This window comes from Rhodanobacter koreensis, from assembly GCF_054782855.1.
The window spans coordinates 802,678-918,020 of sequence record NZ_BAAGRR010000001.1; the positions used below are offsets into that span (position 1 = coordinate 802,678).

Annotated in this window: 91 protein-coding genes, 1 tRNA gene, 1 pseudogene and 1 riboswitch (2 of these 94 only partly in view); of the genes and pseudogenes, 54 read left to right on the forward strand and 39 right to left on the reverse strand. The window is 64.5% G+C overall.

Translation table 11 applies throughout. The features are described 5' to 3' along the window. The 3 genes from ACYVKM_RS03435 to ACYVKM_RS03445 form a co-directional block, all read right to left on the reverse strand. On the reverse strand, positions 1-1,498 hold the 5' portion of the coding sequence (locus ACYVKM_RS03435) for a cation:proton antiporter (protein WP_460875779.1). It extends 320 nt beyond the left edge of the window; the window shows 1,498 of its 1,818 coding nt (coding positions 1-1,498); the start codon lies at positions 1,496-1,498; its stop codon lies off the left edge, out of view. Between the two features lie 69 nt (positions 1,499-1,567). Next, positions 1,568-3,067 carry a YifB family Mg chelatase-like AAA ATPase gene (locus ACYVKM_RS03440; protein ID WP_460875781.1) on the reverse strand — a complete coding sequence of 500 codons (1,500 nt, stop codon included), beginning with the start codon at positions 3,065-3,067 and terminating at the stop codon, positions 1,568-1,570. Between the two features lie 149 nt (positions 3,068-3,216). After that, positions 3,217-3,474 carry an accessory factor UbiK family protein gene (locus ACYVKM_RS03445; RefSeq protein WP_460876514.1) on the reverse strand — a complete coding sequence of 86 codons (258 nt, stop codon included), beginning with the start codon at positions 3,472-3,474 and terminating at the stop codon, positions 3,217-3,219. Between the two features lie 184 nt (positions 3,475-3,658). Here ACYVKM_RS03445 and glnK point away from each other — a divergent pair, with 184 nt between their 5' ends. Both glnK and ACYVKM_RS03455 read left to right on the forward strand, forming a co-directional pair. Further along, on the forward strand, positions 3,659-3,997 hold the full coding sequence (gene glnK / locus ACYVKM_RS03450) for a P-II family nitrogen regulator (RefSeq protein ID WP_077440644.1): 339 nt from the start codon (positions 3,659-3,661) through the stop codon (positions 3,995-3,997). 161 nt (positions 3,998-4,158) lie between these two features. Further along, positions 4,159-4,373: riboswitch (cobalamin riboswitch) on the forward strand. Between the two features lie 154 nt (positions 4,374-4,527). Further along, positions 4,528-6,999, forward strand: coding sequence for a ribonucleoside-diphosphate reductase subunit alpha (locus ACYVKM_RS03455; RefSeq protein WP_460875783.1), 2,472 nt, complete (start codon positions 4,528-4,530; stop codon positions 6,997-6,999). 110 nt (positions 7,000-7,109) lie between these two features. Here the strand turns inward: ACYVKM_RS03455 and ACYVKM_RS03460 are convergent, their stop codons facing one another. Continuing rightward, positions 7,110-7,406 carry a GIY-YIG nuclease family protein gene (locus ACYVKM_RS03460; RefSeq protein ID WP_460875785.1) on the reverse strand — a complete coding sequence of 99 codons (297 nt, stop codon included), beginning with the start codon at positions 7,404-7,406 and terminating at the stop codon, positions 7,110-7,112. A 199-nt stretch (positions 7,407-7,605) separates the two neighbouring features. Here ACYVKM_RS03460 and ACYVKM_RS03465 point away from each other — a divergent pair, with 199 nt between their 5' ends. From ACYVKM_RS03465 to ACYVKM_RS03485, 5 genes are all read left to right on the forward strand, one after another. Next, entirely contained in the window at positions 7,606-8,631 is a 1,026-nt protein-coding gene (locus ACYVKM_RS03465; protein WP_460875786.1) for a ribonucleotide-diphosphate reductase subunit beta, read from the forward strand. A 139-nt stretch (positions 8,632-8,770) separates the two neighbouring features. Further along, entirely contained in the window at positions 8,771-9,157 is a 387-nt protein-coding gene (locus ACYVKM_RS03470; protein WP_460875788.1) for a BlaI/MecI/CopY family transcriptional regulator, read from the forward strand. 1 nt (position 9,158) lies between these two features. Beyond that, complete coding sequence (locus ACYVKM_RS03475; protein WP_460875789.1) at positions 9,159-11,750, forward strand: M56 family metallopeptidase; 2,592 nt, start codon at positions 9,159-9,161, stop codon at positions 11,748-11,750. A 117-nt stretch (positions 11,751-11,867) separates the two neighbouring features. Next, a complete protein-coding gene (locus tag ACYVKM_RS03480) occupies positions 11,868-13,172 on the forward strand; it encodes an ABC transporter permease (protein ID WP_460875791.1) in 1,305 nt (434 codons plus the stop codon). 9 nt (positions 13,173-13,181) lie between these two features. Continuing rightward, complete coding sequence (locus ACYVKM_RS03485) at positions 13,182-14,396, forward strand: ABC transporter permease (RefSeq protein ID WP_460875793.1); 1,215 nt, start codon at positions 13,182-13,184, stop codon at positions 14,394-14,396. Positions 14,397-14,469: 73 nt separating this feature from the next. On the opposite strand, the gene ACYVKM_RS03490 is transcribed toward ACYVKM_RS03485, so the two are convergent. Continuing rightward, positions 14,470-16,827, reverse strand: a complete 2,358-nt coding sequence (locus ACYVKM_RS03490; RefSeq protein WP_460875795.1) for a S9 family peptidase — start codon at positions 16,825-16,827, stop codon at positions 14,470-14,472. A 190-nt stretch (positions 16,828-17,017) separates the two neighbouring features. Here ACYVKM_RS03490 and ACYVKM_RS03495 point away from each other — a divergent pair, with 190 nt between their 5' ends. Further along, positions 17,018-17,419, forward strand: coding sequence for an acyl-CoA thioesterase (locus tag ACYVKM_RS03495; RefSeq protein WP_460875797.1), 402 nt, complete (start codon positions 17,018-17,020; stop codon positions 17,417-17,419). A 75-nt stretch (positions 17,420-17,494) separates the two neighbouring features. After that, positions 17,495-18,244 carry a glutathione S-transferase family protein gene (locus tag ACYVKM_RS03500; RefSeq protein ID WP_460875799.1) on the forward strand — a complete coding sequence of 250 codons (750 nt, stop codon included), beginning with the start codon at positions 17,495-17,497 and terminating at the stop codon, positions 18,242-18,244. 52 nt (positions 18,245-18,296) lie between these two features. On the opposite strand, the gene ACYVKM_RS03505 is transcribed toward ACYVKM_RS03500, so the two are convergent. Together ACYVKM_RS03505 and ACYVKM_RS03510 are read right to left on the reverse strand one after the other, a co-directional pair. Beyond that, positions 18,297-20,018 carry a phospholipid carrier-dependent glycosyltransferase gene (locus ACYVKM_RS03505; protein WP_460875800.1) on the reverse strand — a complete coding sequence of 574 codons (1,722 nt, stop codon included), beginning with the start codon at positions 20,016-20,018 and terminating at the stop codon, positions 18,297-18,299. A gap of 76 nt (positions 20,019-20,094) precedes the next feature. Continuing rightward, on the reverse strand, positions 20,095-21,096 hold the full coding sequence (locus ACYVKM_RS03510) for a glycosyltransferase family 9 protein (protein ID WP_460875802.1): 1,002 nt from the start codon (positions 21,094-21,096) through the stop codon (positions 20,095-20,097). Positions 21,097-21,516: 420 nt separating this feature from the next. Here ACYVKM_RS03510 and ACYVKM_RS03515 point away from each other — a divergent pair, with 420 nt between their 5' ends. The 3 genes from ACYVKM_RS03515 to ACYVKM_RS03525 all read left to right on the forward strand — a co-directional run bounded on the left by ACYVKM_RS03515 (position 21,517) and on the right by ACYVKM_RS03525 (position 25,621). After that, a complete protein-coding gene (locus ACYVKM_RS03515) occupies positions 21,517-23,172 on the forward strand; it encodes an ArnT family glycosyltransferase (RefSeq protein WP_460875804.1) in 1,656 nt (551 codons plus the stop codon). A 310-nt stretch (positions 23,173-23,482) separates the two neighbouring features. After that, entirely contained in the window at positions 23,483-24,115 is a 633-nt protein-coding gene (locus ACYVKM_RS03520; RefSeq protein WP_460876516.1) for a response regulator transcription factor, read from the forward strand. A 39-nt stretch (positions 24,116-24,154) separates the two neighbouring features. After that, positions 24,155-25,621 carry a histidine kinase dimerization/phospho-acceptor domain-containing protein gene (locus tag ACYVKM_RS03525; RefSeq protein ID WP_460875806.1) on the forward strand — a complete coding sequence of 489 codons (1,467 nt, stop codon included), beginning with the start codon at positions 24,155-24,157 and terminating at the stop codon, positions 25,619-25,621. 4 nt (positions 25,622-25,625) lie between these two features. On the opposite strand, the gene ACYVKM_RS03530 is transcribed toward ACYVKM_RS03525, so the two are convergent. Continuing rightward, on the reverse strand, positions 25,626-26,525 hold the full coding sequence (locus ACYVKM_RS03530; protein WP_460875807.1) for a LysR substrate-binding domain-containing protein: 900 nt from the start codon (positions 26,523-26,525) through the stop codon (positions 25,626-25,628). Between the two features lie 105 nt (positions 26,526-26,630). Between ACYVKM_RS03530 and ACYVKM_RS03535 the strand changes: the two genes are divergently transcribed. The 3 genes from ACYVKM_RS03535 (at position 26,631) to ACYVKM_RS03545 (ending at position 29,267) form a co-directional block, all read left to right on the forward strand. Continuing rightward, the gene (locus ACYVKM_RS03535) at positions 26,631-27,638 is read left to right on the forward strand and encodes an aldo/keto reductase (RefSeq protein ID WP_460875809.1); all 1,008 of its coding nucleotides are present in this window, start codon (positions 26,631-26,633) and stop codon (positions 27,636-27,638) included. 61 nt (positions 27,639-27,699) lie between these two features. Next, on the forward strand, positions 27,700-28,524 hold the full coding sequence (gene queF / locus ACYVKM_RS03540; protein ID WP_460875811.1) for an NADPH-dependent 7-cyano-7-deazaguanine reductase QueF: 825 nt from the start codon (positions 27,700-27,702) through the stop codon (positions 28,522-28,524). A 134-nt stretch (positions 28,525-28,658) separates the two neighbouring features. Then, a complete protein-coding gene (locus ACYVKM_RS03545; protein WP_460875813.1) occupies positions 28,659-29,267 on the forward strand; it encodes a hypothetical protein in 609 nt (202 codons plus the stop codon). A 279-nt stretch (positions 29,268-29,546) separates the two neighbouring features. Here the strand turns inward: ACYVKM_RS03545 and ACYVKM_RS03550 are convergent, their stop codons facing one another. From ACYVKM_RS03550 to ACYVKM_RS03590, 9 genes are all read right to left on the reverse strand, one after another. Next, positions 29,547-30,563, reverse strand: a complete 1,017-nt coding sequence (locus ACYVKM_RS03550; RefSeq protein WP_460875815.1) for an alpha/beta hydrolase — start codon at positions 30,561-30,563, stop codon at positions 29,547-29,549. A 19-nt stretch (positions 30,564-30,582) separates the two neighbouring features. Then, positions 30,583-32,664: a beta-N-acetylhexosaminidase gene (locus tag ACYVKM_RS03555; RefSeq protein WP_460875817.1), complete on the reverse strand. Its 2,082-nt coding sequence runs from the start codon at positions 32,662-32,664 to the stop codon at positions 30,583-30,585. 284 nt (positions 32,665-32,948) lie between these two features. After that, positions 32,949-35,291 (reverse strand): TonB-dependent receptor, encoded by a 2,343-nt coding sequence (locus tag ACYVKM_RS03560; protein WP_460875819.1) that lies wholly within the window; start codon positions 35,289-35,291, stop codon positions 32,949-32,951. A 546-nt stretch (positions 35,292-35,837) separates the two neighbouring features. Beyond that, the gene (locus ACYVKM_RS03565; RefSeq protein WP_460875821.1) at positions 35,838-37,448 is read right to left on the reverse strand and encodes a carboxylesterase/lipase family protein; all 1,611 of its coding nucleotides are present in this window, start codon (positions 37,446-37,448) and stop codon (positions 35,838-35,840) included. A gap of 15 nt (positions 37,449-37,463) precedes the next feature. Continuing rightward, positions 37,464-39,704, reverse strand: coding sequence for a beta-glucosidase (locus ACYVKM_RS03570; protein WP_460875823.1), 2,241 nt, complete (start codon positions 39,702-39,704; stop codon positions 37,464-37,466). A 16-nt stretch (positions 39,705-39,720) separates the two neighbouring features. After that, positions 39,721-40,404, reverse strand: coding sequence for a TetR/AcrR family transcriptional regulator (locus ACYVKM_RS03575; RefSeq protein WP_460875825.1), 684 nt, complete (start codon positions 40,402-40,404; stop codon positions 39,721-39,723). Then, the gene (locus ACYVKM_RS03580) at positions 40,401-41,768 is read right to left on the reverse strand and encodes a glycoside hydrolase family 1 protein (RefSeq protein WP_460875827.1); all 1,368 of its coding nucleotides are present in this window, start codon (positions 41,766-41,768) and stop codon (positions 40,401-40,403) included. The genes ACYVKM_RS03575 and ACYVKM_RS03580 overlap by 4 nt, the downstream gene beginning before the upstream one ends. Before the next feature lie 367 nt (positions 41,769-42,135). Continuing rightward, positions 42,136-42,212: transfer RNA gene (locus ACYVKM_RS03585), tRNA-Arg, on the reverse strand. Between the two features lie 170 nt (positions 42,213-42,382). Beyond that, positions 42,383-44,281 (reverse strand): M61 family metallopeptidase, encoded by a 1,899-nt coding sequence (locus ACYVKM_RS03590; RefSeq protein WP_460875828.1) that lies wholly within the window; start codon positions 44,279-44,281, stop codon positions 42,383-42,385. Between the two features lie 232 nt (positions 44,282-44,513). Here ACYVKM_RS03590 and ACYVKM_RS03595 point away from each other — a divergent pair, with 232 nt between their 5' ends. Next, positions 44,514-45,617 (forward strand): GGDEF domain-containing protein, encoded by a 1,104-nt coding sequence (locus tag ACYVKM_RS03595; protein WP_460875830.1) that lies wholly within the window; start codon positions 44,514-44,516, stop codon positions 45,615-45,617. Between the two features lie 18 nt (positions 45,618-45,635). Here the strand turns inward: ACYVKM_RS03595 and ACYVKM_RS03600 are convergent, their stop codons facing one another. Then, positions 45,636-47,147 (reverse strand): amino acid permease, encoded by a 1,512-nt coding sequence (locus tag ACYVKM_RS03600; RefSeq protein ID WP_460875832.1) that lies wholly within the window; start codon positions 47,145-47,147, stop codon positions 45,636-45,638. Positions 47,148-47,337: 190 nt separating this feature from the next. Between ACYVKM_RS03600 and ACYVKM_RS03605 the strand changes: the two genes are divergently transcribed. Beyond that, positions 47,338-48,036, forward strand: coding sequence for a CDGSH iron-sulfur domain-containing protein (locus tag ACYVKM_RS03605; RefSeq protein WP_460875833.1), 699 nt, complete (start codon positions 47,338-47,340; stop codon positions 48,034-48,036). 61 nt (positions 48,037-48,097) lie between these two features. Here ACYVKM_RS03605 and ACYVKM_RS03610 read toward each other — a convergent pair whose 3' ends face one another. From ACYVKM_RS03610 to ACYVKM_RS03625, 4 genes are all read right to left on the reverse strand, one after another. Further along, the gene (locus ACYVKM_RS03610; protein WP_460875835.1) at positions 48,098-49,366 is read right to left on the reverse strand and encodes a sterol desaturase family protein; all 1,269 of its coding nucleotides are present in this window, start codon (positions 49,364-49,366) and stop codon (positions 48,098-48,100) included. Next, positions 49,363-50,124 carry a lysoplasmalogenase gene (locus tag ACYVKM_RS03615; RefSeq protein WP_460875836.1) on the reverse strand — a complete coding sequence of 254 codons (762 nt, stop codon included), beginning with the start codon at positions 50,122-50,124 and terminating at the stop codon, positions 49,363-49,365. The genes ACYVKM_RS03610 and ACYVKM_RS03615 overlap by 4 nt, the downstream gene beginning before the upstream one ends. Positions 50,125-50,188: 64 nt before the next feature. Beyond that, positions 50,189-51,250, reverse strand: coding sequence for a glycerophosphodiester phosphodiesterase (locus ACYVKM_RS03620; protein ID WP_460876517.1), 1,062 nt, complete (start codon positions 51,248-51,250; stop codon positions 50,189-50,191). A gap of 133 nt (positions 51,251-51,383) precedes the next feature. Continuing rightward, on the reverse strand, positions 51,384-53,807 hold the full coding sequence (locus tag ACYVKM_RS03625; RefSeq protein ID WP_460875838.1) for a TonB-dependent receptor: 2,424 nt from the start codon (positions 53,805-53,807) through the stop codon (positions 51,384-51,386). Between the two features lie 129 nt (positions 53,808-53,936). Between ACYVKM_RS03625 and ACYVKM_RS03630 the strand changes: the two genes are divergently transcribed. The 3 genes from ACYVKM_RS03630 to ACYVKM_RS03640 all read left to right on the forward strand — a co-directional run bounded on the left by ACYVKM_RS03630 (position 53,937) and on the right by ACYVKM_RS03640 (position 54,950). Then, complete coding sequence (locus ACYVKM_RS03630) at positions 53,937-54,146, forward strand: hypothetical protein (protein ID WP_460875840.1); 210 nt, start codon at positions 53,937-53,939, stop codon at positions 54,144-54,146. Beyond that, complete coding sequence (locus ACYVKM_RS03635) at positions 54,143-54,403, forward strand: 2-hydroxyacyl-CoA dehydratase (RefSeq protein WP_460875842.1); 261 nt, start codon at positions 54,143-54,145, stop codon at positions 54,401-54,403. Before ACYVKM_RS03630 ends, ACYVKM_RS03635 begins: the two co-directional genes overlap by 4 nt. 175 nt (positions 54,404-54,578) lie before the next feature. Then, positions 54,579-54,950 (forward strand): hypothetical protein, encoded by a 372-nt coding sequence (locus tag ACYVKM_RS03640; RefSeq protein WP_460875843.1) that lies wholly within the window; start codon positions 54,579-54,581, stop codon positions 54,948-54,950. A 13-nt stretch (positions 54,951-54,963) separates the two neighbouring features. Here ACYVKM_RS03640 and ACYVKM_RS03645 read toward each other — a convergent pair whose 3' ends face one another. Together ACYVKM_RS03645 and ACYVKM_RS03650 are read right to left on the reverse strand one after the other, a co-directional pair. Beyond that, positions 54,964-55,242, reverse strand: a complete 279-nt coding sequence (locus ACYVKM_RS03645) for a hypothetical protein (protein ID WP_460875844.1) — start codon at positions 55,240-55,242, stop codon at positions 54,964-54,966. 258 nt (positions 55,243-55,500) lie between these two features. Next, positions 55,501-57,210, reverse strand: coding sequence for a sulfatase-like hydrolase/transferase (locus ACYVKM_RS03650; RefSeq protein WP_460875845.1), 1,710 nt, complete (start codon positions 57,208-57,210; stop codon positions 55,501-55,503). 195 nt (positions 57,211-57,405) lie between these two features. Between ACYVKM_RS03650 and ACYVKM_RS03655 the strand changes: the two genes are divergently transcribed. The 3 genes from ACYVKM_RS03655 (at position 57,406) to ACYVKM_RS03665 (ending at position 60,957) form a co-directional block, all read left to right on the forward strand. Further along, complete coding sequence (locus ACYVKM_RS03655) at positions 57,406-59,394, forward strand: bifunctional 2',3'-cyclic-nucleotide 2'-phosphodiesterase/3'-nucleotidase (protein WP_460875847.1); 1,989 nt, start codon at positions 57,406-57,408, stop codon at positions 59,392-59,394. A 131-nt stretch (positions 59,395-59,525) separates the two neighbouring features. After that, positions 59,526-60,440: an RHS repeat-associated core domain-containing protein gene (locus ACYVKM_RS03660; RefSeq protein ID WP_460875849.1), complete on the forward strand. Its 915-nt coding sequence runs from the start codon at positions 59,526-59,528 to the stop codon at positions 60,438-60,440. A 16-nt stretch (positions 60,441-60,456) separates the two neighbouring features. Further along, the gene (locus ACYVKM_RS03665) at positions 60,457-60,957 is read left to right on the forward strand and encodes a hypothetical protein (RefSeq protein WP_460875851.1); all 501 of its coding nucleotides are present in this window, start codon (positions 60,457-60,459) and stop codon (positions 60,955-60,957) included. A 123-nt stretch (positions 60,958-61,080) separates the two neighbouring features. On the opposite strand, the gene ACYVKM_RS03670 is transcribed toward ACYVKM_RS03665, so the two are convergent. Next, entirely contained in the window at positions 61,081-62,694 is a 1,614-nt protein-coding gene (locus tag ACYVKM_RS03670) for a GMC family oxidoreductase (protein ID WP_460875852.1), read from the reverse strand. 257 nt (positions 62,695-62,951) lie between these two features. Between ACYVKM_RS03670 and ACYVKM_RS03675 the strand changes: the two genes are divergently transcribed. The 17 genes and pseudogenes from ACYVKM_RS03675 (at position 62,952) to ilvA (ending at position 82,924) form a co-directional block, all read left to right on the forward strand. Beyond that, positions 62,952-63,767, forward strand: a complete 816-nt coding sequence (locus ACYVKM_RS03675) for a creatininase family protein (RefSeq protein ID WP_460875853.1) — start codon at positions 62,952-62,954, stop codon at positions 63,765-63,767. Positions 63,768-63,829: 62 nt separating this feature from the next. Then, the gene (locus tag ACYVKM_RS03680; protein ID WP_460875855.1) at positions 63,830-64,996 is read left to right on the forward strand and encodes a YncE family protein; all 1,167 of its coding nucleotides are present in this window, start codon (positions 63,830-63,832) and stop codon (positions 64,994-64,996) included. A 66-nt stretch (positions 64,997-65,062) separates the two neighbouring features. Next, on the forward strand, positions 65,063-65,746 hold the full coding sequence (locus tag ACYVKM_RS03685; RefSeq protein WP_460875857.1) for a class I SAM-dependent methyltransferase: 684 nt from the start codon (positions 65,063-65,065) through the stop codon (positions 65,744-65,746). 451 nt (positions 65,747-66,197) lie between these two features. Beyond that, positions 66,198-67,253: pseudogene (locus tag ACYVKM_RS03690) on the forward strand (homoserine dehydrogenase family protein); the annotation flags it as partial. Next, positions 67,250-68,242 (forward strand): homoserine kinase, encoded by a 993-nt coding sequence (locus ACYVKM_RS03695; protein WP_460875858.1) that lies wholly within the window; start codon positions 67,250-67,252, stop codon positions 68,240-68,242. The pseudogene ACYVKM_RS03690 and the gene ACYVKM_RS03695, both read left to right, overlap by 4 nt. Before the next feature lie 14 nt (positions 68,243-68,256). Continuing rightward, the gene (gene thrC, locus ACYVKM_RS03700; RefSeq protein WP_460876518.1) at positions 68,257-69,564 is read left to right on the forward strand and encodes a threonine synthase; all 1,308 of its coding nucleotides are present in this window, start codon (positions 68,257-68,259) and stop codon (positions 69,562-69,564) included. A gap of 426 nt (positions 69,565-69,990) precedes the next feature. Next, positions 69,991-71,586: a 2-isopropylmalate synthase gene (locus tag ACYVKM_RS03705; RefSeq protein ID WP_460875859.1), complete on the forward strand. Its 1,596-nt coding sequence runs from the start codon at positions 69,991-69,993 to the stop codon at positions 71,584-71,586. A gap of 17 nt (positions 71,587-71,603) precedes the next feature. Continuing rightward, positions 71,604-72,548 (forward strand): branched-chain amino acid transaminase, encoded by a 945-nt coding sequence (locus tag ACYVKM_RS03710; protein ID WP_460875861.1) that lies wholly within the window; start codon positions 71,604-71,606, stop codon positions 72,546-72,548. Continuing rightward, a complete protein-coding gene (leuC, locus tag ACYVKM_RS03715) occupies positions 72,545-73,975 on the forward strand; it encodes a 3-isopropylmalate dehydratase large subunit (RefSeq protein WP_460875863.1) in 1,431 nt (476 codons plus the stop codon). Before ACYVKM_RS03710 ends, leuC begins: the two co-directional genes overlap by 4 nt. Further along, positions 73,972-74,571, forward strand: a complete 600-nt coding sequence (leuD, locus tag ACYVKM_RS03720; RefSeq protein ID WP_460875865.1) for a 3-isopropylmalate dehydratase small subunit — start codon at positions 73,972-73,974, stop codon at positions 74,569-74,571. Before leuC ends, leuD begins: the two co-directional genes overlap by 4 nt. 97 nt (positions 74,572-74,668) lie before the next feature. After that, positions 74,669-75,766, forward strand: a complete 1,098-nt coding sequence (leuB, locus tag ACYVKM_RS03725; RefSeq protein WP_460875867.1) for a 3-isopropylmalate dehydrogenase — start codon at positions 74,669-74,671, stop codon at positions 75,764-75,766. 204 nt (positions 75,767-75,970) lie between these two features. After that, positions 75,971-77,674: a dihydroxy-acid dehydratase gene (gene ilvD, locus ACYVKM_RS03730; protein WP_460875868.1), complete on the forward strand. Its 1,704-nt coding sequence runs from the start codon at positions 75,971-75,973 to the stop codon at positions 77,672-77,674. Further along, the gene (ilvC, locus tag ACYVKM_RS03735) at positions 77,671-78,690 is read left to right on the forward strand and encodes a ketol-acid reductoisomerase (protein ID WP_460875870.1); all 1,020 of its coding nucleotides are present in this window, start codon (positions 77,671-77,673) and stop codon (positions 78,688-78,690) included. The genes ilvD and ilvC overlap by 4 nt, the downstream gene beginning before the upstream one ends. Before the next feature lie 71 nt (positions 78,691-78,761). Then, a complete protein-coding gene (locus ACYVKM_RS03740; RefSeq protein ID WP_460875872.1) occupies positions 78,762-79,103 on the forward strand; it encodes a VOC family protein in 342 nt (113 codons plus the stop codon). A 104-nt stretch (positions 79,104-79,207) separates the two neighbouring features. Further along, the gene (gene ilvB, locus ACYVKM_RS03745; RefSeq protein WP_460875874.1) at positions 79,208-81,070 is read left to right on the forward strand and encodes a biosynthetic-type acetolactate synthase large subunit; all 1,863 of its coding nucleotides are present in this window, start codon (positions 79,208-79,210) and stop codon (positions 81,068-81,070) included. A gap of 46 nt (positions 81,071-81,116) precedes the next feature. Further along, entirely contained in the window at positions 81,117-81,365 is a 249-nt protein-coding gene (gene ilvN / locus ACYVKM_RS03750; protein ID WP_460875875.1) for an acetolactate synthase small subunit, read from the forward strand. Continuing rightward, entirely contained in the window at positions 81,362-82,924 is a 1,563-nt protein-coding gene (gene ilvA, locus ACYVKM_RS03755; protein ID WP_460875877.1) for a threonine ammonia-lyase, biosynthetic, read from the forward strand. The genes ilvN and ilvA overlap by 4 nt, the downstream gene beginning before the upstream one ends. A 9-nt stretch (positions 82,925-82,933) precedes the next feature. Here the strand turns inward: ilvA and ACYVKM_RS03760 are convergent, their stop codons facing one another. Next, positions 82,934-84,076: a GGDEF domain-containing protein gene (locus ACYVKM_RS03760; protein ID WP_460875878.1), complete on the reverse strand. Its 1,143-nt coding sequence runs from the start codon at positions 84,074-84,076 to the stop codon at positions 82,934-82,936. 395 nt (positions 84,077-84,471) lie between these two features. Here ACYVKM_RS03760 and ubiA point away from each other — a divergent pair, with 395 nt between their 5' ends. Further along, positions 84,472-85,365: a 4-hydroxybenzoate octaprenyltransferase gene (gene ubiA / locus ACYVKM_RS03765; protein WP_460876520.1), complete on the forward strand. Its 894-nt coding sequence runs from the start codon at positions 84,472-84,474 to the stop codon at positions 85,363-85,365. Between the two features lie 87 nt (positions 85,366-85,452). On the opposite strand, the gene ACYVKM_RS03770 is transcribed toward ubiA, so the two are convergent. Both ACYVKM_RS03770 and ACYVKM_RS03775 read right to left on the reverse strand, forming a co-directional pair. Continuing rightward, a complete protein-coding gene (locus tag ACYVKM_RS03770; RefSeq protein WP_460875879.1) occupies positions 85,453-86,157 on the reverse strand; it encodes a ComF family protein in 705 nt (234 codons plus the stop codon). A 23-nt stretch (positions 86,158-86,180) separates the two neighbouring features. Then, positions 86,181-86,387 carry a hypothetical protein gene (locus tag ACYVKM_RS03775; RefSeq protein ID WP_158755900.1) on the reverse strand — a complete coding sequence of 69 codons (207 nt, stop codon included), beginning with the start codon at positions 86,385-86,387 and terminating at the stop codon, positions 86,181-86,183. A 147-nt stretch (positions 86,388-86,534) separates the two neighbouring features. On the opposite strand from ACYVKM_RS03775, the gene bioB reads away from it, so the two are divergent. The 6 genes from bioB (at position 86,535) to ACYVKM_RS03805 (ending at position 93,086) form a co-directional block, all read left to right on the forward strand. Next, a complete protein-coding gene (bioB, locus tag ACYVKM_RS03780; RefSeq protein ID WP_460875881.1) occupies positions 86,535-87,593 on the forward strand; it encodes a biotin synthase BioB in 1,059 nt (352 codons plus the stop codon). After that, positions 87,571-88,755: an 8-amino-7-oxononanoate synthase gene (gene bioF / locus ACYVKM_RS03785; protein ID WP_460875883.1), complete on the forward strand. Its 1,185-nt coding sequence runs from the start codon at positions 87,571-87,573 to the stop codon at positions 88,753-88,755. Before bioB ends, bioF begins: the two co-directional genes overlap by 23 nt. Before the next feature lie 231 nt (positions 88,756-88,986). Then, on the forward strand, positions 88,987-89,763 hold the full coding sequence (locus ACYVKM_RS03790; RefSeq protein ID WP_460875884.1) for a sulfurtransferase: 777 nt from the start codon (positions 88,987-88,989) through the stop codon (positions 89,761-89,763). Continuing rightward, positions 89,760-90,545 carry a pimeloyl-ACP methyl ester esterase BioH gene (bioH, locus tag ACYVKM_RS03795; RefSeq protein WP_460875885.1) on the forward strand — a complete coding sequence of 262 codons (786 nt, stop codon included), beginning with the start codon at positions 89,760-89,762 and terminating at the stop codon, positions 90,543-90,545. Before ACYVKM_RS03790 ends, bioH begins: the two co-directional genes overlap by 4 nt. Beyond that, entirely contained in the window at positions 90,542-91,423 is an 882-nt protein-coding gene (gene bioC, locus ACYVKM_RS03800; RefSeq protein ID WP_460875887.1) for a malonyl-ACP O-methyltransferase BioC, read from the forward strand. The genes bioH and bioC overlap by 4 nt, the downstream gene beginning before the upstream one ends. Positions 91,424-91,562: 139 nt before the next feature. Next, positions 91,563-93,086, forward strand: coding sequence for a glycosyltransferase family 39 protein (locus ACYVKM_RS03805; RefSeq protein ID WP_460875889.1), 1,524 nt, complete (start codon positions 91,563-91,565; stop codon positions 93,084-93,086). A 149-nt stretch (positions 93,087-93,235) separates the two neighbouring features. Here the strand turns inward: ACYVKM_RS03805 and ACYVKM_RS03810 are convergent, their stop codons facing one another. From ACYVKM_RS03810 to ACYVKM_RS03820, 3 genes are read right to left on the reverse strand one after another with little or no spacing between them, the layout of a single operon-like run. After that, positions 93,236-93,733: an SRPBCC family protein gene (locus ACYVKM_RS03810; protein WP_460875891.1), complete on the reverse strand. Its 498-nt coding sequence runs from the start codon at positions 93,731-93,733 to the stop codon at positions 93,236-93,238. Further along, positions 93,711-94,259: an ArsR/SmtB family transcription factor gene (locus ACYVKM_RS03815; protein ID WP_460875893.1), complete on the reverse strand. Its 549-nt coding sequence runs from the start codon at positions 94,257-94,259 to the stop codon at positions 93,711-93,713. The genes ACYVKM_RS03810 and ACYVKM_RS03815 overlap by 23 nt, the downstream gene beginning before the upstream one ends. Beyond that, on the reverse strand, positions 94,256-94,867 hold the full coding sequence (locus tag ACYVKM_RS03820) for a DNA-3-methyladenine glycosylase I (protein ID WP_460875894.1): 612 nt from the start codon (positions 94,865-94,867) through the stop codon (positions 94,256-94,258). The genes ACYVKM_RS03815 and ACYVKM_RS03820 overlap by 4 nt, the downstream gene beginning before the upstream one ends. A 97-nt stretch (positions 94,868-94,964) precedes the next feature. Between ACYVKM_RS03820 and ACYVKM_RS03825 the strand changes: the two genes are divergently transcribed. Continuing rightward, complete coding sequence (locus tag ACYVKM_RS03825) at positions 94,965-95,852, forward strand: DMT family transporter (RefSeq protein ID WP_460875896.1); 888 nt, start codon at positions 94,965-94,967, stop codon at positions 95,850-95,852. An 84-nt stretch (positions 95,853-95,936) separates the two neighbouring features. Next, the gene (locus ACYVKM_RS03830) at positions 95,937-97,046 is read left to right on the forward strand and encodes a sterol desaturase family protein (RefSeq protein ID WP_460875898.1); all 1,110 of its coding nucleotides are present in this window, start codon (positions 95,937-95,939) and stop codon (positions 97,044-97,046) included. 126 nt (positions 97,047-97,172) lie between these two features. Here ACYVKM_RS03830 and ACYVKM_RS03835 read toward each other — a convergent pair whose 3' ends face one another. Both ACYVKM_RS03835 and ACYVKM_RS03840 read right to left on the reverse strand, forming a co-directional pair. Beyond that, the gene (locus ACYVKM_RS03835; protein ID WP_460875899.1) at positions 97,173-98,135 is read right to left on the reverse strand and encodes a pyridoxal-phosphate dependent enzyme; all 963 of its coding nucleotides are present in this window, start codon (positions 98,133-98,135) and stop codon (positions 97,173-97,175) included. Beyond that, positions 98,132-99,145 (reverse strand): aldose epimerase family protein, encoded by a 1,014-nt coding sequence (locus tag ACYVKM_RS03840; protein ID WP_460875900.1) that lies wholly within the window; start codon positions 99,143-99,145, stop codon positions 98,132-98,134. The genes ACYVKM_RS03835 and ACYVKM_RS03840 overlap by 4 nt, the downstream gene beginning before the upstream one ends. A gap of 64 nt (positions 99,146-99,209) precedes the next feature. Here ACYVKM_RS03840 and pepN point away from each other — a divergent pair, with 64 nt between their 5' ends. Next, positions 99,210-101,861, forward strand: a complete 2,652-nt coding sequence (gene pepN, locus ACYVKM_RS03845) for an aminopeptidase N (RefSeq protein WP_460875902.1) — start codon at positions 99,210-99,212, stop codon at positions 101,859-101,861. Positions 101,862-101,941: 80 nt separating this feature from the next. On the opposite strand, the gene ACYVKM_RS03850 is transcribed toward pepN, so the two are convergent. Next, entirely contained in the window at positions 101,942-102,121 is a 180-nt protein-coding gene (locus ACYVKM_RS03850; protein WP_460875904.1) for a hypothetical protein, read from the reverse strand. 617 nt (positions 102,122-102,738) lie between these two features. Here ACYVKM_RS03850 and mnmG point away from each other — a divergent pair. From mnmG to ACYVKM_RS03870, 4 genes are all read left to right on the forward strand, one after another. Next, the gene (gene mnmG, locus ACYVKM_RS03855; protein ID WP_460875905.1) at positions 102,739-104,613 is read left to right on the forward strand and encodes a tRNA uridine-5-carboxymethylaminomethyl(34) synthesis enzyme MnmG; all 1,875 of its coding nucleotides are present in this window, start codon (positions 102,739-102,741) and stop codon (positions 104,611-104,613) included. 95 nt (positions 104,614-104,708) lie between these two features. After that, the gene (locus ACYVKM_RS03860) at positions 104,709-105,488 is read left to right on the forward strand and encodes an RDD family protein (RefSeq protein WP_460875906.1); all 780 of its coding nucleotides are present in this window, start codon (positions 104,709-104,711) and stop codon (positions 105,486-105,488) included. A gap of 159 nt (positions 105,489-105,647) precedes the next feature. Beyond that, on the forward strand, positions 105,648-107,969 hold the full coding sequence (locus ACYVKM_RS03865) for a Tex family protein (RefSeq protein WP_460875908.1): 2,322 nt from the start codon (positions 105,648-105,650) through the stop codon (positions 107,967-107,969). 128 nt (positions 107,970-108,097) lie between these two features. Next, the gene (locus ACYVKM_RS03870; protein ID WP_460875910.1) at positions 108,098-109,951 is read left to right on the forward strand and encodes an autotransporter outer membrane beta-barrel domain-containing protein; all 1,854 of its coding nucleotides are present in this window, start codon (positions 108,098-108,100) and stop codon (positions 109,949-109,951) included. A gap of 83 nt (positions 109,952-110,034) precedes the next feature. Here ACYVKM_RS03870 and ACYVKM_RS03875 read toward each other — a convergent pair whose 3' ends face one another. The 5 genes from ACYVKM_RS03875 to ACYVKM_RS03895 form a co-directional block, all read right to left on the reverse strand. Next, positions 110,035-110,853, reverse strand: coding sequence for a YbaY family lipoprotein (locus ACYVKM_RS03875; RefSeq protein WP_460875911.1), 819 nt, complete (start codon positions 110,851-110,853; stop codon positions 110,035-110,037). A 226-nt stretch (positions 110,854-111,079) separates the two neighbouring features. After that, positions 111,080-112,363, reverse strand: a complete 1,284-nt coding sequence (purD, locus tag ACYVKM_RS03880) for a phosphoribosylamine--glycine ligase (RefSeq protein WP_460875913.1) — start codon at positions 112,361-112,363, stop codon at positions 111,080-111,082. Between the two features lie 98 nt (positions 112,364-112,461). Continuing rightward, positions 112,462-113,847: an AMP-binding protein gene (locus ACYVKM_RS03885; protein WP_460875914.1), complete on the reverse strand. Its 1,386-nt coding sequence runs from the start codon at positions 113,845-113,847 to the stop codon at positions 112,462-112,464. 148 nt (positions 113,848-113,995) lie between these two features. Then, positions 113,996-114,568 carry an L-threonylcarbamoyladenylate synthase gene (locus ACYVKM_RS03890; protein ID WP_460875916.1) on the reverse strand — a complete coding sequence of 191 codons (573 nt, stop codon included), beginning with the start codon at positions 114,566-114,568 and terminating at the stop codon, positions 113,996-113,998. After that, positions 114,569-115,343, reverse strand: the 3' end of a protein-coding gene (locus ACYVKM_RS03895; protein ID WP_460875918.1) for a DNA topoisomerase I. The gene runs 1,727 nt beyond the window's last position; only the last 775 of its 2,502 coding nucleotides appear in the window; its start codon lies off the right edge, out of view; the stop codon is at positions 114,569-114,571.

Consider the following 115,343-nt stretch of genomic DNA (forward strand, 5'->3'; position numbering starts at 1 on the left):
TTTCCTGCGGCGTCAGGTTGCGCAACCGATACACCTTGTCCCGGCCGAACTCCTGCCGGTAATGCACGCAGGCCAGCGAATTGCGCTCGCGATGGGTAGACACCGCCAGCAGCCGGCCGATCCCGGTGAGATCCAGATGGCGCTCGGCATGCGGTGAGGCGGGATTGCCGAAGAACGTGGGCAGTCCTTCCATACGCGCCCGGCGGATGCCTTCCCAGTCATCGTCGGCCAGCATCACGCGAAAGCCCGCCTCGCCCAGCGCCATGCCGATTGCACGAGCCACCTCGTCGGAGCCGAAGATCAGCAGACCGCGCGGCTCCGGTTCGGCCACCTTCAACCACAACGCCAGCGGCCGCGCGGTGGCACTCTGCAGCACCACCGTGCCGATGATCAGGATGAACACCAGCGGTACCAGCGCCCCGGCGCCAGGCATGCCCAACGCATCCAGTCGCAAGGCAAACAGCGCCGATACCGACGCCGCCACGATGCCGCGCGGTGCCACCCAGCCGATCAGTGCCCGCTCGCGCCAGTTCAATCCGCTGCCCAGACTCGACAGCAGCACGGTCAACGGCCGCACAACCAGCTGCGCAATCACGAACAGCGCGATGCCTGCACCCAACATGCCGTCCGGCAACGGCCAGTGCAGTCGCGCCGCCAGCAGGATGAACAGCAGCGACACCAGTACCGTAGTGAGGCTTTCCTTGAAGTCGAGGATGTCGTCGATATGCACGCCACGCATGTTGCCCAGCGCGATGCCCATGATGGTCACCGCCAGCAGGCCCGATTCGTGAGTGAGTACATTGGATACGCTGAAAGCGAACAGCACTGCCGCCAGTACGGCATAGTTCTGCAGGTATTCCGGAATCAGCTGGCGGCGCAGCAGAAAACCGGTCAGCAGCGCGCTCAACACGCCAGTCACCGCACCACAGCCGATCGTGGCGATGAAGATGCCGATGGTGTGGCCTTCCTGGCGCGACACGATCGCCTCGAAGATCAGCACGGCGAACAACGCGCCAAGCGGATCGATCACGATGCCTTCCCAACGCAGCGTATTCGCGATGCGCGCGGTCGGCCGCAAGGTGCGCAACATCGGCGCGATCACCGTCGGGCCGGTCACGCAGGCCAGCGCACCGAACAGCAGGGCGATCGACCAGCTCAGGCCGGCCACGAGATGGGCCGCCAGCGCCAGCAGCAGCAACGCGGTCACCGCGCCGTAACTGACCAGCCCGCGCACCACGTGGCCGATACCCGGCAACTCGTGGAAGCGCAGGGTCAGGCTGCCCTCGAACAGGATCAGTGCCACCGCCAGCGAAACCGTCGGAAACAACAGGCTGCCCAGCAGCTTGTCGGGATCGAGCAGGCCACTGACCGGCCCCAGCAGGATCCCGGCCAGCAGCAGGAACAGGATCGCCGGCAGCTTGACCCGCCAGGCCAGCCACTGCGCCAGAAAGCCGATCATCAACATGCCGGCAAGCATCAGGCCGAGCTCGATCGTCATCGCAGTCCCTGGGCGAACTTCAGGCCACTATCGGAGCATGTGCCATGGGCACGCGTCCAGCGGCCCGGTTCAGAGCCGCCGGTATTGCAGTGCCTCAGCCAGATGCTCACGTTCCAGCAGGGCGGCGCCGCCATCGAGATCGGCGATCGTGCGGGCGACCCGCAGCACGCGATGATAGGCGCGTGCGGACAGCCCCAGGCGCTCCAGCGCGCTTTCGAACCAGCGCCGTTCGGCCGGACCCAGCGCGCAATCGCGCTCCAGTTCGCGCACGCTGATTTCGGCATTCGGCCGGCCGGCCCGCATCAGCGATTGCCGCCGTGCCTTGAGCACGCGCGCACGCACGGTAGCGGAATCCTCATCGCGCTCGCTACGCGGCGATCCGAGATCGGCCAGCGGCACCTGCGGCACTTCCACGCAGAGATCAATGCGGTCGAGCAACGGCCCGGAAATGCGCGAGCGATAACGCTGGATCTGATCGGGAGTGCACTGGCAGCGCTGACGCGGATCGCCCACATAACCGCAGGGACACGGATTCATCGCCGCGACGAGTTGAAATTGTGCAGGAAACGTCGACTGCCGCGCCGCCCGTGAGATCACGATATGGCCGGACTCCATCGGCTCGCGCAACACTTCCAGCACGTGCCGGCTGAACTCCGGCAACTCGTCCAGGAACAGCACGCCGTTGTGCGCCAGCGAGATCTCGCCCGGCCGCGGATACGAGCCACCCCCGACCAGCGCCACCGCCGACGCGGTGTGGTGCGGCGCCCGGAACGGCCGACGCCGCCATTGCGCGAGATCGGTGTTCTGGCCAGCTACCGACAGCACCGCGCAGGTTTCCAGCGCCTCCGATTCGGACAGCGGCGGCAGGATACCCGGCAACCGTTCGGCCAGCATGGTCTTGCCGGTGCCGGGCGGCCCCATCAGCAACAGGTGATGGCCACCGACGGCCGTGATCTCCAGCGCGCGCCGCGCCTGCAACTGACCGCGTACATCGCGCAGATCCGGGCCACCGTCCGCGCCACCATCACTGGGAATGCCGATCGGCGCGGACAACTCCTGCGCGCCGCGCAGCCAGCCACACACTTCCGCCAGCGTATCGGCCACCCGTACGTCCACATCGGGCACCAGTGCGGCTTCGGCAGCATTCTCGCGCGGCACCACCACGCGCCGGCCGCGCGCCCGGGCACGCAACAGCGCCGGCAGCACGCCGGAGACGCTGCGCAATGTGCCGGTCAGGGCCAGCTCGCCAAGGAATTCGCAATCATCCAGTTTTTCGCGCGGCACCTGACCGCTGGCTGCGAGAATGCCCAGCGCAATCGAGAGATCGAAACGCCCGCCATCCTTGGGCAGCTCGGCCGGCGCCAGGTTCACCGTGACCCGGCGGTTGGGATATTCGAAGGCCGTGTTCTGGATCGCCACACGTACACGGTCGCGCGCCTCGCGCACCGCCGCCTCAGGCAGGCCGACGATATTGGTCGCCGGCAAGCCGCCGGAAAGATGCACCTCGACCATCACCTGCGGCGCGGCGATCCCTTCCTGGGCCCGGCTGAGGGTAACGGCAAGGCTCATGCAGCCGAAGGTCGCCGACGCACGGATGGGTCGCTGCCATGCACGTACATCAAGCGACTCCATCCGCAGTGCTGAATAAATAACCGCCCCCGATCGTTCTCGGGGTGAGGGTGACGGATCGGGGGCGGCTCCCGGGAGGTTGGTTGTTGCTAGCCCCCGCGGGCAACCACGGCAGCCTCAAGTTCGGCTACACGTCGCTCCAATTCGTCGACCTTGGCGCGGGTACGCGCCAGCACTTGCGTCTGGACTTCGAATTCTTCGCGGGTGACCAGGTCGAGGCGGCGCAATCCCTGCGCCAAAACGTCCTGGAAGTTGGCTCGCAAATCCTGTTGCGCCTGTGCCAACCCTGGCGGTACCAACGACACAAGGCGCAGGGCAATCTGATCGATATCCTGCCTATCCATCATGGATAGCGCCTCAAGCTCGTCGAGATAAATAGTAGGTGAATGGAAATCGAGGCTGCCATCGGTACGCTCCGTCAAAAACTGTAGGGATTGTCCTACACGGGCAGCACTCAGGCGACAAGCCTGCGCCGGGCAGGCAGAATGCCGCTTTAATCGTGTCGATCTCTGTCGATTCAAGGAAAAGCCCATGAAGCTGGTCGTGGCGATCATCAAGCCATTCAAGCTGGACGATGTGCGCGAGGCGCTGGCCGAGGTCGGCGTGCAGGGCGTGACGGTGACCGAGGTGAAAGGTTTCGGCCGTCAGAAAGGCCACACCGAGCTGTATCGCGGCGCCGAATACGTGGTCGATTTCCTGCCCAAGATCAAGCTGGAGGTGGCGATTGCCGACGATCAGCTCGATCGCGTGCTGGAAGCGATCCAGCACTCCGCCCGCACCGGCAAGATCGGCGACGGCAAGATCTTCGTCAGCACGCTGGAACAGGTGATCCGCATCCGCACCGGCGAGCTTGATCACGATGCGCTCTGATCCCTGCCGGCGCCCCCTGCCTGCGCCGGATTATTCCGGCTCCGCAGCAACCCCGGGCACGAAAAAAAGTAATCCCGCGACAGCCCGCATTGCGCCTTGCCGCGCGCGGCTTATCCCCCGACTTGTGCACAACTTGTTGGGTTGACCCTGCCCGGCGCACCCGATATGTTGTGTCCGTCGGTGCCCGTCCAGACGCGATCGTCGGTCGGGCTTAAAAGGGAATCCGGTGTGAATCCGGAACTGCCCCGCAGCGGTAAAGCGGAAACGAACGTCACCACATGCACTGGTCGTCAATGACTGGGAAGCGGGGACAAGTAGGCGGATCGCAAGATCCATGTCCGCAAGTCCGAAGACCTGCCGGCACATCGGGACGAACGTGTCCCGGTGCGTAGTGACGGCTTCCGCGGGGAGGCACGTCGCAGTGCAGTAGGCCGCATGGCGCCTGCATTGTGACCCGTTCCCGGAATCCATCGCTTCAGGCCCTGCGCGCGGGAGCAGGTGTTTGATGTCCATGCCGGGAGCCCACAGCCATGCAACCTCAGAATACCGCTACCCGCGAGCGCACCGCCGCGCGCGTCGATTCGCCCGCCGATGCCGCGACCGCTGCAGCGGCGTCGCTCGATGACAGCTTCACCCTGACCCCACCACACAATCCCGGCCAGATGCGCGTGACCAAGCGCAACGGCGGCCAGGAAACCGTCGACGTCAACAAGATCGTGCGTGCGGTGACCCGCAGCAGCGAAGGCCTGCACGGCGTCGACCCGCTGCGCGTGGCGCTGAAGACCATCGGCGGCCTGTACGACGGTGCCACCACCCAGGAGCTGGACCAGCTTTCCATCCGCACCGCCGCGGCACTGACGGCCGAAGAACCGGAATACGGTCAGCTCGCCGCGCGCCTACTCGGTGCCTACATCGACAAGGAAGTGAGCGGCCAGGAAATCCAGAGCTTCTCGCAGTCGATCGCGCGCGGCGCGGAACTGGGCATCCTCAACGCACGCCTGCGCGACTTCGTCGCCACCAACGCGCGCAAGCTGAACGACGCGATCGATCCACTGGCCACCCGCCGCTTCGAGTATTTCGGCCTGCGCACCGTGTACGACCGTTACCTGCTGCGCCATCCGCAGCTGCGCTTCGTGATCGAGACGCCGCAGCATTTCTTCATGCGCATCGCCTGCGCGCTCGGCGGCAACGAGATCGGCGAAACGCTGGAGCTCTATCGGCTGCTGTCCTCGCTGGAATACATCGCCAGCTCGCCCACGCTGTTCAATGCCGGCACCGCGCATGAGCAGCTGAGCTCGTGCTACCTACTCGACTCGCCTATCGACTCGCTGGAGTCGATCTATGACAAGTACGCCGACGTCGCCAAGCTCAGCAAGTTCGCCGGCGGCATCGGCCTGGCGTATTCGCGCGTGCGTTCGCGCGGCTCGCTGATCAAGGGCACCAACGGCCATTCCAATGGCCTGCTGCCGTGGCTGAATACACTGGATGCCTCGGTCGCCGCGGTGAACCAGGGCGGCAAGCGCAAGGGCGCGGCCTGCGTGTACCTGGAATCGTGGCATGCCGACATCGAGGATTTCCTCGAGCTGCGCGACAACACCGGTGACGACGCGCGGCGCGCGCACAACCTCAACATCGCGAACTGGATTCCCGACGAATTCATGCGCCGCGTCGAAAGCGATGGCGACTGGTCGCTGTTCGATCCGAAGGTGATGCCGCATCTGGTCGACAGCTGGGGCGAAATCTTCGATCGCGCCTATCGCGAAGCCGAAGCGAACGGCCTCGCCGTGAAGACGGTGAAGGCACGCGAGCTGTATGCCCGCATGATGCGCACGCTGGCGCAGACCGGCAACGGCTGGATGACGTTCAAGGATCGCTGCAACGCCACCAGCAATCAGACCGCCCATCCCGACAACGTGATCCACCTGTCCAACCTGTGCACCGAGATCCTCGAAGTGAGCTCGGCCAGCGAGACGGCCGTGTGCAATCTGGGCTCGGTGAACCTGGCGCGGCATGTGGTCGACGGCGTGTTCGACTTCGAGCAGCTCGCCTCGACCGTGCGCACTGCCGTGCGCCAGCTCAACCGGGTGATCGATCTCAACTTCTATCCGATCGACACCGCACGCACCGCCAACATGAAGTGGCGTCCGGTCGGTCTCGGCGTGATGGGCCTGCAGGATGTGTTCTTCAAGCTGCGGCTGCCGTTCGATTCAACCGAAGCGCTGGCACTGTCCACCCGCATCGCCGAGGAGATCTATTTCCACGCCTTGTCGATGTCGACCGAGCTGGCCGCGGCCGAAGGCGCACACCCGGGCTTTGCGGAAAGCCGCGCCGCGAAGGGTGAACTGCAGTTCGACTACTGGGCGAATGCCACGCCGCAAGACAGCGCGCGCTGGGATGCCCTGCGCGAACGCATCAAGCAACACGGCCTGCGCAACTCGCTGCTGATCGCGATCGCGCCAACTGCCACGATCGCCTCGATCGCCGGCTGCTACGAGTGCATCGAGCCGCAGGTCAGCAACCTGTTCAAGCGCGAGACGCTGTCCGGCGATTTCCTGCAGGTCAATCGTTACCTCGCCGACGAACTCAAGACCCTTGGCCTGTGGACATCGGAGATCCGCGACGCGATCAAATTGGCCGAAGGTTCGATCCAGGGCATCACGGCGATTCCGGAGCGCCTGCGCGCAATCTATCGCACGGTGTGGGAGCTGCCGCAGAAGGCACTGATCGAACTCGGTGCCGCGCGCGGTGCCTATATCGACCAGAGCCAGTCGCTGAACCTGTTCATGGAAAACCCGAACATCGGCCAGTTGAGCTCGATGTACATGTACGCGTGGAAGGCAGGCATCAAGACCACGTACTACCTGCGCTCGCGCCCCGCCACCAGGATCACCAAGACCACGGTGTCCACCGACAAGACCGTGCTGGTCGTGGATCAGGCGCAGGCCAATGCCGCGGTGTTCTGCTCGCTGGAAAATCCCGAGTACTGCGAGGCCTGCCAGTAGCACCGCGCTCGTCATCCCAGCGAAAGCTGGGATCCAGCGTCTTTCGATAAAACAAGGCAAGGGCACTGGATTCCAGCTTTCGCTGGAATGACGGAGAGAAGGCGCGGGGCTTAGTCGCAAATCTCCACATAAAGATCACGCCAGCACGGATTGGACTTCTCGATGAGCTCGATCTTCCACGCCCGCTTCCATGCCTTGATCGCCTTCTCGCGGGTGATCGCGGAGTCCATCGTCTCGTGCAACTCGAGCCAGACAAGGTTGTGCACATGATGACGTTGGGTGAAGCCGTCGACCACGTTGCTCCGGTGTTGCCAGATGCGCGCCGGGAGATTGGAGGTGACGCCGGTGTAAAGCGTGCCGTTGCGACCACTGGCAAGGAGATAGACACAAGGTGTTCGTTCTCGCATACGGCGAATCCATTCCTACAGCTCACGTGTCCGAAAACCTATCAATGAAACGCCCGTCATCCCAGCGAAAGCTGGGATCCAGAGCCTTTGGCCTACATGGCGACACGATAAAAACTGAAGTCACTGGGTCCCAGCTTTCGCTGGGATGACGAGCCAAAGCACTCGCGCCTCATCGGCTGCGAACCACCAAGGAAAACCCATGTCCGCTCAACCTGTCCGCAACGCCCACATCCTCGACCCCGGCTTCGAGCTCACCCTGCGCCCGATGCGTTACCCCGGTTTCTACGAGATGTACCGCAACGCGATCAAGAACACCTGGACGGTCGAGGAAGTGGATTTCTCGATGGACACGGCCGACCTCTCGTCGAAGATGTCCGCCGCCGATCGCCACCTGATCCATCGCCTGGTGGCGTTCTTCGCCACCGGCGACACCATCGTGTCGAACAACCTGGTGCTGAACCTGTACCAGCACATCAACGCGCCCGAAGCGCGCATGTATCTGTCGCGCCAGCTGTATGAGGAGGCGCTGCATGTGCAGTTCTACCTCACCCTGCTCGACACCTACATTCCTGATCCGACCGAGCGCAACAAGGCATTCGCGGCGATCGAGAACATCCCTTCGATCCGCGCCAAGGGCGAGTTCTGCTTCAAGTGGATCGACTCGATCCAGAACCTGCAGCGGCTGGAAACCCGCGAACAGCGGCGGCAGTTCCTGCTCAACCTGATCTGCTTCGCCGCCTGCATCGAAGGCCTGTTCTTCTATGCCGCGTTCGCCTATGTCTACTACCTGCGCTCACGCGGCCTGCTGCATGGCCTCGCCGCGGGCACCAACTGGGTGTTCCGCGACGAGAGCGGCCACATGGCCTTCGCCTTCGATGTCGTACGCACCGTGCGCGAGCAGGAGCCCGAGCTGTTCGACGATGCCATGCGCGCGCAGGTCGAGCAGATGATGGAAGACGCCATCGCCTGCGAAACCCTGTTCGCCGAGGACGTGCTTTCCGGCGGCGTGGTCGGCCTGTCGGTGAAGGACATGCGCCAGTACCTCGAGTACTGCGCCGACCAGCGCCTCGCCCAGCTCGACCTGCCGAAGAAATACGGCGCGAAGAACCCGTTCGACTTCATGGATCTGCAGGACGTACAGGAAGTGACCAATTTCTTCGAGCGTCGCGTCTCGGCGTACCAGGTCGGCGTACAGGGCGAAGTGGCGTTCGACATGGCGTTCTGACGAGCACGATGCGGCCGGTCCCGCTCGATTCACCTGGCAGGCCGCCGCGCCGGCACCGAGGATGCCGCCCGGCCTATTGACTACACGTGTAGGCATGGCGTAGCGTGACTACATCTGTAGTCACGCGGAACCTCCGGCCATGCTCAAATCCACCATCGGCGACCAGGAACTGGCGCTGCTGCATCACATCGACGAATGCGGCCACGCCTCGGTAGGTGAAGTGGCCATCGGCTACGGCGAGCCGCGCGGACTGGCGCGCTCCACCGTGCTGACCATGATGGAACGCCTGCGCGGCAAGGGTTATCTCAAGCGCCGGCAGGTCAAGGGCATGTTCCGCTACAGCACCGCTACCGGGCCCGGCGAGGCGATGCGCAGCGCGGTCGGCAGCTTCGTCGAGAAGACGTTGAGCGGCTCGGTCTCGCCGTTCGTGGCCTGGATGTCCGAGCACGCCGAAGTCTCCGACACCGAACTGGCGCAGCTGGAAGCGCTGGTGGCGCAACTGCAATCCAAGCGCAAGGAGTCGTGAGATGGACACGATCCACACCCTCACCGATACCTTGCTGACCCGTCTCGCCTGGACCTCTGGGCAAGCCGTGCTGCTGATCGGAGCGCTATGGCTGCTTGGCCGCTTGATGCCACGATTGTCACCGGCGATCCGCTGCATGCTGTGGTGGGTACTCAGCGTGCAGTTGATCGTCGGCCTGCTCGCCAGCACGCCGGTGGAATTGCCACTGCTATCACCGGCGCCGCCGGCCGCCGCCATCGCGGCAACGGCCAGCCAACAGGGCCCCGCGATTGCACCATCGGGCGAATCCACCGTACCCCCGCAGGTTGCCGAGCCGTCCTTGCCAACTACTTCGGCGATGACGACGGCGCAGTCGACAATGCCCGCGCCGATACCAACGCGCCCGTTTCCCTGGCGTTCGTTCGTGGTGACCTTGTGGCTCGCCGGCCTGCTGGCGCAGCTGCTGCTGGTTGCCCGGCAATGGCGAAAAACGCGTCTGCTGCTGCGTGAATCCGCGCCACCGCACGACGAAACGCTGCAGGCAGCCTGCTCGCAGCAGGCCCGCATGCTCGGCTTGCGCCGCTGCCCGCAGTTGCGCGTGTCGCATGCGATCACCTCGCCCCAGGTGACCGGTCTGTGGCATCCCACCGTCCTGCTTCCGGCCAACGAGGTACTCACGCCGGAAGAGTCATCGATGGCGCTCGCCCACGAGCTGGCGCATCTGCGCCGCGGCGATCTCTGGCTGGGCTGGGCACCGGCGATTGCGCAGCGACTGTTCTTTTTCCACCCGCTGGTGGCGTGGGCGATGCGCGAGTACGCGCTCCATCGCGAAGCCGCCTGCGATGCGCAGGTGCTGCAACAGCATTGCACGGCGCCGCAGGACTACGGGCGCCTGTTGCTGCGCCTTGGCGTGGCCCAGCCCATGCACTCCGGCCTCGCCGGGGCATCTCCCACCTTCCAGAACCTGAAAAGGCGACTGACCATGTTGCAGCAAGGCGTGAACCCTTCGCAGTTGCACGCGCGCGGCTGGTGGCTTGTCGTGCTGATTGCGCTCGTCGGCGTGCTGCCGTATCGCGTGACGGCCACCGGCGCGACCGCGGTGCAGGCCACCACCCAATCGAATGAACTGACGGCGGTGCCTCCGCTTCCGCCACCGCCGCCCACCCCGCCGGTCCCACCGCCGCCGCCCGCACCGCCGGCTCCCTCGCCTCTCGCCAGCGGCTTCCGGGCCCATCATGTCGACATTACTACCCGCACCAATGCCCGCGATGGATTCGCGCTGTTCGATGGCGATTCGATCACCGTCAACGGGACGGACAACGATCTGGCCGCCGCGCAGCGGCTGCACCAGGGCAACGAGCCGATGCTGTGGTTCCGCCGCGGCGACCAGGCCTACCTGATCCGTGATGCGAGCTACATACAGCGTGCCAGGGCTGCCTATGCACCGGTCACGGCGCTGGCCAGGCAACAGGGCCAGCTCGGCCGTCAGCAAGGCCAGCTTGGCGGCAAGCAGGGCGCACTTGGCGCACGCCAAGGTGCGCTCGGCAGCAGGCAAGGGCAGCTGGCTGGCGAGGAGGCCAAGCTGACCGTGCAATCCAGCCAAAATCAGCTTTCGGCCAAGCTTGAAGCGCAGCGAGCCCGGCTGGAAGCCAGCCAGAGCGAGCTCGGTCGCCAGCAGGATGCACTCGGCCGCGAACAGGAAGTCCTGGGCAAGCAGCAGGAAGCACTCGGCGCGCAACAGGAAGCGCTGGGCAAGCGCCAGCAGCAGGCGACGGAACAAGCGGATCAGCAGATCGGGAAACTGCTTGACGAGGCGATTGCACATGGCGCCGCGCAAAAGCTCGGCATGAACCCGATGCCGCAGCCCGTCACCACGCAGGCACGACAACTGCCCAATCTGCCGCCGACACCACCGATGCCGCCGCTCTCGAAAATGCCGGCGCTGCCGCCCGCGCCACCGGCGCCAATGGCACCGCCACCGCCACCGACCGCCACGACAACGACATCCGCCAACCAGACCCGGCAACGCGACAGCGATATCACCACGGTGGAACCCGGCAGCCGGTATGCCTATGCCCTGTACGACAACAACGCCCACGGCGAAACCGTGCTGATCAATGGTGACCGCGCCGATGTCGCGCTGGCCAAGCGCCTGCACACCACGGATACGACACCGATGTTCTGGTTCCGCCGCGGCGACCAGGCGTACCTGATCCGCGATCCCGCCTACGTCGACCGCGCCAACGCCACCTACGCTGCGGTGAGTGCGTACTGGCGTGATGCAGGCAAGCTCGAAGGTGAGCAGTGGAAATTCAAGGGGCCGCTGGAAGGTCTGCTCAGCCGGCAACGCAGTGTCGAGCAGCAGCGTCGCGACCTGCTCGCCGACCCGCAGGCACCCGCCGCCACCCAGCGCCTGGCAAGTCTGGACGCACAGCAACGCGAGATCACCGCACGGATGGCCGATCTCAACCGGCAACTGGCCGCGCTGCAGCCGCAGCTGGCCGCGATGAAACAGCGCCAGCAACAAGTCGTCGCGCAAGCCGATCTGCAGGCGTCGCAGTTGATCGACGAGGCGCTCGGCAAGGGCTTGGCGCAGGAAGTCAGCCGCCGCTGAGTGAGTAACCGGCGCTCGCTGCCGGTCGTTTGAAAACGCGCACATACCGCCTGCTTCGCAGGCGGCGGGGGCGGCTGCGTCCGCCAACGCCCCGGCATGGCTATCAGGAGGCCCCCGATGTTCGGCTACTACTTCGCACTCGCGCTGCGCAGCCTGAAACGCAGCAAGGTGCTTACCGCGCTGATGATCCTCGCCATCGGCCTGGGCATCGGTGCCAGCATGACCATGATCACCGTGCTGCACGTGATGTCGGGCGATCCGCTGCCCGGGCGCAGCGCGCAGTTGTTCGTGCCACAGCTCGACGCCCGCCCGCTGGAGCGCAGCAAGACCACCAAGGACAGTGCGCCCAACGGCAACCTGACCTGGCCGGATGCGATGAACCTGTTGCGCACCCATCGCGCGGACCGGCAGGCGGCGATGGTGGCGGGCTCGGTGCCGATCCGTCCCGCGCAGGCTTCGCTGCGACCCTTCTTCCAGCCCGGGCATTACGTCACGGCGGACTTCTTCGCGATGTTCGGCGCACCGTTCCGCGCCGGTGGCGGCTGGACCGCCGAAGATGACCAGCAGCGCGCACACGTGGTCGTGCTCAACGCCGAACTCAACCGCAAGCTGTTCGGCGACACGCCCGGCATCGGCCGCACCGTGCGATTGAAGAACACCGATTTCCGCGTGGTCGGCGTACTCGATGAGTGGTATCCGCAACCCACCTTCTATGCCCAGGTCAACGATCGCTCCTTCGGCAAGACCGACCAGTTTTTCCTGCCACTGCAGACCGCGCTGGATCTGCAGTTCGATTTCAGCGGCAATTTCATGTGCTGGGGCAACGGCGCCGGTGGCCGCACCAGCGATCACTGCACATGGCTGCAGTTCTGGGTGCAACTGGACAACCCGGCCAGGGCACGCACCTATCGGGACTTCCTTGGCGATTACTGGCGCGAGCAGCAGACGCATGGCCGCTTTCCGCGCCCGGTGAATGCACAACTCTACGGCCTGATGGACTGGCTCACCCGACAGCAGGTGATTCCGTCCGACCTGCGGCTGCAACTGTGGCTGGCTCTGGGCTTTCTCGGTGTATGCATGGTCAACATCGTCGGCCTGCTGCTGGCGAAATTCCTGCGCCGCAGTGGCGAGGTCAGCGTGCGCCGGGCGCTGGGTGCGCAGCGGCGCGACATCTTCCTGCAATTCGGCATCGAGTCGGCCGTGATCGGCGTGGCAGGCGGCGTACTGGGCCTGGTGATTGCCGAGCTTGGCCTGTGGAGCGTGCGGCAGCGCCCCGACGGCTACGCGCAACTGGCTCAGATGGATGCCGTCATGCTGCTCGGCACCTTCGCGCTGGCGGTGTTCGCCAGTGTACTGGCCGGGCTGCTGCCTGCCTGGCGTGCATGCCGCATCACTCCTGCCCTGCAGCTCAAGACCCAGTGAGGTAGTCCCATGCCACTGCGCCCTCTGCTTTCCAGCCTCACCCGTCACAAGCTCACCGTGCTGTTGCTGGCACTGCAGGTCGGCCTGACCTGCGCCATCGTCTGCAACGTGGTGTTCATGATCGTCAACCGCACCGCACAGATGCGCCAGCCCAGCGGCGTGGCCGAAGACGAGCTGGTGATGATCGAGAGCATCGGCCTCGACGAAAACGAAAACCCGCTGGCCCGGCACGCCGCGGACGTGGCGGCGCTGCGCAACATCCCCGGCGTGACCGCGGTGACCGCCGTCGATGCGTTGCCGTTCAACGGCAACGACTGGAGCAATGGCATCGCCACCACGCCGAACGCCGATACCGACCTCACCGCCACCGCCTACAACGGCACTCCCGGCGAGCTCGGCACGCTGGGGCTGCACCTAGTCGAGGGGCGCGATTTCCTGCCTGACGAATACCTGCCGATGGACAGCGCGCACGATTGGGCCGGCATCAACCATGTGCCGGTCACCATCATCACCCGGGCGCTGGCCGAGCGCCTGTTCCCCGGCCAGAGCGCGCTGGGCAAGGTCATCTATCCCGGCGACAACCCGGTGCGCATCGTCGGCGTGGTCGACCATCTGCTGCGGCCGCATCTGCGCGAAGCCGCCGGCAACGATTACAGCACGCTGTTTCCCATGCTGCCGGACAGCAACGATGTCACCTACGTGTTGCGCACGGCACCGCAGGAACGCGAGCGCGTGCTGAAGCAGATGGCCGACGTGCTGAACCAGCTCGATGGCAATCGCATCCTGCGACAGGCGCAGACGTTCAGCCAATTGCGTAGCGACTTCTTCCGGCGCAATCGCACCATGATCGGCCTGCTGCTGGCCGCGGCGGCAGGGCTGCTGTTCGTCACCGCACTGGGTATCGCCGGCCTCGCCAGTTTCTGGGTGCAGCAACGACGACGCTCGATCGGCATCCGTCGCGCGATCGGCGCCACTCGCAGCAACATCCTGTGCTATTTCCAGGCCGAGAATTTCCTGATCGTCGGCGGCGGCATCGTGCCGGGCATGCTGCTGGCCTATGCGCTCAACCTGTGGTTGATGACGCATTACGAGCTGCCGCGGCTGCCGTTTCTCTACCTGCCCATCGGTGCTTTACTGCTGTGGCTGCTCGGTCAGTGCGCGGTACTTGGCCCGGCGCTGCGCGCGTCAGCGGTGCCACCGGTGATGGCCACCCGCCCGGACTGACCAGCCCGGGCGCGAGATACGCACGGATAGCGACAAGCGGAGCCGTTCCGGACTTCGCTTGTCGCTGCGGGCCTTACATCCAGGGCCACGCCTTCAACTCGTACTCTTTCGGCGGCGTATCGCCGGCGAGGTTGCGCACGAAATAGTCCCAGCGCCGACGAGTAGCGTACGGCGTGGCCGCGGCGTAACCGTGATGGGCATTCGGGATCAGCAACAGGTCGAAATCCCTGTTGGCCTTGATCAGCGCGTCGACGACCAGCAGGGTGTTGCTGGTCGGCACGTTGTCGTCCATCGTGCCGTGCACCAGCATCAGGTGGCCCTTGAGGTTCTTCGCCAGGTTCTGGTTGGCCTGGTCGTCGTAATTGCTGCTGCCGTCCTTGTTCGTGACCAGCAGACCCTGCCACTTCTCGGCCCAGTCGTCCTCGTAATTGCGGTTGTCGTGGTTGCCGCTTTCGGCCCAGCCGACCTTGAAGAAATCCGGATAACGGAACAGCGCATCGGCAGTGGCATTGCCGCCGCCGGAGTGGCCCCAGATGCCGACGCGATCGAGATCGATCCACGAATGCTGCTTGCCCAACTGCTTGATGCCGGCGACCTGATCCGGCAGCGTGTTGTCGCCCATGTTGGCGTAGTACGCATCGTGGAAGGCCTTGGAACGCCACGGCGTGCCCATGCCGTCGATGGCGACCACGATGAAGCCGAGCTCGGCCAGCGACTGGTTGTCGCCGTTGGCGGCCAGAAAGCCGAACGTGCGTACCGAGCCGGTCTGCGGACCCGGATAGATGTAGTCGATGACCGGGTATTTTTTGTGCGGATCGAAGTGGGTCGGCTTGAACATCATGCCGTACAGATCGGTCTTGCCGTCACGCGCCTTCACGGTGAACACCTGCGGCGGCACCCAGCCGGCGGCGCGCAGGCGAGAGATATCGGCCTTCGCCACGCTGGCCACGGTCTTGCCGTCGTCGCTACCGCGCAGGACGGTCACCGGCGGCATGTCGGTGGTGGAATACGCATCGACGAAATACTTGCCGTCAGGCGACAGCGTCACCGTGTGATCGGCGTCTTCCGGGGTGAGCAGGGTCGGCTGGCCACCGTCGAAACCCATCTTGTAGAACTGCTGGTAATAGGGATTCTCGCCGTGTTCGCGACCGACGCCGCGGAACCACAGCGTGCGGCTCCTGTCGTCCACGCGCAGCACTTCGGTGACATTGCCTTCGCCGGTGGTGATCGCGTGCTTGAGCTTGCCGCTGGCGAGGTCGTACAGGTACAGGTTGCCCCAGTTGTTGCGCTCGCTGAACCAGATCACCTCGTTCGACTGCGGCAGGTAGCTCCAGTTGACCTTGCCGTTGCCGCTCTCGTAATAGGTCGGCACGGTTTCGTTGAGCACGTCGTGCACCTTGCCGCTGCGTGCATCGGCCACGCGCAGGGTGGCGCTCTTGTGGTCGCGCGAGGTGGACACGAAGGCCAGCGTCTTGCCGTCCGGCGCCCACTGCACGTCGTCCCAGCCACCGTCCGGACCGCAGCTGACGTCGTCGCACAAGGTGGAGCGGTGCTGATCCGGCGGCATCTGCAGGCGCACGACCTGGTGCGTCGGCACGTCGATGATGACGCGCTCGATCATCGTCACGTCCTTGTCGCCGACCAGCGGGTATTTCCACGCCTCCAGCTTCGGGTGTCCGACATTCGTGCTGATCATGTACATGTCGCCGGTCTTGCGCTGGTCCTGCTGGAACGTGGCGATCCGGGTCGAATCCGGCGACCACACCAGGATCGCGTTGTCGGTGTGCTTCCAGCCCGCGTTGTCGGTGGCGTAGCCGAAGTTCTCCACGCCGTCGGTGGTGAGCTGGGTTTCCTTGCCAGTCGCCACGTCGCGCAACCACAGGTTCCAGTCGCGGATGAATGCCTCGGAGTGCTTGTCAGGCGACAGCACGCCAGGCTCGTCGCCGGTCATCACCTTGCCTGCCGCGTCGTGCGCCTGCACACCCTTGTCGGCCATACACACGCCGGTGCCCTTCAGGTCGCACAGGTAATGCTTATCGCGAACGACAATGGCGAGACGGCCATCCGGCTTCATGCCGTAGCCGGTGACCGGCAGCTTGTCCGCGTCGACCGGCTTGCCGGTGAGCCTGGTCAGCGCGGTGGCGAGTCTGGCCTGGTCGAACAGCGCCGCGGCCTTGCCGCTGGCCGCATCCATCCGCATGAAATGATCGCCATGGCTGTCGTGGTCGCGGTACCAGAAGTGCGTGTCGTCCAGCCAGTCGACCTTCTGCACCGCATGATCGACCAGTGGCGCGACGTTGTAGCTCATGAAGCGCTCCGCCTGCGCGTAGTCGCCGGTGCCCAGCGTGCGGCCCTGCGCGGCGGCGCCGGTCGACAGCAATCCCATCACCAGCGCGCCGAACAGGCGCGGCTTGCCGATCATCAAATACATGTGTTTCTCCAAGGGATCCGGAATGGCATGGCAGCGCCCCTTCACCGCGTTGCTGCCCAGCCTGCCGATGCTAACCCGATATCGCGCCACAGCCCCATGCCAAAGGTTGATGCCGCCATGCCGTTGCGCCGCATGCGGCAAACTACACTGACGCCCTGCTCCAACCTGCGTCCCCACACCAAGAGATCCCATGACTGCCCCGATCGAAGCCCGCCTGCTGGAAATGGTTTTCCCCGATCACACCAACCACCTCGGCACCCTGTTCGGCGGCCAGGCGTTGGCGTGGATGGACAAGGCCGCGTTCATCGTCGCCTCGCGCTATGCGCGGCGCACCGTGGTCACCGCACGTTCGGAGGAAGTGAACTTCCGCGTGCCGGTACGCACCGGCCAGCTGGTGGAGCTGGTCGCCAGCGTGGTCAAGGTCGGCCGCAGCTCGATGCACGTCGAGGTGGAGATGACCGCCGAGGATCCGCTGACCGGCGATCGCCGTGTGTGCACCACCGGCCGCTTCGTGATGATCGCTCTCGATTCCAACGGTTCTCCCACGCCCATCCCGGCGCTGCCTGTCGCCGATCTGAACGCAAGAACTTGAAGGCAGGGACACCGGCTTGACGTGCCATCGTGGCTTCGCACACGCTCATCCGCATGTGTCGTCCGGAGCCGTTCGATGCCTGCCCGCCTGAGAATCATCGGCAATTACATTTCGCCCTATGTGCGCAAGGTGCTGGTGTGCCTGGAGCTGAAGGGGCTCGACTACGAGATCGACCCGATCGCGCCGTTCGTCGGCAACGACCAGTTCTCGCGGCTCAGCCCACTGCGGCGCATCCCCGTGCTGATCGACGATGGTTTCGTGCTGAATGACTCCTCGGTGATCTGCCAGTACCTGGAGGACCGGCATCCGACACCGGCGCTGTATCCCGCCGACATCGCCGACCGTGCGCAGGCACGCTGGCTGGAGGAGTACGCCGACACACGCCTGGCCAACGGACTGATCTGGCGGCTGTTCTATCAGCTGGCGATCAGGCGCCACATCTTCGGTGAGGCCACCGATGAGGCGATCGTGCAGCATGCCCGCGATGTGGAAATTCCCGCCGCACTGGACTATCTGGAAAACCAGCTGCCGGACGACGGCCTCCTGTTCGGCCCGCTCTCGATCGCCGACATCAGCATCGCCAGCTTCTTCCGCACGGCCTCGTTCGTCCGTTACGCGATCGATGAAGCGCGCTGGCCACGCTGCGCGGCACTCGTTGCGCGAGTACAGGCTCTGCCCGTGTTCCAGAAACTCGCCCGTTTCGAGGATTGCATGCTGCGCCTGCCGCTGGCCGAGCAACGCGGTGCCTTGCTCAAGACCGGCGCACCGTTGACCAGCGACACCCTCGGCACCGCCACGCCGCGCCACGGCATGTCGCGCGACTGACGCCCTCCTGTCTGCGGAATCAGGTCGATCCGAGAGACACGCTTGTCGCCACTCAGCGAGCCGCGGCGCGATTCGGTGCGGTTCGACTGATCACGACACCGCTCGGTGCCGTGCCGACGATCTGCATCGGCAATCCATCCTGGCGCAACCGTGGAAGCAGACGCGGATCGACCAGCGCGACGGCACTCGATGCCGCAATCCAGCGGGTTTCGAATCCGCTGATGGACGGCAGGAAACCCTCCGTGCGCGACATCCTTCCCGGAAGGATATCCGCAGGGTCTTCATCGACCACGGTAACCAGCCGTTGCAGATAGAAAGGCAATCCCCGCAGATAGGCTCGCACTGTGAATACTTCGGTGCCGTCACGCATCAGCGGGAGCATGAGCTGCGCGACAGGCTTTGCAGAGAGTTTGCTGGCCACCCCGCCGATATTCGCGAACAGCAACTGCCACACACACAGCGCGCCCAATCCAAGCATCACCAGTGCAACCTGGCGTTGCCGCCAGCAGATGAGCACCACAAAGCCCAGCATGCCGACTCCAGCCAGTGCGCCCAGCTCACGTGCAAACCAGATCAGGACGGGGTGCAGGTCCGTGTTTTGCGACAGGTGCCGTGTACTGACCGGGCTCAACCACGCCGCCGCAGCCAGGATGACCGCAATCACCGCAATCGACAGAAAACGCCAGGCGAGTTCGCGATCCGCGAGTGTCGATACCCTTCTCGCAATAAGGATCGCGAGACCCGGAAATATCGGAAGGATGTAGAAGGGCAGCTTCGAGTGCGATGCCGAGAAGAACACCAGCACCACGACGATCCAGCACACAAGGAATCGCTCGGGGCGACCTGCCGCGCAAAGCTTGCGCCAGCCGGCCGGGCCGAAGGGAAGAAACACCACCCACGGAAACAGGCCCAGCAGCACGACCCCGATGAAAAACCACACGGGCTGCCTGCGATCATCTGCACCCGTGAGGAAACGCCCGAAATGTTCCCTGATGAAGAAATAATCGAAGAAGTCGGGGTGCCGCCTGCAGATCTCGACGAACCATGGCGCACTGATCGCAACGACAACCACCAGTCCCCAGCCCACCGTCATCCGGCGAAGGACGTCCGTGCTTCTTTCCCAGCACATGAATACCAGCAACGCCAAGGCCGGCAGTACCAGTCCAATCAGGCCTTTTGACAGTACGGCCAACGCGAGGCATGCCCAGCCCAGCAGGTTCAGGTGGACACGGTATGGCTCGGCACGAGGGTCAAATTGCGAGACCATGAACAGCGCGATGGCGACAAACAGGAACGCGGCGACGCTCATGTCCATCGTGCTGATCCGGGCGCCAGCGAAGAACAGCAGCGTGCTGCCGAGTACCGCCGCGGCGATCCATCCGGTACGTCGGTCATACAGCCGTCCGGCAGCCCATCCGGAGGCCACGATCGCGAGCAGGCCGGTCAGGACAACCCACAGGCGGGCCGTCCATTCATGCACACCGAACAGGGTGTAGAAAAAGCTGGTGGCCCAGTAATGAAGTACTGGCTTGTCGAAGAAATTGAAGCCATCAAGCTTGGGGGTAACCCAATCACCCGTGGCAAACATCTCCCGTGCGACCTCGGCGTAGCGCCCCTCGTCCGGCTCGCCCAGAGGACGGATACCCAGGCCGGCAAACCAGACAAGAAGCCACACGACCGGCAACGCATTCAGGAGCCATGCGAAAGAAGATCGTCGAGGATTGCCTGCCGCAAGTGGCTCGGCCGCGTGCTCAGGTTCTGACAGGTAGTTCACGAATGCGATCTCGAACTGACCCTGTTCACTCCCTCGCCGGATACGCGACGATGGAGTGGCAGGCACGCCAACATGGCTAAACCACCTGTCCGCCGGAAACCGGGGCAGGTGCAGGTGCAGCCGGCATCTTGCTTGACGGCTGCGCGACGCTTGCGGTGACGTCCGCGCAGGGATCCATGAGCTGCCGGAAGGCTGCAACCACGCTCCTCGCAACGTCGCTGGCCGTGCTGCCATTAGTGGCCAGCACGCTGTTGCCGAGGCCATAAGGGCCGTAGACGTTGGCGTCGGTGACCGAGAACATGCCCACGGTTGGCACGCCCGAAGCCACGGCCAGATGCATGACGCCGCAGTCGGCGCTGATCATCAGGTCGAGGCCGGACATCACGGCACCCATGCGCCGGATCTTGCTCGAGTAATAACCCGGCCAGCGGGAATCGAGCATCGATCGGCCATTCGCGGGAATGATCTCGATCATGCCGCAATGCGGACACGACTCCTGCAGCGCGGTGATGAACTCATGCCACCATGGGCCCGGATAGCGCTTCGCGCCGGTAGCGTTGGCGAAGATGCCGATCACCGGTTCCGCGGCAGACTGCTCCGACGCGTCGAGCAGCTCGCACACCACGGACCGGCCCTGTGCACGTTCCGCATCGCTCAGGCGTATGTCGAGAGAGGGAAAATCCCTGCACGCGTCCTTTTCGGACGACCCATGCCAGCGAACGAGACTCACCGGACGCTTGGCCATGTGCCGGGGCGCCATCGATTCCGGGGCGACGTGGGTGAGGCCGCGGGGCGCCGGCGCGTCGTCGAAACCCAGCTTGTATCTTCCCCTGAAGATTCTCGTCAGAGCGCGACTGAAACCCGATCCGATGCAAGGGTCGATGACCAGGTCATAGCGGTTCTTGCGTATCTTCGATATCAGCGAGAGGAACGCGACAGGGTGCTTGAAACCGCGTGTTGGAAGACAGTAGATGTTCTTGACGCTGAAGAACGTGGCAAACACGTCGGAGGCAGCAGGACCCTCCGCAACAATGTCGATCTCCACCCCCTTGTAGAGCCGCTCGAGCTCGGCAATCAATGGCGTGATCAGAAGAATGTTGCCGAGGCGATGATTCGGCCGACATACCAGGACGCGGTAAATCCCGTCTCTCGGCAGAAGGCCAGGGAGGGTGTCTGGGCAAGCTGTGTTCAAGATTCACCTGGCGATGGACGACGGCCTTGTCATGAAACCGCTCACGCGCCCGGCATCAACCGGCTGGCGTGAGCGGACAAGCGGAATCAGCCGATTCATGCCGGCATGTCATTGTCATTGCCGCCGCTTAGGCTGCACTTAGGCACTTGTTAGATCCTTGTAATCACGCCATGGGTGCAAGCCGCAACCTTCCCCCGGATCCCATGGGTTTTTACCGATGCTCCCGCCCTGATACCTCGATGCCTGCCTTCAGCCTCGTCGGCGCTCGGGTATATTCCCGCCACGCCATGACATGACGAACACGCGATGCGCCCTTTGCTCCACCGTCTCGAAACCCTGCGAGTTCCCTGGGCATGGCTGCCGCTCTGGTTGATGGTCGCGACGATCGCCATCTTCCAGCATGGCCCGATGCCGATGTTCTCCACGCGAACCTTGTCGGTGGCCTGGGAGATGTGGCACCGGCACAGCTTCCTTGTTCCCTATCTCAACGGGCGGCCTTACAGCGACAAGTCGCCACTGCTGTTCTGGCTCATCCAGTTGGGTTGGGCCGCAGGGGGAGTGGGCGACATATGGCCACGGCTGCTCCAGGTGATGCTGGGCGGCACGCAGCTGGTACTGATTGTGGTTCTTGCCCGCCGGCTGTTTCCCGAACAACCCTGGAATGCCCGGGCTGCGCCATGGATGCTGCTGGCTTTCACCTATGCCTTTCTGTTCGGCCTGCAGATCATGTATGAGGTGCTGCTGGCGGACTGCGTACTTGCTGCCTTGCTGACGCTTGTGCCCCGCCCGCACCATGAAGCACCACGTTTTGGCTGGTTCGCCGTGGCCGTCGGACTGGGCTTGCTGGCCAAGGGACCGGTGATGCTGCTGCACGTCGCGTTTCCATGGCTGCTCGGCCCGCTATGGAATGACCAGGCACGACGCGAGCGACGTCACTGGTACCTGCACGGTTCACTCGCCCTGCTTGCAGCATTCGGACTGCTGTGCCTCTGGGCGTTCAGCGCAGCAGCCTTGGGCGGCCCGGAGTATCGCGACCAGTTGCTGTTCCATCAGACGGCCGGACGGGTAGTCGATGCCTTCGCGCATGCAGAACCGTTCTGGTGGTATCTGTCCGTACTGCCGGTCCTGCTGTTTCCATTTGCGCTGTGGCCGCGCCTGTGGGTCGCCGCAGGCATGCTGCGGCGGCCATTCCAGCCCGGCCTGCGCTTTCTGTTTGCATGGCTTGGCCCGGTGCTTCTGATCTTCTCGCTCATCAGTGGCAAGCAGCCTTACTACCTGCTGCCGGAATACGGTGGCTTTGCCCTGCTGCTGGCGGCAGCGCTGACACATCTGCGTCAATGCCGCGCATCGCTGGCGACCATACCCTGGCTGGGGCCGTGGCCGCTGGCACTGCTCAGTCTTGGGGTGGCGCTGGGCTTGATCCTGCTGCCGCAACTGGCAAGCGCCGGCATCATCCATGGCGCATATGTGGACAGTCTGATGCCCGTCCACTTGCGCTTCGGCCTGGTCTATGCGGCACTTGGCATACTGCTGCTCGTACGCGGCAAAGCCGAGTTGCAACGGATCGCCCTGGCAGGGCTGATCGGTGCTGTCGCGGCGAATGGTCTTTTCAGCATCGCCATGTGGCCCGCGTTCAACCTCGTGCCTGCCGCGGCATTCCTCGCTCGCGCCGAATCGCATGGCCTGCCGCTTGCCAATCTCGAATCCTATGACGGGCAGTTTCACTTCCTCGGACGCCTGACGAAGCGGATCGAACCACTGCATGACAATCTGGAGTTGCAGGCATGGGCGAAGACGCACCCTGACGGCCTGATCGTCGACTACCCGCTGCACCTTACCGCCGCCGACCGGCGCGACGCGCTCTATGTGCAACCGTTTCGCGGCGTCTGGCTGGCCATCTGGCCAGCACCGATACTGGCCGCAGGCCGTGTCGATCGATGGAGCGCGGTTTCATCGGATTGAATGCGGCAAGTCAGCGAGAGCCACAGACCAGGTTGCTGTCTCGATCCTTCCACCTGTTCCGCACAGACACGTCGGATGTCGTTGTCCGGCGCAGCGGGTGGATATCGCGCACCCGTCGTTGATGGGAGAATCCTGACGCTGGCAGGAGTTCTCGCGTCGGAAGGCTGCCGGTGAGTTTCCGGAGTGGATGCCGGGAATGGTTTGCCACCGGCACTTATCCCGCCCGCTGCTGTCAACGCACAATGCCGGGTACGCATGCATCAACGGGAGAACGGCACTGAACGTCCTGATCGTCGAGGATTCGGCGCGTCTGCGCGATTCGCTTGCGCGTGGCCTCGTCGCTGCGGGATTCAATGTGGAGGTGGCCGCCGATGGTGTGGCCGCCTGCCATCTGCTGGATACCTACGACTACGAACTGGTCGTGCTCGATCTGGGCCTGCCGCGCAAGGACGGGCTGGCCGTGCTGCAGCATATCCGCGGACGCAACGTGCGTCCGCGCGTGCTGGTGCTGTCGGCACGCGATCTGGTGACGGACCGGGTGGGCGCACTCAACAAGGGAGCGGACGACTACCTCGTCAAACCGTTTGCCTTCGACGAACTGCTCGCCCGCCTGCATGCACTGGCACGGCGTCCGCAGGAGGCACGCCCCCTGTGCCTGGTACTGGGCCGACTCAGCCTCAATCCGCAATCGCGCATCGTTGAAGTGGATGGAGCGCCGCTGCCGCTTACGCCACGCGAACTCGCCCTGCTCGAGCTGCTGATGCGCCATCGCGGGCGTGTGTTCACCCGCAGCGAGATACTCGATCGGCTGGCGGGCAGTGATTCCTGCGCCTCCGACCGCAGCATCGAGGTGCTCGTGTTCGGCCTTCGGCGCAAACTGGATCAGGCGGGCATGAGCAGCCTGGTGGAAACACGGCGCGGCGCCGGCTACCTGATCTCATGAAGCGCAAGCTGCAACTCCCGTCGGCATGAAGATCCATCCATGAAACGCGCCATATCGCTGCGCCTGCGCATCACCCTGTTCCTGGCCACGGCCATCATGCTCACGCTGGGTGCCGCCGTCTGGGTGATCGATTCGCATGTCGACACCGAGGTTTCCCAGCGTGCCGACGCGAATCTGCTGGAACGTGCACAGGCGCTCTCCGATATCTATCGGGTCGGACGCGCCAGCGGGATGAGGCCGTTTTCCTCCGGTCAACTGCCGGAGTTCCTCGCTGATGACGGACGCGTCTATTTCGTCATTAGCTGTGACGGGCAGGATGTCGCGTCATCCGCTGCCGCCCGCGCACTGTCGTGGCCGGCGGCCGACGACGGGAACCCGAATTTCGCGGATCTGTCGGATCAGGAAGGTTCGGTGCTTCGCGGCGTGGTGCTCCCCTTCACGCCCGAATCCGCGCTGGCCCGCCGCAGCATTGCCGGCACGGCGGGCGCGACAACAGCGCAAGTGAATGAGCGTCCCGCGGCCCCGTGCAGTCTTCGCCTGGCGGTCGACCGCAGCGAAGTGCAGGACTTCCAGGGCACGATGGACACCATCTTCGTCGGCAGTATCGTGCTGGCGGTGGTGACGGTGTTGATTCTGGCCCCGCTGCTGGTATCCCGTGGCTTGCGTCCGCTGTCGCAGCTGACCGAAGCAATGCAGGGGATCGGGCCGGAGACACCCGAGCAACGCCTCGTGGGAGCAAATGCCCAGGAACTGAAACCCCTGATGACGCGCTTCAACGAGGTCCTGGCGCGCATGGAGGACGGCCTGGTGCGTGAGCGGCAATTCGCCAGCGGCGTGGCGCACGAGCTGCGCACACCGTTGGCCGAGCTGCGGACCCTGATCGAGGTGGAGCTGCTTTATCCGAGCGGGCGCGACCTGCGCGACCTGCTCGCCGAGATCGGCAAGATCGGCGTCGAGATGGAACGCATGGTCGGTGCCTTGTTGTTGCTTACACGGATCGAGGCGGGCATCGAACGGGTACAGACACAATCCGTGGATGTCACCGCGCTGACCCGGAAATTGCTGGAGCGCTACCGGTACGAGGTGACTGGCCGGCAACTGGAGATGGACGCCCGGATTGAACCTGGCGTGACGTGGCGGGGGGATGTCACGCTGCTCGACGTGCTGCTCGGCAACCTCCTGGGCAACGCCGTAGCCTACGCGCCTGCCGGTAGCCGCGTGCTGCTGCACTGCGGGTTGCATGCCTGGTGCATAAGCAACGAGGCACCCGACCTGACGGCCGGGGATGTGGCGCTGATAGGCCAGCGTTTCTGGCGCAAGGGCAAGGATGCCGGCGTACACACCGGCCTCGGGCTGGCCCTGGCGGCAGCCGCGGCACGCGCACAACTGATTCAGCTCGACCTGTCGCTGCGGGAGGGGCGGTTGAGCGTGCATGTCGAGCCGCAGGGAAATACCGCGCCGAAACGACTGTCGCAAGCGGCAGTCACGGACAACACACAGGCCTGACCGGCTAACGCCGATGGCCGGTCAGCTCGACCAGCCAGTCGACGAACACGCGCAGGCGTGCGGGCATCTGGCGCTGCTGCGGATACAGCACGGTCATCGGCAGCGACGGTGGCGGATACGCCGGCAGGATCTCGCGCAAGCTCCCGCTCGCCAGCGCCTCGCTGATGCGGTAGCGCGGCATCTGCGCCATGCCGAGGCCCGCCTCGCAGCAACCGAGATAGGCATCGACGCCACTGACCGTGACGCGCCCCGGCAACGCCACTTCGCGCCGACGACGAGCCACCATGAATTCCAGCGGCTCGCTGCGACGCGTGGTCGGCGAAGCCCAGTTGACCGCGAAATGGCCATCGTGCAAGGCGGTCAGTGAATCCGGCATGCCGTGCCGGCGCACGTAGCCTGCGCTGGCCACGGTCACCTGCTCCAGCATGGCGACGCGGCGCCCGACCATGCCGGAATCGCCCAGCTCGCCGATGCGCAACACGCAATCCACGCCCTCACGCACCAGGTCGACGAAGCGGTCGCCGGTGCCGATGTCCAGTTCGATCTGCGGGAAGCGCGCGAAGAATTCGGGTAGCGCGGGAATCACCCGCTGGCGCGCCAGCGAGACCGGCAGATCGATGCGCAGGCGACCTTTCGGCTGCACCACGGCTTCGCGGAAATCCGTCTCCACCTCGTCCATGTCGGCCAGCAGGCGCACGCAATGGCCGTAGTAGGTTTCGCCGTCACGGGTAGTACGTACGCGACGGGTGGTTCGCTGCAACAGTTGCGCGCCAAGCCGCGCCTCCAGCCGCTTGATCGCATGGGTGACGGTGGCGCGCGGCAGGTTCAGGTCATCAGCCGCGGCGGTGAAACTGCCCAGTTCGACGATCCGCGTGTACAGCCGCATCGCTTCAAGACGGTCCATGATGATTGTTGTCGTCTATGGAATGGTGATGGCCATTATTGAGCATTTATCCGGATGCCGGTACAGCGCACCATGCAGCCATCCTCACCCACCGGAGCAACCACCATGCAGACCCGCACTCTCGGCAAAGACGCCCACGGAAAGCCGGGCCCCAAAGTTTCCGCCCTCGGCCTCGGCTGCATGGGCATGAGCGATTTCTACGGCCAGCGCGACGATGCCGAATCGATCGCCACCATCCAGCATGCGCTCGATCGCGGCATCACGATGCTCGATACCGCCGACATGTACGGCCCGCACATCAACGAGGAACTGACCGGCAAGGCGATCAAGGGGCGCCGCGACCAGGCCTTCATCGCTACCAAGTTCGGCATCGTGCGCGACCTGGCCAACCCGCAGGCACGCGGCGTCAACGGGCGGCCCGAGTACGTGCGCGCCTCCTGCGAGGGCAGCCTGAAGCGGCTCGGCATCGACACCATCGACCTGTACTACCAGCACCGGGTCGATCCGCAGGTGCCGATCGAGGAAACCGTGGGTGCGATGGCCGAGCTGGTGCAGGCCGGCAAGGTGCGCCACCTGGGCTTGTCCGAAGCCTCGGCGGCGACGCTGGAACGGGCCAGTAAGGTGCATCCGATCGCCGCGCTGGAAAGCGAGTATTCGTTGTGGACGCGCGATCCGGAACACAACGGTGTGCTCGACGCCTGCCGTCGCCTCGGCATTTCACTGGTCGCCTACTCGCCGCTGGGCCGCGGCTTCCTCACCGGCGCGATCCGCACGCCGGATGATTTCGACATCGACGATTATCGCCGCAGCAACCCGCGCTTCATCGGCGACAACTTCGCCCGCAATCTGCAGCTGGTGGACAAGGTGAGGCAGATGGCGGCAGACAAGGGGTGTTCACCGGCCCAGCTTGCATTGGCCTGGGTGCTGGCGCAGGGCCGGGAGGTGCTGGCGATCCCCGGCACCAAGCGGCGCTCGCGGCTGGACGAGAATCTCGGCGCACTGGATGTGCAGTTGAGCAGCGACGAACTGGCGGCGATCGACCGGATCTTTCCGCCGGAGGCAGTGGCCGGCGAGCGTTATGCGACTGCCAGCATGACGCATATCAACCGCTGATCCGCCCCACATCGCCGGCCTTCGCACGGGTCCGGCGATGCGAGCCGCTAGAATGGGCGGCATGAGCACTCCCGAACATTCCCCGCTCGGCAAGAGCACCGTCTACGCCGACCGCTACGACCCCAGCCTGCTGTTTCCGATTCCGCGCGCCGACAAGCGCGCGGAAATCGGCGTGGCCGAACCGCTGCCGTTCCACGGTGTGGACATCTGGAACGCGTACGAGCTGTCATGGCTCGATCTGCGCGGCAAACCGGCGGTGGCGCTGGCCGAGTTCCGCGTGCCGGCGGCTTCGCCGAACATCATCGAATCGAAGTCGTTCAAGCTGTACTTGAACGGTTTCTCGCAGGAGCGCATGGCCGACGTGGCCACCCTCGTCGCCACGCTGACGCGGGACTTGTCTGCTGCTGCAGGCGCCGCCGTCGCCGTGCGGCTCGCCGAGGCGAACGCCGCCGCTTTTGGCGTGACCGATCTGGACGGCCATCTGCTCGATGCGCAGGACCTCGACATCGACCATTACGGTCCACCGCAGGCGGATTTCCTGAGTGCGGATGCCAGCGCCACACCGATCGGGGAAACCCTGGTCTCGCACCTGCTGCGCTCCAACTGCCCGGTCACCGGCCAGCCGGACTGGGGCAGCGTGCAGATAGCCTATCGCGGCGCACCGATCGATCATGCCGGCCTGCTGCGTTATCTGGTCTCGTTCCGCGATCACAACGAATTCCACGAGCAATGCGTGGAGCGCATCTTCGTCGACCTGATGCAGCGCTGCGCCCCGCAGCAGCTGAGCGTGTATGCGCGCTACACCCGCCGGGGAGGTCTCGACATCAACCCGTTCCGCAGCAGCACCGCGGCCATGCCGGGCAATCCGCGCACGGTCCGCCAGTAGATGGCAAGCGATGATCTGACGAGATGATCGCTCGGTAATCGGCGCTTCATATCGACGGGGCTAGCGTCAATGCCTGACCAAGGCATCCGGACAGCGCTGGAGACGGCGCCGCGACACTGCCACTGGAGTTTCGCATGACACGTTCCGCACGTTCAGCCGCGCTGTATGGCGCCTGCCTTGCAGGCCTCCTGCTCGGTGCCTGCAGCAAACACCCACCGGCGACGCCAACCGATCAGCCGGCCACGACCCGAACGGCAGCCGCAGCAGGCAAACCCTCCCCGGCAAGCGCTGCCAGGACACTCACGACGGCAGACGCGCCGGTGACAGCCCGTACAACAGCCCAAGTCACTGCGCCGGCCACCTCAGCCAGTACGCCGGCCGTTCCTCCATCCGCCGGCACCGCGCTCAGCGTGGCCAGCGTGACGCTCGGCAATGCAGTCAATGCTGCGCGCCAGGTGACCCAGGCCAGCAACCGCTTCATCCCCGGTGACAAGACCATCTACGCCAGTGTCGCTACCGTGGGCGGTAGTAGTGGTGCCACGCTCAACGCCAAGTGGAGCTATCTCGAAGGCACGGGCCAGCTGATCAGCAGCATCAGCCAGGCGATCGCCACCGATGGTCCCGCCGTCACCACGTTCATGGTGCGGAACCCGGACCTGTGGCCGGAAGGCAAGTACAAGGTCGAGATCTCGCTCGATGGCAAGCCGGTAGTTACCCGGGATTTCGAGATCGCCAGGCACTGAATACGCTTCGGTTGCATCACGATCCTGTCATCGGGATTGCAGTCATGTCACTCGAACGCCTGATTCCGGTGCAGCCCGATGTGGCATCGCACATGCACTCAAGAAGAGCGCCGCCCGACCGCGCGGAGCCCAATCGATGCACAAGGCTTGCGGCTTGAGAGTGGAGCACTGCCTGGCGCTACCCTCGCCGCGCCCGGCTGGGCTTCCGGGCTCGGAGATCATCCTCGATCTGCTTTTGGCGTCGAAGCCCGTTCGAGCGTGAGGGCCGCGCTGGCATCATCAAGGCTCTGGCGACGCGGTCCAATCGGACAGACGGCCGAGTACGAGGCCGAGCGCTTGCTTCCCCGCCGGAGTATCCAGGTCGAACTGATATTCATGGGGCACCGGCACACCGGCGTGCTCGAAAAAGAGAACACGAGGTGTGGCGCCCGCTCGCCGAAGCGCCTGCACCAAATGCTCGGAATGCTCGAGCAAGGGATCAGTATTGCCGGCCGAGATGAAGCTGGGAGGAAATCTGGCCGTAACGAAGTCGACCACCGAAAAGTACTTGTACCCGGGACTCTTCTCGAAATCCTTTTGCCCAAAGTAGGACCAGAGCAGCTTTTGCGTGAGATTGGCAAACTTCCCTTCCCGCGGTATCAGGCTCAAATCGTAGGGTCCGCAAAAGAGAAGTACTCCACGCAACTGGTCCGGCTGCATGGGCGCAGTCAACCGCGTTGCCGATGCGTAGCTGGCGTTGCTTATGACCAGCGCCATCTGCGCAGCAATCTGCGCGCCGGCGGAGTCGCCCGCCAGGACAAAGCGACTCGGGTCCACGTGGAATGTGGCAGCGTTGCTCTGCAGATACGCCAGTGCCTTGCCGAGCTGGAGCACAGGCGTTGGATACGTTCGCTCCGGCGCCTTGCTGTACTCGATGCCTACCGCCGTGTATCCGTGCGAGGCAAGGATGGCGAGATAGGGACGTATGTCCGACTTGGTTCCCGCGACGAACGCGCCTCCATGAACCCACACGATGGTCGCTTGGGCGGCACCCGCATGTGAGGGGAAGAACACGTCCATGCGTCCGTCCGCATCGTCGCTGTCGTAACTTACATCGAGATGCGACTCCACGCCGGGCGGCACATGCCTGGCCAAGGCGGCTGCCGATTTGGCACCCTGGTCGCCGAGAACCAGGGAAACATGTCGCAATAGCCAGACGTCGGGCCACGGGCTCAACCGGGTCGCAAGAAACGATGCGGCAAACAACAGCACGATGGTCAACAGGCACCAGCCCAGTATCCTGGCCATACGTCTCATCGGGAATCGCCTCGGTGGTTCAATGGGGTGCCTTGCGGCTGGTCTGTTCGATGGCGGCGTCGACCAGCGTGCCGATGCCTGGCTCGATCGCGATCAGCAGATCCGCGGGCGGCTGGGAGGGCGAAACGATCGTGGCGAAGAACGAGTCGGAAGCCTGGACGTACTTCTGCTGCCGGTCCAGCAACGTTCGCGCCTGAACCTTCCACTGCGGATCGACGTCACCTCCCGAGGCGATGATGTCCAGTGCTTCAAGCCCGCAGCGAGCGAGTGCCGAGAGATCGGCAGACGTGGCGACGGCCGGCTTCAGGTCCGGATGGCGCTCGGCCAAGACAAGGAAGCGGGCATGATTGTCACGCCACTGGATCAGCTGCGCCTTCAGCGCCTCCTGCCTGCCGTGGTCACCATGCGCATAGGCATCGGCGTCACGGTTGAAGCACGTCGCCACGGGATTGTCCGGCAACGCGGCGTCGGCGATCTGGTTGAAATACTGTGGCGTGAGCGGCTGGTGGTGCGCATAAGCCACGAGCTTGTGCATGTGCGCAAAGTTGCGCACCGGTGTGACCACGTTTGCGAACACGGCCAGCGCATCGGACTCGCCCGGCGCAAGCCGTGCCAGCATTCTGTCCATATTCGCCTGATCGTCCAGACCCAGGATTCTCAGCTCGTCCTGGATCACCGCCAGACGCCGGTACATATCGTTCGCGTCGGTCGTATTCCGGGGCGACCAGAAGCGCTCGGCAATGGCCGCCGAGCGTGGCCACAGCCGTCCATCGATCATTTCATCCGTGACCAGCTCGCTCCATAGCGCCGCCTCGCCACCGATGACCAGTTTCTGCTGTGCAGGCGTGAGTTTCAGCGAGGGATCTTTGACCTGATCCCTGGGAAAGTACGGTATCAGCTTGGGATAGCTCGCTTGGACCTTGGCGAAGATGGCGGGGTCGATGCCGGCGGCCGAGGGATCGAGCGGATCGACTTTGTAATAAGCCGACGCAGGCAGCAGGTAATCGAGATAGTAACCGGCCGAAACGATCACCCGGTTGCCGTGGCGTGTGGCGTTGTCGATGGCATTCGAGCTCTGCCACGCCTGGACGATCACGTCGCGAGGTGTCGCGCCGGTGGCGACCTCCTCCCATCCGATCACGTGCTTGCCCTGGCGCCTGAGGATGTCCCTGACCTTCAGAAAGAAGTACTCCTGCAACTCTTGCTTGCTGTGCAAGCCCTGCGCGGCCATGAAGTTCTGGATGTCCTGATTGGCTGCCCAATCGAGTCCCTTTACTTCGTCGCCACCTATGTGGAAATCCGGGTCACTGAACAGCGAGCCGAGCTCGCCGAACAGCTTTTCGAGGAACGCGTACGTCGCAGGCAGTGCAGGATTCAGCGTGCCGCCACCGGCAGGCGACTGGCCCGATGCGTATTGCGGGTAAGCCCTGAGAATGGCGCCGGCATGTCCCGGCACATCCAGCTCCGGCACGACGCGTACACCACGCTGGAACGCGTACGACACCAGATCCCGAATCTGCGCCTGGGTATAGAACTCGCCGCCAAGGCCCCTGGTGAGCTCGGGAAATGCCGAACTCTGGATGCGGAACGCCTCGTCGTCACTGAAATGCAGATGCAGCACATTGAGCTTGAGCCGCTCCATCGCGTCGATCTGGCGCTTGAGACTCTCCATGGATGCGAAGTGCCGGGCTACGTCGATCATCAAGCCACGCCAGGCGAAGCGTGGTTCATCACGAATGTCCACGCGGCGCAGGCTGGGCTCTCCCTGCCCGGGTTCCGCCAGCTGCCGCAGGGTGGCCAGACCACGCAATGCGCCAATGGGAGTGTCCGCAATAAGCGTCACGGCATGTCCATCGACCAGCAGCCTGTAGTTCTCCTCGCCGATATCCAGATGCGTGGTGTCCATCACCATGCGACGGCAGCAGCGGATCGTCAGTGTGACGTCCGGTCCACTGTCCACCTTCCCTGCCAGGCGTTGGAGATCGGCATTCGTCCGCTCCACGGCCTGGTTGACGAATGCATTGGCTTCACCGTCCCAACGTACCTGGAGTCGGCCACTGAAGCGAAGTGCACCATCGCCCAGTTCGATGGAAGCAGGCATTGGCATGAGCGCCGTGGGGAGCGGCCCTTGCTGCGCCCATGCCGACCCGGCAATGAACGAGGCCAGGACCATCGCGGCGAGCCTTGCAGCGTTGGCTACAACCTTTCGACGAGACGATCTCCGAATGCCTTCAGCAATACGTGCCGTCGTTGTCTCACTTTTGCAGGCAGGTGAAGTTTGCATAGGTTTCAGAAAGGCTCGACCGGGGATCTTGTCAATCGTTGAAAGCAGCCGCCCGCTGGTTGTTCCGATCATTGACGGAACAATCAGCGAGCAATGTTCCGCTAGAACTTCAGGCTGAGGTTTACCCCCACGGTGCGGAATGCATCCGGGCTGACATAGCGCACGTAACCATTGGTGTTGAGCGTGGGCAAGGCATAGACCCCGTAGAACCGCTTATCCAGCAGGTTGCGCGCGTAAAGACCCACTCGCCAGGTGCCGTCGCTCTTTCCTATACCCAGGTTCGCGTTCAGCAGTCCGTAGGCACCGGTGACCGACCCGGGATCGGACGGCGTAGTGAAGGAACTGCTGCGCCATGACCAGATGGCGCCAGCGTCGAACTTGAGGTTCTGCCCCAGGGGATGCTCATACGAACCGTGCAGGCCATACGTCCACTTCGGCGAATTCGGCAGGCCGACGTCGGCATAGTTGGCAATTTCCGAACTCGACGCCGGGTCCACGTAGCAGCCTACGCCGACGACACCGGAAAGGGGCTGGCCTGGATAACACGCCCCGAGATAGTTCTTGAAGCGGGCATCGTTGTAGGCCGCATTGGCTCCGATCGTGAAGCCCTTGACCAACAGCCAGGTGGACTCCAGTTCGACGCCGCGCGAACGCATCAGTCCGGCATTGGCCAGGACGAACTGGACCGTTCCGCCACCCGTATACAACGCATTGGTCTGGAAGTTCTTGAAGTCGGAGCGATAGACCGCGGCATCAAGCGTCATCCGGTCATCCAGCAGTGTCGACTTGATGCCAAACTCGTAGCTCTGCACCGATTCGGGCTTGACGCTCCTGAGTGTGCCGGTGGTGCCGTCCAGCGCCGGCCCCTTGTAGCCCGTCGAGATAGTTCCATACAGCATGGCACTCTCGTTCGGCGTGTACTGGACGCCGAGCTTGCCGGACACATTGGTGCCATTGGTATTGCCCATGTACGGCACCGCGGTGCCATAGGGAAAGCCCGCCACAGGGATCACGTGCAGATCACCCTCGACCAGGTCACTCGTGTAACGCAGGCCGCCGATCAGCTTCCATTTGTCGGTCAGTGCATAGGTCGCCTGGCCAAACCCGGCGTAACTGTCGGTCTTGTCGTGTTGAATGCGATTGCCGCCGCCAACGACGAGCGGAATGCCTCCAAGCAGGCCGTAGTAGTTGCCCATCTGAAGGATCGAGCCAGAAATATCCGTGTGATAGAAATAGGCTCCCGCAACGTATTCCAGCTTCTGATCCGAAGGCGAGGTCAGGCGCAACTCCTGGGTCAGCTGGTTCCCGCGGATGCCGCCGTCGTTGATATCCAGGATATCGACGGGCGAAAGATCGCCGTCGGCCTGCTGGGTCAACTTCATCTGGCGGAATGCGCTGATGGACGTGATGGTGTAGTCGCCCAGGCTGTAGTCCAGTTTCGCCGACGCACCGTTGATCGAGGTGTTGGAGAACGAATCGCGATCCTGATAGCTGGCGAATACGTTCGGTCCCGGCTTTACCGCGAAACCATTGAAGGTCGAGTCATACATGGGGTCGATGCCGAGCGACTGGATCGTGAACCCGTCGCGGATGTATGCCGACTGATGTTCCGCCGTCACCAGAACAGAGAGATTGTCGTTGGGTAGCCAGAGATATTTCGCGCGAAATCCCTTGCTGTCGCGATCGCCGATGTCGCCGTCACCGTGCAGCACCACATAGGGAATGTTGCCATCCTGCGACTGATAGAACGCCGAGAGACGCAAGGCACTCGTGCTGCCGATCGGAATATTGAGATTTCCGTTGGCGATCTGCTCGCCGCGCTCGCCATATGACAGGTTGAGATTGGCCGACGTCTTGCCGATGTCCGGATTGTTCGTGACGATCTGGATGACACCTGCCGATGCGTTCTTCCCGAACAGGGTGCCCTGCGGCCCGCGCAACACCTCCACCCGCTCCACATCGTTGAAGCCGGATACGCCGGGATCCCGCGGCAGTCCAATCACTACATCGTCGACAACGAGGCCCACGGACTGCTCGACGCCGCTGTCGTAGGTTTGTGTTCCGATGCCGCGAATCTGATAGCCACCGCCGTGGGAGACCGGCTGGCTCGCCGAGAATGTGACGTTCGGCGCCAGGTACTGGATGTCACTCGCGTCCTGGAAATTGGAGCTCGCCAACTCCTTGCCCGAAATGGCCGTCACCGAAACGGGCACTACCTGCAGCAATTGCTCACGCCGAGTGGCCGTGACGGTGACACCCTGGAGCTGCACCGCATCACTGTCCTTCGGCTTGGACGCTGCGGACGTCGTTGCCGAATCCGGCGCCTTTGCGCTCTCCGAGCCATTGCTCTGTGCATGGACGATTGCCAGTGGATCGGCCAGCGCGCCGACACCGAGCGCCAAAGCGAGGATCACCCTTTTTTTTCCCGTGGCCAACGTTTTCATCTCCCCTCCAACTCCCAGGTCATTGACCGAATGTGAAGCAGCCCGCCGACCACATCGGTGATTTGGATGCAGCCCTTCCCCTGACGGCAGGCGTCGATAGGCACCGCCGCCTGCCGCGGTTCAACTTACAGTCATTTCTGACTGTAATTAAAGTTAAGCATGACTGTATGTTTTCAATCAAGGTTGCCCGCAACAAAGATCGGAACGGCGACGTCGCTCCTGGAATCACTTGAAAACAGCTCTCTCCAGGCAGCGCATCCGCGCTACTTAGATGCGCAAGCTCGTTTCCGCCCGCACGGCCACCCACGCTTGTTCAAGTGCCTCGGGACCGACAACGGGCTGACCGCTGGCTTCAGGGAACCTCGAAAAACCTTCCACGAAACGTCATTCCAGCGAAAGCTGGAATCCAGTGCCCTTGTGCTTCAAAGGCCTGGAGACGCTGGATCCCAGCTTTCGCTGGGATGACGAACTTGGAGCAGGTTTTTTCGAGGCTCCCTTCACAAGGCACAAGCCCGTCGGCCGCACCTAGCCATGAACGCATGCTGCTCAATGCGCCGGGTCCGCTTGCGTGTGCAGGCTTTGCTCCGTGAGATCCAGGCGCTTTCTCCAAGGGTCCGGCTTGGCGGTCGCATGCCCGTCAGCGGTGAACTCAAGCAGCTCGTCTTTTGTGCTGTAGCGCGGCCAGTGTGGCAAGCCGGTCCCGTTGGGATCGCCAGTGCGGGCAAAGTTGACCCAGTAGGCCTGCATCACGCGGGCAACCTGTTTGTCTTCCGCCGAGGCAAGTCCGTCGTATCGCTGCTCGAGCGTCCGGAAGACATAGGGGATCTCGCTGGCATGCGGCGCGCCATGGATCCACTCCTTGCGCATGCCGGTCGCCACATACGAGAAGCGGTACTCGTAGGCGGGAATCCCCTGTTCGCTCATCGCGCGCGCGGTCATGCGCGCCGGCTCCACCATGTACTTGTCCGCACCCACTCGCGCGTTGACCAGGGCGTAGTCCGCACTGCCCTCGGGGTTATAGGCTGCACCCGCTTTCGCGGCATGGGTGCCAAACGGAGCAAGTGCTTCCTGCATCGAATGGGCGATGCTCAACCCCATGTCGGAGTTGTTGGCACCGATCATGACCGGGACGCGCGCCTGTCGCTTCGCGAGGTAGGCCTCGTCCGGCGTCTCCACCACGATGCGACCATCCAGCATCGGCCCGGACACCGTCGGCGTCTGTCCGGTCAGCCACATCACGGCCAGACTCGTCATGTTGAGGCCTGAAGCGATCTGGTCGGCTGGCAGGTCACGAAGCTTCGCCAAGGCCGCCGCATCGTCGCCCTCGACACCGTGCTGGTGCGCGAAGTTGACGCCGACGTGCTCGGCTGACGGATAGCCAGGTACATCCTCACTCAGTCGCCGAGGGCCAAAGGGCCCGCCACGCCCCGCACCCGATTCGATGATCGCCTTCTCGAACAGGCCCTTCGCCTGTGGCGAGGTCAGCAGCATGTGCACCGACATGCCGCCCGCCGACTCGCCAAATACCGTCACGTTCCGGGGATCGCCGCCGAAGGCCGCGATGTTGCGCTTGACCCATTTCAGCGCCGCAATCTGGTCCATGTATCCATAGTTGCCCTTGGATTCGTCTGGATGTTCGCGGGTCAGCGCCGGAAATCCGAAGAAACCGAAACGGCCCAGCCGATAGTTCAGGCTGACGAATACCACGCCGTTGCGCGCAAACGACTCGCCCGAATAAATCGGCGGCGAGGAACCGCCGTTGACGAAGGCGCCGCCATGCAGCCATACCATGACGGGCAGCTTGTGGGCCGCCTTGCCGGGGCGCCACACGTTGAGGAAAAGACAGTCCTCGGCCGGCTGCGACTTCAGGACCGCTGCATCGCCAGGCTGCAGCGCCTGCATGCAATCGTGGCCAAAATCGGTGGCCTCGCGAACGCCTTGCCAATGCGCGGCCGGTTGAGGTGGCCGCCAGCGCAGACTCCCCACCGGCGGCGCCGCATAGGGGATGCCCTTGAAGGACACCACGTCACCGCTGGCCACGCCGTGCAGGCGACCGCTATCGACCACGACCTCCGTCACGGACTGCGCAAGCGCACCCCCCAAGTGCAGGGCCAGCCAACCCGATGCAAGCAGGATCAGACGCCTCTTCGTGATCATCTTTGCCTGCCTCGCTCACGGCGCCGCGTCGAGCGCGGCTTTGCCTTGAAGTTGCGGCCGCCCGGCTGCCGTGCCCACATAGACGTCGAACGATCCCGCCGCACGCCCCCAGCGTGCGGAGGCGAGGTCATAGGACGCGAGCAGGCGTGGATCGGCGGCAATCGACACCGTGCGCGTTTCACCGGGTTTCAGTTCAACGCGCGCCCAGCCAACCAGGCGATGCGTGCGCCCCGGCGGCGCCGCATACAACTGCGCCACTTCCACGCCGGCACGCTTGCCGGTATTGCGCAGCTTGAACACCACCTTCAGCCGATCACCCGCTTTCACGTGTAGATGCGAGTAGTCGAAGTGCGTATAGGTCAGGCCATACCCGAAAGGAAACAGTGGCGTGGCCGACTGCTTCTCGAACCAGCGGTAGCCGACGTCGCTGCCTTCGTTCTGGTCGAGAGCAAAGGGCTCCGGCTTGCCAGCCATGTCGAACGGCACCTGCTTGGCGGGATCGAAACCGGGAATCGAGGAACGGGGCAACTGCGCCAGAGCCGCGGGGAACGTGATGGGCAGGCGCCCAGAAGGCGCCACCTTGCCATCCAGCAGCGCCGCAATCGCCTCGCCTCCGCGCTGCCCCGGATACCACGCCTCAAGAACGGCATGTACCTGGCCCAGCCACGGCATGGCTACCGGGTTGCCCGTTTCCAGGACGACGGCCGTCTTCGGGTTGGCCTTCGCAACGGCCGTGATCAAGATGTCCTGGTTATCCGGCAAGGACAGATCGGGCGCATCGAGGCTCTCGATCTGCGGCTTGACCGCGAACACCAGTGCAACATCTGCCTTGGCCGCAACGGCAGCGGCCCGCTGGGGGTCCGATCCGTCGTCATAGGCGATGCTGATCCCCGGTCGCAATGCCTGCAGCGCCTTGAGCGGCGACGACAAACCGTAGATGGGAGCGAGGAATGCCGCGACACCCTTCTGCCCGCGGGCATCGCGGAACACGCCGCCGTAAGGTTGGACCTGCGAGGAGCCACCACCCGACAACACGCCCACATCCGCATGGCCACCGATGATGGCCACCGATTTGACCGACGACGCCAGCGGCAACAGACCATCGTTCTTGAGAAGCACGGCGCCAGCTTCCGCGGCCTTCTGCATCAAGGCCGCGTGAGCCTCCTTGTCGATGAACCCACCCGGCTGGGCTGGATCATCCATCGCCCCCACGACGAATAGCGAATGCACGATGCGATAAGCCATCTCGCGCACCCGGGCACGCGGAATCTCTCCCTTTTCCACGGCAGCCTGGAGACCGGCGAAGTAATCGGGATCACCACCCTGAGGCGACTGCTGGTCGAGCCCGGCGTCCACCGAGGACTTGAGGCCGTGCGCAGCACCCCAGTCGGACATCACCCAGCCGGGAAATTTCCACTCCCCTTTGAGTACATGGTTCAACAGGAAATCGTTCTCGCAGGCATACTTTCCGTTGATTTTGTTGTAGCTGCACATGACGGCGCCCGGCTGGCCGAGTTCGATCGCGATTTGAAACGCAAGCAAATCCGATTCGCGCAGCGCCGCCTCATCGATGCGCGCATCGAGCACGGCGCGACCCGTCTCCTGATCGTTCAGCGCAAAGTGCTTCACCGTCGATACGACATGACGGCTCTGAATGCCGGCGACCTGCTCGCCCACCATCAGGCCGGCGAGCAGGGGATCTTCGCCGGCGTATTCGAAATTGCGTCCGCCACGTGGATCGCGCGTCAGGTTGATACCACCGGCCAATTGCACGTTGAAGCCCTTGGCATGCGCTTCGGCACCCAGGGCGACGCCGACCTGGCGGGCCATCGCCCGGTCGAAACTGGCCGCAAGGGCCAGGCCCGACGGCAACGCGGTCGACTGGTCACCAGGGCGCTGGTAACCGATATTGGCTACACCCAAACCGGCATCCGATTCCTGCAAGGACGGCATGCCAAGATCCGGCATGGCCGCCACAAAACCAGCCGAACCAATCGCCCCTGCCGGCTTTGGTTGACGCATCCACTCCGGGATCGACGGCGGCAACGGAATGCCGAGTGAAGCCAGCGAGGCACCATTCTGCGGATGCAACAGTGAAATTTGCTGCTGCAATGTCATGGCATCGACCAATTGCGCAGCGCGCTGATCCACCGGCAGTGCGCTGTCGTCCCATGCATGACTGCTGGCAGCCAGGCAGTTGCCCTGCGTTCCGGCCATGGCTAACGCCACCGCCATCACCCATGTGCGGTTCTTCATGGTGTCTCCTTTTGATTCAATGGCCGCCCTTGCGTGCCGATGGCGGGCGAGAGGCAACCTTCTCGACGACTTTCTTTGGCTGCGCGGGAACTGCGTTTGCCGTCGCGGAATAGGCGTGCAAAAGCTCCCGCAGCAGTTCGACCGACTGCACGATCTCGGTTGGTTTGTGGACAAGCACGTTGGCAATCGACAGACCCCGGATCGCCCACACGACCAACCGGACCATGGCGAGGCTTGGCTTGGCGCCGCTGCCGGGAACGAGCTCCTCGATGCGGTCGATCGAGTCACGCTCTATTTTGGCTTGCAGAGGCGCCAGCTTCTTGGCCAGCACGGAGTCGCTGCGCGATCCCTGCAATATCTCGAGTACGGCCACGCCCGGCGGGCGGCTCAGCACGTCCCATACGATCCTCGGGAACATCGAGCGACGCTGGAGGGGATCGCCGATTTCCGCCAGACGCGTGCGATAGAGCTCGATCTCTTCGTCGTAGACGGCCTGCACCACGAAAAGCATCAGGTCGACCTTGGTCGGGAAGTGATGAAGCATCGCGCCTCGGCTCACCTTGGCTTCCTTGGCCACCAGCAAGGTGGTGGTGGCGGCATAGCCATGCGTAAAGAGACTATGGACGGTGGCCTTGAGAATTTCGGCACGGGTGGCGGCGCTGCGCTCCGCCTGTGTGCGGCGTTGGGGTTTGCTGGTCATCCGGCGATCTTCCCTGTCCTGGCAATCTGGCCAAAGTAATGCGCGCTCGGTTTGGGCGTGCGCGTGAATGTCGTGCGATCGACCGACACGAGTCCGAACTTGGGCCGATAGCCGCTCATCCATTCCCAGTTGTCGAGCAATGACCAATGCATGTAGCCGCGCACGTCAATGCCGTCGGCCATGCATTTGAGCATGCCGCTCACCGCGTCACGGATGAAGGCGATACGACGGCCGTCGTCCTCCGTCGCTATGCCATTCTCGGTGATATAGATCGGTCGCCGGGTCTGCGTGGCCACCATCCGTATGACGCCCTCCAGAGCCTCCGGCGCATACGGATAATTCATTTGCGTGAGTTCTGCGCCGGCGGCGGGCGGGAGATCGGAATCCGCGGCAACGACGGCGGACGTATAGACCTGGAGGCCGACAAAGTCTCCCCTGGCCGCAAGCCATGGGGTCAAAACCTGCGCGCGCTTTCGATCCACGCCGGTGCTGCCATCCGCTGCCTTGTCATCGGTAAGGGCGAGTGTGATGCCGACGGGGAACCGCCCCGCGGACAGCTTGGTGATGGCGTCGTACGCCCGATCATGAGCCTCGATCATGATTGGCTGCTGGACGCGATGATCTCCCAGGATGGGACTCGACCATTGCGGAGAGCCCTGCACCACGGCGGCGGCCTTGCGTACGGCACCGATGACCGGCGCCAGTTTCCTGATCGCCGGCGACCATGCCAGCAACGCGTTGATGTTGGGTTCGTTGAAGGTGGCGGCCAGGGCGATCAGCTCGCCCAGATGATGCGTTACCGTTTCGCAATAGCGGACAAAAGGTTCGATGCCCGCCCGCGTTTCGAACCCGCCTGCCGCGGCAAACCATCGCGGCACGGTGTAATGGTTGAACGTCACCACCGGCGACAGTCCATGACGATGACAGGCTTCGAGCACGCGCCGGTAATAGGCCAACTGGGCCAGCGAGATCTGCCCGGGCTCGGGCTCGATGCGGGACCATTCAATGGAGAGGCGGTGCGCGTTGAAACCCAGCGATGCCGCCAGCGCCAGATCGTCGTCGATGCGATGGTAGGTATCGTCCGCGTCGCCCGAGGGTTCGGCGAATATGCTCGGCTTCATATGCTCGAGGGCCCAGACATCGCTGCCGATGTTGTTCCCCTCGCACTGGTAGGCGGATGATGCCGTGCCCCACAAAAAGCCCGCGCGCTTTCCACCTGCAGCGGTGTCGACTGCTCTATCCGTCAGCGCCGCGGCGGACGATGCACCGGACTGCGCCTGTACGGTCCTCTCCATCATGGCCGCAAGAGGCAACGCCGCAAGCAACGCGCTGCGGGAGAGGAACTCTCGACGGTTGATCTTCAAAGCTACGGCCCCCCAGCTTTAGACGATGATTCGTTGTCTTCGCGATCCTATGCCGGCGATCGAGGCGGAAAACTACCGATTGGGCGGTAGCTTGCACTGAAGCCTAGTCTGAGTAAAACAAACAGTCAATCATGCTTGTGATTTAGGTGGGAGCGGGGCTTCCACATGAGAGGTAGCACCCTCCCAGGCCTCCTTGCCTCACGTATCGGAGGTACGTTTGCGATGTCGACAAGGGCAACGCATCGTGAAGCGCAGGCCCGCATGACACTTTATGGGCAGCGTTTCACCATAAATTGGCCAAAACGAAATTGGCCAAAACGGCCAACTTATGTGGAAGTACGCGGCGCCATGGTGGCATCAAGAAAGTTGGTGCGCCCGGCGGGATTCGAACCCACGACCCCTGCCTTCGGAGGGCAGTACTCTATCCAGCTGAGCTACGGGCGCATGTATGGCCGCGTGTGGTGCTGTGGCCGGAGGCCGGCACCGCGGGGAGCGCAGTATAGCCGACGGTCGTGGACGGCGCGATGGCAGGCCGGGATGGCCTCGCACTGACGGCCGCCATTGATCCGCCCCGTGTCCCCGGATATGAGTCCGGGAACACGGGGCGATCAGCCTCAGCGGGCCTTGAGCAGGTCGGCCAGGGTATCGGGCTTGCCGGTGTCGCGCACCAGGTGCGGGTATTTAAGGCCGTCGTGGTAGTCGATGCGCACGGTCCTGTATTCGTCGAAGTTCTTCACCAGCAGTTCGACCGGCTGACTCCCGTCCTTCGCGGCGGCGCTGACGGCATCCTTGAGCTCGTCGGCGTCATAGTCGTGGCCGTTGACGGCGATCACGGTCATGCCTGGCGAGATGCCCGCCTTGAACGCCGGGCCATCCCACAGCACGTCGTTGATGCTGCCGCCCTTGCCGATCGAGAGGCCGAGCGAATAGGTGAGATCGACGAAGTGGCGCCGGGCCTCGACCGCCTTCACGGCGTCGGACGGCTTGTCGGTATAGACCAGCTTCCAGCCATGCGACTTGAGACCACCGATCAGCGGACCGTGACCGTCCAGCCGCGTGCGCAGGTATTTCGCCCAGTCGTACGGCGCGATGTCGTTGAGCGTCTTCACCACGTCCTCGAAGGTGTAGGTGTCGACGTCCCACTTGCCGGGATTGACGCCGAAGAATGCCTTGCCGAAATCGTCGATGCTCTTCCTGCCGCCGCTGAGCTCACGCAGCTTGCCGTCGACGTCGAGCCAGATCATCTGGCCGGCCGAGTAATAGTCCTCGCTGGCTTGGTAGTTGCGGTACGGCAGCGGCGCACGCTCGGCGATGATCGGATCGTTGGTGGTGTCCTGCACATTGCGGAAGCTGGCCAGGCCCGGGCGACCCTTGTCGTAGGTGGCAGCCACCAGGGCGAGCATGTCGCGGGTCTGGTCGGCATCCCACAGACCCGAGCGCGCCGCCATCACCTGGCCCCAGAACTGGGTCTGGCCCTCGTACACCCACAGCAGGGTGTCACTCATCGGCACGTTGTAGTTGGGTGTGGCCAGATCCGCACCGCGGCGGTATTTGCCGTCCCATGAATGATTGAACTCATGCGAGAACAGGTCGCGGCTCATCGCGTTCTTCTTCCACTCGGTGAAGAAGTCGGCCCCGGTGCCGTCCTCGCTGGAACGGTGGTGCTCCAGGCCATTGCCGCTCATCTTGTCGCTGAGCGAGACCAGGAAGTCGTAGTGGTCGTAATGGTGCGCGCCGTACATCTTGTACATCTGCTGCACCAGATTCTGGAACAGCTTCACCTGTTCCGGCTTGATGTCCAGATACTTCGCGTCGTCGGCGACGATGTCCATGTGCACCGGTGCCGAGGCGCCCGGATCCAGATCCACGCGCTTGAAGTACTTGCCGGCATAGATCGGCGAATCGACCAGGTCGTCGTAGTTGATCGGCTTGAAATTAAGCGTGTCGCCGTCCTTCGAGGCGACCTCAAGCGCGGTGCCGGCCTGCCAGCCGGCGGGCAGGGTCACGCTGGGTTCGGTATTGATCTGGCGCGCGTAGTGGCCGGCCGGATACATGGTCACCGCGTTCCATTGCAGGTTGAGCATCTCCGGGGTCATCACCACGCGGCCCTGGCGCTGGTCCTGCGGCGACAGGAACTGGAACGTCACGTCCACGCTGGTCGCGCCCTGCGGCACGTCGACATGGAAGGCGTAGACGTCGAGCGGATCGCGCGTCCACGGCAGCACCTGGCCGTTTGCCTTCACCACCAGCCCGGCCATCTTGTCGATCGGCCCGGTCGGCGAGTGGTTGCCGGGAATCCACTGCGGATACAGCAGGGTCAACGGGCCTGCAGCGGCCGGCACCGTCTCGTGCACGCGGAAGATGCGGTGGGCCACGTCGGTGGCATCCACATTGATTTTCAGGGTGCCCTGATAGGGCACATTCTGCGGTGCCGGGACATCCGCCAGCGCGGTGAAACTGGCCAGCCCGAAGGCGGCGACAGCAAGGGCGGAAGCGAGGCGGGTGACTTTCAAATGCATTCTCCGGCGAAGATGGGTTGTGGGACAGGCCCGTGGCCGCCGGGCTGCCAAACCCGTCAGGCCAAGGAAATCGGCACCGTGAAAGCTGCCACGGCATGGACTCAAGGCATCGATGCTAGACCGGTCCCGCCACGCTTAACCCATGCCGAAGGTCATGAACGCGGGCCGCCCTTCCCTCCACCACCATGCCACCGGGATCATGGCATCCATCTTGCTGGATCCTGCGATGTCCCCACTTGTCCGGTTCGTCCCTATCCGCATGCACGCCTTGCTCACCAACCGGCAGCTCGCCGACAACCCGGACCAGCACCGCGATTACACGCGCTATCTGGCGCAACGGATGGGGCCGATGATCCACGCGCTGATGCTGATGGCCGGACTGGCCTATCTGGTGGCGATGGTTGCCGGCACACTCGTCCACGCTTCGCCACTGCCACTGTCGCTGCGGCTGGCCCCGGTGCTTCCTCTGCTGCTGCTGGCTGCGGTGGCCCGGCGCGTGCAGCATCCGCGCCTGCTCAGCCTGCTCGCCTTGTTGTGCGTGGCGCTGCTGGAGATCGGCGTCAATCTGGACGGTATCGGTCACCTGCCGGGACAGCCATGGATCATGCCGGGCCTGCTGCTGCCGGTGGCGTCGTCGGTGGTCTGGCTGGAAACCTGGGACTTCGCCATCGCGATGGCGTTGTGCGCCTTCGGACCGTTGCCGATGCTGCTGTCCAGCACCACCAGCGGCATGCACATGGTGCAGTACCTCGTCTACATGGTGATCGCCATCGCGCTGTCGACCGTGCTGCGTGCGTTCATGGCGCGTACCTTGTTCGAACAGTTCCGGCTGGAACGCCAGTTGCGCGAACAGGTCAATACCGACGGCCTGACCGGCCTGCTGCTGCGCAACCGCTTCCTCGAACTGGGACGGCTCGCCTTGTGCGATATCTGCCGCCAACAGAAGCCGGCGTGCATGCTGTTCCTGGATGCCGACCACTTCAAGCAGCTCAACGACGACCATGGCCACGCCGCCGGCGATGCCGCACTGATCGCGCTGGCCGCGACCCTGCGCGCGCAGATGCGCGAAACCGACCTGATCGGCCGCATCGGCGGCGAGGAATTCGCGCTGCTGCTGCCCGGACTCAATCTGCGCCAGGCCGGCCAGCGTGCCGAGCAGCTGCGGCTGGCCGTGCACTCGATCCAGCGCCCGGACGGCGCGCTGACCGTCAGCATCGGCATTGCCGAATGCAGTCACGTCGACGAGGCGATCGAGAGCCTGCTGGCGCGTGCCGACCAGGCCATGCGTCGCGCCAAGAACGGTGGGCGCGACCGCGTCGTCAGTGACTGATCGAACCGTTCGCGGGCCTCACGATCCGCCGGCATGCGCCAGCTTGCTGTGGCGGATGCCGTAGCCGAAATAGATCAGGCAACCCAGCGCCATCCAGATCACGAAGCGCTCGTAGGTGATCCACGGCAGTCCGTAGATCAGCACGGCGGAGAACACGATGCCGAGCGGCGCGGTGAACCATACCGCCGGCGTGCGGAAGTTGCGCTGCAGTTCCGGCCGGCGTGCACGCAACAGCATGATCGAGCCGCAGATGATGATGAAGGCGCTGAGCGTGCCGATGTTCACCAGCTCGGCCACCTCGCCGATCGGCAGCAGGCCGGCGACGAGTGCCGTGAACAGGCCAAGGATGATGGTCGGCCGCGCCGGCGTGCCGAAGCGCGGACTGACCTTGGCGAACCAGCCCGGCAGCAGGCCGTCGCGCGCCAGCGCGAACCAGATCCGCGCCGCGCCCAGCATGAAGGCGAACAGCACGCTGGTGACGCCGATCACCGCAGCGATTGCGATGATGATGCTGAGCCAGTGCAGGCCGATCGATTCGAACGCATCGGACACCGACGCATCGCCGCCGAGGTGGCTGTATGGCGTGATGCCGGTGAGCACCAGCGATACCGCGATATACAGCACCATGGCGATCGCCAGCGACAGCAGCACCGCGCGCGGCAGGTCGCGTTGCGGGTGTTTGGCCTCTTCCGCCGCCGTGGTCAGCGTGTCGTAACCGAACACCGCGAAGAACACCACGCTGGCGCCGGTCAGCACACCCTGCCAGCCGAAATGGCCGAGCCCGGTGGTGGCGTCGACCACGCGCGCGGGAATGAACGGATGCCAGTTCGCGGTGTTGATGTAGAACACGCCCACCAGCACCACCAGCAACACGCCGATCACCTTGATCGCCACCACCGCCGTATTGAAGCGCGCACCCCACTCGGTGCGCACGGTCAGCAGGATGGCCACGGCCACCGAGACGCCCGCGGCGATCACATTGAAACGATGGCCGTCGCTCGGTGCCGCAATGGGGTTTGCGCCGTGCGTACCGAAAATCTGCTGCAGGTAATACTGCATGGTCTGCGCGCTCATGCTCTGCTGCGCCCACTCAGGCAGATGCACGCCGGCGGAGTTCAGCAGCACCTGCACGTAGCCGGACCAGCCGATCGCCACCACCGCGACCACCAGCGCGTACTCCAGCAGCAGATCCCAGCCGATGATCCAGGCGACGAACTCGCCGAGCACCGCGTAACCATAGGTGTAGGCGCTGCCAGTGACCGGGATCAGCCCGGCGAATTCGGCGTAGCACAACGCCGCGCAGGCACTCCCCAGGCCCGCGATGATGAAGCTGAGCGCGACCGCCGGGCCGGCATTGGTGGCCGCCTGCTGACCGGCCAGCACGAAGATGCCGACGCCGATGATGCCGCCGATGCCGATCGCGGTGAGCTGCCACAAACCCAGCACGCGCCGGAAATCGCCACGCGATCCGACCTCCGCCTGCAACTGTTCGACGGACTTGTGGCGCAGCAACTTGCTCAGAAAGCTCATCGACGGTGACCCTGATCGGTTAGGCAAACAGTGGCCGATGATAGCGAATGATCGCCAGGGCGCCATGCCGCAGTGCAGCTCTCCCACCTGCTCAGCCGTTGCGGCAGCCGTCGAGTTGGCCCTCTTTCCACAAAGCGGACTACCATCGTCCATCGGAACCCCTCGATCCGAGGAAGGCCGGGAGTGTGTGATGTCCAGACGCGACGACATGCAGATCATGGTGACCGAAAACGGCCCCTATCTGGTGACCGGCTCGATCCCGCTTTCCAAATTCACCATCGGCGTCGATCAGCAGGGAGGCTCGGCCGAATGGCTGCCTGGTCCGGCGCTGCCTACGACCGCAACGTATGCGCTGTGCCGTTGCGGGCAGTCCAGGCGCAAACCGTTCTGCGATGGCAGCCACGCCAAGGCGGAATTCGACGGCCGCGAAACCGCCAGCCGCAAACCCTATCTGCAGCAGGCGGCCTTGACCGAGGGGCCGGCATTGTCACTCACCGATGCCGAGCCCTTATGCGCCTTCGCGCGCTTCTGCGATCCGCACGGCCAGGTGTGGAACCAGGTGCGCCGCAGCGACGAGCCCGCCATCGCCGAGCAGTTCGTGCGTCAGGTCAACGACTGTCCGGGCGGCCGTTTGCGCGCGTGGCAGCGTGGTGACAACGAACCGCTGGAGGCCAAGTTGCCGCCGGCGATCGGTCTGGTCGAGGATCCGCAACAACAGGTCAGCGGCCCACTGTGGGTGCGCGGGATGATCCGTATCGTTGGCGCCGATGGCCATGCCTACGAAGTACGCAACCGGGTGACCTTGTGTCGCTGCGGCGCCTCGCGCAACAAGCCCTTCTGTGATGGCAGCCACGCCGCCGCCGAGGTGCAGTTCCAGGACGGTTTGTAGCCGTCGACTGGTCCGCTGCACTCACCCGGCCAAGGTCATTGCGGCACGCCGGAGCAGACACTCAGCTTGCGGCGGCGCCACGGTGGATCGCGATGGATCGCTGCGAGCCACCCAGCCATGGCAAAGCCAGCGCACTGAGGCCGAACACCGCGGCAAAGGCCAACGCGACATGGCCGTCCAGATGGCCGATGCCGAACCAGCGACTACTGAGTACCGGTACCAGCGCCGTCGCCAGCGTGCGCAGGCCCTCCACCCATAGTGCCCAGCGCCGCCCTTCCATCAGCGCGCCGAGCACCCACAGGCTGACCACCAGATACGCCGCATAAGCCAGCAGGGCCGACAGGCTGGCTGCGCCGGCCATGCCGAGAAACTGCGTGGTCATGCCCAGCAGCAGGGCAAACTGCAGCAGCGCGTAAATCGTCAGCGCCTTCGACAACGGCGGATTGAAGCGTTCGGTGATCATCGTGAAAGCGGGCTTCGGGTAGCGCACCGCCAGTTCGGCCGGTCGCCAGCCTGGCGGTTTCAGCCACAACAGCAGCTTGTCGCGCCAGCGCCTTGCGTGCCACATGTCCACCGTGGTCTTCCAGTACACCTCGGCATTCGCCCACAGCGGATTCCAGCTGCGCAGCGGCGAGCGCGTGCCGTACACCGGCGGGTCGTTGTCGTCTTCCTCGACGAAGCTGCCGAACAATCGGTCCCACACGATCAGGATGCCGCCGTAGTTGCGATCGAGATAACGGTCGTTCACCGCATGATGGGCGCGATGGTTGGACGGCGAACAGAACACCCGGTCGAACCAGCCGAGCCGGCCGATCTGCTCGGTATGCACCCAAAACTGGTACAGCAGATCGATCAGCGCCACGATCACGAACACCTTGAGCGGCACGCCGAGCAGGGCCAGCGGCAGATAGAACAGCCAGCCCAGCAAGGCGCCGCTGCCGGTCTGGCGCAGCGCGGTGGACAGGTTGTAGTGCTCGCTCTGGTGATGCACCACATGCGCCGCCCACAGGATGTTCACCTCATGACCGCAACGGTGCAGCCAGTAGTAGCAAAGGTCGTACAGCAGCAGCGCGCCGACCCAGACCAGCAGGTTGTCCGCTGGCAGCGTAAACAGTGCCAGGTGTTGCACGCACCACGCATAGATGCCGAACGTCAGCAATTTGCTGAACACCCCGACGATCTGCGAGATCACGCCCAGTCCGATGCTGTTGACCGCATCGCTGCTGGCATAGGCGCGACGGCCGCGCAGCCTGGCCACCAGCAGCTCGATCCCGATCAACAGGAAGAACACCGGGGTCGCCCAGGTGATGATGAGTTCCTGCGTATTCACTGCGCTGCACCTGTCCTGACCATGCTCGTCTCAAGCGTGAAGTCGCTACGCTGCACCGAGCGTGCGATCCACCACAGTGCCAGATAATACGTCGACAAGATCCACAGGCTCGATAGCGGGATTGGCGCATGGAAACGGTTCCAGGCCAGCAGGCTGTCGCTGAGCATGAACAGCGTGGCCCCCATGGCGGCCCGCCGCGCACTACCTGCCTGCGCATCGTCACGCTGGGTGAACACCCGCGCACGCACCAGCGCCTGCCCGCCCATGCCGGCAAGCACCACGACATAGACGATCACTGGCAGCCGCAGCGATGCCTCGATCGAATTCCACAACAACCACAGATTGACCGTGCCGTAGCCCAGACTGGCGAGCAGCCACAGCGGTCGCGCGGCGAAACGGCTGTCACCCAGGAAGGCCGCGAGAAAGCACAGATGGCCGCACAGGAACGCCACCAGCCCTGGAACGAACAGATTCTGCGGCAGCATCAGCAACACGTCCCCCAGCAGCGAGCAGACGATTCCGGTCGAAATCCAGCGCCGATAACGCATCGACAGCGCCGGCTGTGCACGCCATGCCAGCGTGAAGATCAGCGCGGTGGTCAGCGGCTTGCAAATCCAGTGCAGCCAGTGCCAGGCCAGGCCCGACTCACCCGCTGCCAGCAGCGCCCCGATGATGGCAGCGATGGCGGTGACCAGCGTGATCACCGCATGCACGTGCCATGCTGATCCGGGCGCGAGTTGCGAAGTGCTGACCGACATTCACGATACCCGGGGATGACTGGCATCCGATCATAGCCGGGAACTACGCTCCGAGCGGCGCCCGTCAGCGATGGTCCAGTGCCTTGCGGCCGATCGCCGGATCGTCGGTGAAGAACGCATCGATGCCGGCGTCGAGGTAGCTGCGGATCTCGGCGATCAGGCCATCTTCGTTGAATGTCTTCGGGTCGGCACCGCGCCAGAAATCCTTCGCCAGAAACTCGTTTTCCGGACGGAAGGTGTATGGATGCAGTTCCAGTCCGGCCGCATGCGCATCGTGCACCAGCGCGGTCGGCTGGCCCAGGTGTCCATCGGCAGTGAAGGGAATGATCGCATTGATGTTCGGACCGATCGCATCTGCATAGCGGGCGATCTCGCGCAACCCGGCCGGCGTCGTCATGTCGCCATACCTGAGTTTGCCGCCGGCACTCGCCACGTCATACGGCTGCTGGTCGGCGGTGTCGATCAGCTGCAGCAGGCGGATGTTCGGATGAACTTTGCCCAGCCTGCCGCGCACGTACTTGAGGTTGGCGATCTCGAACGACTGGATCTCCACCGGCGCCGTGCGCGTATAGCTGTGCGCCGCCAGCGTGGCCAGTAGCTGGTCTTCCATCGGCAGGCCCAGCCGCTGGAAATAGCTGCCGTGCTTGATCTCCGGAATGATCCCGATCGGCCGCCCGACCACCGCCGATTCGGCGGCGACGAAGTCGATGATCTCGTCCAGCGTGGGAATCTGGAACTCGCCGTCATACTTCGTGCTTCGCAGCTGCGGCAGGCGCTCGCGCGCGCGCAGCGTCTTCAGCTCGGCCAGGGTGAAATCCTCGGTGAACCAGCCGGTCTCGGCATGGCCGTCGATTGTCTTGGTGATCCTGCGCGCGGCGAACTCGGGATGGCTGGCGACATCGGTAGTGCCGCCGATCTCGTTCTCGTGGCGCGCCACCATCACGCCATCCTTCGTCATCACCAGATCCGGCTCGACGAAATCGGCGCCATCGGCGATCGCCTTGCCGTAGGAGGCCAGCGTGTGTTCCGGCCGCAACGCCGGCGCGCCGCGATGGCCGATTACCAGCACCTTCGCGGCGAGCGGCTTTTCATGGGCGGACGCAGTGCTGGACGGCATGGCCGACATCCCGGCGGCAAGGGCGATGGCCAAGCATAGATGCTTCATGGATTCACCCGGCATGCGCGCGGAACATGCCGGCATGCTGCACGACGCAGATGAAACCACGTTGACACCGACCAGCTGCCGGTCATGGGTAATCTCAGAACTTGCCGGAGATGCTGATGCCGAAGGTGCGCGGCGTACCCGGGATATACGTCGGCACACCGAAATTCTCGCCCGTGTTGCCGCCGTCGATCAGGTATTTCTTGTTGGCGAGATTGCTGCCCCATATGCCCACATCCCAGCGCCCCTTGTCGAACGTCACGCCGGTGCGCAGGTTGAGCAGCCCGTAGCCGGCCTGCACGTAGTCCGGATTGTTGTCGTCCTCGAAGTACACCTTCGAGCGCCAGGTGAAATTCGGGCGGAAGTAGAACGCCTTGTCGCTGTCGAGCGGGACATTCACCAACAGGCCCAACGCCACCGAGTTGTCCGGCGCCAGGCGCAGATGGTTGCCGGCGTACTGCTGCGGGTCGCCGTTCTGGTCGGTCTTGTCGAAGCGGGCGTGCAGGTAGCTGTAATTGAGGAAGGCACTGACATCGTCGGTGAAGGCCTGCTGCAGCGAGGCCTCGAAGCCAGGCGCGTGGGCGCGGCCGGAGTTCACCGCGATGTACTGGCCGTTCTGGTACACCTGACTCTGGAAGTTGGTGTAGTTGTAGTAGAACGCGGACAGGTCATAGGCGAACTTGCCTGCATCCGCCGAACCCTTGACGCCGATCTCGTAATTCCACAGCGTCTCTGCCGGCAACACCGCCTTGGTGTAGCTGCCATCGGGATTGACGTTGAAAGTCAACGCATCCGGCCGGCGGCCGCGTGACACGCTGGCATAGGCATTGATGTCGTCATTGACGCGCCAGCTGCCGATCAGGCGGCCCACCAGCGAATTGGTGCTCTTCGCGTTGGTGAGCATGCCGTTGGTCGGTGCGAACAGGTCGTTGGGCGTGGTGATGCCGTTGACGCCGGCGCCGAACAGCGCCAGCGCCGGACCGATGCTGGCGGCGTTGGGTCCGGTGGCGTTGAACACCTGATACCCGGCGGTGATGTTTTCACGCGACGCGCGCAGGCCGGCGGTGATGTCGAAGCTGTCGGTGACGTGGAAGGTGCCGTCCGCGAAGATTTCGTACGAACGCGTGCTGCCGTAGTTCTCGAAACCTTCGCTCTCGTTCGGATTCAGCGGCGTGTTGAGCAGCGGGATCGCGCTGTACGGCTGGTTGGGCTGGAAGTTCGACGTCAGCAAGGGCGGATTGGTCGGGCCGAACAGCAGATCGACCAGGCCAGGATCGAGACCGCGTGCGATCGGCAGAATCGCCATGAGCAGGCTGCGCTCGTCGGTGTTGAACGGCACCGCCTGGCTGCCGTTCTCGTAGAAGAAGTTGGCGCCCATGAAGCCGGTGAAGCGGCCGCCGTTGTCGAAGTTGAAGCGGACCTCCTGGCTGGCCTGGTGGCTGCGCGAGTGATTGCCGAAGTTGAGCATGTCGAGCTGAGAACCGTCGGCGTCGAACGATTCGGTGGAATTGAACCGGCGCAGGCCGGTGGTGGTGGACAGCGTCCAGTCGTCGCTGAGCTGGAAACTGCCCAGCGCGGCGAGACTGTAGATCTTGCGGCGGATGCCGAGCGCGGTGCCTTCGTTGAGGTCGGCGGGACCGAACACATTGGTCGAGCCCTGGCTGTCGGGCAGCAGGCTGCGGAAATCCGTGCCCGGCTGCGCGTCGCGCTGGTAATTGGCAACCAGGTCGATGGCGCTCTGCTGGCCGGTCTTGATGTGCAGGCTGGCGCGCAGCGCCTTGGTGTCCTCGCCATCGAGCGTGCCGCCGGCAAGGTTCTTGATGTAGCCGTCGTGCTGGCTGTCGTACACCGCCACGCGCGCGTCCACGTCGGCGCTGAGCGGGGTATTGAAGAAGCCGGTGAGCATGCGGCTGCTGTAATTGCCGAACTCGGTGGTGAAACCGCCCGAGGTGGTGTCGTTGGCCTTGTTGTCGATCAGCGACAACGCACCGCTCTCCGCGCCGCGGCCGAACAGCGTGCCCTGCGGGCCACGCAACACCTCGATGCGGTCCATGTCGTACAGCGCCACCACCGAACCGACCGCCCGACTGATGTCCACGCCGTCCTGGAAGATCGACACCCGCCCCGGTGTGTTGGCCGACGTATCGTCGGAGGTGATGCCGCGTATCGCGATGCTCGGCGTGTTCGGGCTCTGCACCTGCACCTGCACGCCCGGCGCATAACGACCGAGGTCATCCATGTGGGTGACGCCGAGCGTCTTGAGGAACGCCCCCGAATACGCCGAGATCGAGATCGGCACATCCTTTTCCTGCTGTTCGCGCTTCTGCGCGGTCACCACGATCGTGTTCAGGCTGACGGCACTGGCCGGCGGCGGCGTGCTGGATGCCGCTGCCGGCGCATCGGGTGCACCTGGTTGCGCCAGCGCCAGCCACGGAGTCCCCAGCAGGAGGGATGCGATGCACAGAGAGAGGCTGCGACGACGCGGCGCCCACAGCGTTTTGCTGGCGATCTGGATCGACATGTTTTCCCCTTGATGCCGCATGGAATGGCGGGTCGAAGTTTGACCCGCGATGCTGTCCGGTGTCCATGACAGTTGCATGTCGCATGGCAGCAAAACCATCGGCAGCGCATCAGGCCGGACCGCCGGACCATGGCTGTTGTCGTCGACTGCCATCTGCAATACGCAACGAGCGGCCTGGCGAAGGACACGGCTGCGGATTTCCGCGGCGCGATCCATGCCGCAGATCATATCGTGCTGCACGACCTGGCGCCGACTGGATGGTCAATGCGACAAGCAGAACCTCGGGCCATGCCCTATGCGACAATGGGGCTTCAGGCAGGCCATTCGCATATTCCATGACCGTTCCAAAAGACGCATTTCGACGTTTTCAGGAAGAACTCGCCGCGCTCGACAGCAAGAACGAGCCACCGTCATCGAAGACATCCAGCCTCACCCGACTCGACCATGCCCGGTCCGATTTTCTGGCGTTGCGCAAACGCTACGGCCTGACCGTCGCCGACGTCGTCGCCTTCTTCCCCGAGGAAGAAGGCATCGCCTACCTGCAGCAACTCATCGTCGCCAACGAGGCCAAGCCAACGCGGGTGAAGAAACGATAGGAAACCCTCGCAAGACTTTCCGTCGGGTCCCGCCACACCCGATTTCGTGCGGGCGTGGCGCCTGCGCGCCGTGCCAAATCGCATATGACGGCGAATCTTTTCCCATCAAAGCGCGTAAAATCGGAGGCGGAGTCCATCTCGCAGGGATGCATTCCTCGCAGTTGGAGGTACCACCATGATCCGCCTGGCTCTGACCGCTTTGCTCGTGACCCTGGCAATCAACGCACAGGCCTCACCCGACACCTGCCACATCACCGGCACCGCTTATGACTACAGCGGACACCCGTTGCCCGCCGCCGTGATCCGCCTGATCGACCAGCAAACGCAGCTGACCGTCTATCGTGCAGCCGATGCGAATGCCGCGTTCGCATTCGCTGACCTACCCGTGGATGCCAGTGGGCAACGCTACCGACTCGATGTACTGAGCCCACCCACCGAAGTCACCGGCTCCTACATCCCGACACGCTCCGTGCTTGGCATTGCGCCTGCCTTCACGTGCAGTGCGGGCCAGAGTGTGCATGCAGACGTAAGGGTCGAGGTGCGCTGACCAGGCGGTTTTTCTAGCGCGGAGTGCGCTCCGCACAACCCGCCCCATACAGGTCGCGATACACCTGACTCACCCGTTCTTCCAGCTCGCCGCCTTGACGGGACCTGCTGAAGGCATCGTTGATCTGTTTTTCGGCGAGATGCAGGTTGCGCAGGAACCGCCTGGTGTCGTTCGAGAGACCCAGTTCGGCCATCTGCTGCTCCAGGCCTGTTTCGTCGTCCGCCGTCCGTGTCGGCTGATTTATGGATGTGGTTTCGGTGAGCATGGGCGTGCCGGAAGTGATGTCGTTCATGACAGTCACCAAGCAAGACACCTGCCAGTACCGGCGTGACCGCGGTTATGCCGTGGACCGTGCAGTCATCGTTCCAGCATGCCATGCAAATGTTCGCGCCAGCGGAAATGGCGCAAGGTATGTGCATCAGACGAAACAGTCATCGCGCGATCTTGCGCACCGGCCTGCCGCGGATGACGACGAAAACTGCCGCTGCCTGACGCCCAGGGTCAGGATGAACACGTGTATCCCGGCTTTCCCGGGCAACCGGGGTGTCCATCACTGATACACGTGCAAGCGCTCGAAGGTCCACGCGTGGTAGGACTCGATCAGGCCAGGCATGCTGCAATCGTCGTACAGACCATTGCAGCGCGCGCGCAGCACCGTCTCCGCGGAGAAGTACGGATCCTTCGGCAAACCGGCGGCCTGCAGCACCATGCTGGGCAGGAACGCGATGTCGAGCATCGGATAGCTCGGCAGCACCGGCCCGGCGAAGTTGCTCTTGATCATGTAGTAGGTGAGGTAGTCACGGTACGGCTGCAACGATACGGGCAGCGTGCGCTGCAGGCCGCGGATCAGTCCGTCGAATGACGGCTGGTGGTCGCCGAAATGCACTAGCAGGGTCGGCTGTTCGCGATCGAGGAAGTCGTGTTCCAGCCCGCTCATCGCCACGTCGGAATCGTGCAGGCGCGACAAATAAGTATCGAAGTTGAGCGCCGGCGTGGGCTTCAGGCCGTGCAGCAGGTTCCGGAACGGCACCGGCAGGGTCGACATCGGGTCATCGTGTGGTCCGTGCTGGTTGATCGTCAGGATCATCACGAATACCGGCTGACCCGGTTTCTTCACCTTGTCGTAGATGCGCTTGGCCGCATCGAACATCTGCTTGTCGGTCTCGTCCCATTCGTCCAGGCCGAGCTCGTTGACGTCGTACATGTGATCGAAGCCGTATGCCGTGTACGCGTTGCGGCCATTGATAAAGCCGCCATCGGTGGGATAGATCGCGATGGTGAGATAGCCGAGCCGGCGCAGCTGCAGCGCCAGTGCATCGTGCACATGCGGCGCCAGCACGAACGGCGCATACATGCCGCCCGCGCCGAAGATGTCCTGCGGCATGCCGGTCAGGGTGGCGAATTCGCTGACCCAGGTGCCGCCGCCGAACGTATGCGTGCGCAGCACGCCGGTGCCGCGGGTGCGCGCATCGGCCTGGAACATCGTCAGGTGGCAGGCCGGCACGGTGCACACGGTGTAGTTGGACGGATCGAAGGTGCTCTCCTCCAGCACCTGCACGATGTCCGGATACGGTGGATGCGTGGTGCCCGGCTCGCCCGCCGCGGTCGAGCCCCACTGCTGCTCGGCGACGGCTTCGCTCGCCATCGCCGGCAAGGTCACAGCCGAGTCGCGGAAGTTGATGAAGAAGTTGGTCAGCTGCGCGTCGTCGGACATCTTCTCCCACACATTGCGCGAATGCACCCGTGCAAACGGCCCGGCGGGCAGCATGCACAGCCAGAACGCGAACACGCCCAGCGCGATGCCGCCGGCGCGCACGCCCAGCCCCGGCCGGCGTGGCAGGCCGGCCAACATGCGCCAGTCCCAGCGCCACACCAGGTACAGCAACGGCGGCACCACCACGCAGATGCCGATCCCCAGCCCAAACAGGTGCGGGTAATGGCGCAGCGTATCGACCAGGCTGGTGCTGGCGTAATAGATGAAGTCCGACGGCATCAGCTGCGATTCGAGGTAGCGCTCCTTCAGCTCGGAGATGAAACGCAGCGCGACGAACAGTCCGCCACCCACCACCAGCGCGCTGGCGAACCGCCCGAACACGGACAGCAGCACGATGACCGTGGACAGCATCAACCCCGTGACGAAGGCCTGCTGCACCGGCTCGGGTTCGCGCAGCGCGGTAAGCGCAAGGCAGCCGGCGAAAAACACCAGCGCACACAGCGACACCACACGGGCACGTGTGAAATGAAATGAGATTCGACGCATCAGTGGAAAGTCCCCCTGTAAGGACCCGGTGTGTCATTAGATGCGCCATCTTACGGTCTTGCACCGGCAACAGGCGGTTTGCCCGGCACACCGTTCCACCGGCGTTGGGTTTTGCCGCCTCTGGTGCAGGGCAAACAGTCATCCCGATCTGTTAGTTTTCACGGTCTGGACCCGCACGTGCCCCACGGAACCGCCATGTCTTTACGTCACCTTTCTCCCGCCATCCTTGCCGCCGCCCTGCTCGCCGGTTGCGCCAGCCATGCAGCCAAGCCGAACCCGCTGCTGCAGGATGGCGCGCGCGCGAACGTGGCGATCCTGGAGACCACCGACATCCACGCCAACGTGCTGAGCTACGACTACTACAAGCTCAAGCCGGACGACTCTCTCGGCTACGAGCGCACCGCCACCCTGATCCGCCGCGCCCGCACCGAGTTTCCCAACACCTTCCTGTTCGACAGCGGCGACACCATCCAGGGCAGTGTGCTGGCCGATTACCAGGCGCTGGTGAAGCCGGTCGGCTGCGACCAGGAGCTGGCGATCTACCAGGCGATGGATGCGCTCGGTTACGACGGCGGCACCGCCGGCAACCACGAATTCAACTACGGCCTTGGCTTCCTGTCGCAGGTCACCGGCACGCCGATGAATGTCGAGGGCGGGCATAGCGATCGCTGCGACGGCCCGCATTTCCCGCTGGTGCTGTCCAATGTCGACAGCGCACGCGACGGCCAGCCGATCTTCAGGCCGTGGGCGGTGATCACCAAAAACATCGAGGCATATACCGCGGACGGCAGCAAGGTCAGCGTGCCGCTGAAGATCGGCATCATCGGCTTCACGCCGCCGCCGATCATGCAGTGGGACAAACAGAACCTGGCCGGCAAGGTCACCGTCAGCGGCGTGGTCGAGGCGGCGCAGAAATACCTGCCACAACTGGAGGTGCAGCATCCCGACCTGATCGTGGCGATCCTGCACGGCGGCCTCGATACTTCGCCGTACACGCCGCAGATGGAAAACGGCGGCTGGTATCTGGCCGGCGTGAAAGGCATCGACGTGCTGCTGCTCGGCCATTCGCATACCGAATTCCCCGGCCCGCATTACGCCGGCATGAAGGATGTCGACGCCCGGCTTGGTTTCGTGCGCAATGTGCCCGCGGTAATGGGCGGTTTCTTCGGCAAGGATCTGGGCGTGATCCAGCTGGTGCTGAACCGCCAGAACGGCCGCTGGGTGGTCGACCTCGACAATACGCACAGCGAAGTGCGGCCGATCTGTCCGCAGAAGAATCAGTGCGTGCCGGTCGATCCGGAGATCGCGCCGCTGGTGCAGCAGGCGCATGAAGCCGCCATCGCCTACGTCAACACGCCGATCGGCAACAGCACGCCGCGCATGAGCAGCTACTTCACCGACGAGGGCAACATGACCGCGCTGGCTGCGGTCAACGCCGCGCAGGCCGACTACGTGCGCAGTGAATTGCCGCGGCTGCATCCGGAGCTGGCGAACGTGCCGGTGCTGTCCGCCGCCGCCGCGTTCCGCAGCGGTTTCGGCGGCCCCGACGACTACACCGACGTGGCGCCCGGCCCACTCACCCTGCGCAGCGCCGCCGACCTGTACTTCTATCCGAACACGCTGGCGGCGGTGAAGATCGACGGCACCGGCCTCAAGGCCTGGCTGGAGAAATCCGCCGAACGCTTCAACCGCGTCGACCCGGGCAAGACCGGCGAACAGGCCCTGATCAACGACCACTACCCCGGCTTCAACTTCGACCAGATCCAGGGCGGCATCCACTACGTCATCGATGTCTCGAAGCCGGTCGGCCAGCGCATCACTTCACTGACCTACCACGGCAAGCGCGTCACCCCGAGCCAGCCGTTCATCGTCGTCACCAACAACTATCGCGCCAGCGGCGGCGGCAACTTCCCCGGCCTCGACGGCAAGAACATCGTGCTGTCAGCGCCGGATGGCACCCGCGAGATCCTGGCGAAATGGCTAGAGCAGCATCGGACGATCAGCGCAAAGGATCTCGAACCGACTTCATGGAAGTTCGCACGGTTGAAGACGCAAGGCCCGGTGGTGTTCAAGGGCGCCAGCGACAAGCAGGCGCTGGCGCATGAAGCCGGGCTCGACGATATCCGGCAGCTCAAGGATCATGGCGATGGCACGGCGACTTATGCGATCGATCTTTCGCATTGATCGATTGAATCCGCGATGCAGTCATCCAGCAAGTGAACTTGTTTTAATATTTAACTTCCTCAGCCCCTGTTTCTTACTTGCGTGTCGTGGCTAAGTCGGACAACATGACGACGTTGACTGGGGGAGCATTTATGAGGAAGGGATTCTGGCGATCAGTCCTGCCTTTGGTATTGCTATGTGGCATCGCGCACGCGCAATCCGGCACGGTGACCTACGTCTATACCGACCCGCAGGGCACCCCTTTGGCCGAAGCCGATGCCCATGGCAATATCACGGCGACCTACGACTACGCGCCGTATGGCAGCCAAGCCTTGGGCACACCGCCAAATGGACCTGGTTATACGGGTCACGTAAACGACCCGGACACCGGGCTCGTCTATATGCAGGCGCGCTACTACGATCCCAGCACAGGAAGATTCCTTAGCGTAGATCCGGTTCAGCCTACGGCTGGTAACTCGTTCAACTTCAACCGATACGACTACACCAATAACAACCCGATCAATCACATCGATCCGGATGGACGTTGTGCTGACGGCGTCACTTGCGATCAGATGGTGCAGTCCTATGGAAAGTGGGCCGCTGCTAACCCGGCACAAGCCGACAAGATAGGCAGCGCAGTTGGTGTGCCTGGCGTTACGGCGATGTTGGTAGCTTCGGGTGTGGGCGATGTGGTCGCTGTAGTGAAAGGTGCTGCAACTCTTAACAGGGTGTTGTCGGATTCGTCCAGCGAAAGTAAAAGTGTTGGGGGGATAAATGTAGGCAATACGCCGTCGTCTGCTAGACAGGCTCTTACAGACGCTGGGCATCCCGGCGAGCCAATATCAAATCCACAAGGCACAGAACAGGGAACAATTCATACGATTTCAGACAAGAAAATGGATGTTCGCGTTATGGACGGAAACGCAAATAATAGCCCCCGGGCCGTCACCAACCGCACGGGTAATCCAAAACAATTGGTTGATCCGAATACAGGTAAAAACTTCGGAAATGATATGAGTAAGGCGCAGCAGCGAGATCAAGCACATATTCCGCTTGATGGCCAATAACATTTAGTCGAGATATATGATTGTGCAACTAGATAAAGAAAAAACTAACTTTATTTTGATTCAAATGCTAGACGGAGCTGCTCTGGATGAGTTTAATGTGCACAGCACCCAGCTTCAGATGCGCTTTCTTAAGGATGATCCTTTGGATGGCCGCCTAATTGCAATTCAATTAATTTTCGGTTGTGGTGCGTATGTCTCTGGTGGTACCAATCAAAAAAATGACACAGAACACTTCGATGGCAATTTTTTTAAGGAGCGCGCGAAATTTTTGTCTGAAATCTATGCGCTAATTGGACGCGAAATTACTTCGGTACGCGTAGATGAAAACTTTAATTTGTTAATAACCGTTGAAGAAAATGTAACCATGAATATGTGCATACGACCCGATGACCTGGATGAGGGTGAATGGCTATGGAAAGTATCTTTGGAAGATGAATTAAATAACTCGAACAATATACCTACTTCTGTATATTGCGTAACAGAAAGTGGAAATTTATCTCTTTGGTCTGAAGTGTAAACAAGATCGCAGTGTCGTGTCGCCATCGCAAGGCTCCCGACGGCCCCGCTTGGTAGAGGCACCCAGGACGCCATCGGGGGCCGGGCAGGCAAAACGAGGCAAAATGGGACGGAGGAAATTAAATCATCCGTTCGCCAGTCTCTTTTCTTGAATCATGTCGGCAGCCTTCTCCCCGATCATCGCGCAAGGCGCCTGCGTATTGCCGCTGATCACGCGCGGCATGATCGAGGCATCGACCACGCGCAGGCGCTCGATGCCGCGCACGCGCAATTCGGGATCGACCACGGACTGCGCGTCGTCGCCCATGCGGCAAGTGCCTACCGGGTGATAGATCGTGTCGGCGTGGGCACGGATCAGCTGGCGCAGGGTTTCGTCGTCATCATGTCCCGTGCCGTAGAGCGTGCGCCCGTTCCAGCCGGCCAGCACGGGTGCGGCCATGATGCGCTGGCTGATCCTGGCGCCGGCGACCAGGGTATCGAGGTCGCGCGGGTCGCCGAGGAAATTCGGATCGATCAGCGGTGCATCGCTGATGTCGGCACTGGACAGGCGAACCTGGCCGCGGCTGTGCGGGCGCAATACGCAGACGTGGATCGCATAGCCCGAGCCCAGGTGCAGTTTGCGGTTGTGGTCGTCGACGATGCCGATACAGAAGTGCAGTTGCAGATCCGGCCGGTCGAGCGAGGGATCGCTCTTGAGGAAGCCGCCGGCCTCGGCCACGTTCGTGGTCAGCATGCCGCGCCCGTCGCGACTCCATGCGCGCATGCTCATCATGCCCTGATACAGCACCGGCAAGGTGATGCCGAACAGGCCTGGCGCCTTGGCTCGCACGTTCAAGGTGTAGTCGACATGGTCCTGCAGGTTCTGCCCGACCTGTGCGCGATCCGCCACGACATCGATGCCGTGCTCGCGCAGGTGTTCGGCCGGACCCACGCCCGAGGCCATCAACAATTGCGGCGAGCCGAATGCACCGGCTGACAGGATGACCTCGCAACGTGCGCTCAGCGAATGCTCGGCACCGCCCTTGCGATAGACCACGCCGGTGGCGCGCCTGCTATCGAAACGGATACGCCGGACCTGGGCGTTGGCGATCACCTGCAGGTTGGCCGGTCGCGCACCGGCCGCACCGAGATAGGCTTCGGCGGCGTGGAAGCGGCGGCCGGCTTTCTGGAAGACCTGGTACGCGCCGATGCCCTCCTGCACCGCGCCGTTGAAATCGTCATTGCGCGGGAAGCCCGCCTGCACGGTGGCCTCGATCAGGGCCTGCGTCGCCGGATTGCGCTCGCGCAGATCCTCGACCCGCAACGGACCACCGACGCCGTGCAGCGCCGAGGCGCCGCGCGCGTTGTCCTCGCCGCGTTTGAAATACGGCAGCACATCGTTCCAGCCCCAACCGTGGCAGCCCAATGCCTCCCAGCCGTCGTAATCCTGCGGCTGGCCGCGCATGTAGATCATGGCGTTGATCAGGCTGGAGCCGCCGACGCCGCGCCCGCGCGGCTGGAAACCCTGGCGTCCCTGCAGCCCCGCCTGTGGGGTCGTGGTGTAGGCATAGTTCGCCGAGCCTTTCAGGCCCACCAGGGCGGCGATACCCAGCGGCACTTTCGAGCGCAGCGGCGTGCGCTCCGGCCCGGTCTCGACGATGGCGACAGTCAGGTCGGGCCGGGCCGCGGCCAGTCGCGCGGCCACCGCGCAGCCGGCCGGGCCGGCGCCCACAACGACATAGTCCACCGAGTCGGCCATCGTTCGTGTCCCGCGGGAAGTCGTCGTCAAGAAATCGGCTTGGAATGGCAGGCTATCTGCCCCGGCCCATGCGGTCACGACGCGGCGCGGCAGGCATGGCCGGCCCACGGCATGCGGACACGGCTCGCCTCCAGTCAGCCGGCAGTTCGAATGGCGTCGACGGATGCAGGTACCCTGTCCCATCCCCGGTCACACTGCGCGCGCTGCCGGCGTCTGCACGCAAGCGCGGGCCCTGGCACCTGCAAGGACTTTTCATCATGCGTCATCCATTGTGGCAAACCCTCGCGGCGGCGATCCTGCTGATCGCCACGCAGCTCTCCCATGCGCAGACTCCGAAGACCGTGCAGCTGCAGGATCTCACCTGGACCGAAATCCGCGATCAGGTCCGGGCAGGCACCACCACCATCATCATTCCGATCGGCGGCACCGAGCAGAGCGGTCCCGACATCGCGGTGGGCAAACACAACGCGCGCGCGCAATGGCTGTCACGGAAGATCGCGGAAGAACTCGGCAACGCCCTCGTGGCGCCGGTGATCGCGTATGTGCCCGAAGGCGGCTACGCTCCGCCGACCTCGCACATGCGCTTTCCCGGCACCATCACCATCCCGGACGACGTGTTCGAGAAGATGCTGGAGTCCGCGGCAAACAGTTTTGCGGTGCATGGCTTCACCAACATCGTGTTCCTGGGCGACCACGGCGGCTACCAGAAGGACATCAAGCTGGTGGTGGCTCATCTCAACAAGACATGGGCGGCCACCAAGGCGCGCGCCTTCGTGCCGCCGGAGTACTACGACGCCAGCTCGGACGGCTACGCACAGATCCTGCGCCAGCATGGCTTCCGCGATGACGAGATCGGCACGCATGCCGGACTGGCGGATACCTCTCTGCAGCTTGCCGTCGCCCCGCAAATGATCCGGTCGGATCGACTGCGGAAGGGCCCGAAACTCGGCCCTGCAGACGGCGTCTACGGTGGCGATCCGCGACGCTCGACTGCGGCGCTGGGCCAGCTGGGCATCGACGCCATCGTTTCACGCACGGTCGATGCCATCCGGAAAGACACGGCAGGGCGCTGATGCCGTCTCGTGAATCTGGCTTGATCTACACTACAGCGCTATTCGATCAGAGGTCGCTTTCCATGTTTTTCAATCGTTCGTTGCGACGCGCATGCTTCGCGGGTGCCGTATTGGCAGGTTCGGGCATCGCCTGCATCGCTTCAGCCGCACCGCCGGTGGTCACCGTGCCGGGCATGCCGCCGGTGGTCGATGCCCGCAACATGTACAGCGAAGCGGGCGTCAATCACTTCAGTCCGGCGGTCGCCGGTGCCCTGCAGCGAATTTATGTCCCCAACCTGCGCTCGGACGATGTCTACGTCATCGATCCGACGACGTTCAAGGTGGTCGGCAAATTTCCCGTCGGGCGCAGTCCGCAGCACGTGGTTCCGTCGTGGGATCTGAAGACGCTGTGGGTGACCAACAATGCGGAACACCACACCGATGGCAGCCTGACACCGATCGATCCGAAGACGGGCAAGCCCGGCAAGGCAATTCCCGTCGACGGCCCGTACAACATGTACTTCACACCGAACGGCAAGGAAGCCATCGTCGTGGTGGAAGCGAAGGCACGCCTGGATTTTCGTGATGCGCACAGCATGGCGCTGAAGTCGTCATTGCCCGTGCCCGACTGCAAGGGCATCAACCACGCCGATTTCTCGATCGATGGCAGATACGCGATCTTCACCTGTGAATTCGACGGAACGATTGCCAAGATCGACATGGTCCATCGCAAGGTCATGGGCTATATCCAGCTCAAGAAGCACGGCATGCCGCAGGACATTCGCGTCTCGCCCGACGGCAAGGTGTTTTATGTGGCCGACATGATGGCCGATGGTGTCTATCTGATCGACGGCGACAACTTCACCAGGATCGGATTCATCCCGACCGGTGTCGGTACGCATGGCATGTATCCGAGCCGCGATGGCACCAAGCTCTACGTCGCCAACCGCGGCTCCAATAGCGTTCACGGGCCGCGTCACGGGCCAGGCAGCGTGTCGGTGATCGACTTCGCCACGCGCAAGGTGGTGGCGAACTGGCCTATTCCCGGCGGCGGCAGCCCGGACATGGGCAATGTCAGCGCCGATGGCAAATGGCTGTGGTTGTCGGGACGTTTCGACGACGTTGTCTATGCGTTCAACACCACCACGGGCGCGGTCAAATCGATCAAGGTCGGCATGGAGCCGCACGGGCTGGCGGTCTGGCCACAACCCGGCCGTTACTCGCTGGGCCATACCGGGATCATGCGTTGATCGGCAGCTCACGCAAACGGCTTTTCTGAGCGCGCCACATCCAGACATCGACCCATACGAGGTGGCATGAGCATCGATCCGCTCAGCGATGCGAAGATCGTCGACTCATGGCAAACGAACGCCATGCCGTGGACGATCGCCGTGCGCGAACGGCAGATCGAGAGTCGCCGGCTGGTCACCGACCAGGCCATCGTCGATGCCACGCTCGGCCGCTCGCCGCGGTCGGTGCTCGACATCGGTTGCGGCGAAGGCTGGCTGGCCCGCGCACTGACGGCTCATGGAATCCAGGTGATCGGGATCGATGCCATTCCCGCGTTGATCGAACAGGCGCGGCAGGGAGGCAACGGGGATTTCCGTGCGATGTCGTACGAGGACATCGCTGCGGGCAGGCTCGATGCATCGGCCGACGCGGTCGTCTGCAATTTCGCGCTGCTCGGCAACGAGTCCGTGGCCGGCCTGCTCGGCGCTGTCCGTTCGCTGCTCAACCCGGGCGGCAGCCTGCTGATCCAGACCCTGCATCCGCTCGTCGCCTGCGGCGACGAACCCTATCGGGACGGCTGGCGACACGGTTCGTGGACGGGTTTCAGCACCGACTTCAGCGATCCGGCGCCGTGGTATTTCCGCACGCTGGAAAGCTGGATCAGGTTGCTCGCGGACAGCGGACTGCAGCTGCTGGAGATGCGCGAGCCGTTGCATCCAGAGACAAGGAAGCCGGTGTCGGTGATCTTCATCGCGCAGGTGGCGGATTGATCGCTGCCGTCGTCCATATAGCCAAAAGTTGCAAATGAACCTGTTGACCGCACTGCAGCAATCGCTCTAAGGTCGATTCCATGTCGCCGCTTTCCACGCCAGCACGCATGCATCCTGCCCCGGTTTCCGCCGGGCATGTGTCGTTGCCGGCGGGTGTCAACGCCTGCTCCATCGCCACCACGATTACGATTACCACCACGACCCGGTCGGGGTGGGTGTCCGTGCGCGAATAGGTTCTTCACTACGCAACGGCCCCGCCCTCGATGAGGCGGGCCGGTGCACTCCCAGCACAAGCCGATCCGCCAGCGAGCACGGGCCTCACCAGGAGGTCATCGTGAATGTCTGTGCACCCCAACTTGCCGCCCTGCCCTCGTCGCCCGGCCTGCCGCCGCCGACCACGCGGCGGCGCGTGCTGGCGGTCGGGCTGATCGGTCCCGGTCGCGTCGGCAGTGCCCTGCTTGCGCAACTGCGCGCCGCGCAGCCACGGCTGCTGCGCGAGACCGGGCTGGAACTGCAGCTGTGCGGTGTCGCCGCCAGCCGACGGATGTGGCTGGACTGCGACGATCCCGAACTCAACCGGGTCGGGCTCAACCATGCCGGCCGTGATCGTCTCGGCGAACGCGCGCAGATCTGGCGACCGGGCAACCTCGACGAATTCGCGGCCCATGTGCGCGGCAACGATGGACGCCACGCGCTGCTGATCGACTGCAGCGCCAGCGACGTGGTCACCGGGCACTACGCCGCGTGGCTGGCCTCCGGCCTGCACGTGGTGACGCCAAACAAGCTGGCCGGCAGCGGATCTCTGCAGCGCTGGCAGGCGATCCGCGCCGCCTGTGCCGACGGCACGCGCTTTCGCTACGAGGCCACCGTGTGTGCGGGGTTGCCGGTGGTGCAGACCTTGCGCGACCTGCTCGACACCGGCGACGAACTGCTGGCGGTGGAGGGCATGTTCTCCGGCACCCTGGCCTGGCTGTGCAACCGCCACGATGGGCAGCAGCCGTTCTCGGCGCTGGTGCGCGAGGCGCATGCGCTGGGTTATACCGAGCCCGATCCACGCGACGACCTGTCCGGTCTCGACGTGGCACGCAAGCTGGTGATCCTCGCGCGCGAGGCAGGCTGGCCGCTGTCGCTGGAGGAGGTTGCGGTGGAAAGCCTGGTGCCATCCGCGCTGGCCGCCCTTCCGCTCGATGCCTGCATGCAGCAGCTGGACCAGCTGGATGCGTCGATGTCCGCGCGGCTGGCCGAGGCGCAGGCCCTCGGCGGCGTGCTGCGCCATGTCGCCAGCCTGGACCGCCACGGCCGCGCCCGCGTGAAGCTGGTCGTGCTGCCGGCAAGGCATCCGTTCGCGCATACGCGGCTGACCGACAACGTGGTGCAGTTCACCAGCCGCCGTTACTGCGACAATCCGTTACTCGTGCAAGGTCCCGGCGCGGGTCCCGAAGTGACCGCCGCCGGGGTGTTCAGCGACCTGCTGCGTATCGCCGAATCGCTGGAGGTGCGCGCATGAACTCATCATTGCTGGAACCCGTCATGGCTTCATCGCGTCGCCCCAAACTTCCGCAGGCCGCCTGCGCCTTTGCACCCGCCAGCGTCGGCAACGTCGGTGTGGGCTTCGACCTGCTCGGCCACAGCGTGGCCGGTGCCGGCGATCGCGCCGAGGTGCGCCGCATCGACGAACCGGTGGTGCGCATCGCGGGAATCCGCGGCTGTGTCACCGAACTGCCGACCGACCCGCGACAGAACACCGCCGGTACCGCCCTGCTGTCGTTGCGCAAGGCACTCGGCCTGCAGCACGGTTTCGAACTGGTGCTGCACAAGGGCATCGCGCTGGGTTCGGGCATGGGCGGCTCGGCCGCGTCCTGCGTGGCCGCACTGGTGGCCGCCAACGCCTTGCTGGCACAGCCGCTGCCGCGCGAGTCGCTGTACGGCTTTGCGCTGGACGGCGAGGCGGTGGCCAGCGGCAGCCGACATGGCGACAACCTCGGCTCGATGCTGCTCGGCGGCCTGGTGCTGGCCACCCACGAGCGCCTGCTGCGCATTCCGGTGCCGGCCGACTGGCACTGCGCCTTAGTGCATCCGCACTACGTCCTGGAGACGCGCAAGGCGCGGGCAGCACTAGCTGGTCACTACGAACTGGGCGAGTTCGTCTCGCAGAGCACGAACCTCGCCCTGGTGCTGGCCGGCTGTTATCGCGGTGATGCGGCACTGGTGCGCGAAGGGTTGAAGGACGTGCTGGTGGAACCCCGCCGCGCACCGCTGATCCCGAACTTCGCGCGGGTGAAGCAGGCCGCGCTGGATCATCGCGCACTCGGCGCCAGCATTTCCGGCGCCGGCCCCAGCGTGTTCGGCTGGTACGTCAACCGCGCCGACGCCGCCGCCGCCGCCGGCGCCATGCAGGCTGCATTCGCCGAGGCCGGACTCGACAGCGATGCCTGGGTCTCGCCGATCGATGGACCGGCCGCCACCTTGATTCCCTCGCTCGAGGCCGGCGCGTGAGCGGCATCGAACCGTTGCGCTATCAAAGCACGCGGAACGCCGGCCCGACCGTGCCGATCGGTCAGGCGATCGCCGCCGGACTGGCGCCCGATGGTGGGCTGTATGTGCCCGAGGCATTGCCGACGATCGACCCGGCTGCGTTCGATCCGCACGGCACGCTGGCCGACACTGCAGCCACCTTGCTGGCACCGTTCTTTGCCGGTGATGCACTGGCTGAGCAACTGCCGGCGATCTGCGCCGAGGCATTCACGTTCGGCGCGCCGCTGCGCCCGCTGCCCGCACATCCGGCCACGCTGCTGCTGGAGCTGTTCCACGGCCCGACCTCGGCGTTCAAGGATTTCGGCGCGCGCTTTCTCGCTGCCTGCCTGCGCCGATTGCCGCGCGTCGGTGCACGGCCGCTGACGATACTCGTCGCCACCTCCGGCGATACCGGCGCGGCGGTCGCCGCCGCGTTCCATCGCCAGCCCGGCATACGCGTGGTGATCCTGTATCCCGACGGACTGGTCTCGCCGCGGCAGGCCCACCAGCTAGGCTGCTTCGGCGACAACGTCCGTGCGCTGCGCGTGGCTGGTCGTTTCGACGACTGCCAGCGCATGGTCAAGGCCGCGCTGAACGACAGCGCGCTGCAGACCCGCGTGCCGCTGTCCTCGGCCAACAGCATCAGCCTCGGACGGCTGCTGCCGCAGATGAGCTACTACGCGCATGCCGCGCTGGGCTGGTGGCGGGAACACAACACGCCGCTGCACTTCATCGTACCCACCGGCAACCTCGGCAATGCGCTGGCCTGCCTGTGGGCGCGCGAGCTGGGTCTGCCGATCGGCACCGTGCAGCTGGCCTGCAACGCCAACGCCACCCTGCCCGACTATTTCGCCGGCGCCGCGTACACGCCACGCGAAGCGGTCGCGACCTTGGCGAATGCGATGGATGTAGGTGCACCCAGCAACTTCGAGCGGCTGCGCTGGACGTTTCCCGGCGAAGATCGCCTGCGCAGCTTGCTGCGGGCCGATAGCGTCGATGACGCAGCGATCCGCCAGACCATCATTCGCCATGCGCGCGAACATGGCGAAATATTTTGCCCGCACACCGCCACCGCGATGCACCAGCTCGATCGCCTGCGTGACGAAGGTGACCACGCACCATGGGCGGTGGTCGCTACCGCCCATCCGGCGAAGTTCGAGAGCGTGGTGGAACCGCTGACCGGCAACACTGTCACTGTACCCGCTGCACTGGCAGCCTTGCTGCAACGAAGCGCCAGCGCGGAACCGCTGGTGGCCGAAAATGCTGCCTTGAACCAGTGGCTTCGTGGACAGACCACCGCCTGAGTACCTGGAAGGAGTGGAAACCTCTGCCAACACGGGCAAAATCATTGCCAGACGACAGATAGTTTCATATGAATCCATATAGACGGATAGCCGTCCAAACCCGAATTCACGGCTTAGAAGCGATCGTCATAAACAAAATGCTTGACAGTCCATGCGGGCATCACTTACGGTCGATCACATGTCGCAGCGCAACAGCCATTGCCGCACCACCGAAACCAGCCGTCTCCTGACGGTTACCGGTCTGCTGCAGCTTCGCGGCACGCTCCTTCTTACTCTCGTACTCGTACTCCTCATTACCAACGGAGGTGCGGGCTGAGGGCATGTGTCCAGGTAGCTAGAAAGTAACCTGAAGACTCCCAAAGAACCCCGCACCGGCAACGGCGCGGGGTTTTTTGTTGCTCTCAGCTCGCATCAGCGGAGCCAGCGATGAACCCCGAATCAGACGTAACAGCATCAGCCACCGGCAGCATCAAAGCTGCCGATGATCGCGTACGCATCTTCGACACCACCCTGCGCGATGGCGAGCAGGCGCCCGGCTTCTCGATGGACCGGCGTACGAAATTGCGCATCGCACAAGCACTCGAAGCGCTCGGCGTCGACGTGCTGGAGGCGGGTTTCCCGCAGGCCTCGCCGGATGATTTCGCCGCGGTCGCCGAAATCGCGCGCACGCTGAAGACCACCACGGTGTGCGCGCTGGCACGCTGCCAGAGCGGCGACATCGACAGTGCCGCGCGCGCACTGGAACAGGCGCGGCATGCGCGCATCCATGTGTTCCTGTCGACCAGTCCGCTGCATCGCGAACACAAGCTGGGCATGAGCAAGGCACAGGTGGTCGATGCCGCGGTGGCGGCGGTGGAGCGCGCCCGCGGGCTGTGCCACGAGGTGGAGTTCTCCGCCGAGGACGCACTGCGTACCGAACCCGACTTCCTCGCCGAGGTGTTCAGCGCCGCAGTCGCTGCCGGCGCCACCACGCTGAATGCGCCGGACACCGTCGGTTACACCACGCCGGCCGAGATCGTCGAGCTGTTCACGTACCTGCGCCGGCATGTGCGCGATGCCGACAAGGTGATCTTTTCCAGCCATTGCCATGACGACCTGGGCATGGCGGTGGCGAACAGCCTGGCCGCGGTGAGCGCCGGTGCGCGCCAGGTGGAATGCACGATCAACGGCATCGGCGAGCGCGCCGGCAACGCCGCGCTGGAGGAGATCGTGATGGCGCTGAAGGTGCGCGCGCCGCACTTCGGCGTCGGCACGCGCATCGATACGCGCCGGCTGTATCCCACCTCGCGCCTGCTGACCCAGCTGACCGGGCAGGCGGTACCGCGCAACAAGGCGATCGTGGGCGACAACGCGTTCGCGCACGAGTCGGGCATCCATCAGCACGGCATGCTCAAGCACCGCGGTACCTACGAAATCATGCGCCCCCAGGACGTCGGCATCGCCGAGACGCGGCTGGTGCTGGGCAAGCACTCCGGCCGCGCCGCGCTGCGCCAGCGACTGGAGACACTTGGCCACATGCCGGATGACGCGGCGCTGGACGTGATCTTCGCACGTTTCAAGGCGCTGGCTGACAAGAAGCGCGAAGTGCACGACGAGGATCTGGAGGCGATCGCACTGGGCCTGGATCCGGACGCCGCCGGTCCATGGCGGCTGGTGCAGCTGAATACCAGCACGCATCTCGGCGGCAGCGCCTCGGCCTCGGTGAAGCTGCGCCACGACGACGGCCGAGAAGCCGGCGAAGCGGCGATCGGCGACGGCCCGGTCGATGCCGTGCTGCGTGCGATCGAACGCGCCACCGGCAACGCACTGGAACTGACCGACTTCAAGGTGCGCGCCGTCAGTGAAGGCGGCGACGCCCAGGGCCAGGCCCAACTCACCGCGCGCCACGCCGCGCGCGAATGGCGCGGCCACGGCGTCAGCACCGACATCGTCGAGGCCACCGCGCAGGCCGCGCTGGCCATCGTCAACCGCATCGAACGACAGACACCGGCCGCACCACCGGTCGCCGTCGCCAACCTGTAATCACCCGAGGAGCCTTCATGAGCAACACGCCCTTCCTCTGGCACAACGGCCGCATCAAGCCCTGGGCCGATGCCAGCGTCCATGTCAGCACGCACGCCCTGCACTACGGCTCCTCGGTGTTCGAGGGCGAGCGTGTGTACGCCACGCCGCAAGGCCCTGCGTATTTCCGGCTGGCCGAGCACACGCGCCGGCTGTTCGAATCCGCCGCGATCTACGAGATCGAGATCGGTTACAGCGAGGACGAGATCAACGCCGCCTGCGTGGAGCTGATCCGCGCCAATGCGATGCGCTCGGCCTATGTGCGGCCGATCGTGTTCCGCGGTGCCGGTGGCCTGGGCGTGCTGCCGAAAAATGGGGCGCCTGTCGAGGTGGCGATCATGGCACTGGACTGGGGCGCGTACCTGGGCGATGCGGTGGAAAAAGGCGCCGACGTCTGCGTGTCCTCGTGGCATCGCCCCGCACCGAACACCTTGCCGAGCTGGGCCAAGGCCGGTGGCAATTATCTCAACAGTCAGTTGATCGGACTGGAAGCACGCCGCGGCGGTTACGACGAAGGCATCGCGCTGGGCCACAACGGCCTGCTCAGCGAGGGCGCGGGGGAAAATCTTTTCCTGGTCAAGCGCGGCAAGCTGCTCACGCCGCCGTCGAGCGCCGGCATCCTCGCCGGCATCACCCGCGACAGCGTGCTCACCCTGGCTGCCGATCTCGGCATCACGGTGGAAGAGCGTGACCTGCCGCGCGAGGCGCTGTACACCGCCGACGAAATGTTCATGACCGGCACTGCCGCCGAGATCACACCGGTGCGTTCGGTCGATCGCAAGCCGGTCGGCAAGGGCATACCCGGACCGATCACCAAGCAACTGCAGCAGGCGTTCTTCGGCCTGTTCGATGGGCGCACCGAAGATCGCTGGGGATGGCTAACGCCAATCCACGCCAACGTCACTGCACAGGAGGCTGCATGAGCGGCAAGACTTTATTTGAGAAAGTTTGGGACGCGCATGTCGTCGTACCTGAAACCGTCGACACGCCGGCCGTCCTCTACGTCGACCTGCATCTGGTGCATGAAGTTACCTCACCGCAGGCGTTCAGCGAACTGCGTGAGCGTGGCCTGCAGCTGCGTCGCCCCGACCGCATGCTGGCCACGCTGGATCACTCCACCCCGACCTTGCCGACGAATGCCGACGGCAGCCGCCCGTATGCGAATGCCGAGGCGCAGGCACAGGTGACCCAGCTGGAAACCAACTGCCGCGAGTTCGGCGTCGAGCTGCACGGCTGGGACAGTGCCGACCGCGGTATCGTGCACGTGATCGGCCCGGAACTGGGCGCCACCCAGCCCGGCATGACGATCGTCTGCGGCGATAGCCACACGTCCACCCACGGCGCGTTCGGCGCGCTGGCGTTCGGCATCGGCACCACCGAAGTCGGCCACGTGATGGCGACGCAGTGCCTGCTGCAACGCAAGCCGAAGACCATGGCGATTCATGTGGATGGCCAATTGCCTGCCGGCATCAGTGCGAAGGACCTGATCCTGCACATCATCGGCACCATCGGCGTCGATGGCGGCACCGGCTACGTGCTCGAGTACCGCGGCGCGGCGATCGAAGCGCTGTCGATGGACGAGCGCATGACCGTCTGCAACATGTCGATCGAGGCCGGCGCGCGCGCCGGGCTGATCGCGCCGGACGACACCACGTTCGCGTGGCTGAAAGGTCGCCCCCGCACGCCGCAGGGCGCTGCGTGGGATGTCGCCGTGGCGGCGTGGCGCGCGCTGCGCAGCGATGACGGCGCCACCTACGACCGCGAAGTGCGCATCGACGCCAGTGCGGTGAAACCCACCGTCACCTACGGCACCCATCCGGGCATGGCGATTGCGATGGATGCGCCGGTGCCGGCCGCGACCAATGCGCAGGAACACCGCGCGCTCGACTACATGCAGAGCAAGCCCGGCCAGCCGATGCAGGGCACGCCGGTCGACGTGGTGTTCGTCGGCAGCTGCACCAATTCGCGCCTGTCCGACCTGCGCGAGGCTGCCAGCGTGCTGCGTGGCCGCCGCGTCGCCGACGGCGTGCGCATGCTGGTGGTGCCGGGCTCCGAAGCGGTACGCCGCGACGCCGAGCGCGAAGGCCTGCATCAGGTGTTCACCGCCGCCGGCGCCGAGTGGCGTGTGCCGGGCTGCTCGATGTGCATCGCGATGAACGGCGACCTGGCCCAGCCGGGACAGCTGGTGGTGAGCACCTCCAACCGCAACTTCGAAGGCCGCCAGGGCAAGGGCGCGCGCACCGTACTGGCCAGCCCGGCCACCGCCGCAGCATCGGCACTGGCTGGCCGCATTGCCGATCCGCGCGACTACCTGACCACCGCCGATCACTGCCGGGAGCAAGCCGCATGAAGCCCATCACCCGCATCCACTCGCGCACCGCCGTGCTGGCTGACGAGAACATCGACACCGACCGCATCATCCCGGCGCGCTTCCTCACCACCACCACCCGCGAAGGGCTGGGCAAGCTGTGCTTCCACGACTGGCGCTACCAGGCCGATGGCAGCGACAACCCGGCCAAGGAAAATCCGGATTTCCCGTTGAATCAGCCGCAGGCGCAGGGCTGCTCGATCGTTGTCGCCGGACGCAACTTCGGCTGCGGCTCCTCGCGTGAGCACGCACCGTGGGCCCTGCTGGACTACGGCGTGCAAGCGGTGCTGTGCAGCGAGATCGCGGACATCTTCCGCGGCAACGCGTTGAAGAACGGCCTGCTGGCGATCGTCATCGACGAACTGGAACACCGCTGGCTGCTCAAGCATCCCGGCATCGAACTGGTGATCGACGTGCGCGAGCAGTTCATCGCGCTGCCTGACGGCGGCCGCATTCCGTTCCGGCTGGAACCGTTCGCGCGGCACTGCCTGCTCAACGGCGTCGACCAGCTCGGCTACCTGCTGCAACAAAGCGATGCGGTCAGTCAGTACGAACAGCGCGTGGAGGCTGCGGCATGAATCGCGATCTCCATGCCCGTCGCCCCAGCGAACGCTGGGATGACGTGAGGCCTGGTCAGGCTCTGCTCCCATCCATCCACACTGCGGAAGCAAACACATGAAAGCTCACATCGTCACCCTGCCCGGCGACGGCGTCGGCCCCGAGGTCACTGCCGCCGCCGTGGCCGTATTGAAAACCGTAGCTGCGCGTTATGAGCACGTATTCACCTTCGACGAGCAGCTGATCGGCGGCGCCGCGATCGACGCCACCGGTGCGCCGCTGCCAGCCGAATCGCTGACGGCATGTCAGAGCGCCGATGCGGTGCTGCTCGGCGCCGTCGGTGGACCGAAGTGGTCCGACCCGAATGCTCCGGTGCGCCCCGAACAAGGGCTGCTGGCCCTGCGCGCCGCCCTGGGCGTCTACGCGAACCTGCGCCCGCTGCAGGTGCATCCGGCGCTGGCCGATCTGTCGCCACTGAAGAACGAGAAACTGGAAAACGTCGACGTGCTGTTCGTGCGCGAACTCACCGGCGGCGCCTACTTCGGCGCCAAGACCCGCACGACCGATACCGCCACCGATGAATGCAAGTACACCGTGGCCGAAGTCGAGCGCGTGGTACGCCGCGCATTCGAGCTGGCACGCGGCCGTCGTCACCACGTCACGTCGGTGGACAAGGCGAACGTGCTGGAAACCTCGCGGCTGTGGCGCAGCACGGTGCAGCGCATCGCCGCCGACCATCCCGATGTGAAAGTGGAACACCAGCTGGTCGACTCGATGGCGATGCTGCTGCTGACCCAGCCGAACCGCTACGACGTGGTGGTCACCGAAAATCTGTTCGGCGACATCCTCACCGACGAGGCGGCCGCGCTGGCCGGTTCGCTCGGCCTGCTGCCATCGGCGTCGCTGGGCGAGGGCAAGGCCGGCCTGTACGAACCGATCCACGGTTCGGCCCCGGACATCGCCGGCCACGGCGTGGCCAATCCGGTCGGCGCGATCCTTTCTGCCGCACTGCTGTTGCGCCATTCGCTGGGGCTGGAAGCCGAAGCCGTGGCCGTCGAGACGGCCGTTGACCAGGTGCTGCGCCATGGTCCGCACACCCGCGACATCGGCGGCATCGCCGGCACCGCCGCGGTGTGCGACGCCGTGCTGACGGCGATCGAGAAGCACGCCGACAGCGCCGCCGCGTTCTTCTGTGGAGCACGCGCATGCGGCTGATGCGGACGCCCGACGCTCATCAACACTTTCCCAACGGAGACGTATCCCGTCGATCTGCGGACGTCTCCGTATTTTCTGCCGTCCCCTGCGTGCTTCCGGCACCGGATGCCCTCCGTGCGTTCCCAAGGCGCACGTCCCTGTCCGTTTCGCCAGCTTTCCTGGCGCGCAGGGGACGCTTTTTCTCGTCAAACCAACGGAACACCCATGCGCAGTGACCTGATCAAGAGCGGCCCCGACCGCGCCCCTGCCCGCGCGATGCTGCGCGCCACCGGACTGGACGATGCGGCGATTGCCCGGCCGCTGGTCGCGGTGGTGCACACCTGGTCGAACGTGAGCCCATGCAACCTCAACCTGCGCGAGCTGGCGGTCGAAGCCGCTGCCGGCATCCGCGCCGCCGGTGGCACGCCGATCGAGTTCAACACGATCGCGGTTACCGACGGCATCGCGATGGGCACACCCGGCATGCGCGCCTCGCTGATCAGCCGTGAGGTGATCACCGACTCGATCGAGCTGGCGGTGGATGGCCACTGCCTCGACGCGATGGTGGTGCTGTGCGGCTGCGACAAGACCATTCCCGCCGCGGCGATGGCGCTGGCGCGCCTGAACATCCCCGGCGTGGCGCTGTACGGCGGCAGCATCGCGCACGGCACCCACGACAACCATCCGATCACCATCCAGCAGGTGTTCGAGGCGGTCGGCGCACACGGCGCCGGCAAGATCGACGACGAGGAACTGAGCTCGGTCGAGCGTGATGCCTGCCCCGGTGCCGGCGCCTGCGGTGGCCAGTTCACCGCCAACACGATGGCGATGGTGTTGACCACGCTGGGCCTGTCGCCGATGGGCTACAACGACATCCCCGCCACCCACCCGGCCAAGGGTGCTGCCGCCTATCGCTGCGGTGAGCTGGTGATGGAATGTTTGCGTGAGAACCGCACGCCGCGCGACATGTTGACGCGCACCTCGTTCCGCAACGCCGCGCGCATGGTCGCCGCCACCGCCGGCTCCACCAATGCGGTACTTCACTTGCTGGCGATCGCGCGCGAGGCCGGCGTCCAGTGGGCGCTGGAGGACTTCGAACCCGCTTCGGTACACACGCCGGTAATTGCCGACCTGCTGCCGGGTGGCCGCTACACCGCGGTCGAACTGTTCGGCGCCGGCGGCAGTGCGCGCGTGGCGCAGGAGCTGATCGCCGCCGGCATGCTGGAGGACGCACCCACCGTCACCGGCCGCAACTTGTTCGCCGAAGCCGCCGCCGCGCCGCGCGCGGAAATCCAGGACGTGGTGCATCCGGTCAGCCAGCCGCTGAAACCCCGCGGCGGCTATTCGATCCTGTACGGCAATCTCGCGCCCGAGGGCTGCATCCTCAAGCTGGCCGGCAAGAGCGGTAACTTCGAGGGCACCGCGCGTGTATTCGAGAGCGAGGAAGACGCTTTCGCCGCCGTGCAGGGTGACCGCATCCGCGCTGGCGACGTCATGGTGATCCGCAACGAAGGCCCGGCCGGCGGCCCCGGCATGCGCGAGATGCTCGGCGTCACCGCGGCGCTGGTCGGCCGTGGCCTCGGCAACGATGTGGCGCTGATCACCGATGGCCGCTTCTCCGGCGCCACCCACGGCTTCATGGTCGGCCACATCGCACCGGAAGCGGTGCGTGGCGGCCCGATCGCCCTGTTGCGCGAGGGTGACACCGTCACCATCGATGCCGGCCGCCGCGAACTGCGCACCAGCGCCGACATCGACAGCCGCCGCGCCGCATGGCAGGTCCCGAAACCGAAAGTCACCGCGGGTGCGCTGGCCAAGTACGCGCGCCTGGTCGGTTCCGCTTCCGACGGCGCCACCACTCACCCGAACACCGCCGTATCCATCCCCAAACGCATCCAGACCGAAACCACCGAAGGAGTCACCGCATGAGCACCAACGACACATCGAACACCCTCGCCCACGCCCGCATTGCCGTGCTCGGCTACGGCAGCCAGGGCCGCGCGCATGCGCTGAACCTGCGTGACTCCGGCCTCGATGTCGTGGTCGGCCTGCGCCCCGGCGGCCCGACCTGGAAGCGCGCCGAAGCCGACGGCTTTGCCGTGGTCGAGCCGGCCAACGCCGTGCGTGGCGCCGACCTGGTCGCCGTGCTGACCCCGGACATGGTGCAGCCGACGCTGTACAAGGAAGCGATCGAGCCGAACATCAAGCCCGGTGCCGCGCTCTTGTTTGCACATGGCTTCAATGTGCACTTCAAGCAGATCACTCCACGCGCGGACATTGACGTGATCCTGGTTGCCCCGAAGGGTCCTGGCGCGCTGGTGCGCAGCGAGTACGAGCGTGGCCGCGGCGTGCCCGCATTGTTCGCCGTGCATCAGGATGTCAGCGGTCACGCCGAGGCCAAGGCCAAGGGTTATGCCGATGGCATTGGCGGCGGTCGCGCGCTGCTGATCGAAACCGACTTCAAGGAAGAGACCGAGACCGACCTGTTCGGCGAGCAGGCCGTGCTGTGCGGCGGCGCCAGCGAGCTGGTGATCAAGGGCTTCGAGACTTTGGTCGAGGCCGGCTACAAGCCCGAGATCGCCTATTACGAAGTGATGCACGAGCTGAAGCTGATCGTCGACCTGTTCTACGAGGGCGGCCTGACCAAGATGCTGCAGTTCGTCTCCGAGACCGCGCAGTACGGTGACTATGTCAGCGGCCCGCGGGTGGTCGATGCCGGCACCAAGGCGCGCATGAAGGACATCCTCACCGATATCCAGGACGGCACCTTCGCGCGCAACTGGACGGCCGAATACGCCGCCGGGCTGCCGAACTACAAGCGACTGAAGCAGGCCGACCTCGACCATCCGATCGAGAAAGTCGGCGCGCAGCTGCGCGCGCGGATGCCGTGGCTGCAGCCGTCTGTCGCCAAGACCGAAGCCGCACCGCTGAAGAAGGTCGGCTGACAGCCAACCACAAGCTTTCCGCCCGTCGTGGCGGGAAGCCTTATCCCATGCATTGAACGAGGAGGTTAACCGTGAAACGTTTCCATATCGCCCTGGCCGTCGCCGACCTGGAGGCCTCGATCGCCGACTACAGCGCCCGACTCGGCCAGCCACCGCAAGCGGTGGTCGCGGGCACGTACGCGATGTGGCGCACCGATCTGCTCAATTTCTCGATCAACCGGCAGCCCGAACGCGCCGGTCAGCTGCGTCACGTGGGCTTCGAGGACGACGAGGCCCGCGGGTTCACCAGTGATGCCGACATCAACGGCATCGCGTGGGAGAACTTCTCGGCCCTCGCGCAGGACCTGCGCATCGTGTCGACCTACGGCGTGCCGGCACGATCGGCCACCGAAGACGAATTGATCCGCAACTAGACGCTTCCGGCATCGGCTGGACGCGACCCCGGTCGCCACATCCGCCGCCCGAATCTCCGTCAAGCCGCCGGCACCTCCGGCGTATCCAGGGAACCATTGTGACGATGCCATTGCTGACAGCCGACACCGCACCTCCGATCATCGCCGGCCACCATCCGCTTGCCGGCCATGCGATGAGCGGGGCCGACGTGATCGTGCAGGTACTCGCCGACGAAGGCGTCGAGGTGATGTTCGGTTATTCCGGCGGCGCGATCCTGCCGGTGTACGACGCGGTATTCCGTTACAACGCCGAGCATCCACGCGCCGACGGCAGCGAGTCGATGCCATTGATCGTACCGGCCAACGAACAGGGTGCGGGCTTCATGGCCGCCGGCTATGCGCGCGCCTCCGGCAAGGTCGGCGTGGCGGTGGTCACCTCCGGCCCCGGCGCCACCAACATGGTCACGCCGGTGCGCGATTCGATGGCCGACTCGATCCCGCTGGTGGTGATCTGTGGACAGGTCAGCACCGTGGCGATCGGCAGCGACGCGTTCCAGGAGGCGCCGATCAGCAACATCATGGGCGCCTGCGCCAAGCATGTATTCCTGGTCACCGACGCGACCCAGCTGGAGGCCACCCTGCGCACCGCGTTCACCCTCGCCCGCAGCGGTCGACCCGGCCCGGTGGTGGTGGACATACCGAAGGATGTGCAGAACGCCGCGCTGAACTTTCATGGCACCGGTGAGCTGGCACTGACCGGCTATCGCACTCGATTGCGTGCAGTGGAACAGTCGGCGCTGAGCGATGCCGACTGCGCCGCATTGTTCGCTGCGCTGATGCAGGCGAAGCGGCCGCTGATCTATGCCGGCGGCGGCGTGATCGCAGCGGAAGCGTCGACCGCGCTGCGCGCGTTCGTCGATGCGTTCGGCTTGCCGGTGACCACCACCCTCATGGGCCTGGGCGCGTTCGACACCACCGACCCGCTGGCGCTGCACATGCTCGGCATGCACGGCACTGCGTACGCGAACTACGCGGTGGAGGATTGCGACTTTGTGCTGGCGCTGGGTGCGCGCTTCGACGACCGCGTGGCCGGCGTGCCGGACCAGTTCGCGCCGCGGGCGAAGTTCATCGCACAGATCGACATCGACCCGGCCGAGATCGGCAAGGTGAAATCGGTGCACTGGCATCACGTCGGCCCGCTGGTGCGCGCGCTGGAGCGGCTGACTGCCTATGGTCGCGCGCATGGATTGCGGCCGTCGCTCGACGCCTGGCATGCGCACGTCGCTGAACTGAAGCGTGCGCACGCGATGAACTACGACCATGCCAGTACGCTGATCCAACCGTATGCGGTGCTGGAGGCAATCAACCGGCACACCGGTGGCCGCGCCATCATCAGCACCGGCGTCGGCCAGCACCAGATGTGGGCAGCGCAGTACTTCGACTTCCGTGCGCCGCGGCATTGGCTCACTTCCGGCTCGATGGGCACGATGGGTTTCGGCCTGCCGGCAGCGATCGGCGCACAGTTCGCGCATCGCGACAAGCTGGTCATCGACATCGACGGCGATGGCAGCATCCGCATGAATCTCGGCGAACTGGAAACCGTCACCACCTACAACCTGCCGATCAAGGTGGTGCTGCTCAACAACGTCGGTGACGGCATGGTGCGGCAGTGGCAGAAGCTGTACTTCAAGGGCCGCTTTGCCGCGTCCGACAAGAGCCTGCACAAGAAGGACTTCATGCTGGCCGCGCAGGCCGACGGCTTCGCCTGGGCGCAACGGCTGGAGCACACGGAGGAACTGGAAGCGACGATCGCCGCCTTCCTCGCCTTCGACGGCCCCGCCTTCCTGGAAGTGATGATCGATCCGGATGCCGGTGTGTATCCGATGGTCGGCCCCGGCGCCAGCTACGCGCAGATGATCACCGGCGAGTTCATTGCCTCGCGCAGTGCGCCGGTCGTGCGTGAAACCGCAACCTCAGACATGTTTTAAAGCCGCCCGGCCCAGTCCGGAGCTTCCGCACAGAGAGAGAACCGCCATGAACCACACGTTGTCCATCCTGTTGCAGAACGAAGCCGGCGCACTGGTGCGTGTGGCCGGACTGTTTGCCGCGCGCGGCTACAACATCGACACGTTGACCGTAGCTGCAACGCATGATCCCGCGGTCTCGCGCCTGACGCTGAGCCTGCAGTGCGACGATGCCGGCATCTCCCAGATCCTGCAGCAAACGCGCAAGCTGGTCGACGTATTGCAGGTAGCGCATCCGGCGACGGCACTCGCCGCATGAATGCAGCTGCGCCATTGGCGATCGATGCCGATGAAGCAACGGCCAGCGACCTGCTGGCACAGATCCATGCCGCGCGTGTCTATGACGTCGCACAGGAATCGGCACTGGAGCAAGCGCCGCTACTCAGCGCCCGACTCGGCCAACAGGTGCTGCTCAAACGTGAGGATCAGCAGCCGGTGTTCTCGTTCAAGCTGCGCGGTGCGTACAACCGCATGGTGCAACTGGATACGGCGCAACGCGCACGTGGAGTGATCGCCGCCTCCGCCGGCAACCACGCCCAAGGCGTGGCGCTGGCTGCGGCGAAACTGGGCATCCATGCCACCATCGTGATGCCGATCACCGCGCCGCAGGTGAAGGTGGACGCGGTGCGCCGCTTCGGCGGCGCGATGGTGGAGATCGTGCTGAGCGGCGACTCCTACAGCGATGCGCAGGCCGCGGCGGCGCAACTGCAGGTCGAGCGAGGCGCCAGCTTCGTGCACCCGTTCGACGATCCGGCGGTGATCGCCGGCCAGGGCACGGTGGCACTGGAGATCCTGCACCAGCATCCAGCCCCGTTGCAGGCGGTGTTCGTACCGGTGGGCGGCGGCGGGCTGCTTGCCGGCGTGGCTGCGTGCATCAAGGCACTTCGACCCGAGGTGAAAGTCATCGGCGTGCAGGCCGACGATGCCGATGCGATGGCCCGCTCGCTGGAAGCCGGCGAGCGGGTGGCGCTGGGCGAAGTGGGCCTGTTTGCCGACGGCACCGCAGTGAAACAGGTCGGTGCGCTGACCTTCGCGCTGTGCCGACGGCACGTGGATGCGATGCTGCGCGTGGATACCGATGCCATCTGCGCGGCGATCCGCGACATCTACCAGGACACGCGCAGCGTACCGGAGCCGTCCGGTGCGCTGGCGCTGGCCGGGCTGAAGCAATACGTCTCCACCCACGGCGCTGGCGATGGCGCGCTGGTCGCGATCGTTTCCGGCGCCAACATGAATTTCGACCGTCTGCGCTTCGTCGCCGAACGCGCCGAGGTCGGCGAGCAGCGCGAGGCGGTGTTCGCAGTGACGATCCCGGAGGAACGCGGCAGCTTCCGCCGTTTCTGCGCCACGCTAGGCCAGCATGGCATCACCGAGTTCAACTACCGCATCGGCGATGCCCGTTCCGCGCATATCTTCGTCGGCGTGCAGATCGGCAACCGCGACGAGCGTGAGGCGTTGATCGCAGCGTTTCATGCGCAGCAATTCCGTGTGCTCGACCTCACCGACGACGAACTGGCCAAGCTGCACCTGCGCCACATGATCGGTGGGCGTTCGCCACTGGCACACGACGAGCGGCTGTACCGCTTCGAATTCCCCGAGCGTCCCGGTGCGCTGACCCGCTTCCTCGGCCACCTGCACCCGGACTGGAACATCAGCCTGTTCCACTACCGCAACCATGGCGCCGACTACGGCCGCATCCTGGTCGGCATCCAGGTGCCCGACGCCGAGCAGGCGCTGCTCCGACGTTTCCTGGCCGCACTCGGTTACCCGTATGTCGACGAAAGCGAGCATCCGGCGTACCGCCTGCTGCTGGGTTGAGCGACCGACTCAGAACAGGTCGATACTACCTGCCGCCAGCGTCTGGCCCAGCATGCCGCGAGTATTCAGGCTCTCGTAACCATAAATGCTGTTGCGGCCGTTTTCCTTGGCGAAGTACAACGCCTTGTCGGCACGATCGAGCACGGTGGCCGGATAGTCATGACTGCCGACGCAGGCATAACCGATGCTGACCGTGATGTATCCTACCTGAGGAAAGACATGTTCGGCGACGTGCTTGCGAAAACGCTCCAGCACGGCATGCACGGTGGCCTCGTCGATGGCGCTGAACAGGATCACGAACTCTTCGCCGCCGAAGCGGAACAGCACATCGCTCTGACGGAAGCAGGCGCGCATCTGCTGGGCCAGCAACAGGATCACCTCGTCACCATAGATGTGTCCGTAACTGTCGTTGATGCGCTTGAATTGATCGATATCGAGAATCGCCAGCCATACTTGCGCCTCACCCGGCATTGGCGCATCGCCATGCTGCCCGGCGGACCCCACAGCATGCAGCATCTGCTCGCGCTGGCGCAGCAGGCGCTGCAGATGACGCTCGAAATTGCGACGGTTGTACAGGCCGGTCAGCTTGTCGCGTTCGCTCTCGCTGAGCAGTGCGGTGTAGTTGGCATAGATACGGGCGAAACCGTCGGTCAATGGCCGGCTGACGCTCAACGAAACGGTGCTGTCGAGTTGCAATGCCCCGATGGCGCGCCCTTCGCACAGGATCGGCACGATCAGGCGCTGCACCCCGTCGCGCATTTCCGCATGCGCTTCCTGGTGTTCCATGCAGCGCGAAAGCAATGCCGTGGCGGGATCGGACTCGTCCGCGCCGAGTACCTGCAGCCTGTAGTTGCCCTGTGTATCCGGCGTGCACTCCACGATGCTGTCCACCCGGGGATGCCTGTCGATGCCGCATTTGGCCAGTGACACGCTGCGTGCGGATGCCAGTTCGGCCAGCGAGAGCACCAGGCTGCGATCGAGCGCGTCGGTATCGCGGTGATGGGTGAATGCCGCTACCGAATCGAGCAGGCGCGAATGGGCCAGCAGGTCCACTTGTGCCGGTGATTCGCTGCTTGTAGATATACGCTCCGCCACGGCAGAAGCATGACCCGGTGAAGCAAGGTCATGAGCGGCGTCTTCGCACTCGGTCATCGGTATTCCAGCACCGGAAGCGTAGCCACGCGGCGCATGTGTGGCGCTACCCGGATCGGTATCGCTCTTGCACTTTAGCGGCAGCCCGGTGGCGGACTTTAGCCCCGCATCCGATGAAGATGGCCACGTTCAGCGTGGGGCCCTGAATGGCAGGCACAGCGTCTTGGCCTTGACGCACTGATGATTGCCGCACGATGGGGCCGCTCCATTTCGGGCGATGTGTCACGCGACCCGCGGCAAGGGCTCAGGCTAAACTTCCGGACATGGCCTCTCCCACCCGCAAACGTCAGCGACGCAGTACCGCGCCTTCAGCGACGACACGATCGCGGCCCGGCCCCGCGAAACCCGCCGCCAAACCAGCGCGGCCCGCCGACAGCTCGACCCGCGCCACGAGGGTGCTGAACTGGCTGTTGCAGAAGCTGCCGGCACGCCGGCGCGAGAAAGCGCTGGATTATCTGGTACTGACCCGGATGGACCGGCCGATCGGCGCCCTGCTGCTGCTGTGGCCGACCTGGTGGGCACTGTGGCTGGCGGCCGGTGATTTCCCGCCGTGGAAGCCACTGATCATCTTCACCCTCGGCGTATTCGCGATGCGCGCGGCCGGCTGCGCGATCAACGACTTTGCCGACCGCAAGCTGGACCCGCAGGTCGAACGCACCTCGGGGCGGCCGATCGCTTCGGGCCGGGTCACGCCGCGCGAGGCGCTGCTGGTGTTTTCCGCACTGCTGGTGTTCTCGTTCGTCCTGGTGCTGTTCACCAACAAGCTCACCATCGAGCTGTCGTTCGCCGGTGCCGCGCTGGCGGCAATCTACCCATTCACCAAGCGCTACACCTATATGCCGCAGGTGGTGCTCGGCGCCGCGTTCGGCTGGTCGATCCCGATGGCGTTCGCCGCGGTAACGAACAGCGTGCCGCCGGTCGGCTGGCTGCTGTTCATCGGCAACATCATCTGGTCGGTGGTCTATGACACCGAATACGCCATGGTCGACCGCGACGACGACCTCAAGGCCGGCGCCAAGTCCACCGCGATCCTGTTCGGCGATGCCGACCTGCCGATCCTCGGCGTGCTGATGGGCACCTTCGTGCTGGCCATGCTGTTCGTCGGCCAGCGCGCTGCACTGGGCTGGCCCTACTGGCTGAGTCTCGCCGTGGCTGTCGGCCTGTTCGGCTACCAGCTGTGGCTGATCCGCGCTCGCGCCCGCGATGCCTGCCTCACGGCGTTCCGCCACAACAACTGGTTGGGACTGGCGGTATGGATCGGTATCGTGCTGGCGCTGGCGGTGAAGTGACAACGAACGAGAAGTGAGTGGAGAGGGTGATAAACGAGTAAAAACGGAGGTCGCGACGACTCTACTCACTCTCATTTCTGGCTTCTTCTACCCACTCCTTTTACTCGGCGCACGCGCCAGTGCCCACACATCCACCCGCATTACGCCAGCACGCTTCAGAACGCGAGCGCATTCGGCCAAGGTGGCACCGGTGGTCATCACATCATCGAGGATCGCCACATGCGCGGGCAGCTCGATGTCTGCGCGCAGCGCAAACGCACCACGCACGTTGCGACGGCGGCCAGGCGCATCGAGTTCGGTTTGCGCATCGGTGCGATGCAGGCGTTGCAGCACGTCGTGATGCAGGGCCACTCCAAGTTCGCGCGCCAGCGGGCGACCGAGTTCCAGCGCCTGGTTGTAGCCACGCTGGCGCAGCCGACTGCGGTGCAGCGGCACGGTCAGCAGCAGTTGCGGCAGATCGACCGGGCAAGGTTCGTGTCGCCAAAGTGTCGACAACACGCGGCCGGCGGCCAGATCGCGACCGAATTTGAAGCGCGATTCCAGTCGATCCAGCGGCCAGCCATAGCGGAACGGCGCCCATGCTGTGTCCCAGGGTGGCGCACGACGCACGCATTCGCCGCACATCGCCGCCGGTACCGCCAACGGCAGCGCACAGCATGCACAACAGCTGCGGTTGCGTGGCAGTTCAGCAGCGCAATCGGCACACAAGTCGACACTGTCGGATCCGGCGGCGCCGCACAGCAAACAACGCCACGGCAGCACGAAGCGCTGCAGGTATCGAAATGGCGTCATCAGCGCATCCATGCGCACTCCAGTCAGCGGCCGGGCTTGTACAGCGCGGCGTCGAGGATCGACCACAGATGGATCAGCCAGCCGAGCAGGATGATCCACAGCAGGGCGGCCAGCACGAACATGACGATCGCCTTGAGCAAACGTCCCTGCACCAGCTGGCCCAGCCCGGGGATAAAGAAACTGCAGATGGCCGCGAGTACGTTGCCGCTGCTGCCTTGTCCTTCACTCATGCCGATCCGCTCCATGTCGCATTTGGTGCGATGGTAGCGGTTGGACGATAGCCCTGTCTGCGTCAACCATTCGTGGCACAGATCAAGTTGACACACTTCGGGGCGACTTCCACACTCTCCCGCCTCATGTACGGGAGTTGCTGATCCATGGTCGACACCACTATCCGCCACGACTGGACTCGCGCCGACGTCGCCGCCTTGTTTGCGCTGCCGTTCAACGAGCTGCTGCATCGCGCGCATTCAGTGCACCGCGAACATCACGACCCGAACGCGGTGCAGGTGTCCACCCTGCTGTCGATCAAGACCGGCGGCTGCCCGGAAGACTGTGCCTATTGCCCGCAGGCGGCGCGCTACGACACCGGTGTGCAGGCGCAGAAGCTGATGAGCGTGGAAGCGGTGCTGGAACGTGCGCAGGCGGCCAAGGATGCCGGCGCCAGCCGCTTCTGCATGGGCGCGGCCTGGCGTGGCCCGAAGGATCGCGACGTGCTGAAGGTGGCCGAGATCGTCCGCGCGGTGAAGGGCCTCGGCCTGGAAACCTGCGCCACGCTGGGCATGCTGAGCGGATCGCAGGCCGACACCTTGAAGGCCGCCGGTCTCGACTACTACAACCACAACCTCGATACCGCGCCGGAGTTCTACGGCGAGGTGATCCACACCCGCCAGTACCAGGACCGGCTCGACACGCTGGAGCATGTCCGTCATGCGGGCATGAAGACCTGCTGCGGCGGCATCGTCGGCATGGGCGAATCGCGCGACCAGCGTGCCGGCCTGCTGCAGACGCTGGCCAACCTGCCCGAGCACCCGCAGTCGGTGCCGATCAATCAGCTGGTGCAGGTCGAAGGCACGCCACTCAACGGCACCGCGGCGCTGGATCCATTCGAATTCGTGCGCACGATCGCGGTCGCGCGTCTGCTGATGCCGGCCTCGATGGTGCGCCTGTCGGCCGGTCGCCAGCAGATGGACGATGCGGTGCAAGCGCTGTGCTTTTTCGCCGGTGCCAACTCGATCTTCTACGGCGAGAAGCTGCTAACCACTGGCAACCCGGACGTGGAACACGACCGCGCACTGTTCCGCCGTCTCGATCTGCACCCGCTGCAGGTAGTCGAGGAGGCCGGCACCGTGCACGCGGATATCCTCGAAACGGATCATCCCGGCATGGATCAGGCCAGCTGCGGACAGAGCTGTGGCTGCAGCGCTGCGGCCTGATCTGCTCGGCCGGCTGGCGATCCAGACAGCCGAACGTGATCGTGCGCAGCTGCTGCGCCGGCTGCGCACGATCGAACACGCCGACGGCCCATGGCTGGAGACCGGCGGGCGGCGCCTGCTGTCGTTCTGCGGCAACGATTACCTCGGCCTCGCGCAGCACCCGCAACTGATCGCGGCGTTCAAGCGGGTGGCCGATGACGAAGGCGTGGGCAGCACCTCGGCGCACCTGATCTGCGGCCATCGCGCCGAGCACGCGGCTCTCGAGGAAGCGCTGGCCGCGTGGACCGGGCGCGAGCGTGCCATGCTGTTTTCCACCGGCTACATGGCCAACCTCGGCGTGTTGCAGGCCGTATTGACGCGTGGCGACGTGTGCGTGCAGGACAAGCTCAACCATGCCTGCCTGCTGGATGGGGCACAGCTTTCCGGTGCCGAGCTGAAACGCTATCCGCATTCCGATGTGGCCGCCGCCGCGCGCCAGCTGGCATCGCGCAACGAAGCGGCGGCGTTGCTGGCCACCGACGGGGTATTCAGCATGGATGGCGATGTCGCTCCGCTGCGAGAACTGGCCGCCTTGTGTACCCGTGAACAGGCCACCTTGATGGTCGACGATGCGCATGGCCTGGGCGTACTTGGCGAGAATGGTGCCGGCAGCGTGCGCGCCGCTGGATTGGGCCAGCGCGAAGTACCGGTGCTGATGGCTACGCTGGGCAAGGCGCTCGGTTGCGCCGGTGCGTTTATCGCCGGGCCGGCCGCACTGATCGACGGATTGATGCAGTTCGCACGCCCCTACATCTACACCACCGCGATGCCACCGGCACTCGCCGCTGCCGCACTCGCCGCCGTACAACTGGCGCAATCCGAAGCATGGCGGCGTCAGAAGCTCGCCGCGCTGATCGATCGCTTCCGGCGCGGCGCCGCCGAACTCGGTTTGCCGCTGGCGGCTTCGACCAGCGCGATCCAGCCCCTGCTGCTGGGGGAGGCCGATGCCGCACTGGCTGCAGCACTGGCCCTGGAACGACAAGGTTTGCTGATCAGCGCGATCCGCCCACCCACCGTGCCGCAAGGCCATGCGCGGCTACGCATCACGCTGTCGGCAGCGCACGAGGAAGCCCACGTCGATCACCTGCTAGCTGCGCTGGAGACCCTGCGCCTATCGCCATGAAGGACACCTCGAATAACTCGGCTTTTTTGCTCGTCATCCCAGCGAACGCTGGAAGTGCTTTACGACGGCGAAGCCGGTCATCCAGCGACTCCAAACCCTTGAGTAGCCATGGCGCTGGATTCCAACTTTCGTTGGAATGACGGGCATTTGAGGGTTTTTCAAGGTTCCCGGAAGGCGGCCTTCCAGCCGCCGCCGCGTATAATTGCCCGCTCGCTCTGCCGATAACCTTGCATGTCGATCGTCAACATTTCCGCGTACAAATTCATCAGCCTGGACGAGCTGTCCACGCTGCGCGAACGGCTGCTCGAACGCTGCGAAGCGCTGGCGCTGAAAGGCACCATCCTGCTGGCACCCGAAGGCATCAACCTGTTCCTCGCCGGCAGTCGCTCAGCGATCGACGGCTTCATGGCCAGTCTGCACGAAGATCCGCGCTTCACCGATATCGAGCCGAAGGAGTCGTTGTCGGACGAGGTGCCGTTCGGCCGCCTGCGGGTACGCCTGAAGCATGAAATCATCACCATGCGGCTGCCGACGATCCGTCCCGAGGGCGGTCGCGCTCCGGCGGTGGACGCACCCACGCTGCAGCGTTGGCTGGATCAGGGCCATGACGATGAAGGCCGCGACGTCGTGCTGCTGGATACCCGCAACGACTACGAGGTCGATGTCGGCAAGTTCCCGCAGGCGGTGGACTACCGCATCGCCAGCTTCACCGAGTTTCCCGCCGCCATTGCCGCCGACCGCACGCGCTACGACGGCAAGACCATCGTGTCGTACTGCACCGGCGGCATCCGCTGCGAGAAGGCCGCGCTGCATATGCAGGATATCGGCATGCCGCACGTCTACCAGCTCGAAGGCGGCATCCTGAAATATCTGGAACAGACCGACGGCAGCCACTGGCGCGGCGATTGCTTCGTATTCGATGGCCGCGTTGCGGTGGACAACGCGCTGACGCCGGCTGGCATTCCGATGCCCGCACCACGCGCCAAGGACAAGGATTCCGACGCATGAGCCTGTACATGGAGACGCACGGCCACGGCCCGGTGCCGATGGTGCTGCTGCACGGCTGGGCGATGCACGGTGGCGTGCTGACTCCGCTGGTCGAGGCACTGGAAGAATATTGCACGATGTACGTGGTCGACCTGCCCGGCCATGGCTATTCACGCGACTGCGGGCTGCCGCTGGAGCCGAGTGCCTGCGCCGCCGCGATTGCCGCCATCACCCCGCCGGCGATCTGGCTGGGCTGGTCGCTGGGCGGACTGATCGCGTTGACCGCCGCGCTGGACCTGCCGCAGCAGGTGCGCGGCCTGGCGATGCTGTGCGCCACGCCGCGTTTCGTACGCGATGCCAGCTGGCCGTATGGCAACGATGCCGCGATGGTGCAGCAACTGGCCACCGACCTGGAAACCGATTACCACGGCACGATCGAGCGCTTCCTCGCGCTGGAGGCGATGGGCAGTGCCGATCCACGCGCCGAACTGCGCCAGCTGCGCACGCTGGTGTTCGCCCGCGGCGAACCCGACCTGCGCGTGTTGCAGGAAGGCATCCGTATCCTGGATACCGGCGACCGCCGCGCCGCCTTGCCTGACCTCAGCGTGCCCAGCGCATGGATCGCCGGCCGCCGCGACCGGCTGGTGCATCCGCAGGCGATGCAATGGTCGGCCAGCCAATGCGGCGGCAGCTACGACGAAATCGAGCGCGCCGGCCATGCGCCGTTCTTCGGCCATGCCGATGCGGTGGCGCAGGCACTCCAGCCCTTGCTGGCACACACTCACCCTGAGCACGCCCGATGAGCGAGTTCCACCTCGACCGGCAGCTGGTGCGCCGTCACTTCGGCCACGCCGCGAAAAGCTACGAACAGCACGACGTGCTGCAGCGTGAAGTGCAGGCCGCCCTGCTGGAGCGTCTGGACTTCTATACGCAAACACCGCAACGCGTGATCGACGTGGGCGCCGGTACCGGCCGCGGCAGCGCGCTGCTGAAGCAGCGCTACGCCAAGGCCGAGGTGATCGCCGTCGACCTCGCCCTGCCGATGCTGCGCGCGGCGAAGCAGCACGCAAGCTGGCTCAAGCCCTTCCAGCGCGTCTGCGCGGAAGCCACCGCTCTGCCGCTGCCCGACCACAGCGTCGACGTGCTGCATTCCAACCTGTGCTTCCAGTGGATCGACGATCTGCCCGCGCTGTTCAACGAATGCGTGCGTGCGCTTAAACCCGGCGGCCTGCTGGCGTTCTCGACGTTCGGCCCGGACACGCTGAAGGAACTGCGCGCGTCATGGGCCGAAGCCGACCAGCAACCGCACGTGAGCCGCTTCCTCGACATGCACGATGTCGGCGACGCCATGCTCGCCGCCGGCCTGCGCGACCCGGTGCTGGACGTATTCCGCTACACCCTGACCTACAGCGAACCGCGCAAGCTGCTCGAAGAACTGCAAGGCCTCGGCGCCACGAATGCCGACAGCACGCGCGAACGCGGCCTAACCGGCAAGTCACGCTACCGGCGCATGCTTGCCGCTTACGAGACGATGCGTGTGGACGGCCGCATTCCGGCGACATGGGAAGTGGTCACTGCGCATGCGTGGGGTCCGCCCGTTGGCCAGCCGCGACGTGGTTCCGACGGCGGCGAAATAGCCAGCTTCTCGATCGACAGCTTGCGCGGGTCGAGGCGGCGCTGAAATCGAGGATATTGCGGAATCGGAATGTCCGCTTTGGGTCGAAAGCGGACATTGGCTATCTTAGGGAAGTAGAAGAATCGCCGCCCGATGTCCGCACAGGCATCGGGCGAACAGTCGATCCACCTCCAAGGATGCGTCCATGATCGTGACCGGCACTCCAGTTCAGAGCGTAACGCCGGGCTACCGGAGAGGTGTCACGCCGGTGCTCGTCATCGCCGTGCTCTTCGGCGCAGCGCATATGCTGACCAACGGGCAGTACGGTTTTCACCGGGACGAATGGCAATTCCTGAGCGATGCACAGCATCTGGATTGGGGCTTCGTACCTTATCCGCCGCTGACCGCTGCACTGGAGCACCTGGGCCTCAAGATGTTCGGTCTGTCACTCGTGGGCCTGCGACTGTTTTCGGTGCTCGCGCAAGTCCTGGTGGTTCTCGCCAGCGGCCTGATGGCTCGCGACCTGGGCGGCGGCCGGCTGGCGCAGACCTTTGCGGCCATCGCGGTAGCGCTGTCGCCATTGCCGATGTTCTGGGCGACGGAATTCCAGTATTCCTCCTTCGACCTGTTGTGGTGGGTGCTTATCGCCTGGTGCGTGATTCGCCTGAGGCGTGACGATGAGCCACGCTGGTGGGTGGCGATTGGCATAGTCGCCGGCCTTGGCCTGCAGACCAAGTATTCGATGGCATTCGAGCTCGCTGGCGTGCTGGCGGGGGTGCTGCTCACCGACGCACGGCGATATGTTGCGAATCGCTGGTTCTGGGTCGGCGGCGCCGTCGCGCTACTCATCTTTGCCCCCAACCTCGCCTGGCTCATCCGGCACGACTTCATTTCCTACCATTTCCTGCAAGGCATCCATGCGCGCGACGTACATCAGGGGCGCGCGGACGGTTTCCTGCGCGATCAGTTCCTGCTGGGTGCCAACCTGTTCGCCGCGCCTGTCTGGCTGGCCGGTTTGTTCGCCTGCTTCAACGACCGCCGCTATCGCATGCTTGCCTGGATGTACGTGGTGCCGGTGCTGCTGTTCCTGTTGGCCCAGGGGCGCTTCTATTACACCGGCGGTGCTTATCCCATGCTGCTGGCCATGGGGTCCGTGATGGGCGAGCGATGGTTGCGCACGCTGCGCCCGGCATGGCGCGTCGGGATCACTACGCTGGTATTTGCGGGCGTCTTCACCATCGGCATCTTTGCGACGCTGCGCATCGTACCCATCGCATCAAGCGGCCCGTTGCGAGACTTTGCACTCCGAAACAACGTCGACCTTCGCGAAGAAATCGGCTGGAACGAAATCGTCGCGCGAGTGGCAGCTATTCGTGATGCCCTGCCTGCCGAACAGCAAGCCAACCTGGGCATTGTCGTGGGCAACTATGGCGAGTACGGCGCCATTGCCCTGCTGGGTCAGCGCTACCACCTGCCCACACCGATCACCGCGGTCAACTCCGGATGGCTTCGTGGCTATCCGCAGACGCCACCCACCACCTTCATCGTGCTGGGCAGTTCACACGAACGCGCCGATGAGCTTTTCACCGATTGCCGCCTTGCTGGCCACACGGCCAACGCATGGGGCGTGGCCAACGAGGAAAGCCTGGACCACCCCGATATCTTCGTGTGCGGCCCCACACGCAAACCATTGAGCGAGCTTTGGAAGCACGGGCCGGAATTTGGGTGAGTTGTCGTCGCACAAACTGTCCAGACGCCTGAAGGGATGCGCGCTGTCAGCGATGTCCGCAACGGTCGAAAGCGGACATCCAGTTTGATCGGCCGATAAGTAAACCTGACCCCGTTTCTACCCATACGCCGCTGGCCGCGGTGTGGTCACTATCTGTCTGCGAGCAGCTCATCCAGCTGCGCGAACTGTTCGGGCAAGCCCTCCGCCGAACCGGCGAGGGCTTCGTCGAGGGCCGCTTCCGTGGGGTAGAGTTCGTGGAAGGTGACCAACGTCTTGCCGGCATTTTCCTCGAACGTCACCGTGGTCACGGCGCCCTGATCGCTTTCTTCGTTCGTCCACACGATGCGCTCGTTCGGCGTTACTTCTTTGTACGTGCCGAAGAACGCCATCGGTTGATCGAAGGCCGGATGGCTGAACACGAAGCGATACGCGCCCCCGGTGCGAGCATCCATGTCGCACGAGACCAGCGACATGCCCGCCGACTTCGGAATCCACCAGAGCTTGAATAGTTCGGGTTTGCTCCACGCCTCGAAGACGATGTGCGCCGGGGCATTGAACGTTCGCGTCACGACGAGTTCGTGGTTGGACTTGCGCTCCACAACGGTGCGGTTCATGGCGGCGGGACTACCTTCTTTTGCTTTGGACATCTGCCTTCTCCTTGCATTTCAAGTGCTCGACAAGCTTGTCCAGCGCGTCGAAACGCGCGCTCCAGAGTTCGCGGTGCCGCTCGATCCAGGCAGCCTCTTCTTCCAGCCGGCGTAGTCCGAGCTTGCAGGTTCGTACGCGCCCGACCTTCTCGGTGGTCACGAGCCCCGCCTGCTCCAGGATGCTGACGTGCTTCTTCATGCCCGTGAGGGTCATGCGAAACCGTTGGGCAAGGTCGGTGATCGAGGCGTCCGAACCCCCGAGCTGCTCCAGCACGCCGCGCCGGGTGACATCGGAGAGCGCGGCGAATGTTGTGTCGAGGCGGGCTTGATAGTGAACCATATGGTTCACTGTAAAGCGCACATGGGTGATTTGCAAGCGGATGACCCCACGGGCGCAAATCGCACGTAGCTCCTCTGCCGCTCCGGACCCAAGCGGCGCATGCGAGCGTGGGCAAAGTTCCGACCAGCGGCTTTGTGGCAGCCAGATCAGGACGTCGGATGACTCCTCAGGGTCGAAAGCAGTCATTCACAAGAAGCACCACTCACTATCTTCCCGCCACACGCCTTGTGCCGGAAACATCCCACCAAGTGATCATTGATCATCCCTGTCGCCTGCAGCAGCGAATAGCAGATCGTCGTGCCGACGAAGCGGAAGCCGCGCTTCTTCAGCGTCTTGCTCATGCGATCGGACAACTCGGTGCTGGCCGGCACTTCGCTCTTGTCGCGCCAGCGATTGACCAGCGGCTTGCCGTCGACGAACGACCACAGATAGGCATCCAGACTGCCGAACTCATCGATCACTTCCAGCGCGACTTTTGCGTTGTCACGCGTCGCCGTCACCTTCAGCCGATTGCGGATGATGCCGGGGTCGAGCAGCAGCTTTTCGAGTTCGCGATCCTTCATCGCGGCGACGCGGGCGATCTCGAAATTGTGAAAGGCCTTGCGGTAGTTCTCGCGCTTGGCCAGCACGGTGCGCCAGGACAGGCCGGCCTGCGCGCCCTCCAGGCACAGGAACTCGAACAGGGCGCGATCGTCGTGCAGTGGCATGCCCCATTCGGTGTCGTGGTAGTGGCACATCAGGGCATCGCTGCTGATGGCCCAATGGCAACGTGGCAGATCGGACGGCTTGGTCATGGCAGGCACTGACTGAGTGGGAAACAAGGCGCGCGAGGTCGCCGGCACACCCTAGCCGACACCGCTAGACTTGTCGCTCCCTCCCGATTGTTTCGTCATGCCCCCTCTTTCGTCGCCACAGCGCAGTGCCGTCCCTGCGCTGCTCGTCACCATCCTGCTCTGGGCTTACAGCTGGATCGTGATGAAACAGGTACTGGCGCATGCCGGACCGTTCGATTTCGCCGCGTTGCGTTACCTGCTTGGCGCGGCCGTGCTGTTTGCTGTCCTGCTGGTTTCGCGGCAATCACTGCGGCCACCGCCGTTGCTGCCGACGATCCTGATCGGCCTGTGCCAGACCGCCGCGTTCCAGGGGCTGGAGCAGTGGGCGCTGCTCGATGGCGGTGCCGGCCACGTGGCGCTGCTGGCCTATACCATGCCGTTCTGGGCCGTGCTGCTGGCGTGGCTGCTGCTCGGCGAAAAGCCGACCCGGCGGCACTGGCTGGGGCTGGCGCTGGCCGCGCTGGGACTGCTGTGCATCATCGAGCCGTGGCATCGGATGGGTAGCGTGATAAGCACCACGCTGGCGCTTGCCGGTGGCGCCGCCTGGGCGGCCGGCACCGTGCTCAGCAAGCGCCTGTTCCGCACACATACGCTTTCGGTACTCAACCTCACCGCGTGGCAGATGCTGGCCGGTGGCGTGGCGCTCGGCATCGTGGCGCTGACGGTACCGCAGCGCCCGATCGACTGGGACTGGGCCTTCATAGGCGGCCTCGCCTACAGCGTGGTGCTGGCTTCCGCCGTGGCCTGGTGGCTGTGGTCGATCGTGCTGCAGCGGCTGCCCACCACCGTGGCCAGCCTGTCCAGCTTGGGCGTGCCGATTGTCAGCGTGCTGCTGGCGTGGATGATCCTGCACGAACAGCCATCCATGATGGAGGTGTTCGGCATCGCGCTGGTGCTGCTGGGGCTGGTGGCAGTCAGCGGCATCGGCGTGCGGCAACGCGGCTGAGTCTGCCAGGCCGGGGTGGCCATTCAGCCTCCGGGCCTGCATGCAGCGATATCATGTAACGCTGCCGGAACTGAAGAAATGCCGATGTTTGATCTGTCTCAATGGTGGGCTCACGGGGTCAGCTGGCTGAGCGCCCATGCGGTCGTGCCCTTCCTGGATGTGGTGCATCTGAACGGGCTGGCCGGCGACCCCAACGACATCGCCGCGTCACTGATGATTGCCGCGCTGCAGGTGGGCATCATCGGCTTGCTGTTCCGCCCGCTGGAGACCTGGTTTCCGGCCGAGCAGTGGGCCGATCGCAAGCTGACCCTGGTCGACCGCAACTACACGCTGCTGATGCTGCTCGGCATCTTTCCGCTGTTCACCTATCTGGTGCTGACCCCGTTCAGCCATCTGTTCGGCGGCGCCGACACCGACACCTCGAGCACCGGCTCACCGCTGGCGCTGACGCATTGGATACCCTGGTTCAATCAGCACCCCTACGCGCTGTTCGCGACGTATTACGTGGTGTACGACTTCGTGTACTACTGGATGCACCGCACCCAGCACGCGATCCCGTGGTGGTGGGCGCTGCACAGCATGCATCACAGCACGCGCCAGATGAGCTGCTGGACCAACGACCGCGGCAGCCTGGTCGACGGTTTCATCCAGTCGATGATCCTGGCCGTGGTCGGCCTGGTGATCGGTGTGGACCCGGACGAGTTCGCGTGGCTGATGCTGATCGGCGAACTGGTGCAGAACTTCTCGCATACGAACACGCGCATCGGCTTTGGTCGAGTGTTCGAGCGGGTATTCGTCGATCCGAAATTCCACCGCCTGCACCACATGCTGGTCGACCCCGAGCGACCGACCCTGCACATCTGCAACTACGGCCAGGTGCTGTCGATCTGGGACGTGCTGTTCGGCACGTCGCTGTACGGCATGGCGCCGCGACCAACCGGCGTGGGCGACCCGGTCGTCGATGCCGACAACGACCACGGCCTGGTCGGCCTGCACTGGGCCGCGCTGAAGCGCTTCTGGGGTGCGGTGCGCCGCATCGAGGGCTGGACACCGGGCGAGGTGGCGTTCGGCGAAGGCTACCGGCCGATCCCGGTCAGCCAACTCGACCTGCATGCGTTCGAGCACAAGCCGCCAGTCGCGACCATCGCCGAAGCGGATCTTGCGAGCAGCACCACTTCCGCGGAAGTAGCGTGACCTAGGGATGGTCTGAAGACTCGTCATTCCAGCGAAAGCTGGAATCTAGTGCCGCTGCAAGTCACCGAAGACGCTAGATTCCAGCTTTCGCTGGAATGACGGGCAAAAGCTTGATTCAGACCCTCTCTAATACCAGGGCAACGCCTGCAGATCGACGTTGCCACCGGTAAGCACCACGCCAACACGACGGCCGGCGAAGCGCTCGCGCTGCTTGAGGATCGCCGCCAGCACGATGGCGCTGGACACTTCCACCACCTGCTTCAGCTCCGACCACAGCAGCTGCATGGCGGCGATGGTTTCCGCATCGCTGACGGTGATCACGTCGACCTGATGTACGCGCAACGCCGCGAGGTTCTGTTCACCGACCAAGGCACGCAGGCCGTCGCACAGCGTGTCCGGCACCACCGTGGTCACGCGGGCGCCATGCGCCAGCGACTGCGCGGCATCGTCGGCGCCCACCGGCTCGGCGCCAAACAGGGGCAGCGACGGATCGATCGCATGTGCGGCGATTGCCGCGCCGCTGGCCAGACCGCCGCCGCCCACCGGCGTGATCAGCGCATCCAGTCTTGGCACCTGTTGCAACAACTCCAGCACGAGGGTGCCCTGCCCGGCCATCACCTGGGTGTCGGCATACGGATGCACCATCACCGCACCAGTGGCGCGCTGCACCTCGGCGGACATTTCCTCGCGCGCCGCCTGCGTGGGTGCGCAGCGATGGAGGACGGCACCGGCACGCTCGATCGCCTCGACCTTGGCGCGCACCGCCCCCTCGGGCACCACCACATGCGCGGCGATGCCGCGTGTCGCCGCGGCCAGCGCCAGCGCGTTGCCGTGGTTGCCGGAGGAATGGGTGACCACGCCGTGCGCGGCCTGCTCGTCATTCAGCGCCCACACCGCATTGCAGGCGCCGCGGAACTTGAACGCGCCGCCGCGCTGCAGGTTCTCGCACTTGAAATGCAGCTCGGCGCCGCTCAGCGCGTCCAGCGCATCGCTGCGCAAAACGGGCGTGACCCGCGCATGCGGCGCGATGCGCGCGGCGGCGTCACGGATCTGTTCGAAACTCGGCAACGCTCCCGGCAAGGAACTCATGGCAACACCACCTCCACACCGCAACGGAAACTGCGTTCGGCGCCGGGCAGCAGGCGGATCGCCTCGGCGCATTCCGGCCGGTTGAACGCATCGGCCATGCACTCCATCGGCTCCAGCGCGATCGCGCGGCGTACATCGCGGCTCACCGTGTCCGCGGTGAATGCGTGCATCACGCCACGCTCCTGCCACAACGCAAGGCCCAGTCCGCTCGACGGATCGCGCAGACGGGTGCGGATGCGGCCATCGGCGTCAGCGTCCAGGTCGGTATAACCCTGATCGAGAATGCTGCCGCCAAGCAGCCGCGGCTCGCGAAAATCCAGTGCCGGCGCATCATCCAGCGCCACGTACGCGGCCGCACCGGGCAGCGCGATCAGCTCGGCATCGGTGCGAATCAATGTCTGCGCAGGAATCTGCAGCTGCCAGCCGTCGACCGTGCTGTCGGCCAGCCGGAAATACGGATGCCAGCCGAAGAAACACGGCGCCACGCTGCCGCCGACATTGCGCATCCGCGCTTCCAGGGTGAGGCCGCCGGCATCCAGCGTGAAGGTCACGGCCAGGTCGATCGCGTGCGGGTAGCCCGGCTGCGGGCGGATCACGCTGGTGCCCAGCGTCACCCGCGCAGACTGGCCGTCCGCCTCCAGTGCCGTGACGGCGAACTCCGCATCACGCACGAAACCATGCCGGCTGGCGCGCCCGGCACCGACGACGCCGGGCTGCAGATCCTGCGGCTGGCCGTCGAAGGTGTAGCGCGCATCGGCAATCCGTCCGGCAAACGGCACCATGATCGCAAAACGCGAGCCCGGCCGGCCGGTCACTTCGGTGGCGTCGCGGTAACCATCGGCAAGATCATGCATGGTTCCGCCCATGGCCACTTCGAAGCTCAACAGCGCCGCGCCATGACACGCGATACGCAGGCGCCGGCTGCCGTCGGGACTGGTCAGCACCACGACCGGCTGCTCGCCCAGTCGGGCACGCTCGGCGGCATATCGCGTGACGTTCGATGGCGTCATGGGTTTCTCCTGCCGTTAAAGTGCCCATGTTAGCCTGATCATTCCCCACCCCGCTGTTGTCCGCATGAACTCACTTTCCGAGCAAGCCCCTGCGCTGATCCGCCTCGACGATTACCGCGCACCCGCCTGGCGGGTCGAAACAGTCGAGCTGGATTTCGACCTGGGCATCGATGCCAGCGAACTGGTCGCACGCCTGCTGCTTCGCCGCGATCCCGCGCAGACGGCACCACTGCGGCTTGATGGCGAGAACCTGCAACTGCTGTCGATCGCACTCGATGGCCAGACTCTTCCCGCCACCGCGTACCGCTATATCGGCAACGTGCTGGAAGTCGATGGCACCCGGGACGGCAGCGTGCTGGAAACCCGCGTGCGGCTGCGGCCGGCGGCAAACACCACGCTGGAAGGCCTGTATCTGTCCGGCTCGCGCGAGGCGGGTTTCCTGCTGACCCAGTGCGAGGCCGAAGGCTTCCGCCACATCACCTTCTTTCCCGACCGACCCGACGTGCAGTCGCGCTATACCGTCACCCTGCGCGCCGATCGCACGCGCTTCCCGGTGCTGCTGGCCGGCGGCAATCCCGACGGCGCCGGCGAGCTGGAGGGTGGCCGGCACTGGGCGCGTTTCGTCGATCCGCACCCGAAGCCCAGCTACCTGTTCGCGCTGGTAGCCGGCAAGCTGGAAAAGGTCGAACGCAACTACATCACCGCCGATGGCCGTGCGGTGGAGCTGAAGATCTGGGCCGAAGCCGACGCGATCGACCGCTGCGACTACGCGATGAACGCGCTGGAGCGCTCGATGCGCTGGGACGAGCAGACCTTCGGCCGCAACTACGATCTGGACGTGTTCCACATCGTCGCCACCCATGACTTCAACATGGGCGCGATGGAGAACAAGGGTCTCAACATCTTCAACGCGAAATACCTGCTGGCCGATCCGGATTCGACCACCGACGACGAATACCGCCATGTCGAGGCGGTGGTCGCGCACGAGTACTTCCACAACTGGAGCGGCAACCGCGTCACCTGCCGCGACTGGTTCCAGTTGTCGCTGAAGGAAGGGCTCACGGTGTTCCGCGAGCAGAGCTTCTCCGCCGACATGAACTCCGCACCGCTGAAGCGCATCGAGGATGTGGCCCTGCTGCGTCGTGCGCAGTTCCCCGAGGATGCCGGCCCGCTGGCGCATCCGGTGCGCCCGGCGCAATACAGCGAGATCAACAATTTCTATACCGCCACGGTGTACGAGAAAGGTGCCGAGCTGGTGCGCATGCTGGCCGGACGGCTGGGCAGGGACGGCTTCCGTCGCGGCATGGATCTTTACTTCGAACGCAACGACGGCCGCGCCGCGACGCTGGAGGATTTCCTGGCCGCGCTGGGCGAGGCCAACGGAACCGACTTGACCCCATACCTGGCGTGGTACGCCCAGGCTGGCACACCACGCCTGAAAGCACACGGTCATTACGATGCAGCCAGCCGCGAATACACCCTGACCCTGGCACAGCAGATCCAGGCCGGCACGCATCAGCAGACCGGCGCACCGTTGCCGATCCCGGTCAAGCTGGCGCTGTTCACGCGCAACGGCGACATGCTGCCGCTGCAGATGGATGGCCAGACGGCCAAACCGGAAACCGAGTGCATCGTGGTGCTGACACAGGCCGAGCAGCGCTTCGTCTTCAACAACGTCATCACCGCACCGGTGCCGTCGCTGCTGCGCGGATTCTCCGCACCGGTGATTCTCGATTGTGACTACACGCCGGATGATCTGGCACTGCTGCTGCGCCACGACATCGACGGCTTCAATCGCTGGGAGGCCGGTCAGCAGCTTGCCATCCGGGCCTATGAAAATCTGCGTGATGGCGACGCAGATGGTGCACTGCAGGCCTGGTGTGAAGCGCTGGCGCATCTGTTCCACGACGACGCCATCGACGACGCTCTGCTGGCCGACGTGCTGACTCCACCGGGCGAGATCGAGCTGGCCGAGCGCGAGATGGCGATCGACCCTCAGCATATTCACGTTCTGCGTGAACGCCTGCAGCAACAGCTGGCCGAGCGACTGGGAGCAGCGGCATTGCGCCAGCGTTTCCAAATGCTCGACACGCATACCAATGCGCTGCTCGATGCTTCAAGCCAGGCGCGGCGGCGCCTCAAGCGTCGCGTGCTGGAGCTGCTGAATCTGGTGGACAACAGTAGTGCTCGTGTACTGGCGGCCGTGCAATATCGAAGCGCACCCGGCATGACGGACCGGCTCGCCGCGCTCACCGTGCTGGTACACAGCCATGCCGGGCAGGCCGCTGCCGCTTTGACGGATTATCGCGAACGCCATGCCGACAATGCGCTTGCGCTGGACAAATGGTTTGCGGTCCAGGCGCAGCTGCCAGGCGATGCCGCACTGGAACGCGTGCGGTTGCTGGAGCAGGACCCGGCATTCACGCTGAAGAACCCGAACCGGGTGCAGGCGCTGCTCGGTGCTTTCGTGCGCGGCAATCCCAGCGGTTTCCACCGTGCCGATGGCGCCGGTTACCGTCTGCTCGCCGAACGGCTGCTCATGCTTGATGCGTTGAATCCGCAACTCGCGGCGCGACTGGCCACGGCGTTCAATGGCTGGCAGCGGCTGGAACCGCAGCGTCGCGAAGCAGCGCGTATGGCGATTGCCGGACTGGCCGGACACGGTGGGCTTTCGCGCAATCTGGCCGAGATCATCGGCAACGTGCTCAATCACTGAGCGACGACAGCCTGATTACAAGGCATCCGGGTTGTCTTCCCGGTGTGCGTGGCATGCTTGCCACGCACACTGCACTTGATTCAGACGGCCAGATGATCCAGTGCGTCGAGCAGGCTCTGCATGCGTGACTCCAGACCCGGCTGCAGTGCAACGCGCTCGTTGTCCGCGCGCTCGTCCAGGCTTTCCATCGCCATCTCGACCTGGCCAATCTCGATCAGCAGATCGTGGTGCGGATAAACCGGCTCGAAGTTGAAGTTCATGTCCATGTCCATGGTGTGCCCCCTTCGCGTGGGTTTGTGTTGGTGAGCGGAACGATGCATCGCCCGTGCCAATGTGTGATGTCCATCACAGTCAATTCGCGGCTCGGATCGCGCAACTGACGCTGCACGTCATCTGCTGCCGCGGCCCGGCACAAAATCCCCTTTCAGTCACCCCTTGTTCACGCTTACTCGGCGAATATCGCCCCGTACTTCGCGACAGCGTTCGCTGTCTGCGCCAGCGACATTCCGGTTTCTGGCGCTCGGCAATACGGTCATCCTGGATTCCCCCTGTTCCTGAGACCGCCGGGCGCCAGATCTATCAGCACAAGGCCCCGCGGCCACCAGCCGCGGGGCCTTGTCTTTTGGGCTTCGGAAAATTTGCTGACCGCACAAAAGGCGACGGCACCCCGAAGGGTGCCGTCTTGCTTCCTTTCCTGGTACGCGATCGAACCCCTGTCCGTCCGATCTCGGCGCGCGTATTCGCGCAGCGTCTGCCCCTGAAAGTGCAGAGGGTTTGAAGCATGAAACATGCCAGCCATCCTGATCAGCCGGCAAAGTATTGAAGGCGTTACCATGGCGCCCCGTTTTGTCACTTTTTGCACGCTCAGGTCAGTTCCATGCGCCATCCGACCCACTACGACGTCATCGTGATCGGCGGCGGCCACGCCGGCACCGAGGCCGCGCTGGCGTCCGCACGCACCGGTGCACGCACCCTGCTGCTCAGCCACAACATCGAGACGATCGGCCAGATGAGCTGCAACCCGGCCATCGGCGGTATCGGCAAGGGGCACCTCGTCAAGGAAATCGACGCGCTTGGCGGTGCCATGGCGCAGGCAGCGGATCGCGCAGGTATCCAGTGGCGCACCCTGAATGCATCGAAAGGACCGGCCGTGCGCGCCACCCGCTGTCAGGCCGACCGTGCGCTGTACAAGGCGGCGATCCGGCGCATGGTGGAAACCCAGCCGAACCTGGAGCTGTTCCAGCAGGCGGTCGACGATCTGATCATCGAGCATGGCCGCGTCACCGGCGTGGTGACCCAGATGGGCCTGTCGTTCGGCGCGACCACGGTGGTGCTCACCGCCGGCACCTTCCTCGCCGGCAAGATCCATATCGGTCAGGCACAGTACGCCGGTGGCCGTGCCGGCGATCCGCCGGCCAGCACGCTTGCCACAAAACTGCGCGAGCTGCCGGTAGCCGCCGATCGCCTGAAGACCGGCACGCCGCCGCGCATCGACCTGCGCAGCATCGACTTCAGCGGACTCGAGGAACAGCCAGGCGATGATCCGGCACCGGTGTTCTCCTATCTGGGCTCACGCGCCGATCATCCGCGCCAGGTCAGTTGCTGGATCACCCATACCGGCGAGCGCACACACGAACTGATTCGCGGCGCTCTCGACCGCTCGCCGCTGTACACCGGCCAGATCGAAGGCATCGGCCCGCGTTACTGCCCGTCGATCGAGGACAAGGTGGCGCGCTTCGCCGAGAAAAACTCGCACCAGATCTTCATCGAACCGGAGGGACTGGACACGTTCGAGATCTATCCGAACGGCATCTCCACCTCGCTGCCATATGACGTACAGCTGGCCCTGGTGCGTTCGATCAAGGGCTTCGAGCATGCCCACATCACCCGCCCCGGCTACGCGATCGAGTACGACTACTTCGATCCGCGGGGGCTGCATCCGTGGCTGGAGACCAAGGCGATACCCGGCCTGTACTTCGCCGGCCAGATCAACGGCACGACGGGCTACGAGGAAGCCGGCGCACAAGGCCTGATCGCCGGTCTCAACGCCGCTCTCGCCGTGCAGCGCAAGGCGCCGTGGTATCCGCGTCGCGACGAGGCGTATATCGGCGTGCTGATCGACGACCTCACCAGCAACGGCACGATCGAGCCGTACCGCATGTTCACCTCGCGCGCCGAGTACCGCCTGCATCTGCGCGAGGACAACGCCGACCTGCGCCTGACCGAAAAAGGCCATGAACTCGGCTTGGTGCCGCAGACACGCTTCGATGCGTTGCGCATCAAACGCGAGGCGGTCGAACGCGAGACACAACGCCTGGGTGCGTTGTGGGCCGCGCCCACCAATGTGCTTGGCGCGGCAATCGAGCGCGAACTCGGCATTGCCGTGAGCCGCGAAACGAATGCACTGGACCTGCTGCGTCGTCCGGAACTGGATTATGCAAGGCTCACCAGCGTGGCCGAACTCGGCCCTGCGGTGGAGCGCGAAGATGTCGCCGCCCAGGTCGAGGTGCAGACCAAGTATTCCGGCTATCTGGAACGCCAGCACGAGGAAATCGAGCGCCAGCGCCGGCACGAGCACACCACGATCCCCACCAGTTTCGATTACGACAAGGTGCGCGGGTTGTCGGCCGAGGTGTTGCTGAAACTCAAACGCACGCAGCCGGCCACGATCGGCCAGGCAGCCCGCGTCAGCGGTGTCACGCCCGCCGCCATTTCGCTGCTGCTGGTACACCTGAAGCGTCACGCCGCCTGAGTCGCCTCGCTCCGCATGCCATCTGGACTTGTGGCATGCAGAATTCGGCTGCTCTCATGGCATCATGCCACTTTGACCAGCATGGGGAGTGCGCGATGGAAATCTGGATCGGTCGGGACGGCGAACGGCATGGCCCGTACAAGGAAGACGATATCCGGCAGTGGCTGCGCAGCGGCCAGGTCAGTCGCGACGACCTGGCCTGGTATGAAGGCCTTGCTGACTGGCAGCCGCTGTCCGTGCTGTTTCCCGATGAAGTGCACAGTGCGCCGCCGGCAGCCGACAATCCCTATTCGGCACCCACCGCGCCATTGCAGGTGCTGCCGCAAACCACCGCTGCCGCGCTGGAGGACTATGCCGGCTTCTGGAAGCGTGTGGGCGCGTACATCCTCGATGCCATCATCCTGTACTTCCCCCAGGCGCTGATCCAGAAGGCGCTCGGTGTTGACGCGGCCAAAGAGGCATTGCAACAGGCCGCCGTCAACGCGGCCGGCGACCCTCACCTGATGATCGCCGCCCAGGAGCAGTTCTACGCCGCCATGTGGCCTGCCATGCTGCTGGGCATCGTGATCGGCTGGCTGTACTTCGCCATATGCGAGAGTTCGGCGTGGCAGGGAACCCTTGGCAAGCTCGCATTGGGCATCCGGGTCACCGACATGCAGGGCAACCGGATCAGCTTCCCGCGTGCGCTGGGACGTTATGCGGCCAAGATCCTCAGCGGCATCATCCTGTGCATCGGCTACCTGATGGTCGCCTGGACCCAGCGCAAGCAGGGCCTGCATGACCTCATCGTCGGCACCCTGGTGTTGAATGGCCGCGCCAGCGAGTTCAAGTCGACCCAGGCCTCATCCGGCAACAGCAACTCGTTCAGCGCCTGAGCTGGCGTTGTTCATCCACGGCGCCGCGACCCCGTCGCGGCGCCGTTTTCATTGGTGCCTATCGCGCATCGATGAAGTCGGGGGACCGCTTGCTATCATCATCGGCTCGATCCCATTCATTCGACGCGCCGCGTCGTTGCAAGGAACAGAAAGTCACCCATGCTCAGCATCGAACAACGCATTGCCAACGACATCGCCGCCAAGCCTGACCAAGTGCGGGCGGCTGTGGATCTTCTCGACGGTGGCGCCACCGTGCCGTTCATCGCACGCTACCGCAAGGAAGTGACCGGCGGTCTGGACGACACCCAGCTGCGCACGCTGGAAGAACGCCTGTACTACCTGCGTGAACTGGAGGACCGCCGCAGCGCGATCCTCGCCAGCATCGAGGAACAGGGCAAGCTGACCGATGCACTGAAGAATGATCTCCTCGCCGCCGACACCAAGGCGCGGCTGGAGGATCTGTACCTGCCTTACAAGCCCAAGCGCCGTACCAAGGCGCAGATCGCGCGCGAGGCCGGGCTGGAGCCGCTGGCGCTGGGCCTGCGCGAGGACCCCACGCTGACGCCGGAAACGTTCGCCGAGTCGTTTGTCGACACCGGGAAGGGCGTGGTCGATGTACGCGCCGCACTCGACGGCGCTCGCGCGATCCTGATGGAATCGATCGCCGAGAACGCCCAACTGGTCGGCGAGCTGCGCGACTGGCTGTGGGCACAGGGCCAGATCCGCGCCAAGGTAGTCGAGGGCAAGCAGAACGAAGGCGCGAAGTTCCGCGACTACTTCGACCACATCGAGCCGGTTGGCAAGATTCCCTCGCACCGCCTGCTGGCCTTGATGCGCGCCCGCAACGAGGGCGTGATCGAACTCGAACTCGCGCCAGCTGCTGACAGCGAGCAAGGTCACGCCGAAGGCGAAGGTCGCGTCGCCGCACACGCCGGCATCCACAACCGCGGCCGTGCCGCCGATGCGTGGTTGCGCGAAACCGTACGGTTGACCTGGCGGGTGAAACTGCATCTGCACCTCACACTCGATCTGTTCGGTCGCGTGCGAGAGAGTGCCGAGGACGAGGCGATCCGCGTGTTCGGCGACAACCTCAAGGATTTGATGCTGGCCGCACCGGCGGGCGCGAGCACGGTGATGGGCCTGGACCCGGGCATCCGTACCGGTGTCAAGGTCGCGGTGGTCGACGCCACCGGCAAGCTGCTCGCCACCGACACGATCTATCCGCACGAACCGCGGCGACAGTGGAACGAGTCGCTGGTGTCTCTCGCCAGACTCTGCAGGCAGCACGGCGTGAACCTGATCGCGATCGGCAACGGCACCGCCTCGCGCGAAACCGACAAACTGGCGGGCGAGCTGATCAAGAAACTTCCCGAGGCGAAACTGTCCAAGATCGTGGTGAGCGAGGCCGGCGCTTCGGTGTATTCCGCCTCGGAGACCGCCGCGAAGGAATTCCCCGATCTCGACGTGAGCCTGCGCGGCGCCGTCTCGATCGCGCGTCGTCTGCAGGATCCGCTGGCCGAACTGGTGAAGATCGAACCGAAGGCGATCGGCGTCGGCCAGTACCAGCACGATGTGAACCAGATCAAGCTGGCCCGTGCGCTGGACGCGAAAGTGGAAGACTGCGTCAACGCGGTCGGCGTCGACGTCAACACAGCCTCCGCCGCGCTTCTGTCGCGCGTGGCCGGCCTATCGTCGTCGGTCGCCGAGAACGTGGTGAAGCATCGCGATGCGAATGGTCCGTTTGCGAACCGCAAGGCACTCCTTAAGGTACCTCGCCTGGGCGACAAGGCTTTCGAGCAGTGCGCCGGCTTCCTGCGCGTGCCGAACGGCGACAATCCGCTGGATGCCAGCGCGGTGCATCCGGAAGCCTATCCGGTGGTCGAGCGGATCATCGCGCAGTGCGGCCGCGAGGTGCGCAACATCATCGGCGACAGCGGCTTCCTGCGCGCTCTGAAGCCCGAGCAGTTCACCAATGAGAAGTTCGGCGTGCCGACCGTGCGCGACATCCTGAAGGAACTGGAGAAACCCGGCCGCGATCCGCGCCCGGAGTTCGTTGCGCCGAGCTTTGCCGAAGGCGTCGAGGACGTGAAGGATCTCAAGCCCGGCATGATCCTCGAAGGCCGCGTCACCAACGTCGCCGCGTTCGGCGCCTTCGTCGACATCGGCGTGCACCAGGATGGTCTGGTGCATGTCTCCGCGCTGTCGCACACCTTCGTGAAGGATCCGCGTGATGCGGTGAAGGCCGGCGACATCGTCAAGGTCAAAGTGATGGAGATCGACCTGCCGCGCCAGCGCATCGGCCTCAGCATGCGCCTTGACGACGAACCCGGACAGGCACGCGGCGGGCGTGGCAACGACAATGCCGGCGACCAACGCGCCACACGTGGAGCACGACCCGGCGGCAACGTGCCAAAGGTGGCAACGGCGGCACCTGCCAACAGCGCGTTTGCCGATGCGCTGTCGCGCGCCATCAAGCGCTGACGAAGATCGCCGGAACCAGCATCCGCAGGTCCGGCATTCCATGATTGCAGCGCAGCATGCGCTTACGTATGGAATGCTTCACGATATGTCTTGGCTAACTTCTCGTTAACGAACACAGGAGCGTCACCATGTTCCATCCGCGCAAGATCGCCAGTGCCCTGGCTCTGGCATTGGCTTGTGCCAGCGTCGCGCATGCCGGCACAAGCCCGTTCGACAACGTGGTGGTGTTCGGCGACAGCCTGAGCGATGCCGGCCAGTTCTTCTCCACATCGCTCAACGAATACTCCAAGTTCACCACCAATCCCGGTGATGTGACCGTGCAGTTCGTGGCCAGCAAGTACGGCTTCAACCTGCAGCCATCACGTGTCGGTGGCAGCGACTATGCGTACGGCGGGGCCGGCGTGGTGACTGACGACAACGGACCGGATCCGACCATTCCAACCATCACCCAGCAGGTCACCGGCTATCTCGCCAATGGCGCCAAGGCCGATCCGCACAGCCTCTACATGGTCTGGGGTGGCGCGAACGACATCTTCTATCACTCCACCCAGTACGGCATTGGCACCATCATTGCCGGCGCTGGCGAGACGGCGGCGCAGGCGACCGCCAACATCAATGCGGCAGCCACCCAGGAGCTGGCGCTGATCAACCAGCTCAAGCAGTCCGGCGCGAATTATCTGGTGGTGTTCAACCTGCCGGACATCGGAGCGACACCGTCGGCGCACCAGGATGCCGCGCTGGTTCCGGGCATTGAGGCCTTCCTCACCGGTGTGTCGCAGTCCTACAACCAGACGCTGAATGCCGGACTGGGTTCGCACACACTCGCGGTCAATACCTACGCGTTGTTTGACCAGGTCGTGGCCAACCCGGCCAAGTACGGCTTCACCAACATCACCACGCCAGCCTGCACCACCTCCAGCTCGCATGACTGCGATGGCAGTACCCTGGTTGCGCCCGGCGCGAATCAGACCTACCTGTTTGCCGACGGCGTGCATCCGACCACCGCCGCGCACGCCATGCTGGCGCAGGTGGTGCTGTCCGAACTGGCCGCGCCACAGCAGATATCGCTGCTCGGCGAGGCACCGCTGGCCTCCTCGACCGAACAGACCGGTGTCTTGCGCAACCAGATGGCGAAGGACAGCTTGGGCGCCACCCAGCGCGCCTTCATCAACATCGATTACGCCCAGCAGCGCTTCGATGGCAGCAACGGTCTGCCGCAAACCAACAGCAACAACCTGAACCTCACGCTCGGCGGCGACATGCAGTTCGGCAACAACCTGTCGGGTGGTATCGCCCTCGGCGTGGCGCACAACAATGCCGGCATGTCCGGCGGCGGCGGTTACACGCTGAAGGATTACTCCGGGTTGGCTTATCTCACCTATCACGCCGGCGGGGGCTATGTCGGCGGTTATGCCAGCTATGGCGAATCCAGCTTCGATGACATCAACCGCAACTTCCAGGTGGGTGCCGCCAGCGTCACTGAAACCGGCAGCACCGATGGTTCGCATCGCGGCGTCGGCCTGACCGGTGGCTGGTGGTTCGATGTCGGCAGCCTCAAGACGGGTCCGTTCGCGAACATCGAATGGCAGGACATCAACATCGACAGCTACCACGAGAATGGCAATGACGCGACCGCCATGTGGTTCGGCAGCCAGCACCGCCCGGCGCTGATCTCCACCCTTGGCTGGCGCCTGCAGGGTCAGTGGCAGGTCAGCAGCCTGGTCATGACACCGTATGCCGAGCTGGCCTGGAACCATGACAGCAAGGCCGATCCGCGCGAGATCAGCACCGGCCTGAACACCATGAACGGTTCGTTCGCTCTCGCCGGTTTCGTACCGGACAAGACCTGGGGTACCGCCAGTGTCGGCCTGTCCGCCCAGCTCACCCCCAACGTGACCAGCTGGATCGGCTACAGCGGTCGTTTCAGCGACAACAGCCAGAAATACAACAGCCTCAACATGGGTTTCAAGATCGGCTTCTGAGCCCGTTGCCCCGCAGTACTAAAAGTAAAAAGGCCGTCCGCTTGCGCGGACGGCCTTTTCATTCCGGATGTGCGGAGACTGACTTACTTGTTCTNATCGAGCGTCTGCACGTCGCTGCCCACCTGATGCTGCTTCAACACCAGCGTGCCGTCATCGCTCCAGCCGGCGCGATCGATCGCACTTGGCTTCGCATTGCTGTTGGCCATGGTCTGCTGCACGATCGCCCACGGCTTACCGTCCTTGTAGGCGTAATCGGTGCTGGTGAAGCCCTTGTCGCCGTAGTCGACCAGCTCACGAATGAACTGGATCTGGCCCGCCTGACGGAACACCTGCCAGCCACGCGAGGCATTCGGCTCGAGCTTGGTGCCGTGGGTGACCTTCATGCCGCCGAGCTGCTTCTGAGCATCGGTGAACGCGGCCAGCACCTTCTCGCCGGCTGTCTGTTCCGCCACCAGCTCGATCGCCACGCCGTCATTCTTCCCGCCCTTGGCCAGCACTGGCGCCTGGATCTTCATCACGTAATGACGCTCGCCGTCGGTCAGGTTGGCCTGCACCACGTAGAGGTCACCCGACTTCACCTCGGCCGGGTTGAACGTCAACTGGAACGGCTGCGGAAACGTACCTGCCGGCGAGGTCTTGCTCGCCAGCGGAGCGGAACCCGCAGCTCCGGCCGATACGTCGACCAGGTTGATCACTAGCTGGGCAGTGGCCGACGGCTGGGTGGCTCCGCGCACCGAGATCGTGCCGCTCACCTCGTTGGCGGGCTTGGCCGCCACTGCCGTGTCTGCCGAGGCGGAAGGCGCCGCGCCGGTGTCCGTCGACTGCGACGGGGAAGAAGCATTATTGCAACCGGCCAGGGCCAGCGCTGCAACCGACATCAGCGACAAAACCGTCTTGCGCATGGGAAAACCTCATCAACGTGAAAGCAAGCGCGAAAGCTGTCAGGCGCCTGTGCGCCGCAACTCTACGCGGGGGAAGTTCCAAGCATAGCCCAAAAAGCCGGGCACGGAAAAGTCAAGCCATCCAATGGCATACCATGCGCAAGCGTACGCAAATCTCTGCGCGATCACGGCAATTCTTGATCAGCGCGGCTCACCACGCGTAGCCGACCGAGATCCGCGTATACGATCAATTGCGCCGCAAGGCCCGATGCGCGATGTCACGCCGACAGAAGGCGCCTTCGTAACCGATCTGCCTGACTGCGGCATAGGCCCGCTCGCGGGCGGCTGCGATGTCCCGGCCCAGCGCGCACACGGTCAGCACGCGTCCACCGGCGGTAACGGCGCGACCCTGGCCATCGAGCCGTGTGCCGGCATGAAAGACTTTGGTATCGCTGTCGATGGCCGCGTCCAGTCCCTCGATCACGTCACCGCTGCGTACCTTGCCAGGATACCCGCCGGCAGCCATCACCACGCCGATCGCCGGGCGCGGATCCCAGCGCGCCGTGGTGTCCTTCAACCGACCATCCAGCGCAGCGTCGATCAATTCGACCAGGTCGGATTTCAGGCGCAGCATGATCGGCTGGGTTTCCGGATCGCCGAAGCGGACATTGAACTCGATCACCTTCGGGTTGCCGGCCTTGTCGATCATCAGGCCGGCATACAGGAATCCGATGAAGGGAGCTCCCTCGGCGGCCATGCCGTGCAGGGTCGGCTCGATCACTTCCTTCAGGATCCGCTGCTCGACCTCGGGCGTGACCACCGGCGCTGGCGAGTACGCGCCCATGCCGCCGGTGTTCGGGCCGAGATCACCTTCGTCGCGACGCTTGTGATCCTGACTGGAGGCCATCGGCAACGCGTGACTGCCATCGCTCATCACGATGTAGCTGGCTTCCTCGCCATCGAGGAACTCCTCGATCACCACCCGTGCCGAGGCGTCGCCGAAGCTGTGTGCACCGAGCATGTCGTGCAGCGCCAGCTCCGCGTCGGCCAGGGTCAGTGCAACCACCACGCCCTTGCCGGCGGCCAGACCGTCGGCCTTGATCACGATCGGCGCGCCATGCTGACGCACATAGGCCAGCGCCGGATTCAGATCAGTGAACACGGCATAGCGTGCGGTGGGAATATTGTGACGCTGCAGGAAATCCTTCGCGAATGCCTTGGAGCCCTCCAGCTGCGCGGCGATCGCGCGCGGGCCGAAGATGCGCAGGCCGGCGGCGCGGAAACGGTCGACCACGCCGGCGACCAGAGGCACCTCGGGACCGACCACGGTCAGCCCGATCTTCTCGCGTTTCGCCAGCTGCAGCAGGCCGTCGAGATCGCCCATGGCGACATCGGCATTGCGCATGCCGTACTCATGCGCGGTACCGGCATTGCCCGGCGCCACGATCACCTCGTCGACCTGCGGCGACTGCCTGAGCTTCCACGCCAGCGCGTGTTCGCGGCCACCGCCGCCGATCACCAGAACCTTCATGCCTGCACTCCGAGAACCACCCATGCGCCACGCAGCGCAGGCGCGCATTGTAGCGGCAGCGGTGGATCAGCCGTGCAGTACGTGATGGCCGCCGCCCTTCAGTCGTGATGTTGCAGCAACTCCAGCAGCGCCGCCCGCGGCAGCTTGCCGGTCTCGTTGCGGGGCAGCGCCGTCACCAGGCGCAGCGGACGCGGCAGGAACAGCGGATCGATCGCACGGCGCAGCGCATTCAGGATGACGTGCTCGTCCAGCCCCGGCGCCACCGCCAGTGCAGCAATCCGATGCACACCGAGTGCATCGCCATCATCGAGCTGGAACACCACACCGTCCCGTACTCCGGGTATCGCCAGCAGGCGACGACTGAGATCGCCTAGCGAAGCGCGCTTGCCGGCGATCTCCAGCATGTCGGCATGACGACCACGCAGGCGAAAGCGGCGTCCGCCATCGGACAGGCTGACGATATCGGCCAGCGTGACCGGCTCGACCAATTGCGGCGCCTCGACGGCGGTGCCGTCCGGCTGCGGATGCAGGACGGCACTGTCGTACAGCAGCCAGTTCTCGTCCACGGTGGGACGACGACTGGCGAAAACGCAGGTTTCGGTAGAACCGAATACTTCCAGCAGCGGCGCTCCGAAGCAGCTCTCGGCAGACTGCGCGAGCTCGACCGGCAGCGGCGCGGTAGCCGAGACCATCGCAGCCAGCGGCGGCAGCGCAATACCGGATTCGACCAAGGCACGCAGATGCACCGGCGTGGTCACCAGCACCCGCGGCGCCGGTACCGCAGCCAGTGCAGCAGCCACGTCGGCAGGAAAGAACGGTCGTCCCGCATGGATGCCGACTCCGCCGAGCAACGGCAACAGCACCGACATCTCCATCCCGTACATGTGCTGCGGCGGTACCGTGGCGACCACCGTGAAATGCGCTCCGACGACCGCCTGCAGCATCGCCAGGTTTCCCGCATTGCTGGCGTGGAAACTGCGCCAGGTCTTCCGGTTCGCACTAGGCGACCCGGTGGAACCGGAGGTGTAGCCAATCGCCACTACCTGGTCGGCTGGAATCATCGGCCACACTGCATCCCACACTGCATCCGTTGCGGACGAAACCGCTGCCTCCAGCACCGGCAACGGGTGATAGCCCCGCGGTGCCGGGTCCAGCAGCTGTTCGCCCAGCGCATAACAACCCGGATGCGCTGCCATCACCTCGTCCACCGCCTGTGGCGCACGCGACGATGGCAGCAGATTGGTCTGACCGCGCAAGACGACCGCGCAGAACGCTACCAGGAAGGCATAACGATCCTCGCACAGGTTCACGGCAGCGGTGGCCGAGGGCAGCCCGGCAGCCACGGCACGCACATGCGTCAGGAACTGCGCGGCACTCACCGCGTAGTCTTGACGCCATGCCAGCACCCGCGCCGAGTCGGCCGCATCGAGCAATGGCAACAACTCTGGCGCTTCATGCTGGTAGGTGTCGTAAACGATGGCCACTCGCCGTCTCCCTTGCTATCCGGTGCATTGCGTCGGGATACAGCATCGCGCCAGCTGATGAACGCCGACGTGAATGGCACAGACTGTCGTCCCGCAGCGGTTCAGCTGCCGCATGGCGGCTTTCGATCCGGCGCGTTCCCCAGGACGCTCACGGGCGAATGATAGCGCCCGTGAGCGCATCGCGGATCACCGTGGGGCTGGCCTGTCCGCCCAGCGGCGCATCCAGCACCCCGTCCAGCGCATCACCGAAGTAATCCATCACGGTCTGCGCCGAGCGCGCCGGGGGCTGGCCATGCGGATTCGCACTGGTCGATACCAGGGCACCGCCGAATGCCCGACACAACGCAGCCGCAGGTTCGTGCGCGGTGACTCGCAGCGCAATGCCGGCGTGTGCACCGGCGACCCATTCCGGTACATCCGCCGAACGAGGAAACACCCAGGTATGAGGTCCCGGCCAACTGGCCAGCACCTGTTGCATGACTTCGGGCGGCACAGCAGCCCGTTCGATATAGCGCTCGACCTGGGCAAGATCGGCGGCGATCAACAGCACGCCCTGCGTCGGCGGGCGCTGCTTCAGGGCAAACAACCGTTCGAAGGCTTCGCGATCATGCGGATGGCAGCCGAGACCGAATACCGCCTCGGTCGGATAAGCCAGCACACCTCCCTTGCGCAGCAATCGAGCGGGAGCATGGAGGTCAGCCAGGGTGAAGGTGCGCCGCACTCAGGCCTCGGTTTTGCTGGCAGCCGTCTTCCTGGTTGCCGCCTTCTTTGCTGCGACCTTCTTCGTCGCCGCCTTCTTGGAGGCAGTCTTCTTCGTCGCGGTTTTCTTGGCAGCTGCCTTCTTTGCCATTGGCGCTGCCTTCTTCACTGCAACTTTTTTGGTGGCCGTCTTCTTGGCAACCGTCTTCTTGCCGAAGCGGCCCTTGCGCACCGGTGCGGCTGCAAGCAGTTCGAGGCACTGTTTCTCCGTCAGCTCCTTCGGCTCCTGCTCTTTCGGAATGCGCGCGTTTTTCTCGCCATCGGTGATGTAGGCGCCATAGCGGCCATTCAGCACCTGCACGCCGTTGCCGAAATCGAGGATCAGTCGGTTGGCCAGCATCTCCAGTTTTTCCTGCACGATCTGCAGTGCGCGTGGCAATTCGATCGTGTACGGGTCGTCCTCGGCCTTGAGCGAGGCATAGGTACTACCCTGCTTCACGAACGGTCCGAAGCGGCCGACACCGACCATCACCTCGTCGCCGTTCTCCGCAACGCCAAGCTGACGCGGCAGCTTGAACAGCTCAAGTGCTTCGGCAAGCGTAATCGTATGCATGCTCTGGCCTGGGCGCAGCGAGGCAAAGGTCGGCTTGTCCTCGTCGTCCTTGGTGCCGATCGCGGCATAAGGCCCGAAACGACCCAGCCGCACCGACACCGGCTTGCCGGTTTTCGGATCGCTGCCGAGTTCGCGCGCGCCGGTGGCCTCGCTGCGATCGACCGACTCGGTCTTCTCCTCCACC

Coding starts and splice junctions, on each gene's coding strand:
- ACYVKM_RS03790 (WP_460875884.1), top strand. CDS start 88,987: ATGTCGATCGTCAACATTTCCGCGTACAAATTCATCAGCCTGGACGAG.
- glnK (WP_077440644.1), top strand. CDS start 3,659: ATGAAGCTGGTCGTGGCGATCATCAAGCCATTCAAGCTGGACGATGTG.
- ACYVKM_RS03820 (WP_460875894.1), bottom strand. CDS start 94,867: ATGACCAAGCCGTCCGATCTGCCACGTTGCCATTGGGCCATCAGCAGC.
- ACYVKM_RS03605 (WP_460875833.1), top strand. CDS start 47,338: ATGTCCAGACGCGACGACATGCAGATCATGGTGACCGAAAACGGCCCC.
- ACYVKM_RS03570 (WP_460875823.1), bottom strand. CDS start 39,704: ATGAAGAACCGCACATGGGTGATGGCGGTGGCGTTAGCCATGGCCGGA.
- ACYVKM_RS03810 (WP_460875891.1), bottom strand. CDS start 93,733: ATGTCCAAAGCAAAAGAAGGTAGTCCCGCCGCCATGAACCGCACCGTT.
- ACYVKM_RS03485 (WP_460875793.1), top strand. CDS start 13,182: ATGCCACTGCGCCCTCTGCTTTCCAGCCTCACCCGTCACAAGCTCACC.
- ACYVKM_RS03850 (WP_460875904.1), bottom strand. CDS start 102,121: ATGAACTTCAACTTCGAGCCGGTTTATCCGCACCACGATCTGCTGATC.
- ACYVKM_RS03445 (WP_460876514.1), bottom strand. CDS start 3,474: ATGATGGATAGGCAGGATATCGATCAGATTGCCCTGCGCCTTGTGTCG.
- ACYVKM_RS03835 (WP_460875899.1), bottom strand. CDS start 98,135: ATGAGTTCCTTGCCGGGAGCGTTGCCGAGTTTCGAACAGATCCGTGAC.
- ACYVKM_RS03680 (WP_460875855.1), top strand. CDS start 63,830: ATGTTTTTCAATCGTTCGTTGCGACGCGCATGCTTCGCGGGTGCCGTA.
- ACYVKM_RS03615 (WP_460875836.1), bottom strand. CDS start 50,124: ATGTCGGTCAGCACTTCGCAACTCGCGCCCGGATCAGCATGGCACGTG.
- ACYVKM_RS03770 (WP_460875879.1), bottom strand. CDS start 86,157: ATGACGCCATTTCGATACCTGCAGCGCTTCGTGCTGCCGTGGCGTTGT.
- ACYVKM_RS03630 (WP_460875840.1), top strand. CDS start 53,937: ATGGCTGTTGTCGTCGACTGCCATCTGCAATACGCAACGAGCGGCCTG.
- ACYVKM_RS03490 (WP_460875795.1), bottom strand. CDS start 16,827: ATGTATTTGATGATCGGCAAGCCGCGCCTGTTCGGCGCGCTGGTGATG.
- ACYVKM_RS03460 (WP_460875785.1), bottom strand. CDS start 7,406: ATGCGAGAACGAACACCTTGTGTCTATCTCCTTGCCAGTGGTCGCAAC.
- ACYVKM_RS03660 (WP_460875849.1), top strand. CDS start 59,526: ATGAGGAAGGGATTCTGGCGATCAGTCCTGCCTTTGGTATTGCTATGT.
- ACYVKM_RS03550 (WP_460875815.1), bottom strand. CDS start 30,563: ATGAGACGTATGGCCAGGATACTGGGCTGGTGCCTGTTGACCATCGTG.
- ACYVKM_RS03665 (WP_460875851.1), top strand. CDS start 60,457: ATGATTGTGCAACTAGATAAAGAAAAAACTAACTTTATTTTGATTCAA.
- ACYVKM_RS03640 (WP_460875843.1), top strand. CDS start 54,579: ATGATCCGCCTGGCTCTGACCGCTTTGCTCGTGACCCTGGCAATCAAC.
- ACYVKM_RS03470 (WP_460875788.1), top strand. CDS start 8,771: ATGCTCAAATCCACCATCGGCGACCAGGAACTGGCGCTGCTGCATCAC.
- ACYVKM_RS03865 (WP_460875908.1), top strand. CDS start 105,648: ATGCTCAGCATCGAACAACGCATTGCCAACGACATCGCCGCCAAGCCT.
- ACYVKM_RS03695 (WP_460875858.1), top strand. CDS start 67,250: ATGAACTCATCATTGCTGGAACCCGTCATGGCTTCATCGCGTCGCCCC.
- ACYVKM_RS03760 (WP_460875878.1), bottom strand. CDS start 84,076: ATGACCGAGTGCGAAGACGCCGCTCATGACCTTGCTTCACCGGGTCAT.
- ilvB (WP_460875874.1), top strand. CDS start 79,208: ATGCCATTGCTGACAGCCGACACCGCACCTCCGATCATCGCCGGCCAC.
- ACYVKM_RS03635 (WP_460875842.1), top strand. CDS start 54,143: ATGACCGTTCCAAAAGACGCATTTCGACGTTTTCAGGAAGAACTCGCC.
- ACYVKM_RS03515 (WP_460875804.1), top strand. CDS start 21,517: ATGCGCCCTTTGCTCCACCGTCTCGAAACCCTGCGAGTTCCCTGGGCA.
- ACYVKM_RS03480 (WP_460875791.1), top strand. CDS start 11,868: ATGTTCGGCTACTACTTCGCACTCGCGCTGCGCAGCCTGAAACGCAGC.
- ACYVKM_RS03645 (WP_460875844.1), bottom strand. CDS start 55,242: ATGAACGACATCACTTCCGGCACGCCCATGCTCACCGAAACCACATCC.
- ACYVKM_RS03685 (WP_460875857.1), top strand. CDS start 65,063: ATGAGCATCGATCCGCTCAGCGATGCGAAGATCGTCGACTCATGGCAA.
- ACYVKM_RS03600 (WP_460875832.1), bottom strand. CDS start 47,147: ATGAGCTTTCTGAGCAAGTTGCTGCGCCACAAGTCCGTCGAACAGTTG.
- ACYVKM_RS03670 (WP_460875852.1), bottom strand. CDS start 62,694: ATGGCCGACTCGGTGGACTATGTCGTTGTGGGCGCCGGCCCGGCCGGC.
- ACYVKM_RS03565 (WP_460875821.1), bottom strand. CDS start 37,448: ATGATCACGAAGAGGCGTCTGATCCTGCTTGCATCGGGTTGGCTGGCC.
- ACYVKM_RS03625 (WP_460875838.1), bottom strand. CDS start 53,807: ATGTCGATCCAGATCGCCAGCAAAACGCTGTGGGCGCCGCGTCGTCGC.
- pepN (WP_460875902.1), top strand. CDS start 99,210: ATGAACTCACTTTCCGAGCAAGCCCCTGCGCTGATCCGCCTCGACGAT.
- ilvD (WP_460875868.1), top strand. CDS start 75,971: ATGCGCAGTGACCTGATCAAGAGCGGCCCCGACCGCGCCCCTGCCCGC.
- ACYVKM_RS03870 (WP_460875910.1), top strand. CDS start 108,098: ATGTTCCATCCGCGCAAGATCGCCAGTGCCCTGGCTCTGGCATTGGCT.
- ACYVKM_RS03555 (WP_460875817.1), bottom strand. CDS start 32,664: ATGCCTGCTTCCATCGAACTGGGCGATGGTGCACTTCGCTTCAGTGGC.
- ACYVKM_RS03710 (WP_460875861.1), top strand. CDS start 71,604: ATGAGCAACACGCCCTTCCTCTGGCACAACGGCCGCATCAAGCCCTGG.
- ACYVKM_RS03620 (WP_460876517.1), bottom strand. CDS start 51,250: ATGTCGGCCATGCCGTCCAGCACTGCGTCCGCCCATGAAAAGCCGCTC.
- ACYVKM_RS03465 (WP_460875786.1), top strand. CDS start 7,606: ATGTCCGCTCAACCTGTCCGCAACGCCCACATCCTCGACCCCGGCTTC.
- ACYVKM_RS03705 (WP_460875859.1), top strand. CDS start 69,991: ATGAACCCCGAATCAGACGTAACAGCATCAGCCACCGGCAGCATCAAA.
- ilvC (WP_460875870.1), top strand. CDS start 77,671: ATGAGCACCAACGACACATCGAACACCCTCGCCCACGCCCGCATTGCC.
- leuC (WP_460875863.1), top strand. CDS start 72,545: ATGAGCGGCAAGACTTTATTTGAGAAAGTTTGGGACGCGCATGTCGTC.
- ACYVKM_RS03525 (WP_460875806.1), top strand. CDS start 24,155: ATGAAACGCGCCATATCGCTGCGCCTGCGCATCACCCTGTTCCTGGCC.
- ACYVKM_RS03475 (WP_460875789.1), top strand. CDS start 9,159: ATGGACACGATCCACACCCTCACCGATACCTTGCTGACCCGTCTCGCC.
- ACYVKM_RS03650 (WP_460875845.1), bottom strand. CDS start 57,210: ATGCGTCGAATCTCATTTCATTTCACACGTGCCCGTGTGGTGTCGCTG.
- ACYVKM_RS03840 (WP_460875900.1), bottom strand. CDS start 99,145: ATGACGCCATCGAACGTCACGCGATATGCCGCCGAGCGTGCCCGACTG.
- purD (WP_460875913.1), bottom strand. CDS start 112,363: ATGAAGGTTCTGGTGATCGGCGGCGGTGGCCGCGAACACGCGCTGGCG.
- ilvA (WP_460875877.1), top strand. CDS start 81,362: ATGAATGCAGCTGCGCCATTGGCGATCGATGCCGATGAAGCAACGGCC.
- bioB (WP_460875881.1), top strand. CDS start 86,535: ATGGTCGACACCACTATCCGCCACGACTGGACTCGCGCCGACGTCGCC.
- ACYVKM_RS03860 (WP_460875906.1), top strand. CDS start 104,709: ATGGAAATCTGGATCGGTCGGGACGGCGAACGGCATGGCCCGTACAAG.
- ACYVKM_RS03775 (WP_158755900.1), bottom strand. CDS start 86,387: ATGAGTGAAGGACAAGGCAGCAGCGGCAACGTACTCGCGGCCATCTGC.
- leuB (WP_460875867.1), top strand. CDS start 74,669: ATGAAAGCTCACATCGTCACCCTGCCCGGCGACGGCGTCGGCCCCGAG.
- ACYVKM_RS03675 (WP_460875853.1), top strand. CDS start 62,952: ATGCGTCATCCATTGTGGCAAACCCTCGCGGCGGCGATCCTGCTGATC.
- ACYVKM_RS03530 (WP_460875807.1), bottom strand. CDS start 26,525: ATGGACCGTCTTGAAGCGATGCGGCTGTACACGCGGATCGTCGAACTG.
- ACYVKM_RS03455 (WP_460875783.1), top strand. CDS start 4,528: ATGCAACCTCAGAATACCGCTACCCGCGAGCGCACCGCCGCGCGCGTC.
- ACYVKM_RS03560 (WP_460875819.1), bottom strand. CDS start 35,291: ATGAAAACGTTGGCCACGGGAAAAAAAAGGGTGATCCTCGCTTTGGCG.
- bioC (WP_460875887.1), top strand. CDS start 90,542: ATGAGCGAGTTCCACCTCGACCGGCAGCTGGTGCGCCGTCACTTCGGC.
- leuD (WP_460875865.1), top strand. CDS start 73,972: ATGAAGCCCATCACCCGCATCCACTCGCGCACCGCCGTGCTGGCTGAC.
- ACYVKM_RS03830 (WP_460875898.1), top strand. CDS start 95,937: ATGTTTGATCTGTCTCAATGGTGGGCTCACGGGGTCAGCTGGCTGAGC.
- ACYVKM_RS03815 (WP_460875893.1), bottom strand. CDS start 94,259: ATGACTGCTTTCGACCCTGAGGAGTCATCCGACGTCCTGATCTGGCTG.
- ACYVKM_RS03500 (WP_460875799.1), top strand. CDS start 17,495: ATGCCTGCCCGCCTGAGAATCATCGGCAATTACATTTCGCCCTATGTG.
- ACYVKM_RS03495 (WP_460875797.1), top strand. CDS start 17,018: ATGACTGCCCCGATCGAAGCCCGCCTGCTGGAAATGGTTTTCCCCGAT.
- ACYVKM_RS03655 (WP_460875847.1), top strand. CDS start 57,406: ATGTCTTTACGTCACCTTTCTCCCGCCATCCTTGCCGCCGCCCTGCTC.
- mnmG (WP_460875905.1), top strand. CDS start 102,739: ATGCGCCATCCGACCCACTACGACGTCATCGTGATCGGCGGCGGCCAC.
- ACYVKM_RS03545 (WP_460875813.1), top strand. CDS start 28,659: ATGACACGTTCCGCACGTTCAGCCGCGCTGTATGGCGCCTGCCTTGCA.
- queF (WP_460875811.1), top strand. CDS start 27,700: ATGAGCACTCCCGAACATTCCCCGCTCGGCAAGAGCACCGTCTACGCC.
- bioH (WP_460875885.1), top strand. CDS start 89,760: ATGAGCCTGTACATGGAGACGCACGGCCACGGCCCGGTGCCGATGGTG.
- ACYVKM_RS03535 (WP_460875809.1), top strand. CDS start 26,631: ATGCAGACCCGCACTCTCGGCAAAGACGCCCACGGAAAGCCGGGCCCC.
- ACYVKM_RS03805 (WP_460875889.1), top strand. CDS start 91,563: ATGATCGTGACCGGCACTCCAGTTCAGAGCGTAACGCCGGGCTACCGG.
- ilvN (WP_460875875.1), top strand. CDS start 81,117: ATGAACCACACGTTGTCCATCCTGTTGCAGAACGAAGCCGGCGCACTG.
- ACYVKM_RS03825 (WP_460875896.1), top strand. CDS start 94,965: ATGCCCCCTCTTTCGTCGCCACAGCGCAGTGCCGTCCCTGCGCTGCTC.
- ACYVKM_RS03595 (WP_460875830.1), top strand. CDS start 44,514: ATGTCCCCACTTGTCCGGTTCGTCCCTATCCGCATGCACGCCTTGCTC.
- ACYVKM_RS03575 (WP_460875825.1), bottom strand. CDS start 40,404: ATGACCAGCAAACCCCAACGCCGCACACAGGCGGAGCGCAGCGCCGCC.
- ACYVKM_RS03440 (WP_460875781.1), bottom strand. CDS start 3,067: ATGAGCCTTGCCGTTACCCTCAGCCGGGCCCAGGAAGGGATCGCCGCG.